Here is a 115,343-nt window from a genome sequence, read left to right on the forward strand (position 1 = left end):
CTGAGGTTGCTTTTTTAATTTATAATAATAATCCACAATATGATTGGGGGCAGCTTTTTGTTGGCGTATCATGTTCTTAACGATAAGATATAAGACTTTTCGTCCTTTTGGATTTCCACGTTTATTGATATGGTCTTGACCTGCATATTTACCAGATTGATACCTTCTAATATCTATGCCGATAAAGGCGTTCACTTTTTTATGATTAGAAAAGCGTGACAGATCGCCTATCTCACCAATAAGGAGTGCTGCGCTAATCTCCCCAATGCCAGGGAAGCTAGTAAATAACTGGAATTCCGAAAGTTGTCGGGCCTTCACAATTAATTGTTCGGAAACCATTTTTTTCTCCTCTAATAGATGAAGAAGTTGTCGTGCATAATATTGAACTTTTTGAGTTGGAACACTATCTGGTGAAACAGCTGGATAAGATTCTTGCGCGTATTCAATGATCAACTTCGCCTTCTCCATAGCTCGATTTTCTGATATCTTCTTATGCGTAGTTTTCATCAATAAATTTTTAATCTTGGTTCTACTTGTCTGTAATACTAATTCAGGATGTGGAAATAACTCTATTAGTGTTAAAGCATAAGGTGTTACTCTACTGGAAAAGAATCGTTCAAGCTCCGGAAAGCTTACTTGAAGTGCATGGTGCAAGTACATCCGAGTATGTTTTATTTGTCCTTCTATTTCTTGATAAAAGCGCGAAAGATCACGAAGTTCTGTATAAATTTCAGGTTGTTGTACTTTTTCTGATCGATCCACAAATGGATGAATTTGTGCTAATTTATGGGCATCATGTTTGTCTGTTTTCCAGCTTCTGAGTGTTCCCTGTTCTAGTTGTTTCTTGGCTTCCAGAGGATTTAATAAGAAATAGGTTAAATTGTTTTTCTGACAAAAGGTCTCCACTGGCTTCGAATATATACCAGTTGATTCGAAAACAATTTTAGGTTCTTCTGGAAGGCTATGAATCTCTTCCAGTAATGCTTGAAACCCAAACTTATTGTGAAGTATTTCCCCTTCTGAAAGACATGTTTGACCGTCATATAAGACTTTGTAACTTTTCCCCATAGAAATATCTAAAGCAATAATTAATTCCAATGTTTTTCCTCTCTCTTCTTTATCATTTTGAAAGATCTTCACTTTTTCATTTCGATTCCAATTTCCTATACACGAGCTCCTTGGCCCCAACATACTTAAAGCTGATTCAAAAATGAAAGTGAAGAAGCTCCGTTTATCATTCGGATTCGAGATCCCTGAGGCTGGTCGAGCTTTCTTTCCCTTCTCACTATAACTTAAAAAAGAAAAATAGTGGGCAAAGTCATCCGTCGATGACCTTACCCACTAATCTTAGTATGTTTTTCATGCTAATTGGTTAAAATATCGAGTTTCTTTTTCAGCTTATCTTCACTAAAAATCCAGCCTGTGTAGGAAGTGATGATATTCAAGTTTAGATCGAGATGAACAACGGCGACAAATGGATAGTGTCCATTGCTTCGGTAGCGTAAATCAATGAAGCGGACTTGGTATTGGTCATCCAGCTCGATAACTTCCCACCGAAATACAGGAGAGAAGGATAAGAAAGCAGATAGGTTCTTATCTTTTTGAGCTGCGGTTAGAACTGGTGTATCTGGAACTGGAATACGATGGAATTTATCGTAGATTTCAATTTCGTGCTGATGGGACCTGCCGACATAGAAGGAGTCGTCGGTCATCACAGCGATACGCCAATGGTTATATCTCATGGTTGGCGATAAAATGATTTCCTTTGCATCTGGAATTCTTTTTTTCACATTTATTTTTACCTGCCGTTGTGTAAATACCCGCAGAAGGTAATAGCCAATCAGTACGATATATAAAGTTAAAAAGGTATAGCCAGGATCTGCGCCGAATAACCAGAATAGGATTGCTACAATATGCATGGAGAAAATGATGGGATCAAATGTATTAATAATCCCCAATGCGACCCATTTATTTGTAAAAGGACGTAGAGCCTGCGTTCCATACGCATTAAATATATCGACAAACACATGCAGGAAAACAGCTATAAATGTCCAAAGCCATAAATGGAACAAATTTGCCTCTGGGAAAAGCGGGTACATGACAGCAAGTATAAGTAGGGGCCACAAAAGTACTGCTGGGATGGAGTGTGTCACTCCACGATGGTTGCGTATATAAACGGCATTATTTCTTAATTTTAATACTGTATCGATATCTGGTATTTGTGAGCCGATGATGGTGGCGATTATTACACCTGTAGTTGTTGCAGGATCAGAAGCAACAACTGGGTCTAACGTGGCTAACCCACCAAGTGCAACTCCCATAACAATATGAGTTCCTGTATCCAAAATACCAAACCTCCTTGATTTTCTCTCCGAATTATTTGGATGAAAACACCATAATTACAATAAAAATATCCTTTTCTTTTTTCTTAACAAAAGATACACTACAAACAGTTAATATATTCGCATGATGTAAAAATACGGATAATGTTATTAAATAATAAATAAAGTTGGCAAACAATCGGACAAACGCGTAATTTTATCAAAAAATAGCTCTTCTATTTAAAATGAGGCAAATTTACTTATTTATACTATTGCAATTTAACTTAGCTATTGGTAAGAACGTGAATCATTTTGTGCTACTTTCATTCTATCCCATTCCATCCTATGATGCACACCATGTCCAATAGTAGTAAAAGAAATCTATATATTGTTATTCCCAAAAAAAATTAATAATTAACATCTGGAGGTTAATCGTGACAGATAAGCAAGAAATAATCAAAAATCAAGTGGATGTCGAGCGGTTTAGAGAAGATTTATTGAATTGGTTTATAGAGGAACAAAGGGAGCTGCCATGGAGACAAGATCAAGATCCCTATAAAGTATGGGTATCTGAAATCATGCTTCAGCAAACAAAGGTGGATACGGTTATTCCCTATTTTAACCGATTCATTTCTCAATTTCCAACCATTGAGGCGTTGTCGAAGGCTGAAGAAGAAAAAGTACTGAAGGCCTGGGAAGGATTAGGCTATTATTCAAGAGCGCGTAATTTACATGCTGCTGTTAAGGAAGTGCATGAAAAGTATGGGGGCAAAGTGCCAGATACTCCGAAAGAAATTGCGTCCTTAAAAGGGGTAGGACCGTATACAGCAGGTGCAATTTTGAGTATAGCATATGGGGTTCCAGAACCTGCTGTTGATGGCAATGTAATGAGAGTTTTATCGAGGATTCTCTCGATTTGGGAAGATATTGCAAAACCAAAAACAAGAAAGACATTTGAAGAAGCAGTACGTGTGCTGATCTCGCATGAGAATCCGTCCTTTTTCAATCAAGCACTTATGGAGCTCGGTGCCTTAATCTGTACCCCAACATCTCCTTCGTGCCTGCTTTGTCCAGTAAGAGAGCATTGTCATGCTTTTGAGGATGGGACAGTAACAGAGCTGCCTGTAAAGACAAAAACAAAGAAACAAAAGTCAATTCAGCTTGCGGCAGTCGTTTTAACAGATGAAGAGGGAAGAACATTGATTCATAAGCGCCCGAATACAGGATTGCTGGCAAATCTATGGGAGTTTCCTAATATGGAAATTGTTCAAGTGTTAAAAAGCGAGAAAGCGCAGCTTGAGGAAAAGCTGTTAGAAGACTATCAGGCTAAAGTAGAAGTTGGCGAAATGATTACTAGGATTGAACATGTTTTTTCTCATTTGATCTGGAACATCAATGTATATAGCGGAAAATTAATAGAGTTAAAAGAGGAGAAAGAAGATATCAGAAGAGTAAATGCGGATGAAATTGCACCATTCCCATTCCCTGTGTCTCATCAGAAAATGCTGAAATTTTTACCAGAGCAAGTGAAGAAAGGGTGACCATATGTGGTCATCCTTTCTTATTCATAGCTTACTTCTGTCCCATGTGTATAATCAGCTTCGTTCCTTTTTAACCCGCCTCTATTTTCGATTTCCTCTATGATGCTGCGGTGTATACTGGCACCTTCGCTATTGAGATAAGGGGTCATTTGCTGCAAGGAGTGGTGAAAGTAGGCAAGTTCATCATCTTTCCAATCTGATTTAGCGATCATGGCTAATTTGGTTATATCTCTGCCAACATACATAGGTTATACCTTCCTTTACTTTTACCGTTTTCTCCTCTATTGTGTGGATGTTGATTGCGAACTATGCATGAATAGAGGTAAAATGAGAAGTAAATGGATGGGAAAGGAATTAATAAGAATGACAAACAAAGTAGCATTAATTACAGGCAGCAGTAGAGGGATCGGAAAGGCAACGGCCATTCGCTTAGCCAAACAAGGCTATGATATTGTTATCAACTATGCAAGAAGCAAAAAGGCAGCGCAAGAAACTGCTGACGAAATTACGGCGCTTGGTAGAAAAGTGCTTCTAGTAAAAGCCAATGTTGGAGATGTAGACAAAATAAAGGCGATGTTTGCAGAAGTAAAAGCAGAGTTTGGTCGTTTGGATGTATTTATTAACAACGCTGCATCTGGGGTATTACGACCAATTATGGAATTGGAAGAGTCTCATTGGAATTGGACAATGAATATTAATAGTAAAGCCTTATTATTCTGTGCGCAAGAAGCAGCGAAGCTAATGGATAAAGGTGGAAAAATCGTTAGCATCAGCTCTCTAGGAGCGATTCGCTATTTAGAAAACTATACAACGGTTGGAGTGAGTAAAGCTGCTGTAGAAGCATTAACTAGATATTTAGCGGTTGAATTAGCACCAAAAAATATTGTAGTAAATGCCGTTTCAGGTGGAGCGGTTGATACTGAGGCATTGACACATTTTCCAAACAGAGAAGAGTTGCTTCAAGCGGCAGCTGAAAAAACACCGGCAGGCAGAATGGTGGAAATGGAAGATCTCGTCAATACAGTGATGTTCTTAGTAAGCGATGATGCAAGCATGATAAGAGGACAAACGATTATTGTGGATGGCGGTATTTCGTTGTTAGTATAAGCGGTTTGTCTGGCGGAAAAAGGAGATTTCCTATAAAGGAGAACTCCTTTTTCTTTTTATTGGATTGGATTTTATTGGTAATAAAAAACTTTGGATAGAAACGAAACGTCTGGGACAAATTAATAGGCGTGGAGGTGATATTCATGGCTAAAAAAGCTGGTGCTACACAAAGTGGAACTAACATTCAAGAAGTAAAACAACAAAACGCTCAAGCAGGCCAAGGTCAACAATTTGGTACTGAATTTGCAAGCGAAACAAACGCTTCAGAAGTAAGAAAACAAAATCAACAAGCTGAATCTAGAAAATCTCAAAACACAAGCAAATAATGCAAACAAAGGGCACTTCACTTACGGGAGAGTGCCCTTTGCTTTTGTTATAGAAACTTTTTTATGTTCGACAAAACTTCTTCTTTGTCTACAGAAGTAGTCAAAGGAATTAACATACATACGAAGAAATAGTAAAAGGTAGAGTTAATAGAAAAAGGGCCGTTCCCTTTTTATAAAATGAAACATATAAATCAATACAGTACCTAAAAATGAAGAGTAGGATGTGTTTTTTCATGGATGTATTTAACGGTTTAGTTGGAGAGCAAATGCGAATTATGGAAAAACTGCTCTATTTACAAGGAGAATTAGAAAGATGCGAAGAGATAGAAGAACAACTACAAATTCTCCAAAAAGAAACAGAACTAAAAGAAGTGCAAATAGAAATCAGCAATATGAAGGAAGAGCTAAAGAAAATACAAAAAATCTTTGAATTACAAACAGAAAAAGTCATTAAAGTCTACCAAGAAAATGAGCTGAAACTATCATCTAGTTCATAAAAATATGGAATATTTAAAACCATTGTGTAATTTCAATGGTTCTTTTGTTTTAAATTTACTAGAGAACCGTTATAATAAGAAATAAGAAAAAAGAGGAATCGTACTTTGTTGCCTTAAAGGAAATAATGAATCGCTTTTAGTATGTAACAGGTTACAAAGCGTCCGTAAATAGAAAGTAGGGGAGAAATAAAAATGGGCGTACCTATCGAGGGTGAACCAATACAAATTCACAGTTATAAGCATAATGGGCACATCCATCGAATCTGGGACGAAACAACAATACTTAAAGGGACGCAGAACTTAATTATAGGTGGCAATGATCGTACAATTGTTACGGAATCAGATGGAAGAACGTGGGTAACACGTGAACCGGCAATCTGTTATTTTCATTCCCAACAATGGTTTAATGTCATTGGCATGCTTAGAGAAGATGGCATTCATTATTATTGCAACCTAAGCTCACCGTTTATATACGATGGAGAGGCACTTAAGTATATTGATTATGATTTGGACATCAAAATCTTTCCAGATATGACATTCAATTTATTAGATGAAGATGAATACGAACGTCACCGTCAAGAAATGAAGTATCCAGAGGTCATTGATCGTATTTTGAAGACGCAAGTAACGCAATTAATACATTGGATAAGACAAAGAAAAGGTCCCTTTGCACCAGATTTTGTTGATTTGTGGTATGAAAGATACTTAACGTACAGAAGTTAATATGGATGACTGAAAAAAGCATGTTGAATTTCAGCAGGCTTTTTTCTTATGCATTCGCTGCGAATAGTGATAAAATGGTCTATTGTTATTAAAACGATTAAGAGTGACATTATTTTCAAAGATTGATGGCTTGTGGGCTGTTTTGGTTTGGGGGATTGAGTGGATTTTTAGAGAGGATTGATTCTGTGCCCGATTTGGTTTTGAAAGCGAGTCGAAGGGAAAAGAGAAGCGATCTCCATGCCCGAACCAAAAGAAAAAGCGAAAAAAAGGTAACAGAGAGCTCTTCTCTGTGCCCGTTTAGCATCAGTAAAAATCAAAAGCGCACGGATCAGATCAGCCACACTCAACCGTTTACGCGCTATCTTTCACAGTATTTTTAACAGAATGGCGAAAATTAAGTTTTCCAAACACAAAAAAAGGAAAAAGAACAAATGCAACATAGAGAGGGGAGTATATGTGGACAGTATTAAGAGGTATATGACCTTTGTAAAGCCATACCGATGGCAAATCATTGGGACGATCATTATCGGCATTGTGAAATTTGCCATTCCGCTATTAATTCCATTGTTATTAAAATATGTAATTGATGATATTATTAACAATTCAGCCTTAGATCAGGCCACTAAAATGAGCAATCTGTGGACAATCATGATCATTATGACAATTGTTTTTATCGTGGTGAGACCACCGATTGAATACTATCGTCAATATTTCGCTCAATGGACTTCTAATAAAATTCTTTATGATATTAGAGATCAGCTTTTTATGCATCTGCAAAAATTGAGCCTAAAATATTATTCCAATACCCGTGCAGGGGAAGTTATTTCCCGTGTCATAAATGACGTAGAACAAACAAAAAACTTTATTTTAACCGGCTTAATGAATTTATGGCTGGATGCCGTAACGATTTTGATTACAATCGGAATCATGTTCACGATGGATGTAAAGTTAACATTTGTCTCTATTATTTTACTGCCGTTTTACGCGCTTTCCGTTAGCTACTTTTTTGGAAATTTACGTAAATTAACAAGAGAAAGATCCCAAGCTTTAGCAGGCGTACAAAGCTTTCTCCATGAAAGAGTCCAAGGAATTTCGGTTATTAAAAGCTTTGCGACAGAAGATCATGAACAAAAGCATTTCCAAAAGTATAATAATACCTTCTTGGAAAAAGCGGTCAATCATACGAAATGGAATGCGAAAGCGTTCGCTGTCGTCAATACGATTACCGATATTTCTCCATTGATTGTAATTGCCTATTCAGGCTATCAAGTATTGAATGGCGATTTATCGCTAGGAGCGATGATGGCATTTTTTGCTTATATTGAAAGATTATATAATCCATTGAGAAGATTAGTGAATTCTTCTACGACATTAACACAGTCTATCGCATCAATGGACAGGGTGTTTGATTTAATTGATGAAAAATATGATATCCAAGATAAACCAAATGCGGTTCCTTGTACAAATGTAAAAGGAGATATTACCTTTGAAGAAGTGGACTTTGCTTATGAGACAAACGATCCGAAAGTATTAGACAATATTTCCTTACATATTAAACAAGGAGAGACAGTAGCATTTGTTGGGATGAGCGGTGGCGGTAAGTCTTCCTTGATAAGTCTTATTCCAAGATTCTTTGATGTAACAGGAGGAAGAATTCTCTTAGATGGAATAGATATCAGAGATGTGCAAGCACGTTCCTTACGAGATCAAATTGGGATGGTTCTGCAAGAAAATATTCTCTTCAGTGAATCGATTAGGGAAAATATTATGATAGGAAAGCCTAATGCAACTGAAGAGGAAGTAATTGCCGCTGCTAAAGCTGCCAATGCGCATGACTTTATCACCCAGCTTCCAGAAGGGTATGAAACAAAAGTGGGCGAAAGAGGCGTGAAATTAAGCGGCGGCCAGAAGCAAAGAGTAGCAATTGCACGTGTATTCTTGAAAAACCCGCCAATCTTAATTTTGGACGAGGCTACTTCTGCTTTAGACTTGGAAAGTGAACAGTCCATTCAAGAATCATTGGAAGAACTGGCTAAAGACAGAACGACCTTGATTGTGGCCCATCGTCTATCTACGATTACTCATGCCGATCGCATCATTTTAATTGAACATGGAAAAATTATGGAAGATGGTACACATGAGGAACTAATGAAATTGCAAGGTCATTATCACGATCTATTTCAAATTCAGCAATTGGGAAATTAGAGATGAAAAAAAGGATCCAGAAGCAAGTTTCTGGATCCTTTTATATAAAGGATTTTACTCTTCAATCGTTACATCGGCTTCATGCTGATGATGAACTTGAATGGAAGTGATTAATGTATCAAGATGCTCTACATTCTCGTCATATTCAATGATGGCAGAAACAATTTGCATCATATGATATTGCTTTAATTCTTCTTCATTTTCAAGTACGGATGGTTCTGTCTCTTTATAATAAAGCATTAACTCTTGGAAAAGTATGTTTCGATCAAGAGAAATGCTGCCTTCTTCAAAAACAACATTAGGCTTTACTTTTCCAATAAATTTAAGCATGACATGTTCATGATGGTGAATAAGGCAATCAAGCTGCTGTTGAATAATATTTTGAAAATCCTCCGGCAAACTTAATAACTCATTTTCATATCGATGAATCTTTTTCAAGGTTTGAAAAGATTTCTTTAATGTGGCAATCATTTGCCGGTAAATGACTAATTTTCTCGTTTTTAATAAAGTTGTTTTTTTAAAATAATTCCGCTCTTCTTTGTACAGGATATATAACTGATCAATGCGCATTAAACGTTCCGACATTTTATCGATATCGTTCTTTAACAGACTATGTTCTGATGCATGTCTAATGTTTAGGCGGATCCATTTTGTTATTTCCTCACTTAAATCGGAAATTTGATTGTACAATTTATTTTCATACTTAGGTGGTATAAAAATCAGATTGACAGTCGAAGCAGAAAGAATTCCGAGCATTACTGTCGAGAAGCGAATAATTGCAAAGGTAATGAAGTCATCTGTAGGTGATTCCATAATGGCAATCAAGGTAACCACAGATAAAGTAATTGTCTTTTCTAAGTTTAATTTTAAGTTAATTGTAATAACAATGATGGCGGCAAGTCCAATAATAAAAACGTTGTTACCAAAGCTTAATACAAAGATGACTGCGATAATAGCACCAATGATATTGCCTCGTACTTGGTCAATGATCGATAAATAAGAACGATAGACAGTTGGCTGTATAGCAAAAATGGCAGAAATTCCTGCGAAAACAGGAGTTGGTGCATTTAAAAGTTGCGCTAGAAATAAAGCTAACACGATGGCGATTCCTGTTTTCAGAACGCGCGCTCCTAATGTCATAAATAAGTGTTCCTTTCATTTAATCTTTCTAACTATTTTCTTATACCCCTTACTTTTTGCGAAAAACACGAAAAGTAAACACAATAATGTACTATACATTGATTAGATGTGAACTTCAATAGACTGATGACTAATTTTTTCTTTTTTCGAAGGATTTTAAAAAAATGGACATATTGTTGTTAAAATTGAAATGATTTTACATAGTAGGAGAGGTAAAAAACGTAGTAATAGGGTGGTAGTTTTCATTAGTAAAAAAAGGTTCAGCATTTCTCTGAACCTTTTTCTAAACTTAAAACTTATATTCTTCTTTTAATGCAGCGAATGCTTGGTCAACTGCGTGCAGGGTTGCTTCGATGTCTTCTTCTGTATGCGCGATAGTGATGAACCATGCTTCGTATTTGGATGGTGCCAGCATGATTCCTTGTTCTACTAATAGCTTGAAGAAGCGGCCAAACATTTCACTGTCAGTACTTTCTGCTTGTTTGTAGTTGTAGACTTTCTCGGTCGTAAAGAAGACAGTAAGTGCTCCTTTTAGGCGGTTAATAGTAATTGGAACATTATATTTGGCAGCTGCTTCTAAAATGCCATTTTCTAATAATGCGCCTAATTTATCGAGATGATCGTATACGCCTTCTTGCTTTAATACTTCTAGACAAGCGATTCCAGCTTGGATGGAGGCTGGATTTCCAGCATGAGTTCCTGCTTGGTATGCTGGTCCAACTGGTGCCACTTGATCCATGATTTCTTTTCTTCCGCCATAAGCGCCGATTGGAAGACCACCGCCGATTACTTTTCCTAAGGCAGTCAAGTCAGGGTAAACACCTAATAAATCCTGTGCTCCACCGTAAGTAAAGCGGAAAGCAGTAATTACCTCATCATAAATAACAAGTGCGCCTGCTGCATGTGTTAAATCATTAATTCCTTGTAAAAATCCTTCTACTGGTTCAACAATTCCGAAGTTCCCAACGATTGGCTCGACCAGAACAGCGGCTACTTGATCGCCCCATTTATCCAATGCATCTTTATACGCATCTAAATCATTGAAAGGAACCGTGATAACGTCTGCAGCAATTACTGCAGGAACACCGGCAGAATCTGGTGTGCCAAGCGTAGAAGGACCTGAGCCAGCTGCAACAAGCATTGGATCAGAGTGACCATGATAGCATCCAGCGAATTTGATGACTTTATTTCTGCCTGTATACGCGCGAGCAACACGAATGGTTGTCATTACTGCTTCTGTTCCAGAGTTCATAAACCGGATTTTTTCCATGGATGGAATGGCTTCTTGCAGCATTTTCGCGAATTTCACTTCATGCGGAGTTGGTGTTCCGAATAGAAGACCAGTTTCGGCAGCGCGTGTTACTGCCTTTGTAATATGTGGGTGAGCATGTCCTGTAACAATCGGACCGTATGCAGCTAAATAATCGATATATTGATTTCCGTCTACATCAAAGAAGTAAGCACCTTGTCCTCTTTCCATTACGATCGGTGACCCGCCGCCAACCGCCTTATAAGAGCGCGAAGGACTGTTGACACCTCCGACAATAATCTCTAAAGCTTCTTCATGCAATCGTTCTGAATTTGTATGTAACATATAAACCTCCTATAAATCGTATCATTCTATAAAAAATACCTTCCCCCATTTTAGCACTTTTTAAAAGAAGATAAAGGGAAACAGCTTTTTAACCTAAGAGTACCTTTCGTACGTTTTCAATAGGAGAAAGAGATAAACGAATAAATAAGCAAGACAAGCATAGATATTAATGATAGAGGAATTACATTTATGCAAGGAAGTAAGGAGGTAAGGAAATGTTTTATGTCTTATTAGCACTCATTCTATTTTTTATTGCAATGAGCTTAAAAACACTATTTGTTCCTTACCAGAGAAAAGAAAAATGGGTCTCATTCGAGAATTTTATGTACTTAATCTTTGTCTATATCACCATTATGATTGGCTTTGGTCTAATCTATACATTATTCCAGATGAATGGCATCCCGGTTTATAATGATGGACAGGCACCTTCTTTAAACTATGATTTCTTTCATACACTCCATACAAGTATTTATTTTAGCGGGGTGACTTTATTTTCCGTAGGGTTTGGCGACTTAATGCCAATTGGGATGGGGAGGATGGTTGTCCTTATTGAGGCGTTGATCGGATACACAATTCCCGCTGCTTTTGTAGCACGGGCAGTATTTGATCTGAACAACTAGCAAAATGCTTTTCTTGATTCATAAAAGCATTTTAGGTAGGCTTAAATAAAAAGCAAAGGCGGGATACAATGTCTGTTCATATTGGAGAAACAGTGCCAGATTTTGAGTTAGAAGCAAATAATGGAGAGAAAATAAAATTATCCGATTATCGAGGAAAGAATGTTGTCTTATATTTTTATCCGAAAGATATGACACCAGGATGTACAACAGAAGCATGTGATTTTCGCGATAATCATGAAGATTTCCAAGGATACAACGCAGTAGTACTAGGAGTCAGCCCTGATCCGATTTCAAGACATCAGAAATTTATCGAAAAGCACGAGCTGCCATTCCTGTTATTAGCGGATGAAAATCATGAAGTAGCGGAAAGCTTTGATGTTTGGAAACTAAAAAAGAATTTTGGAAAAGAGTATATGGGAATTGAAAGATCAACCTTCCTGATCGACAAAGAAGGGAAGCTTGCGATGGAATGGCGCAAAGTAAAAGTCGCTGGCCATGTAGCAGAAATCAAACAAGCTTTAGAAAAAATCGAAGCCTAATTTTTATGGTAGGGACTTTTGTCCACTCATTAAAAGCCGAAGAGCATATTGTATAGTGAGCATATACCTCCTCATATATATGTCGGTGGCCAACGAAAACGTTCGTTGGTCTTTTTTTATGGAGAGAAGGGGGAAATGGATAAAACTTCTGGTGAAAAAAATACGGTTTCATGCATATAATGTAAGTGTATTATCAATAACATCTTAGCATCGACTATTATATAATAGTATTTATTGTTAAATAATCATTATTGTGTTTTCAGATTGTTCATACATCTAGAAAACCGCGCTCTTACAGTAACTGTGTTGACAAAACCCTGCTATTATTAGTACACTATTTATAAACATTATAAAATAAGAATATCTTTTAGAAATGGGGTGCATGTCCGTGGAACATAATGAGTTGCAAGAAGCTCTTGATAAGCTGAAAGAAACAGGAGTGCGCATTACCCCGCAGCGTCATGCGATACTTGAATATTTAATAAGCTCAATGTCACATCCGACTGCCGATGAAATTTATAAAGCACTTGAAGGTAAATTTCCAAATATGAGTGTAGCCACTGTTTATAATAATTTAAGAGTTTTTCGTGAAGTGAATTTAGTAAAGGAACTGACATACGGAGATTCCTCCAGCCGGTTTGATTTTATAACTTCTCATCATTATCATATTATCTGTAAAGAGTGTGGCAAAATAGTTGATTTCCATTATCCAGGACTTGATGAGGTAGAGCAATTTGCCAGCCATGTTTCAGGATTCAAAATCAGCCACCACCGTCTGGAAATTTACGGTACTTGTCCTGATTGTGCTCAAAAAGAAGCGCACTAATGTAGAGAATAGAAGAGGTTGTCTTTTTAAGAGTTGCTTTCGTATAAACGTAGCGAGGGGAAATCTTAAAAAGATATCCTCTTTTTTCTGTTTAATCGTTGAAACGAGACTGAAATATTATATGGCAGAAATGATAGCAAAAAGTAATTCTATTTTTAAACAAGTTATAGTAAGATTTCATGTATGCCTAGATGAGGGCAGGATTTTAAGAGAAAATGTCGAAATAATACGAAACGAATAAAATTATTCATGGAGATGGAGGAATAACGATGGAAGATATTCTTCGTCCTATATATCAAGAAAGAGCTAGCCAGACAAATACATTGGGCGTATTAATCATTGATAAGAAACAAAATGAGATGACCGTGACAGATACTTTTGATACAGTCATGCTAATTATTGTGAAAGAAGCAGAACAGCCTGTTTTTATCAAGCACTATACATATGCAGATAAGAAAGCGGCTCTACATATTGTTACAGAAAAACAATTAAGAAGCTGGATTTTATTAGGGAATAACAAAAGAATTTTTGAATGGATATATAATGGGAGAGTTGTTTTTGATCGCAATGAATTTATTTATCAACTCAAAAATGAGTTAAAAGAATTTCCCGTTAACGAAAGAAAACAAAAAATGGCGCTAGAATTCGCCAAGCTTATTAAACGATATATGGATGGGAAAGCGTTCTTTGAAAATAAACATTATCTGGACGCCTATAATGATATTGTTCATTCCTTACATCATTTAGCTCGATTAGCTGTGATCGAAAATGGATTCCACCCAGAAGTAACGGTATGGAGCCAAGTAAAACAAATGGAGCCAGAAATCTATAAACTATATGTAGAATTAGTAAATAGTGATGAGCCTATTGAAAAGAGACTCGAGCTATTATTCTTAGCAAGTGAATTTTTAATTCATTCAAGAATGAGAACAAGCACAAGCTATATACTCGATATATTAAAAGAAAAAGACGCTTGGACATTTAACGAACTGTTAGAAAAAGAAGAACTGCTTATTTACGCAGTTGATTTAGGAATGTTGATCGAATACTTAATCGATAAGCATTTAATAGAAGTAGTCAACATTTCTACGAAAAGTCCAGGTGTTTATCATCGATGTTATCGTGTTTTAGAAAAAAAATAAAAAAGTTTTAGAAAAAGTGTTGACCATTATCGTAGAATAATGTTATATTAATATCCGTCGCTGAAACAACATGAACTGTTGAAGTAAACGACGGAATAGAATTTCTAAAAAACACTATTGACAATGAATGTTGATAGATGTTATATTAGGAAAGTCGCTTCCTAAGTGACTAACTAAATTGCTCTTTGAAAACTGAACAAACAAACGTCAACAATAATCGTTTTATAACTAGCGTTATAGAACAAAAAAGTAACAAAAAGCTAGAGTTTAGCAATGAGCTAATCAACTCTTTATTGGAGAGTTTGATCCTGGCTCAGGACGAACGCTGGCGGCGTGCCTAATACATGCAAGTCGAGCGGACTTTAAAAGCTTGCTTTTAAAGTTAGCGGCGGACGGGTGAGTAACACGTGGGCAACCTGCCTGTAAGACTGGGATAACTTCGGGAAACCGGAGCTAATACCGGATAATCCTTTTTCTCTCATGAGGAAAAGCTGAAAGACGGTTTACGCTGTCACTTACAGATGGGCCCGCGGCGCATTAGCTAGTTGGTGAGGTAACGGCTCACCAAGGCAACGATGCGTAGCCGACCTGAGAGGGTGATCGGCCACACTGGGACTGAGACACGGCCCAGACTCCTACGGGAGGCAGCAGTAGGGAATCTTCCGCAATGGACGAAAGTCTGACGGAGCAACGCCGCGTGAGTGATGAAGGTTTTCGGATCGTAAAACTCTGTTGTTAGGGAAGAACAAGTACAAGAGTAACTGCTTGTACCTTGACGGTACCTAACCAGAAAGCCACGGCTAACTACGTGCCAGCAGCCGCGGTAATACGTAGGTGGCAAGCGTTGTCCGGAATTATTGGGCGTAAAGCGCGCGCAGGCGGTCCTTTAAGTCTGATGTGAAAGCCCACGGCTCAACCGTGGAGGGTCATTGGAAACTGGGGGACTTGAGTGCAGAAGAGAAGAGTGGAATTCCACGTGTAGCGGTGAAATGCGTAGAGATGTGGAGGAACACCAGTGGCGAAGGCGACTCTTTGGTCTGTAACTGACGCTGAGGCGCGAAAGCGTGGGGAGCAAACAGGATTAGATACCCTGGTAGTCCACGCCGTAAACGATGAGTGCTAAGTGTTAGAGGGTTTCCGCCCTTTAGTGCTGCAGCAAACGCATTAAGCACTCCGCCTGGGGAGTACGGCCGCAAGGCTGAAACTCAAAGGAATTGACGGGGGCCCGCACAAGCGGTGGAGCATGTGGTTTAATTCGAAGCAACGCGAAGAACCTTACCAGGTCTTGACATCCTCTGACACTCCTAGAGATAGGACGTTCCCCTTCGGGGGACAGAGTGACAGGTGGTGCATGGTTGTCGTCAGCTCGTGTCGTGAGATGTTGGGTTAAGTCCCGCAACGAGCGCAACCCTTGATCTTAGTTGCCAGCATTCAGTTGGGCACTCTAAGGTGACTGCCGGTGACAAACCGGAGGAAGGTGGGGATGACGTCAAATCATCATGCCCCTTATGACCTGGGCTACACACGTGCTACAATGGATGGTACAAAGGGCAGCAAAACCGCGAGGTCGAGCAAATCCCATAAAACCATTCTCAGTTCGGATTGTAGGCTGCAACTCGCCTACATGAAGCTGGAATCGCTAGTAATCGCGGATCAGCATGCCGCGGTGAATACGTTCCCGGGCCTTGTACACACCGCCCGTCACACCACGAGAGTTTGTAACACCCGAAGTCGGTGGGGTAACCTTTTGGAGCCAGCCGCCTAAGGTGGGATAGATGATTGGGGTGAAGTCGTAACAAGGTAGCCGTATCGGAAGGTGCGGCTGGATCACCTCCTTTCTAAGGAAAATGGAATTTACATTCCATCAAAGATTGTTGACGATTTGTTGTTCAGTTTTGAGGGAGCAATTCCTCAAAATGAAAGGCTTAATAAGCCTGATTGTTCCTTGAAAACTAGATTATGTAAGAACCAAGAAAGAAACCGAGTAATCGCCATCTTAGATTCTCTATTTTAGAGAATTACTTCTTTGGAAAGTAGTCGTATTAAACGAATACTCCTTCAAAGATTGGAGAGCAAAGAGAAGCAAGTAGGTCAAGGAAGCGACCGAACGAGCACCAGAGCGTACGACAGTACGTGAGGAGCAGAGTGAAGAAGCTGACGAAGAGATACGCCGCTTATCTTTGGTCGAAACTAAGTTAAGTTAGAAAGGGCGCACGGTGGATGCCTTGGCACTAGGAGCCGATGAAGGACGGGATTAACACCGATATGCTTTGGGGAGCTGTAAGTAAGCTTTGATCCAGAGATTTCCGAATGGGGAAACCCTCTATCCGTAATGGGATAGAATCTTTACCTGAATACATAGGGTACTGAAGGCAGACCCGGGGAACTGAAACATCTAAGTACCCGGAGGAAGAGAAAGCAAACGCGATTCCCTGAGTAGCGGCGAGCGAAACGGGATTAGCCCAAACCAAGAGGCTTGCCTCTTGGGGTTGTAGGACACTCTATATGGAGTTACAAAGGAACGGGGTAGACGAATCGATCTGGAAAGGTCAGTCGTAGAAGGTAAAAACCCTGTAGTCGAAACTTCGTTCCCTCTTGAGTGTATCCTGAGTACGGCGGGACACGAGAAATCCCGTCGGAAGCAGGGAGGACCATCTCCCAAGGCTAAATACTCCCTAGTGACCGATAGTGAACCAGTACCGTGAGGGAAAGGTGAAAAGCACCCCGGAAGGGGAGTGAAATAGATCCTGAAACCGTGTGCCTACAAGTAGTTAGAGCCCTTTTATGGGTGATAGCGTGCCTTTTGTAGAATGAACCGGCGAGTTACGATTACATGCGAGGTTAAGTTGAAGAGACGGAGCCGCAGCGAAAGCGAGTCTGAATAGGGCGAAATAGTATGTGGTTGTAGACCCGAAACCAGGTGATCTACCCATGTCCAGGGTGAAGTCCAGGTAACACTGGATGGAGGCCCGAACCCACGCACGTTGAAAAGTGCGGGGATGAGGTGTGGGTAGCGGAGAAATTCCAATCGAACTTGGAGATAGCTGGTTCTCTCCGAAATAGCTTTAGGGCTAGCCTCAAGATTTAGAGTATTGGAGGTAGAGCACTGTTTGGACTAGGGGCCCCCATCGGGTTACCGAATTCAGACAAACTCCGAATGCCAAATACTTATTCTTGGGAGTCAGACTACGAGTGATAAGATCCGTGGTCAAGAGGGAAACAGCCCAGACCACCAGCTAAGGTCCCAAAGTATACGTTAAGTGGAAAAGGATGTGGAGTTGCTTAGACAACCAGGATGTTGGCTTAGAAGCAGCCACCATTTAAAGAGTGCGTAATAGCTCACTGGTCGAGTGACTCTGCGCCGAAAATGTACCGGGGCTAAACGTATCACCGAAGCTGTGGATTGACATCTTTGATGTCAGTGGTAGGAGAGCGTTCTAAGGGCGTTGAAGCTAGACCGTAAGGACTGGTGGAGCGCTTAGAAGTGAGAATGCCGGTATGAGTAGCGAAAGATGAGTGAGAATCTCATCCACCGAATGCCTAAGGTTTCCTGAGGAAGGCTCGTCCGCTCAGGGTTAGTCGGGACCTAAGCCGAGGCTGAAAAGCGTAGGCGATGGACAACAGGTTGATATTCCTGTACCACCTTTAAATCGTTTGAGCAATGGGGGGACGCAGGAGGATAGGGTAAGCGTGCTGTTGGATTAGCACGTCCAAGCAGTTAGGCTGGTAATGAGGCAAATCCCATTACCACATAAGCGGAGCTGTGACGGCGAGGGAAATATAGTACCGAAGTTCCTGATTCCACACTGCCAAGAAAAGCCTCTAGCGAGATTTAGGGTGCCCGTACCGCAAACCGACACAGGTAGGCGAGGAGAGAATCCTAAGGTGAGCGAGAGAACTCTCGTTAAGGAACTCGGCAAAATGACCCCGTAACTTCGGGAGAAGGGGTGCTCTTGCGGGTGCAAGCCTGCGAGAGCCGCAGTGAATAGGCCCAGGCGACTGTTTAGCAAAAACACAGGTCTCTGCGAAGCCGCAAGGCGAAGTATAGGGGCTGACACCTGCCCGGTGCTGGAAGGTTAAGAGGAGGGGTTAGCACGTTAGTGCGAAGCTCTGAATTGAAGCCCCAGTAAACGGCGGCCGTAACTATAACGGTCCTAAGGTAGCGAAATTCCTTGTCGGGTAAGTTCCGACCCGCACGAAAGGTGTAACGATCTGGGCACTGTCTCAACGAGAGACTCGGTGAAATTATAGTACCTGTGAAGATGCAGGTTACCCGCGACAGGACGGAAAGACCCCGTGGAGCTTTACTGCAGCCTGATATTGAATTTTGGTACAGCTTGTACAGGATAGGTAGGAGCCTTGGAAGCCGGAGCGCTAGCTTCGGTGGAGGCATTGGTGGGATACTACCCTGGCTGTATTGACATTCTAACCCGCACCCCTGATCGGGGTGGGAGACAGTGTCAGGTGGGCAGTTTGACTGGGGCGGTCGCCTCCTAAAAAGTAACGGAGGCGCCCAAAGGTTCCCTCAGAATGGTTGGAAATCATTCGTAGAGTGTAAAGGCACAAGGGAGCTTGACTGCGAGACCTACAAGTCGAGCAGGGACGAAAGTCGGGCTTAGTGATCCGGTGGTTCCGCATGGAAGGGCCATCGCTCAACGGATAAAAGCTACCCCGGGGATAACAGGCTTATCTCCCCCAAGAGTCCACATCGACGGGGAGGTTTGGCACCTCGATGTCGGCTCATCGCATCCTGGGGCTGTAGTCGGTCCCAAGGGTTGGGCTGTTCGCCCATTAAAGCGGTACGCGAGCTGGGTTCAGAACGTCGTGAGACAGTTCGGTCCCTATCCGTCGTGGGCGTAGGAAATTTGAGAGGAGCTGTCCTTAGTACGAGAGGACCGGGATGGACGCACCGCTGGTGTACCAGTTGTCTTGCCAAAGGCATCGCTGGGTAGCTATGTGCGGAAGGGATAAGTGCTGAAAGCATCTAAGCATGAAGCCCCCCTCAAGATGAGATTTCCCATAGCGCAAGCTAGTAAGATCCCTGAAAGATGATCAGGTTGATAGGTCAGAGGTGGAAGCGTGGCGACATGTGGAGCTGACTGATACTAATAGATCGAGGACTTAACTAAAATGAAAAGCGGAAACGCCTGTTAATCGGCGATAAGCTGGACAAAAAGATTACTTGTTTCTTTCTTCTTACCATAATCTAGTTTTCAGGGAATAATTTTCTAAAATTATACTTGAAAAAATCTCAAAAACATGTATAATAAAATATGTCTTGAGAAAAGTCTGGTGGCGATAGCGAGAAGGTCACACCCGTTCCCATACCGAACACGGAAGTTAAGCTTCTCAGCGCCGATGGTAGTTGGGGGTTCTCCCCCTGTGAGAGTAGGACGTCGCCAGGCATACCATTATTCCGCAGTAGCTCAGTGGTAGAGCATTCGGCTGTTAACCGAACGGTCGTAGGTTCGAGTCCTACCTGCGGAGCCATATTGGAGAGCTGTCCGAGTGGCCGAAGGAGCACGATTGGAAATCGTGTAGGCGGGTAACCCTGTCTCAAGGGTTCAAATCCCTTGCTCTCCGCCATTATAACTTTTCAAATATGGCCCATTGGTCAAGCGGTTAAGACACCGCCCTTTCACGGCGGTAACACGGGTTCGAATCCCGTATGGGTCACCAATACATACCATTATACTTTATGGAGGATTAGCTCAGCTGGGAGAGCATCTGCCTTACAAGCAGAGGGTCGGCGGTTCGATCCCGTCATCCTCCACCATTATTATTATCGCGGGGTGGAGCAGTCTGGTAGCTCGTCGGGCTCATAACCCGAAGGTCGCAGGTTCAAATCCTGTCCCCGCAATCTGGTCCGGTAGTTCAGTTGGTTAGAATGCCTGCCTGTCACGCAGGAGGTCGCGGGTTCGAGTCCCGTCCGGACCGCCATTTTTTCGAAAAATAAATAGCATTAAGTTATGGCTCAGTAGCTCAGTCGGTAGAGCAAAGGACTGAAAATCCTTGTGTCGGCGGTTCGATTCCGTCCTGAGCCACCTTTTATGTCGGAGGGGTAGCGAAGTGGCTAAACGCGGCGGACTGTAAATCCGCTCCTTCGGGTTCGGCGGTTCGAATCCGTCCCCCTCCACCATTCATCTAGGGGTATAGTTTAAAGGTAGAACGAAGGTCTCCAAAACCTTTGGTGTGGGTTCGATTCCTACTACCCCTGCCAATTTCAAATAAATATTATGGCGGATATGGCGAAGTGGTTAACGCATCGGATTGTGGCTCCGACACTCGTGGGTTCGATTCCCATTATTCGCCCCATTTATTTTTGACACTTTTTTTATTTTATTGCATATATATAGTATTGGGCTATAGCCAAGCGGTAAGGCAACGGACTTTGACTCCGTCACTCGTTGGTTCGAATCCAGCTAGCCCAGCCATTCGCGGAAGTAGTTCAGTGGTAGAACACCACCTTGCCAAGGTGGGGGTCGCGGGTTCGAATCCCGTCTTCCGCTCCAATATATTTATGGCGGCATAGCCAAGTGGTAAGGCAGAGGTCTGCAAAACCTTTACCACCGGTTCGAATCCGGTTGCCGCCTCCATAATCGTTTATAATTTAAATTTGTTACATATCATGCCGGGGTGGCGGAACTGGCAGACGCACAGGACTTAAAATCCTGCGGTAGGTGACTACCGTACCGGTTCGATTCCGGTCCTCGGCATTACCCAAACAAATTATAAACGCGCCGGTGTGGCGGAATTGGCAGACGCGCACGACTCAAAATCGTGTTCCTTCTGGAGTGTCGGTTCGACCCCGACCACCGGTATCAGTACTTTAATATGAGTTGCGTTAGAACAATTCATTGTTCTCATAAATCCTTATTTATAAGGATTTATGAGCTTTTTACTTTTCTTCATGTTCAGTAAGGATAAGGTGAGTTTTTAAAGTGTTTTACACATTTTTTACACAATCATATTTTCAAAAGTTCTTACAGTTACTTGTTCGTCTTGCATACGTAATTCTTTTAAAACATGTGTATACTCCTTCAATGTAGTTTCTATGTCGCTATGACCTAAGCGTTCACTAACAAAATGGATTGAAGTCTTTTTATATAACAATACACTCGCATGAGTGTGCCTCAAACCATGAAAGGTTATTGGCTCAATGTTTAGGTCAATTAATAACTTTTTTAATAATTTGTTTGCGTTTGTATTGCTTATAACTTTATACTTTGATTCAGGACTGTAAAATACCAATTGATGTATGTTAATTGGAGTGTTGGTAAATAACTTATAAAAATGATTCATTGTTAGACGATCCATTTTTATAACTCGATTGGATTGTTCATTCTTGGTTTTTCCAAAACCTAATGGGGAATCTTTCTTATATCCCCAGGTTTTATTTACATTAATAGTGTTGTTATCAAAGTTAAAGTCATTTCTTGTTAGCCCCACAAGTTCACCAAAGCGCATTCCTGAAGTTAAACCGAGCAGTATTAAGGAATACCCTAACCCATCATTAATCTTACTCCACAAGCTCTGTAAAAGCCGTTTGCTTTCGTAATAGTTTAAATGTTTTTCTATAGATCTTTTTGCCTCTACAGACCAAGTTGGTTGGGTCTTGCGTGTGAAGTCTATGAGAATCAACTGTTCCTCCATCGCATCTTTTACACATGATTTAATATGTCCATGAACTTTAACAACAGTTTCTTTTGCTTTACTATTACCAAAACAATTTAAAAACTTTTGGTAATCATGTCTCTTAATATCTTGAATCGGTGTATTTGAAAAATAGTTCTTTATTGCACTAAGTGAATACTCATAATGTTTCAAAGTAGTTGTACTAATTATAGGTGCTTTATATAATTCAATCCAGTTTTCAAAGTATTCATAAAAAGGTACCTTTGTATTTATTTGCTTCATGCCCTTTGCTAATTGTGCTTCTACCTCGGCTGCAGCAATTTGAGCTTCTTTTTTAGTACGGTATCCACCTTTTCTAATAGGAGATTGCTTTCCATTTACTTTGTTGCTAACTGTATATTGGTAAGTTTTTCCTCTTTTTTGTATACTTGCCATTTTTACACCTCATGTGATTAAAAATCAAGGGTATATTAATTCACCCTTGATTTTTAAATAAATTATTAAGCTACAATCTTTTTGGTAGAGAATATGCCGTTGAAATTTTCATCTAGAAACTCTGCCATCTTCAATGCATGAAATGACCATGTTTGACCTTTTGATTTGGGGTAATATACGAATCCACCTAATTCAACATCTAGAATTTTTTTGAATTTAGATTTGTATAGTATATTTTCTTTAATCCATTCGTTTTTACGATGAATTCGTAATTCAAGGTCCTTCATAGACCAATAAACACCTAACAATTGCATAGTTCTTAATTCCTCTAATTCAACCTTTGAAATCAATATTGACTCGGAAGGTATAGGTATTGTTAAATTTACAGATAATTGTTGTAGCATTATTTTACCTCCTAGTACCAACTAAAATATAATTTACATAAATAATTGCAGTTTCTTATTTACTTATTGGATTAATGCCAATATATCCAAATTTATTTTCACCATTTAATCTAAAACGGCTGTATTTCAATTTACTTATTGATTTCATATATCTATGAAAAGCTTTGTTACTTTCCTCAGTTATCCCTAAACTTCTACAATATTTCTTGTAAGCTAACTCTAATATATCATTGTGTGTCTTTACTTCAGGATCAAAGGTACAACAAGACTCAATGAAGCTAGAGATTGAATTTGTCTGTTTTGAATATTCCTCTGCAATTTCTTCAATTTCAGGACATGTAGTAAATTGGTAATTATTTTCACTCCAACGTTTTAAGCCAATTAAGGCCCAGCGAGCAATATACTGTGTTTCTTTTAAAAGTTTATCAAAAAGATGTATATCTTGTTTTTCTTTAGGAACTGCATACTTAAATGGAAAAACTACTAACCTTTGACTAAAGGCATTGGATTTATCAATACCCTTAATTGATGGTAGATGGTTCCCAGCAAATAAAAGAACTGATCTATTTATGAATTTAAAAGCTTGTCCATATAAGAAACGGGCCATAACATAATCACCTCCAGATAATTTTTTGAAATTATCTAATCTGTTAAGTGCAATTTCCGAAGTTTCCCCGCATGCATTTAACTTCTTTCCAAAAAGTTGGCATAGGAAATTGGGTTGGTTAAGTTCCTCAAAGCTTAAGTTTGTAAAGAAATCTTGTCCAACTAAATGTTCTAATAGTTTTAGTACAATAGATTTTCCTGAATCTTTTGGACCAAGTAGATATGGAATAGCTTTTACATCTCTTATTTCTGAAATGACATATCCGAAAAGTTCTTGAAGTCTTTTATAAACGTTTTTATCACCACCAGTGATTTGCTTCAAAAAGGCTTCAAAATGTTTTCCATCTGGTAAAGAATCTAAGGGATAATCAGCATTAATTACTGACGTAAAATAGTAATTTGGACTGTGACGATATATTTTAAAGTTATTTAGATTAATAATACAGTTGGAGAATGCTACTAATGATTTTCTACTTTTTAGAAACTCATCATCTACTTTAATTTCATCTCGAGATTTAATCCATTGAATTATTTCTTGGCAACTTTTAAAGGATATCAATCTCTTATATTCCTCAGGTATATTCTTTCTAATAAAAAAGTCTGCATTGTCTCCAGTAAGTCCAATGAAATACCCCAAAGAACTATTCCAATAATATAAATTGCTTTCAATTACTGCAAACTTATGACTATTAATTAAAATCTCTGCTAATTTATAGTTAGGAACAACCTTACTGGAGTCTTTATTATGCTTTACAGATGGCCTATTTAGACTAATCTCTTTATTATGCTTTACAGGTAATCTATTTGGATCAATCTCTTTATTTGTATATGATTCTTTCTGAATATCTGGAATATCATCTGGGAAAGTATTCCCCAGATGATTGAGTATATTAATTTCGTTGTTATTTATATAAAAATCTTTTTGTATTCCCTGCTCTTTACTTTCAATTGGAGAGACATAGTTAAACAATTCTTCATTGGATACTTGATTTATTGCATATAAATCTCGCTTTTGTTCCTTTTCAGTGAAATCATCTCTATAACAGCTAGTTTTATTGGTTAATAGATATTCATCTAGATTAATATAATTATTACTGAGTGGTTGGCCGAATATATTAAGAGGTTTATTTTCACTTTTCATTTCAGGAGCATTATCACCAGATATTTTGATTATCATCATATTCTACCTCCTCGTAGTATTCACTCTGTTCCTCTTCATTATTGTACTGATTCTCTAAATACTCGTTAATGTAGGATGACATGGTATCTGATTCAAATAGTTCCTCATTATTCGGTAGTACCTTTCTAACTACAGATTTTAAAAACCTTTTTAGTGGTTCATTATCTGCATATACAGTTTCTCTAACAATTTCCTCTTGAATAGGATCATATGTACATATTGTTAAACATGAATAGAAACCATATTCCCAGTAAATATACAATGTATCATCAAGCTCGAAGGAAGAATTTGAAGTTATACGTTCACAAAAATCATTAGATTGAAAGTAAACAATAGTATCCTCTTTATCTCTATTATCTACTCCTATAATAATTGGAGAAGTTTTATTTAAATACTCAATGACAGAAGAGTTATAACTTACACCATCAAAAGTTCCTTTGAGATAAGTTTTTTTATCTTTTTGTAAATATATAATTGCTGCATGCGGTTCTATATTTTCTTTTGTAACACCTACTAATGTAGTTTTTTGATCCTTTAATAATAAGCAAAAAGTTTTTCCTTTGTTTTTTACACTATGTTCAATTAAAGTATTAAGTTGCTTTTTTACTTTTGATTGTTTCATTTGAAACATCCTCCTAAAATTTTTTAAATACTATAGTTGAATTTTAATTAATTATTTAGCAATATAAAATACACCTAGACTTCAGAATATAAAATTAATTTGTAGTCTAGGTGTATATAAAATAAAGTTTATATATGATATAATATTCTGTTTATATTTAAGTTTATAAGGTTCATAGAAGGATGAATGATATTTGCGCTATTGTTTATAGATTTATAATCTGTTCAAGATGTTCACTTAATACTAGAAAGTAACCTTAAAGAAATAACAAACTTCTAATTTATATTTGTTATAAATTGAAGGTAAGTTGTTAGTTATTAGATGAACATGTTGAACATCTATACTTTTAGGAGGCTAGCAGTGTGAATTTAACAGATCTAATTGAGGAAATAATATCCAACACTGACGTTACATTAACGAGATTTGAGAAAGAGAATAAAAAGTTTCCTCTTATTGAGTGGGAGTATGATCAAACGAAAGTAAGTTCGTTAAAAGTGGTAAATGAAGATGTTTATACATTTTTTTCAATGCTTATATCACTAAATAAATTTGATAGTGTTTTTAATAGTAACAATAACCCTGAGACTTATGAGTATGAGGATTTATTAGAGTATCTATTCTCGGATATAATAATGTCAATACTAAATGATTCTCTTATAAAATTAATGGAGTTTACTAGATTAAAGAGAGAACGTAATAAATACCCTGAAATTATTAACGAATTATATTATAGTTTTGATGAATTTGAAACAAATATAAGGAAATTTATTCGTGATTATGATTTCACTGAAAAAGAAAAATTATTGGATATAATAGGTTCCTATAGGGATGTGATTCATTATAAAGTGCCTAAAATCATTTTTCCTTGGTATGCCTATGCATTAACTTATACATATAAATACCTTGGACCAAATCTAAAAATAATTAAAGAAAAACATTTACCATTATTTTGGTCAAAAAGTGAATATCCAAATGAAGAGGAACTGTTTATAAGATCACAGAGGGATCTTCAATCATTTATGAATATATTAAGAGAAAAGAATAATAATCATAATAAATCTCTAAACTTATTTTTATTTAATCAAACTACTAACTTGTATGATGTCTATAACTCTGTAGATATATTTAAGGATACTTCTTATTATATGTGGTCTGAAAAATTCAGTACCAGCATGATTGATAATATGGATAAGTCAGTAAGATATAAAGATAAACAAGAGCTTTTTGATAATATTAGTAAGGTTGTAAAACTAGATAATCTGGGTGTAAGAACATTAATGATTGATAATTACTATAATAAAACGTTGTTCGAAAGTGATAAAGTTTGGTTTTTATTCAATAGGATATTTGATTATTGCAAAGATTCCTTAGTTAAACTAATTGAAGAAAAGTTCTTAATATTATATCAAAATGATTTAAGAAATGTGCCAAGTGATATATGTATTGACTATACTATATTCAAGTTATTCTCAAAATTTGAACCTTTTGACCAATTTATTGAAGTTGCTTTTAAAGAAGGGAATCCACCAGTATATACTTTAAGTATTGATAATGATAACAGTGCTACACATTTATATGAGGCCTATGGCTATGCATATAAAAGTTTCTATAAATCTAAAAGAAATTCTAATAAAAAAGATTAGAAAAGACTAAGTTTAAGAGATTTGTAGGAAATTTTAAAACATCAGAAATAATATTAGAATGTATTCAGGATAGCGAATATTATCCTGAATACAAAACAATTACCTCAATAAAGAAAACATTGGGATTCTCTTATAAAACTTTTTAGTACTAGTATAATAAAGCGCTATCTCCAAAATAGGTTAATTAGCTCTCTTATTATACAGACTGAACAATTACTACAACAATTGTGACATGTTTTTGAATTCATTTTAATTCTCCTATCCTATATTATTTCTTAGCTGTTAGAGTTATTATCATTTCTAGACGATGCCAAAAGTACCTCAGTAGCAACTGTAATCAAGATTGGAATAACAATTTTTTTTAACATAATAATTTCACCTCCTTTCAAAGAATCTATATTTACAAATGACCAGCTTCTTTAAGAGAATAGAAAGAGTTTGAACAAATAATAAGGTGATCCAGTAATTCTATTCCAATTATTTTACTAGCTTGATTTATACGTTTTGTGACTGCAATATCTTCTGAGCTAGGATCAGATACATCACTAGGGTGGTTATGTGCAACAATTATTGAAGCTGCATTACTTAATAGAGCTGGCTTTAGAACTTCTCTAGGATGAACAATGCTAGAGTTAAGACAACCAATATGCACCACCTGTAAACATGTAGGCTGATTTTTAGTGTCAAGGCATAGAACTATAAAATGTTCTCGATCAACATCCCCTAAAAAGTCACGAATGAGTTCGTATCCGTCTCTTGGCGAACGTATTTGTCTATTTTTATAAAGCATAGTTTTTTCTCTAACAAGTTTTATTTTTACAATATTTATACGCTTTGCTGGTACTATTACCATTTCTTTCTCTTCATTATTCCTAGTTTCTAAGAGTTCTAATTGTTTAGTTTGAACTAATAATGAATCTTGCTGCATATAATTCTCTCCTTTTTCATTTATTTGTTTATAAAAGAAGGCCCTAAGATTATTTATCCTAGGACCCTTACAAACTAATAATATATATTTATACTTTTTTAAAATACGAAATGGTGTACATTTTTTTCCTTAATAAAATAAATTTGGTATAATGATAGTACAAAAGAGCTAAAAGATTATTAATAATATTAGAGAGAAGGGTCAACATGATTAGGTTCGCAAATCCAGGATCTGATATAGAGCATATAGTAGAAATATTTAAAAAAATATATGCACAACTTTCAGATTTTTCTTCATTTAATTTAGACAATATGGCAGATGTGATGACTTCGGCAAAAATGGCATCTTCCAAAGGGTATGTTGGGGAAGAAGCATTAAAAAGATCATACGCAATCAAAGATACTAGTCGTAATCCTTTGTATAATCAAGCGAAGATGTATGCAGAAGTATATAGAATGTTCGGTTGGATGAATTCCGGGGAAAGTGCCTTAGAATTCAATTTTACATTACTAGGTGCACATGTTGCACTTTCAGGTAAATCAACTAAATCAATAGTAGAGCTATGTTTATTAGGAATATATTTTCCAAATCAACTCATAAGTACTCGTTTTACTAATAAGGGAAAGCCTTATATAAGTATAATGAAATACTTTAATGCTCTAGATGATATACTCAATAGGGATGAAATGATTATTGGTGCATTAAATTTAGAAAATAGTGAGGATGAAGAAGAATTAAAAGAAAGTGTATCTCTCATTAGGAAGCTAAGAATAGACAAGAATAGTAAAGCAGCAATGTTACTAAAAATGGAAGAACTAAGTAAGGATTTAGACATAAGTTGTACCACAATGAGAAATTATACTAGAATTCTAATTGCTGCCTTGAAATATACGGGATGGGCAGAAGAAATCAAGTATAATACTTATGGTAGAAATACTAAGTTTCTTAGAATAACAGATTACGGAAAATCAGTTCAGGCTAGGGCTTCAAAATTCAAATATGTTACTTTATCTGACCTCGAAGATTTGAATGAGCTTCAGATCAATGCTATTTGTAAAATAGGATTTTTAAGTTTCTTAAAAATGGCGGATTTTGCTGTCGAGGAGGATTTGGAATCTCTAACAGAAGAGGTTGGAATAATAAAAGAGATCTTTGGCACATCTAAAATCTTTTTTAACCCATTTCAAACATTTTCAAAAGAAAATATATTAATGTATTTTCCTGAAGGAAACTTAGAATCGGATGTAGTACTTAGAAAAGAATTTACAGTTACAGAATTGCAAGAAATAGAAGAAGTTATGAAAAGGGAAGTTGGAATACGTAGTCATGATGCAAGTGGTTATAAGCATAATAAAACTGCGAAATTAATAATAGAAATGCTTAATGAGCATAATGAAAATGAAAAGCTTGTAATTGAAAAGCTACTAGATCAGATATTAATAATGAAGCAGACTAATTTCTATCCCTTAGTTGCGGAATTATTTGGTATAATCTTTCGCTTGGATGCTAGAACTCCACAAGCAGGTGTCAACAATGAGAGATTTGATGTAATAATACCAGATGAAAATAACTCAATTCCTGTTGAAGTTAAATCACCAACTGAAGAGATGCTTTTGTCTGTTAAGGCAGTAAGGCAAGCCTTAGAAAATAAAATCATATTGCTCTCAAGAAGGAATTATAATACTAGTAAAGAAATTTCATCAATAGCGGTAGGTTTTAGTATCCCAAATAAAAGATCAGATGTATATCTACTGATTGAAGATATAAAGAAAACCTATAATATAAATATTGCTATTACTAGTATTGATCAATTATTGAGTGCTGCAATAAACTGCCTGAAAAATGAAAAGAAATATAATGTAGCAGATTTTAAGGATGTTTATGGGGTGATTAAATTTGAAGATTTATAAACCAAGTGATGTACAAGAATCTACTAACTTGTATGATTTTATAGATTTATTAATAGATAATGAATTAGATTTGGAAAAGAAAATGCTAAATTTAAGCAGTGCGTATGAAAAGTTAATATTAACGCCTTTTGCAGTAAATAAGTTAATTGAAAAGTTATTTACTAAGCTAAATTTCCCTATTAATTTCTCAAGAAAAGGGGACAATAATGCACGCTATGATGCAACAATTTCCATTGGAAATGAAGGATATGAGGGGATCATAGAGGTTGAAGTGCCATCTACAGCAATGTTAGATGCTCCAAGAAATCTTTTAGACGATATAGCAGTTGTTACAAATCGGAGCAATATGAAAATGGAACAAGTTATTCCAATTGTTATATGTTGGACATTTCCGAATAACAGAACTGATTATTGGAATGTGGTTAATGATATAAACAAAGTACTTAGTATTAAGATTAAAACTATTTCTATTATGGCATTAGCAGTTTGTTATTGGACTAACAATCAACTTAAGTTAGTTGATGATTCGTTCTATGTCGATGTAGATAATAACTCTTTAAGAGAAATGATTGAATTATTATCAAATCAAAACATAGATTTATCTCACTTTGACGGCTTTTTTACTCCATATAAATAAAAAAAAAGAGAGATTCTTTTTTATAGAATCTCTCTAACTTTTATTGGAGTTTAATTATATTAATAAATTTTTTAATTTATCTAATCTCTCATTACAAACTTCAACCCATTTATCTTCAAGTTCAATTCCTATCCATTTTATATTATGTCCTTGTTTATTTAGTTTCTCGCAACATACACCTAAGGTACCCGAACCATGAAAAGGATCTAATATACTTCCTTCATATTTTCCCTCAGCATTTTTGGGACAAAACGCTTTAATGAGCTCAGTAATTAAACTTTCAGGCTTTTGTGTAGGGTGTTCAGTACGTTCATGTTCAAAGTTTTTACCAGCTAAAGTAGGAAACTTCCAGATGTCACCTCTTAATGCACCATTTGGATTAGGCCTCCACTCTTTTCTATTACCTTTAGAATCTTTGTAATATACAGGATTTTTTAATCTATCTTCACTTTTATATGGTACTCTGACATCATCTGCGTTATATGTCCACTTCTTATTATTATTTGAAAACCAAAGGAAAGGTTCATATTGGGTTGCTGGAATTTTTTTTGATCTGGAAAATCCATTTTCATAGTTCCAGATATTCATGCCCCTATAGAATAGATTATCTTCATACATCATAACTTGAAGAAAACCAATAAACTTGTGTATGCCAAACCAAATCAGGCTACCATTTTTATCTAGTAATTTATGACATAAATGTATTCTACTTTTATTTATTGATAAAAACTGTTCTAATGATAGACTGTCTGATTTATTACCAAAGTCTTTATTTAAATTGTAAGGAGGATCAGTCAATATAAGGTCAAACTTATAATTTCTATCAATTAATTCTTGTAGCATAATATCGCTATCAGCTTTATAAACTTTATTGTAATCTAACATTATTCTTTTTTACCTTTCCTTTTTGTTTTACGGAAGATTAAAATATATTGATGGTGAATATTTTCAACGTAAGCAAACGGATAACCGTATGGTAAAAGGGATTTATGGTTTTGGAGAAGTACTTTAACCCCTTGTAATGTTAATTCATAATTGTCTGCAAGCCCAATTTTATTTAGTCGTTGTATTAAATCACTATGGAAACTAATGAACTCACTCTTATGTCTAAAATCTGAAACAACAATATTCATGTATTTTTCGGGCTTAAGTACTTCAGCAGCTTCTTTAAAAATATCCTCAGTCAATATATCTAAAAAGTCATCATAGGATTCAATATTACCCAAATCTTGGTGATCATCAGAATAGTTGGTTGCTAGCTCGTTTTCTATACGTTCCTTTTTAACTTTATGATCAGCCTTTTTATTCAATATTGCCCAATATGGGGGACTTGTCACCATAAAATCAACAGAATTTCTTTCGAGAAGTTTTAGTTCGACACAACTATCTCCATTAATAATTGTGTACTTATTAGATGTACCTTCTCCTACTTCGATATCTAATCTTTTACGAGCTAATTCTGACCATTTTGGTGATAATTCAATTCCTATTCCATTTCTATCACATAATGCTGCTGCTTTAAGTGTAGAACCTACACCCAGAAATGGATCCAAGACGATATCGCCTTTCTTTGTGAAAAATTCTATTAATCGTTGAATATCTTGGAAACTAAATGGAGCAGGATGCTGTTTCTCTATTTGAGCATGAGGGTGACTGGCTCCTAATCCTTTCTGAAATAAATAAGATTTAGTTTCTGGCATCCATTGAGTTCCAGTTAAATCATTTAATTTATTTCTTGGATCATAAACACCTTTACTATCCTTTAATTCATTTAAAGTTTCTTCATCTAATGTATTAAGAAAGTTAACTAAATCAACCTTATTGTAAAACTTACTTCGTCCTTGTTTTATAGGGATTAAATCACCAGTCTTTTCAAGTTTCGTTATTGCTCTTTTAGTTAAACCAAATTCTTCTATAATTGTGGCGGTTTTAATTAAATCTAGGTCCATTATTACTTTCTCCTTTTATATAGCAACCATAACTAGAATAATATCTAATAATAATAAAAAACAGGACATAGGTTCTGTTTTTAAAGTGCTTTGATTATGTTTTAAATATAATTATAATATTTTTTTGACTTAAAGCAAAGGCTAATAGTGGAAGTTAATCATAATGTTGGATATACAAGTATTTAAAAGACTTTCTATAATGCGATCTATACTATTATAAAGATTTAGCTTTTAGAAATTTAACTAGAAGATTGTAATGGAAAGTGAGAGAATTGAATTCAATTTTTTACTCTTCGGATTCTCTTTTACACAAATTTTACACATCCCCCATACAAAACCTTATAAACTCAATAACTATTAACCTATTTCGACCCCGACCACCGGTATCATCAGATTAATTTATGTCTAGATTAATCACTAAAGAAAGCTTGCAAATGTTGTTAAATCAATATTTGTGAGCTTTCTTTGTTTTTAGAGTATACGATAGAAAACGATAAGATACGATATCTTTTCACAAGCTGTTATTCAAAATCGAGTGATCTGGCGCTTTGTAGGCTTTTTGCTTGACGCTAAATATAAAATCTATATATTTATCATTGCGCAATATACATTTCTGTACCTTCATGGACCAATAGACCCTACTAATTGTGATGGCTATAATTCCTCTAATTCAACTTTTGAAAGTAGTATGAATGGTTACAGTCATTTTACTAAAAATTGTTGCATTATATTTTTCCTCTATTTAAAGGGTTTTCTGTACTTGCAACTATTGGGATATTATTTTTTATATTAATGTACAATAAAGCCCCAAACAAGTTGGCCTAGAAATCACTTGAATAAGCATAATTAGGTATCTACATTGATTAGGGCTATCCCTTGCGTGCGTTTTGGGATTCCATCGATTTTACGCTCTACCAATAATGGTAAAAATAAAAATCGGTAGGTATTCTTTCTTTGCAAAATAATTGTTTCTTTGTATTCCATTTATTCTCCTTTTTTTGTACACAAACTTTCCTTTTTGTTAATGCTCAGGTTTACCTTGGTTTTAGCAGAATGATTTGTCTTTTTTGTTTTCTTCACATTGGAGAATCGATCCATCATTTTATCTTTATAGATATATCCGAGAATAAAACCAACTATAGCGATAACCGATATGATAATGGCTATGCTATATTGCTGCATATGAATGGTGGACCCTAAAGCAGCAGATGCAATAATCCACGGCAGACGACCAACTATAAGTATGGTGAAGAATCTTAATGAACTCATGGATGTAAGAGCGGCCACAAATACAAGCAGGTCTTTCGGCAAACCTGGAATCACGAAAAAGATAAATAAAAAGATAGAAAACTTTTTCTCATCCTGTATTAACGACATCCACTTATATTTTTTCTTTTGCAGTAGCTTTGAAATATAATCGCGCCCGATAAATCGAGTGAAATAAAAAGCAATCGCTGAGCCTATTATTAAGCCGATTGTAGTATATAAGGATCCTAATGTAACTCCGTAAATATAACCGCCTGCAACCTGTACGACTTCTCCTGGAATAGGCGCAACCACGATCTGAAGAATCTGAAATAAAATAAACATGACCGGTCCCCAATGACCTGTTGAATGAATAAACGCCCTAAAATTGTTCATGGACGACATAATCTTAATAATGGTAGGAGAATAATAGATCAAACCAATAGACAATATGAGAGTTAGACCTAATAGTATTGTTACGATTGTTTTTTTCGAAAGTTGTGGCATAGCTTAAAACTCCTTTATGTAATTACTTCTACCTGTTTGTAGTATAGAATGGATAAATTAAGAGTTACATACATAATTTCTGAAGAATTCTTAAGTCGACTGTATTTACTGGTAGTTGCACCAAACGACTATTATACTGATATTAGACGAGGTGATCAGATGAACAAGCAAATCTTAATTGCTGATGATAACAGTGAAATCCGAGAAATTGTAAGGATTTTGTTAGAAAGTGAGAATTATGAAGTGATTGAAGCGATAGATGGTCAGGATGCGATTAATAAAGTAAATGAAGAGACAGATCTCATTATTTTAGATATGATGATGCCCAATAAATCGGGGCTGAAGGCGTGTTTGGAGATTCGTGAAAAAACAAGCGCACCGATCTTGTTCCTTACTGCGAAAACGCAGGATTCGGACAAACAATTGGCCTTCTCTTCAGGTAGTGATGACTTTTTGTCCAAACCTTTTTCTTATACAGAACTCGTTTCGAGAGTGAAGGCTTTACTGCGGAGATATTATGTCTATCGTGGCAAGGAGAAGACGGAGGAAACGGAGCATATTATCATTAAGGATCTTACGATTCACCAGGATGCAAAGACTGTATTTGTTGGAGAGAAAGAAATCACTTTGACTGAAATTGAATACCAGATTTTGCTGCTGTTAGCTAAGAAACGACGTAAGGTGTTTTCGGCTGAAAACATATATGAAAGTGTTTGGGGGCAACCCTACTTTTATACCTGTAACAACACAGTTATGGTCCATATTCGTAATTTGAGAAGTAAACTTGAAGATGACCCGCAGAACCCTAAATATGTAAAGACTGTTTGGGGAAAGGGGTACAAAATTGAATAGATTACTAATGGGGAAAAAACTTAAGATCAAGCTCGTTCTGGCAGTATTAATTTCCTTAGCTATTTCTTTAAGTGTTTTCGGCATTTTACAAGTTGTTGGCGAGAAAGCGTTAAATAGTTATTTAAGCAAATCCGCTTTTATGGAAAATAGGCAGCAAGATGCGCTTGAACGATTCGAAGAGTTCGTGAATAGCCAAAACGTGTCCACCCGTGATCGAGAGAAATTGACTGAATGGATAAATAATGAGCGATATTTGAATCTGTATATTTTTGCAAAAGAGAAATTAATTTTTTCATCAAATAAAGAGGTTGATCCTGCTATTAACGAAGAGCTACTAACTCGGTTCACGCCTTCGGAAACACCTACTACCATCCATTTTGCGGATCAAGATGCCCAGATCTACTTGGTAGGCCTTTATGAGTATCAATACTATAATCTCATTTTGTTTATTGGTATTTTCATAGCAGCCATTATATTTATTATTTCCTTCTTACTGATAATTAATAAGAAAACATCCTATATCGGAGTACTTGAACAAGAGATCAAAATACTTGAAGGGGGAAATTTAGATTATTCAATTACTATATCTGGAAAGGATGAATTATCTTCTTTGGCCCAAAGTATTGATGAGATGAGGAAATCATTTGCCGAGCGACTCGGTAGTGAGGAGAGGATCAGGATAGCTAATCGCGAATTGATCACGGCAATTTCCCACGATTTACGTACTCCCCTTACAATTTTGCTGGGATATATGGATATCATCGAGCTTAACAAGTATAAGAATCATGAGGATTTGCTGCAGTATATTCATAATAGCCGGGAAAAGGCCTATCAAATCAAAGCGCTATCGGACAAACTATTTGAATATTTTACGGTATCCTCTGCCGCTGAAGAAGAGGAAGTGGAATTTGAATTATATGAGGGCAGAGCGCTTATAGATCAACTCATTGATGAGCAACTGGTGGTTATGGATAATTTAGATGTTCAAGTGCAAGCAGTTCCATATGATGAGAAATTTTTGCTGGAAATCAATTTGGTCGCTATACGCCGTGTATTCGATAATATATTTTCAAATATTCGAAAGTATGCCGATCCGATGCATCCTGTTCATATTCAGATTTCCTTGGAACAACAATGGGTCGATCTTAGGTTCGAGAATAAAATTTTACATGAGACCGAAAAGGAAGATAGCAACAAAATTGGGCTCGTTAGTTGCCAGAAAATAATACAGAAGCACAACGGGACGTTGAACGTATCAGTACGAAAAGATACTTTTTTGCTACAGATAACGTTACCTGTCATTTTAAATAAAACAGTACAAACTTTTGAATGATTTTTGGGCATCCAACTTGTCACTGGAACCAAAATATACGCAAACAAAGGCGCAAAAAACAGTTGTTTCCGCTATTTGAATTTGTATCTAAATAATTGATCTCTAACATAAGGAGTTAAACTTTACACATCAAGATTTGCATTATAAGGGTATGCAAAAAGCCACCGAAAGCGAGCTGCTATGAACGGTATCATTATAATAAAAGAGAGGAATAGGTATAAATGGGGAAAAAAGCTGAGGGGAAGAATTCTTCGATTGGAGATCATGTTTTTGCGATTTTGGTTGTCATTCTTATGTGTGTATTTCTTATTTCTTTGCCTTTTTTGATATTCTTCGGTGGTTTTAAATTAGTGTCTTTAGTTCCAGATGTGTCGATCAATACAAATGGTACTTTTGATTCTATAATAGTTTTATTTAAGTTCTTTGTGCTGACTGTGGTAGTGGTAGGGATTGTAGACGTATTGTTTTCTCAGCTTTTATTGAAAAAACGGGGATTTTTTAATTTTTTTATTGAAGCTGTGTTTATGTTCTGTGTATTTTATCTCTATGTATTGATATATTCAATGAATTCTCAGGAGATTGTTATAAAGAATAATGGTGTGTTCTTGGTAGCCTTATTCTTATTTGTTCTATACTTGTTGATAAATGTAGTGTATATAGCTTCAAAGTGGATATATGGATCCATGATGAAAAATATACAAAAGAAAAACAATTGAGAAAATAAATTCATAAGGGACAGAACCGTGGTGAAGCAACAGGACGGCGATCTGGTTAAGATTGCAAATGGAGCGTTCGGGTGATGGCTTATCGGCATCCTGGCATTAAGAATTATATAATCAATAAAAGCAGACCGGTTGTGATGGTCTGCTTTTATTATTTTTTTCATATCAATTCTCCTTTTCCATTTATCATTCAGTTGTACTAACAAGTTGTTAAATTAGCTACCCATAAAATGTAAATACCAAGCGACTTAAGAATTCTTAAGAATTATGAACCCCTCATCTTAAGAAATCTCCCATAATCTTATATATCATAAGCAAATAGGAGAGGGTAGATTACAGGGCGAAAACAATTTAACCAGATTACCAAATATCAATAATAGGGAGTCATAATAAAATTCATTATTAGTTAGGAGAATCTATGTTTATAAAAAATATTCCCAATCTGCTTACCTTTGTAAATTTGTCATTGGGGGTGCTTTCAATTGTTGAGGTTATTAATCAAAATTACTTCGTAAGTGCCATATATATTATTATTGCAGCATTTATAGATCGATATGATGGAAGAATCGCTAGACGATTAGATGTTTGCAGTGAATTCGGTAAAGAATTGGATTCCTTGTCCGATTTGGTTTCCTTTGGGATTGCTCCAGCTTTACTTGTTTATTTTAAATTTAACTTTGATGATCTTGGCATGCTGAGACTTGTAGGTATAGTTGCTCTATTGTTATACGTCGTCAGCGGTTCATATAGATTAGCACGATTTAATGTCAAAGAGTTTGAGGGTATCTTTAGTGGAATTCCAATAACCGTGGCAGGTTTTATTCTGTCCATTTACTCGGTGCTTGCACCAAGCACGATTAATTTAACATTTATATCGGTAATTTCATTATTTGCTTTTTCCTATTTAATGGTATCCAGTATAAAATTTAAAAAAATATAGTAAGGAGTAATTATGAGCAATCAAGAGAAATTTACAAATATTCGCGATCGTGACAACTCTTTAAATAAAACCGGTCTACGCTATTTAGCGAAGCTTTTATTTTCTACAGAAGTTCCCAAGCTGGTTCTAAGCATAGCCCTTATTTTAAGTATTATCAGTTCATTTGTGGGGTTGATTGTTCCGATAGCTACTGGAAAAATAATTGACCAATTTCGTTTGGAATTAATAAATGCCACTACGATTATACAGCTTGTCTTTATCTTTATTTTGCAAGCCGTATCAAGTGGATTCTCATACTATCTGTTAGCTTATGTCGGAAATAGAATGGTCAATCAATTGCGTAAACAGCTTTGGGAAAAGATGCTTCATTTACAGATGAGTTTTTTTGATCGCTACCGCTCTGCGGATCTTATGAGTCGCATCGCAAACGATACAAATGAGATTAAATCACTCATTACCGATCACTTCATCAACTTTATTTCCAACTTGATTACAGTTATTGGTGCAGTGGCCATGTTATTTTATTTGGATTGGCAAATGACGTTAATCATTATGTTGGTATTACCTATTAGTTTAGGTGTAATGATGCCGATGGGGAATAAGATGTATGAAAATTCCGTGCGTTTACAGGAACATTTGGCAGCACTATCCTCGACGCTGTCCCAAATCATTGGGGAAATGAGACTGGTTAAGGCTTCTAACTCGGAGAGAAAAGAATTAAAAAACGGTGAAGCTAACATGGATGATTTATTTCAATCGGAAATGAAAGAAGCTCGGGTTAATGCAGTACTGATGCCATTGATGACATTAATTATGATTGTGCTACTAGTTGTAATTATCGGTTATGGCGGAGTGCGTGTTTCTTCGGGAGCTCTTACTGCAGGGAAACTTGTAGCATATATCTTACTTTTGTTTCAAATTATGATGCCTGTTGAACAGTTTGGAGCATTTTTTTCGAATTTAAAAAAAGTAATGGGATCGACAGAGAGGCTAAGGCTTATCTTGGAACAGCCCCTCGAAGCTGACAACAAAAAGGATGTGATGCCGGATAAGCATAACATCTTAGAGTTTCGCGAGGTTTGTTTTGGGTATGAAAGAGATAAGCAAATCCTGCTAAATGCTTCTTTTACGATACCAGATCGTAAAGTAACTGCTTTTGTTGGTCCTAGCGGAAGTGGAAAAACAACCATTTTTTCGCTTATTGAGAGATTTTATGATCCGGAAACTGGAAACATATATTGGGGTGATACGCCAATCGATTCTTTTTCTCTCCATGATTGGCGCAAAAAAATTGGTTATGTGTCTCAAGAAAGCTCTCTTATATCAGGCACAATCCGAGAAAATATTATCTATGGGCGAGAAGACGAAGTGAGTGAGTTGGAGATGATGAATGTAGCCCGACTTGCATATGCCCATGATTTCATTGACGCTTTACCAAGAAAGTATGAAACAGAGGTAGGAGAAAGAGGAATTCAGCTATCAGGCGGACAACGCCAGCGTATAGCTATTGCTCGTGCTTTGTTGCGACAACCGGATATTTTGCTGCTAGATGAAGCAACCGCAAGCTTGGACAGTGATTCAGAACATGAGGTCCAAAAGGCACTGCATTATTTGATGCAAGATCGTACAACCATTGTAATCGCACATAGATTATCGACAGTTGTACATGCGGATCAAATTATTGTATTTGAGTATGGACATGTTACAGGAGTTGGAAAACATGAAGAATTACTTCAGACACACCCTTCTTATGCTGCATGGGCAAATAAGCAATTTCAAGGTATACAGAGACTATAAATTATAAGCATGTTCGCTGAAATTTTCGAAAACCTATATTTTTACTTGTTGAAATTGCTATGGAAGTCATCATTTCGTTGTTTATGGCTGAATTAATTGATCAAGGGATTACCAGTGGCCAGATGAATCAGGTGTGGGGAATAGGGGGAAGCCCCTTAACCCCCAACTCACTCTCTCTATCTGATGAACAGGAAAACGATTAAAAATGAAATATCCTCCTTATTAGTGATTTATTGGTATAGTTTTTTATTTAAACCAAGGATTTTCTTTGATATTTAGAACTTTATTAATAGAGGTCATTTATAGAGTAAGAATTTCGCAAAGGAATTGTTAGATTATTTTTTAAAAGAATGACAAGTGAAGAAAGAAAAAATACTGAAAAATCTATAAAATAGGATTTTTTTTAAGCTTGCTTTATCAGCAAGTTCCATATATTCCTTTTTTCACTTACTTATCCATTAAGATTTATGTTTCTATTAACTAAATGGATATTAACTTCTGTTTTACAAACTTTTTTGATGCTCATAACAATAAATTTTTCCTTGGAACTTCTTATTAGATAAACAGAATGATTTTACTTTATCTGATACGGGTTTCTGACAGATTATACACGTGTTTTCCTTTTCTTTTTTGTCAGTGATGTTCTTCTTTTCTTCGATAATATCTATATGCTGCTTTCTAATTGCAGCGTCTGTAATATTAGCATTCACAAGTGAATTGTAGATCATCTCCATTTCACTTTTTAGAAAAAGGGGAGTTGGGTATTGTAATTTAAGAACAGCAACCTTTCTATTAATAAACTGAGTTAATTCAACATCGTAAATGACCAATTCAGTAGAACTAATCTTACGCAATTCTTTCTCTATTTTAAATGTGCATCTCTTTGTAAAGGAAACTACTGAAATAAAGTATGGATGATATTTCGCTTCTATAAAACTTTTGAGGGCTTGAATATGACCATAATTCTGCATTATAGGATTCATCATTTTGAACTTACCATTAATTAACCAAGTTTTTCTATCTTTTCCTCCATAAATGGTTCCTTGATAATTCTTTGTTTCGATGACGAATAAACCATAAGGAGCTATGATGACATGGTCAATCTGGGAATATCCCGTTGATGATTTAGGATTTTTAATGAATATATCACTTAAATACATATAATCTTTAGGTAGCTGGGATAGTTGAATATCAATTTTGTATTCGCCGAGTTCCCCTTTTCTAACAGCAGATTGATTGTTTTCTATTTTGGTTGTGGAGTTGTTTCTATTTTTTACGTTGATTGGACCTTCTTTCTTGTTTTTTTTAATATTTTTCTTTTTAAATAAAAAATCTAAAAACATAATCTGCCTCTTTCTGTTGGAAATATTTTTCTATACCTTAATATCGACTTATAGGGAGAATTTTTTAGAGACCCAAAAGAATCATCCCCCTTCATCTTTCACGCCAAACTTAGTATAGTAGATATATATTTTCCATTAGTTACACACAAAAACGGCTGGAGGATGAGTACAATTAAAAACGAACCATTATATCAGCAGATTCAAAATAAGATTATAGAGCGAATAAAGGAAGGAAAATGGAGAGTCGGAGATAGAGTTCCTTCTGAGAAGGATTTAATGGATGAATTTCATGTAAGCCAGATTACTACCAAGAATGCGTTGGCTGGCTTAGCTGATCAAGGAATTGTGGAGCGGATTAAGGGGAAAGGGACGTTTGTTATTGAAAGTAGTTTTACAGGTTCAATGGCACGAAACCAAACTTCAAGTGGGTTGATTGGGTTAATTATTCCAACGATGAAGACAAAGGTGGAGCAGGATTTTGTCAATTTTCTTGAACAATATGTGACGGAGCAAGGGTATAACTTAGTCATTAAGATTTCTAGAGAATCACAACTAAAAGAAGCGGAAGCTATTGAGACTTTTCGTGTGATTGGTGTGGAAGGAATTATTATTTTTCCGGCAGAAAAGGAAATGTATAATGAGGCAGTTCTTCGACTGTCCCTAGATAAGTTTCCTCTCGTATTGATTGACCGATATATGAAAAATATTTCTACCTATAGTGTCAGTTCCGAAAATACTCAAGGGACGTTTGCGGCTATTTCTTATTTGTTGGATAAAGGATATGAACAGATTGGACTTATCTCTCCCTTAATAACAAACACGGTTACGGAAGAAAGAGCAAAAGGATTTGAACAAGCTTTTTTTAGAAAAGAAATTACAATTGATAAAAACCTTTGGCTAACACTGCCATTTGATAAAATCTCCGTTCAGGAAACGCCTGCAATAATTAAACAATTTTTATTAGAAAACCCGAAGCTAGCTTGCCTATTTACGATGAATGCGGAATTGGCACAGTATACGCATCGTGCTATTTTAGAAGTTCAAAAAGAGTCTTACCGTCAAATAGAGTTGGTTACTTTTGATTTTCCTGGAATAGAAGGGTTCACCTTTGTACAACAAGATATCCAGCAGTGCAGCAAGGAGACGGTGAAGTTATTATTGCAGCAAATGGCTGGAGAATACGATCCAAAACGAATGTTTATCCCAGTAAATGTGGTGTTTGCTGCCGGAAATGAAATATAGGTAAAGAATATGCTACCTGACTATGGTAGTTTTTTTTGTTGGAAAATTATTCTCCTAACATTTTTCTCCCATGCAGTTCTTTCCTTTTTCTGCTAATAAATAGGATTTTTTTATCAAAAAAGTATAAAAGGTATATTATATACTAAATTTAGTATATTTTTACGAATGAGGATAATATAAGATATTTGTAAGCGTTTTTATTTAAAAAGAACAAGATTAAGTAGATAATTTTTAGATGAATCGTTTTTCTCTCTTCTATATGATTTCTAAACAATGAGAAGGTATTATCCAACAAAATTTAAGAGAGCAGTATTTTACTAGAATACAGGTATCCAGGGTGTACAAAATCAACTTATAACTGATCAGGTATACCCTTTTTATATAGATGGTAGTTTTCAACAAATATGGGGAGGGGATTATCCTGAAGAAGTTAGTAAAAGTATTACTGTGTATGAGTTTATGGCTCTCTTTACCGTATGCAGCATTTGCCTACAGTAACCCGATGGATTTACCAGAATCTTGGACATGGGATAGCGGAGAGTATTATGGAGAAGGGGACCCATATATTCTAAAGCATAATGGTATTTATTATCTCTATGTTAGTACCGTAGATGATAAAAGCGGTGTGAAGGCGTGGACATCCGAAGATTTAATGAATTGGACATATGCTGGTCTTGTTACAGAAGAACCTACTACGAAGGCTGCTTATGCGCCGGAAGTTGTTTACTGGAATGGCGATTTCTATATGTATACATCTCCAGGTGGAAATGGGCATTATGTCTATAAAAGTTCAAGCCCTCTTGGTCCTTTTAAAAAACAAACCGATAACCTTGGGATGGGGATTGATGGACATGTTTTTATTGATGATGACGGCAAATGGTATTTTTATAGTACGGGATCAAATAGAATAGATGCACGCTCCATGCCAACGCCAACTGAATTTGGCAAGGCAACGGATACAGGTGCAAAAATGAATGGCTGGACAGAAGGGGCAACCGTACTGAAAAGACATGGCAAATACTATATGACTTATACAGGAAACCATATTTGGAATAAAGCATACCGTATTGATTATGGAGTAAGTGATTCTCCTAATGCTGGTTTTACAACGAATAAAGAACAGAATCCACTTTTACTAAACACAGAAGGGGAAAATGTAGGTTTAGGTCATAACACAGTTGTGCGAGGACCAGACCTTGATTCCGACTATATCGTCTATCATAGTCATGCGAACCCAGGGCGTAACATAAACTTCGACCGCATTGCGTGGAATGGTGAGAAAATGCTCGTGTTAGGGCCGACAACTTCTGAACAGTCTGATCCTGCTTTACCGGATTTTAGTGATCGATTTAATCGAACCGAACTTGGAGCAGATTGGAAAAATGTAAATGGAGGGAAATGGAGTATCAAGAAAAATACTTCTAATTGGCTGGAACAGAAGACTTTGGATGATACGAAATGGTATAGACAAGTAAGTAAAGTATCTACAGATAAGGAATATACAGCAGAATTCAATCTGAAAATGGTAGAAAAAGGGGAGAGTGAAAATCCGCGACTTGGTGTAGTTTTCTCCTATAAAGATGAAAAGAACTACGGAACAGCTGTCCTAAGCTCGAAGCATAATCGATTGGAAACTAATTTTGTTGTGGATGGTGAGGAACAAGGCTGGGAGTATGCAGATCTGCCAGAAGGCTATGATTACACAAAGCTACACCAATTGAGAGTAGAAAGGTCGGGAGATACATTTAGAATCTATGTTGATGGCATGCAAAAGCAAACAAGAGAAGTTCGAAACATTGGCGCTGGCAGCATCGGCTATACTACTTCAGATGTACATGGAGCTTTTGGCTATACAGCTTTTAGCAATAAAGTTGACGGCAGCAATGTCTTTGATGCGTATAAGCCTTTACCGGGGACGATTGAGGCTGTTCATTATAATGCTGGTGGTGAAGGTGTCGGCTATCATGATAAAACAAGGAAAGAAGCAGTTAATGCCTACCGCCAAGATTATGTAGATATTGCTGACGATTCTGACGGCAGTTATTACATTGAATCAAATAAAAAAGGCGAATGGCTGAAATATAATGTAAATATTGCCGAAGAAGGCTTATATAATCTGGATTTACGTGTTGGCGAATCCTCCAAAGATGCCAAGATAAGGATCTTGTTAGATGGAAAGTCGGATATAACGGGGGATGTAAGTATTCCGCCATCAACGGATTGGAGAACGTTCTCAATCGAAAAGTTGAAACTACCAAAAGGAAAGCATACGCTAACGATTGAAGTGGTAAAGGGTTCATTTGATTTTTCAAGCTTTAAAGTACAAGGCTATAAAGCAGTTGATGTATTATATGACGACTTTAATGATGGGGATGCTAAAGGATGGGATGAAGTCGAGGGGACATGGAAAGTTGGTCCTTTTGAAGAGCAAAATATTGATTTCGATGAGTATAAACAGGTTCCTGGGGTAATAAATGCAGCCTATTACAATACTGGTGGGGAAGGAGTTGCCTATCATGATACGACACCAGAAAATATTGGTGGAGTATTTAGAAGAGATTCAGTAGATATCCGAACCAATCCAGAAGGCGGCGGCTATGCTGTTGGGTGGAATCAGACTGGTGAATGGCTGAAATACAATGTAAATGTTCAAGAAGCTGGCGCATACAATCTTAAGCTTTATGCTGCAACAACTTTTACAAGTGCAAAGGCGCGTCTATGGTTAGATGATAAAATAGATTTAACCGGCGTATTTGATGTTCCTGCTACTGGCGGCTGGAACAATTGGCAGGCTGTCATTAAAAATGGAATTAAGTTGCCGAAGGGAAATCATACTTTGAAACTAGAATTCGTAGAAGGGGAATTTGACTTTACGAAAATGGAATTGTCTTCATTTGATGTTCATCGACCACTACCTGGGCTCATTGAAGCGGAAGACTATAACAACGGTGGGCAAAATGTAGCTTATTATGATAAGTCGGAAGGAAATAGTGGGGGACAATACCGTAATGACGATGTGGACATTCGAAAAACAGCTGCAGCGGATTATGCAGTTACCTCAATTGAGACGGATGAATGGTTAACATATGATGTGAATATTTTAGAAGAAGGAAGCTATGGACTTGATTTACTTGTTTCCTCTGTAAAGGATGGATCGAAAATAAAGCTTCTGTTAGATGACAAGCTAGATCTAACGGGAGAAATTGATCTGCCGAAAACGGGCAGCATGGACAGTTGGAAGACTGTATCACTAGAGGATATAACATTGCCAGCTGGGCAGCATACATTAAAAATAGTTGCTGTAGAAGGTGGCTTTGAGCTTTCGAAATTTATGTTCCACCAATTTGATCAGTATAAAAAGCTGCCAGGCAGAATAATGGCGGCAGATTATATTACTGGTGGTGAAGGGGTTGCCTATCACGATAATACTATCGAAAATATTGGCGGGGAGTATCGCCAGGATGCAGTCGATATCCGTGTGAATCCGGAAGGTGGCTACAATGTTGGCTGGAATCAAACAGGAGAATGGCTGAAGTATAATGTCGATATTGCAGAAGAAGGTAGCTATGATTTAGCCATAAATGTAGCTACGACGTATAAAGATAGTCAAATCCGATTATGGCTTGATGATTCGATTGATTTGACAGGTGTAATTGATGTCCCTAGCACTGGCGATTGGAATAATTGGCAAAGCGTTATTAAGAAAAAAGTTTCCTTACCAACAGGACAGCATACGATTAAAGTAGAAATAGTAAAAGGTGAATTTGACTTCTATTATTTTGGATTCCTAGAGGAAATCGAAGTACAAGAGCCACAAATAATAGGCGAGTACAATGCAAGTAGCGAAACCTTTGCAAAATCAGTTATCGGTGAAAAAGAGTGGAAGGATTACATTATCGAAGCAGATGTTAAAGTGGCTGAAGGATCTGGAGACGGAGGACTCATCTTTCGAGTAAATAATCCCGCAAATGGAATTGAGTATAGCCAAAATAATGCTGATTTCATGCAAGGATATGTGGCCTATATAAATGAGGACGGCGTCCATCTTGGAAAGCAAAATTATAATTGGGAGTATCTTGGTGGTGCCTCGATCACAGAACCACAAGCTGCTTGGCATCATATGAAAATTGAAGTGATTGGGACAACAATTAAAGTATATGTGGATGATATGGCGACACCAAAGATTAATTTTACGGACAATAGCCGTACTGCCTTTACGCAAGGGAAAGTAGGGGTAAGATCCAATTATAATAATACCAAGTTTGATCATTTCTTAGTTAGACCGTATCAAGCAGATCATACGTCCATTCAAACATTACTGGATATGTACAAGGAATCAGGTGAATTAAAGGATAGTCTTTATAAGAGCTTAAGCAATAAATTAAAGCAATCCAAAAAACACCTAGAGAAAGGCAAAAACGATCAAGCGATTAAATTTCTCCAAGATATAATCAAGCTGCTTCATAACGATAAAAAGGAAGTATTGAAGGCGGAAATAGAAAGATTGATAGATCGATTGTAAAGTGGGTGTCAAAGTGGGTGTCAGGCACCGTAAAAAGACAATTGTCTTTTTGTGGTGCCTGATTATTGATGATTCAGAATTAAAAATACCAATTGATTGAAATCCTTATTCATCGAAGCTAAGAATACTAATGTATTTTGGCTACGTACGGTGTATGAAAGGTTGGTGGGAAATTGGATTGACTTTGTTGTCAATGTTGCTTTAAGTCATTAAGTCATGATTTCCGAAGACATAGGTCAAATTAAGAGAAGGTAGATATTTTGATGGAGATAAATTTATACATAAATATTATCTTTACGCACGAGCGCATTGTTACATTGGGACTTTTTGTTAGCCATCTTTGTTGAATTTTCGTCATTCCCCAATTATTTTTACGTTTTCTCCTTTTGAAGAGAAATATGATAAGACCCGGATGGGCAGAACCAAATTAGCGTGTGTATTAGAAAATAACAGAAAATTCAAAATGATTGATATGTTATATTTAAGATAAGGGTGAGATGATTAAATGGATTACGAATTAATTAGATATAGAATTGAGGCTATTACATCTAAGATTAAAGAAATTGGTGGAGAGGTTCAAGAAGTTATTATTGATGAGCCAGCTTCGCTTGAACAAATAATCAAAACAGAGGAACAACTTGGGAGAAATTTACCTGAAAGTTTCAAGAAGGTTCTTAATGAGTTCTCAAGTAATTTCAGTTTGCGGTGGCTTTTACCTGACAATATGGAGCAACCAAAAGAATTCAGAGAAATATTCTCTGGTACTCCTCACTGGAGCTTAGAACTTCTTTCTCAGTGTGAAGAAGATCGTATGGGGTGGATTGAAAATGTTTTTTCTGATCCCGAAGATGAATATGATGTAGTTTGGCATAATAAATTAGCCTTTAGTGAAGTAGGGAATGGGGATTATTTAGCATTTGATATGAGTAACAAGGAAGATGCCCCAATCGTATATCTTAGTCACGATAATGGTGAAGGGCACGGTTATATATTGGCAAATAACTTTATTGAATTCCTCAATAATTGGTCAAGAATAGGGTTTGTAGGGTGTGAGGACTGGCAATGGCTACCTTTTACAACAAGTCCTGGCAGTGGAATAGTTGCGGATGGAGAGGAAGCAGGGCTTTTTAGAACTTGGCTAGGATTAGATATATAAATAGTAATAAGAGCATTAAAGTCTAACTCAATGCTCTTTCCTATATTAATTTAATGTTATAATATACTAAATTAATGATGAATTTAAATATTTAACTTTCCACCGTAAAAAAGTTCCCCGTAAGATTATTCAAAGGCCAAAATAACTTCTTCAATCACAAATAAATCCAGAGAAGCATATATACCAACTAAAAGGGATTTTTTAAAGTAAAGCTTGGATAAGACGTTCATCCTATATTGTACAATAAACGTCACAAGGAATCATATAATTTAATTAAAGAAGGTTATGTATATATGAAAATACTTTTGAGGCTTCATTTAGTATTTTATATAAGTCTATTCGCATTTATGTTGGCAATTCCATATAATTCTATGGATGCTAATATATTTAAAATGATCTTATTTTTAGTAATTCTTTGTGTATTTATACTAATCCTGACTTGCTATATTGTACTTTCTTTTAATAAAGAGATTAAAGCTATTAAAAAGTATATATATGCAAATATAGTAATGATGATCATTGGAATTATTGGTTTCCTTACACTGGGACATGTGTATTACTCAGAAAATCAGGAGCAAATTTTTATGATAATTATTATTGGCGTTCTTTTTATTATATCGCACGTACTGAATCTTCAAATGAAGAGGATAGTTGAGCATTATAATATTGATGTTATTTCAGAAGTAAAATTATTCTACAAAATGGGGAAAATAATAGAAAATACACCAATTTCAAATGCGGCTACTAAGTTAGACCGGATCTCTTACGGTTTCTGTATAGTCGTTTTTATAGCAGAGAATATGATTATCTATATTTGTGCAATAGGAATCATCTTATTGTGTTCAATAAAGTATCTTAATCAATTAAGAAGGGAGTTTCTAAAAAGTAATTTAGTATCAAAGGCAGAGACTTATTTCTCCATAGTTGCCTATGTTCTTTGCTATCTGATATCCATCTTGTGGCACTATTATTTTCAAAACATTTCTACTATTATTGTTGGACCATTAGGACTGCTTTTCTTAAAAATTTATATACAAAGAATTGCTGTCAAAATATATAGAAGTGGGTGTCAGGCACCGTAAAAAGACAGTTGTCTTTTTGTGGTGCCTGACACCCGTTTTTATCGTTTTTATGGTAATGGTTTCCGTTGCGCAAAGGAAAGAGTTTGAATTAACTTTAAATTTAATTAAGTATAGTATGTAGATAAGCAGTTGATAACAAAAGATGAAATCGCTAACAATGGTTTTTTGGTATTCTCAATTGGCTTTTCATTCTTTTAAGCTAGCAATCGAAAGAGAATTAAGTCGAACATACTGTTAGCTTTATCTTTACTGCAAATAGGAGAAATGGAGCACATATTTTTTTATGTAAGGGTGGATTAGCATGAACTTGGAGGAAATTAGTTTTCAAATTATTTTAAATGGAGGAAATGCTCGAGGTTTAGCAATGGAAGCAATAAATGATGCTAAAAGTGGCGACTTTTCTTTAGCAGAGCAAAAACTGGATGAAGCAAATGAAGCAATGCGCGTAGCTCATCGCTTTCAAACAGATTTGATTCAAGGGGAAGCTCGTGGAGAAAAATTTGAAATTCGGTTATTGCTTATCCATGCGCAAGATCATTTAATGAATGCCATGACTGTTGTTGATATGGCAAAGGAATTCATAGAACTTCATAAGAAACTACCTAACTAAGCTGGGAATTTGTTTGATTTTAATAAAAATCTTATTAATTATTGGAGGAATATAAAATGAAAAAAGCCCTAATTATTTGTGCAGCTGGTATGTCATCATCACTAATGGCAAAAAAGACAACGGAGTTTTTTAAATCAAAAGGTCAAGATATTGTATTAGATGCTATATCTGCAAATGAAGGCGGTAAGATGATTGAGAAGGGTGAATTTGATCTATATTTAGTAAGTCCGCAAACAAAGATGTATTTCAATAAGCTGAAAGAAACAGGGGATCGTGTAGGGAAGCCGGTTGTTAACATACCACCACAAGCGTATATTCCAATTCCGATGGGAATTGAAAAATTAGCAAACGTAATTTTACAGGAACTGCCGAACTAAGGTGCTAATGAATAGAAGAGAAGGAAGCTACTAGTTTTTCCCTTTCAACGACGGAGTCCGTTCGATCTAATTTCCACTATGAAAAATGAAAGCGGTATCTAATATTAGTTGAAATCTCAAATGAAGAAGCAAGTAGCGAAGAACAAGAGAAGGAGGGATTAATATGAATTATGAACAAAGAGCCTTGCTAGAAAAGCAAAGAAAGAAACAAAGTATAAAAACGATGTATTTTAATCGGTATTTACTTGTTCGTTATGTAACTGCACTATTCTTTTTTACCAATTTATATTGGTTTATTTCGTTGGTGCTAAGTGATTCAAAGCTGTTTTTTATTCCTTTCGTATTATTGCTCTTTATGATAGCTAGTGTTGTGGAGCAAGTGAAGATTTACAGCAGTCCTAGCCATCATCCTAAATTTACAAAATACAGTTTTACGGCATTGCTCGCTGCAAATGTAATTTGTATAGTGCCTGCTTGTTTTTCTTCTACTTTTGCTTTGCTTTATCCGTTCTTAATTAATCAAGATGAATCAAGAATGTTCATTCTAACTATTTTAATTTCGGGAATATTATTAGCTGCTTTCATGCTAAAACGATTGCACAAAATTAGTTTAAATGAAGATAAACACTATAGCCGCATTAAACTATATGAAAAAGTTATTAATTAACCATGGAAAAGAGGAGTTTATATGTCAGGAGAAAATAAAGTATTTGCTCTTTTTGAAAAATATCTCATGGGTCCAATGGGGAAAGTTGCCTCCTTCCGCTTTGTGCGGGCAGTAATGGCAGCAGGGATGGCTTCCATTCCCTTTACTATCGTTGGTTCTATGTTCCTAGTATTGAATGTATTGCCGCAGACACTTACTTTTTTAGAAGGATTTTTCAATAGTACTTTCTTTAAGATTAGTGACTTGTATATGTTAGCAAATAAATCAACAATGGGAATCCTAGCACTCTATTTTAACCTTGTCATCGGTTATGAGTATACGAAAATTATTGCTGAAGAAGACAACTTAAATTTAAATCCATTGAATGGGGCTTTACTATCTATGTTTGCCTTCTTTATGACCATTCCTATGCTCGTAATAGATGGCGGAAAAATCTCGCTTATTCATCAAATTGATGATGGAACAACCATTGTAAATGGCTGGGAGATGGTTGGTGATGGTGTGAGTCGGTTAGGTACTACAGGTATTTTTGCAGCAATTATTCTCGGGATTATCGCCGTGCAGTTATATAGATTATGTGTTAAACAAAATTGGGTAATTAAAATGCCTGAAGCAGTACCGGAGGGGGTATCTAGATCTTTTACAGCGCTAATTCCGGCCTTTTTAGTGGCTATTGTGATCTTAGTTATTAACGGTATTCTAGTAGCATTAGGTACAGATATTTTTAAAGTAGTAGCTGTTCCATTTAGCTTCGTTGTGAATTTAACAAACAGCTGGTTAGGAATCATGGTAATTTATTTCTTAATCCATGCCCTTTGGATTGTAGGAATTCATGGTGCAAATATTATCGGCGCATTCTTAACGCCTATTGTTCTATCTAATATGCAGTCAAACTTAGAGGGAAGTAATATTCCGTTTGCTGGAGAATTCTCAAACTCATTTGTCATTATGGGAGGATCTGGAGCAACTATTGGATTAGTGTTCTTCGTTGCCTTTTTAGCTAAGTCACAACAACTAAAGATATTAGGGAAAGCATCGCTTGCTCCTGGTATTTTCAATATTAATGAACCATTATTGTTCGGTCTGCCAATTGTTTATAATCCATATTTGGCAATCCCATTCTTCTTAGCACCAATGGCTTCGGCTTCGATTGGATATTGGGCCATTAAGTTAAAATTTGTTGATGCGATTATTGCACAAGTACCTTGGCCTTCGCCAATTGGTATAGGAGCATTTATTGGTACAGCGGGAGATTACATGGCTGTTATTGTAGCGATAATTTGCGGTGCTGTAGCATTTCTGGTTTGGTTCCCGTTTATTAAAATGTATGATAACAAGTTAGTAATACAAGAAAAAGGTGGAGAATCAGTATTATAGTCTAATAATTAAATTTGGAGAAACGAATACTTACACGAAGTATTTTCATTGTAGCTCTATTTATTTTAACAGGAAGAAGGCGGTTCTCCACGAAACGATAGACCGCTTTCTTTTTTTATTAACAAATTTATAACTTACAAGAAATAACATTCAATGGAGGAAGCTTATCATGACAAAAACAGCATTGTCAGAGAATTTCTTATGGGGAGGAGCAGTTGCGGCTCATCAGCTTGAAGGTGGCTGGAATAAAGGCGGAAAAGGTGTAAGTGTTGCGGATGTAATGACAGCAGCAAGACATGGTGTCGCTCGTCAGATTACAGATGGTGTGCTAGAAGGATACAATTATCCAAACCATGAAGCAATTGACTTTTATTCGCGCTACAAGGAAGATATTAAACTATTTGCAGAAATGGGATTTAAATGTTTCCGTACATCTATTGCTTGGACAAGAATTTTTCCAAATGGAGACGAGGCAGAACCAAATGAAGAAGGACTGCAATTCTATGATGATTTATTTGATGAGTTGTTAAAACATAATATTGAACCAGTTATTACACTTTCACACTTTGAATTACCTTATCATCTTGTAAAAAAATATGGTGGATTTAGAAATAGAAAGTGTATCGATTTCTTCGTTAAATATGCGGAAACGGTATTAAAACGCTACAAGGATAAAGTAAAGTATTGGATGACATTTAATGAAATCAATAACCAAGCAGATACAAGCATGGATTTCGCGAGCTTCACTAATTCAGGAATTAAATATGAGGAAGGGGAAAATCGGGAGCAAACGATGTATCAAGCCTCTCTTTATGAACTAATTGCTAGTGCAAAGGTAGTGAAGATTGGCCGGGAAATTAATCCTGATTTTAAAATTGGCTGTATGCTTGCCATTGTACCTGTTTATCCATATTCTTGTCATCCCGATGATGTTATGTATGCCGCAGAAGCAATGCATAATCGCTGGTTCTTTGGCGATGTACATGTTAGAGGAGAGATTCCTAATTATACGAAGAAATATTGGGAACGCAATGGATTTGAAATAGATATCACGAAAGAGGATGAAAAGATTCTCAAAGAAGGTACCGTAGATTATATTGGTTTTAGTTATTATATGTCTAAAGTAGTGAGTAGCCGTGAAGTAGAAGGCAGTGAATCTGATGGCGAATTTGGCCACGTTATTCGCAATCCTTATGTAGAAGCGAGCGATTGGGGCTGGCAAATAGATCCCGTAGGTCTTCGTTATTCATTAAATGCTCTATATGAAAGATATAATATTCCCTTATTTATTGTGGAAAATGGTCTAGGAGCAAGGGATACGTTGGAAGAAGATGGATCAATTAATGATGAGTATCGAATTCAATATTTCCGTGATCATATTGCCGAAATGAAAAAAGCAGTCGAATTAGATGGTGTTGACTTAATCGGCTATACACCATGGGGCTGTATTGATTTAGTTAGCGCGGGAACAGGTGAAATGGAAAAACGTTACGGCTTTATTTATGTAGATAAAGATAATGAAGGAAAAGGTTCCTTAGCGAGAAGCAAGAAGAAATCATTTGATTGGTACAAACACGTTATTGAAACAAATGGGGAAGAACTTTGATCTTTTTCTAAGGCATGCCTTCTGTTGTACCTATTAATCTAGCTGGTAGGTCAGGATTTGCTTTCATAGTCTAAATGGAGTTTGCTTTAAACTCCATTTTTTCCTATGTGCTGGACTTAAATGTATAATTTAGTAAGTTGAGTAAAAATAGTCCAATGAATGGACGATGAAGGGAGCTGATTAAAATTGGCTTTACTATCAAGCCGGCAGAAAGACATCCTAGTTCTTTTATCAGAATCAAAGGAGCCTGTTACTTCAGACTGGATGGCTAAAGAATTGGGTGTCAGTGATCGGACTATTCGTAAAGAAATAAAATTGATGCAGGACACGACAGAGTCATGTGGGACCATAATCGATTCCATTAGAGGAAAAGGCTATATACTGAATATCGTTAATCCTGCCTTATTTTCCAATACTATTCATGAACATTTTAACGATAAAAAAAAGCCAGTGGATGATTTTGCCGATAAAAATACGAGAGTCCTCTATATTTTAAAGCGTTTATTTCTAGAAAAGGATTTTATTAAACTAGAAAACTTTACAGATGAGCTGTTTATATCGATGTCTACCTTGAATAATGATTTAAAAATAGTGAAAGAGATTCTAGATAAATATAACTTGAAATTAATAAACAGACCACACTATGGCTCGAAAGTGCAGGGTGATGAATATATGAAACGGTTATGTTTATCCAATTTCTTATTAAGTCGCAATCAAGAGACATTTGTTAAAGAAGACTCTCTGCAGCTTATTGATCAAAATCTTTTAAAAAAGATTAAAGAGGTTATCATACAAAAGGTAGTTAAATATAAAATTGATATATCTGATATTTCTTTGGAAAACCTAGCCACACATATAGCGATTGCATGCAGGAGAATTCAGGAAGGCTTTGTAATAGAAGAGTTAACAGATGTTCTAGTGGAAGAGTATCCATTTGAAAAGATAGTAGCAGACGAGATTACTAGTAAAGTAGAAGAGTTTACGGGTCTAACGTTTCCTAACACAGAAATATATTATATTATTGTTCATTTACTCGGAACAAAGCTCTTGCATAAAAGAGAGCTAGTCGAATTCAGTAAATTTGATGAGGCGGGGACAATCATAAATGAGATGATAGAAAGACTTCGCACTGAATTGAATTGGGACTTTCGCCAAGATCGAGAGTTTATCCAAGCTTTAACCTTGCATATCCGTCCTGCCATGAATCGATTGCGTAATAAAATGAGTATACGTAATCCTTTACTAAACGATATTAAGAAAAAATATCCTGCTGCCTTTGAAGGAGCTATTATAGCTAGCAAATGTATAGAGGAATACTTAGGGATGGAAGTGGTAGAAGATGAAATTGCTTATATCTCTCTTCATATAGGTGTTGCGCTCGAACGATTAGAATTAGAGAAGAAGAAAAGAAAAAAAGCAATCATTGTTTGTGCATCAGGTGTGGGGAGTGCTAAGTTACTGTATTATCGCTTGCAAAATAGATTTGAACAAGAACTGGAAATAATAGATACCATTAATTATTATAATTTATCCTCATATGACCTGACGGATATTGAGTTAATTATTAGCACCATTCCGATAAGGGAAGATTTTGGTATACCAGTCCAAGTGGTGAATACTTTCTTAGAGGACAAGGATATACGATCTATTCATGACCATCTAAAAGCTGCTTCTTATAAGGTAGGGAATTACTTAGATGCATCTAGAATTTATCTTCAATTAGACTTGCCAGATAAAGAAAGCATTATAGAATTTCTAAGTAAGGAGTTATATCAATTAAATCTTGTACCAGCAGACTATATGAATCTTGTTTTAGAAAGAGAGGCAATAGCCCCGACTAGCTATGGGAATCTCGTGGCTGTTCCCCATCCCTTGGTTCCCGTAACGCAAGAGACCTTTTGGACAGTGTGCACATTGAAAAATCCAATCCAATGGAATGAGCAGCAAATGGTTCAATTTGTTTGCCTATTGAATATTAAAGAGGGAACACATAGTGAATTGGATGGCATGTTTAAAAAGTTAATTTCTATTATCGAAAATAAGTCGATTGTGCAAAAAATCATCAAAAGTAAAGATGCAGATGAGTTAATAGAGTTACTAAATTGACGAATAAGATCATACTTTGTATTGGTTAATTAAAATTAATATGACGTTTAAACAAGTCATGTCTTATTATGTTTATCAAGAACCAGAATCATGATACGTATAGACTGAATAACTAACTTTGATGAGTCTCATTTATTATTAACAGAATTAAGCTATTTTCCTCAAGGATTTGGAAAAAATTATGATTGAAAGCCTAAATAGTGCATTAAAAGAAATGGAAACACTTTCATCTACAACAAATTTCTATTTCCAAGTCAATAATAAGGACAACTTCTTTATTGAAGCAAGCTGTTTAAGTATAAATGGGAAAGAGTATAGAAACTTGATTACAGATGATAAAGAATTAAAGAAACTATTATATTGAATTTTTATCCTTCAGAGCTGAGATTTTCAAAATAATCTTAGCCTTTTCTTTTCATATGACATACCATCATAAAGAAATCTCTTTGCGTCTTGACAAACAAATCTAATATGTATTACTATATACCAGTAATAAGTAATACTTGATATCTATAACACAATGTACTGATGATGCATAGTATTGAAATATAAAATAACTGTAAGTGAGGTGGAAATGTGGAAAATATTACAGAGATGTTGAAAGGAGTGCTTGAGGGGTGTGTGCTTGAGATTATAAGCCGGGGGGAAACTTACGGGTATGAAATCACGCAGCAACTGCGAGAGCTTGGTTTCACGGATGTAGTGGAAGGGACTGTTTATACGATTACCATGCGGCTGGAGAAAAACAATTTAGTTGATATCGAGAAGAAGCCATCCAATATGGGGCCGCCAAGAAAATTTTACAAGCTGAATGCAGCTGGCCAAGAGCAGCTTAAAATGTTTTGGGAAAAATGGGAGTTTGTATCAAGCAAAATTAATGAACTTAAATCAAAGGAGATGTTGTAATATGAGTATTTTTGAAAAGATAGTTGGCAGTCTGGAAGAAAAACGGGAATGGAAGGCGATGGAGGCACGTGCAAAAGCACTTCCAGGTGAATATAGCAATGCTTATAAAGCAATTCAAAAATATATATGGAATGCTGGTGGTGGTCCCACTGATTGGGAGGGCAGCAGCCGCATTTTTAACGGTATTCTTGATCTCTTCGAGGCAGGAGCAGCTGAAGGAAAGAAAGTTACTGACCTTACAGGTGCGGATGTAGCAGCTTTTTGTGACGAGCTAGTGAAGGATGAGGAAACTTGGAATGATAAGTATCGGAAAAAATTAAATGATACTATTGGTCGTGGATAACCGCAATTGTCTATTGAGGTTTAAGCTAATGATGTAAATCTTAAATTTTAGTCGGATTGGCTTCATCCGCAGTATCATGAATAAATCAACATGAAACGATTTTAGCAAAAGTAAACAAAAAGGCTATTATGGACTGGATGGTTGTTGCCAAGGTGAATTGTTAACTATTCAGTTATTTTTTTATATCGGTAGTAAGTGATACAGAATATCAGTCAGGCTAAATAGCTGAATGCTGCCAATATAGTTTTAGGTAAGCACTTCTATAAGGAGGGAAAAGCATGAGTGAAACAGCAATTTCTGTAAAGGGATTAAAGAAATCCTTTAAAGCCAAACAAGTATTAAAGGGGATAGATTTTGAGGTGAGGCGTGGCGAAATTTTTGCATTGCTAGGTTCAAATGGAGCGGGCAAAACGACGATAGTTAACATTCTCTCCACGTTGATGAAACCTGATGATGGAAAAGGAAGTATAGATGGTTTTGACATCCATCGTCAACCAGATAATGTCCGTCAAAGCATCAGTCTGACAGGGCAGTTTGCAGCATTAGATGGCATGCTTACTGGTCGTGAAAATCTAATCATGGTTGCAAAGCTGCGGGGAGTTTCTAATCCAGTCCAGGCTGCTGACCATTTGCTTGCTAGATTCAGCCTGACTGACACAGCCAACCAGAGAGCAGATCAATATTCGGGAGGGATGAAGCGTAGACTTGACATTGCCATGAGTTTAATCGGAAAGCCGTCTGTAATTTTTCTTGATGAACCAACGACAGGACTTGATCCTGAGGCGCGGATGGAAGTTTGGGATACAGTCAAGGTGCTTGCGGGCGGTGGCACAACCATCTTGCTAACGACTCAGTATTTGGAGGAAGCGGAACAGCTAGCAGACCGTATTGCCATCTTACATGGCGGAAAAATTATCACTACTGGTACTCTGACTGAACTTCAAGAGATGTTTCCACCAAGAAAAGTGGAGTATATCGAGAAGCAGCCGACATTGGAGGAAATTTTCCTCGCAATAATTGGCAAAAAGGAGAGAATGTAAATGAAAAGTAAAACATGGGTTCTACTAGGACGTTTAATGCGCAATATTATGCGCAGCCCAGACACGATAATTACAGTGGCGATTACGCCGATTATGATGATGCTGCTGTTTGTCTATGTATTTGGTGGTGCGATAGAAACTGGTACGGATAACTACGTCAATTATTTACTGCCAGGCATTCTGCTGATGGCAATCGCATCCGGTGTTGCTTACACTTCGCTGCGGCTGTTTACGGATGTGAAAAGCGGGCTGATGGCACGCTTTGTTACAATGCCTATTAAACGTTCGTCGATATTATGGGCGCATGTGTTGACTTCAATTATTTCCAATATGCTTACTGTGGTGGTCGTTATCCTTGCTGCGCTTTTGATGGGCTTTCGTTCCAATGCGGCTATTATAGATTGGTTTGCGATAGCTGGGATACTAGGACTATTTACACTTGCACTAACATGGCTAGCCGTCATTCCTGGCTTAAGAGCAGGAACTATGGAAGGAGCTACAGCTTATTCATACCCGCTGATTTTTCTGCCGTTTATCAGTTCAGCCTTTGTTCCTACCGAAACCATGCCTAAGCTTATCCGTGTGTTCGCAGAGAATCAGCCTGTGACCTCCATTGTAAATGCCATTCGTGCTCTTTTGTATGAAGGCACCGTTAGAAATGATATCTGGATAGCTCTTGGCTGGTGTGTCGGTATCATGGCTATCGCTTATTTCTTCGCTAATAAAGCATTTAAACGCCAGTTAGGGTAACTAACCTGTAGGGTATCTAATCTGGGGAAGGGATAATGGCTGCTTGCGATTAATTAACCTTTTAAGAACGATGAATTCACATTAATGATTAAATGTGGTTCATCGTTTTTGCTTATGAAAAAGAGGTTTCTTTCATATGAAAATTTAGAGGAATTGAATATCTGAATAAATAATGGTTATAGCATTTACTATTTGTGGTATAACAACCATGAATACATATTTAATTTCCGGAATTCAATTGAGAATCATTTTCAACGGTTGGAATTTAGTGTATAATCTTCGTGGGGAAGCGGAACCTAACAGTATGCTCATTAACGCTCATTAAATACAAGGAGTTTGATTGTATGGAAAATAAACATAATCAAGAGGAAAACGATAATATTGAGGTCTGGGAGGATCTCATCAATATAAAAGATTTAGTGATCGCACTAATAATTTGTAGTATAACGACTATGGGTGCCTATTTTATTGCACCAAATGAGGCACCAAAGCCTTTGTTTTTTGGACTTGGTGGTGCCATTATCGGTTTTATTATTTGTAGTTTTATCATTAAGCCAAAAAGAAACTTTGAAAGAACGGGAGAAAAATAATGGATATCGTATTAATTATTGAGATGATTGCTGCTGCCGTTTTAGCAGCTGTATTGTATACCATAATTGGTGTAGCACCGGGGACAGACGAAACGGCTGTTTTAGCACCGGTAACGCTGGCGATTGTACTTGCGGGGGTAGAGCCTATTGTGGTTTTAACCTTTTTTATGTCTGCAATTGTAGCAAATAAAGTCACCGATTCTATTCCAGTCGCACTTGCTGGAATTCCAGGGGGAGTGATGGCGACCCCGATGGTAGAGCATGCCCTCGTGTTAAAAAAACATGGCATGCCAGATATCAGTATTCGCAAAATGGCATCTGGATCTGTAATCGGGACGCTTGTATCGGTTCCTGTGAGCTTATTGATGGCGCAAGTCTTAATTCCATTCTCTGATGTCATTAAAGAATATGCAAACCCTCTCTTTTTCATTGGTGCCGTTTTACTGGCATTAATGACGAAAAATAAGCTTTTATCACTTCTAGTGATCCTGCCGTTTGCTCTCTTAATAGAAGGGTTACGCCATCTTTATTGGGGAATTGGGGTTGTGCCTGAAGGAACGAATGTCTTCATATCCTTTTTCTTAGGAATTACCATTGGCCCTGTCATTTTGACATTGTTTGAACTATTACATAAAGAAAAACGAGCTAGTATGCCAAGATATCCAAAGAAAACGATTCGTTTTGCGGAAACGAATACCTCTAAAGGTTTTCCAAATCCTTTTAAAATATTGACCAAACAGGAAACGGGAACAAGTATGCTTGCCAGCTTTATTGGCTCTATTACCTTTATTATGAGTCCTGTCGGTATGACTATTTTCCTTGGAGAAGTATTTTCAAGTCGCATCAAGGATCCTGTGAAAAAAGCATCAGTAGCAATCGCTTCAATGGAAGGATTGACAAATGCTACGTATATTTCTGGAACATTAATTCCTTTGATTGCGCTTGGTATCCCGTTGTCTCCAATGGCAATTGGCCCAGCAAATGCTCTCTTTAACGCACCGCCAGTGTTCACGCCAGAGCATAATTTGCATCATCTCTTATCAAATGCAGATTTTGTGTGGGCAACATTAATCGGGGCAACGATAGCTCTTGTAATTACTTATTTTGTCGCTGTAAAGTATGCTAATCAAATTTGTGCCTTTGTGTTTCGCTGGGTTCCCCATGAAGCAATTCTAGGACTATTTTTTGGACTTGTGTTATTATTAGCTTTTATGGACGCTGGTTGGATAAATATCATCGGTGTACTTGTTATCGGTTTATTTGCTGGTATGCTGCACCGCTGGGGCGTCAATTATGGCGTTCAGTTTATGATCCTTTATTCAGCACCGTGGATCATTAGTTGGTTTTAAAAATCCTAACAGATATATATTTATATGAAAGTGGGGATATCGATGCTTGAAACTCCACAAAAAATTGCGGTAGGCCGAGCACATAGTAAGTTAATTTTAATTGGGGAGCACTCGGTTGTTTATGGACAGCCGGCCATTGCTTTTCCGTTTAAACAAATAGAAGTAAAAGTAACTGTTAAGAATATCGGGGGAAGTTCGATACAAATCGAAAGTCCTTTTTATCAAGGACCAATAGAGCAAATTCCTGAAAAGATGGAGGGAATTGGTGATTGTATTATCCAGACATTAAAGGTTTTGGAGCAGCAGTCTTCCGGTTTAGAAATTAAGATTTCCTCCACGATTCCGATTGGACGAGGACTAGGTTCAAGTGCGGCAATTGCGATCGCGCTTGTTCGCGGTCTTTTTGCCTTTTTCAATCAAAAGCTAAGCAACAGTCAATTAATGATCTTGGTGGAGCGGGCGGAAAAATTTGCGCATGGAACACCAAGTGGGATCGATATGATGACAGCTGCTAGCGCCACTCCGATTTGGTTTCAAAAGCAGCAAGAGGTTGAACATGTGCAAATTGGCGCGCCATTTCATCTGGTTATAGCAGATAGTGGCAGGGTTGGCGATACTTTTGCAGCGGTTAAATCAATCCGAGATAAGTATGAAATTAAGCCTGAGCAAATAGAGGAATCTATCACACTACTTGGCATATTAACACAAGAGACGCGAGTAGCACTTGCTGCAGGTGATTTTCAACTGGTTGGCGACAAATTAAATCAAGCACACCAGCATTTAGGTTTGTTAGGTGTCAGTGATTCTGGATTAGATGATTTAGTAGACACTGCTCGATCTGCTGGAGCAGTTGGTGCAAAATTAACAGGCGGTGGCCGCGGTGGCTGTATTTTAGCATTAGTGGAAAATGAGCAGCTTGGAAAAAAAGTTGCCGATGCTTTGCTGGAAGCTGGTGCTGCCCAAACATGGCAATACACAATAGCTGAATGCTAGTAACAATGGAGGAGTGTGATTAATGGAAGCGATCGCTCGAGCTCATACGAATATTGCGTTAATCAAATATTGGGGAAAACGGAATACCCAATTGTTTTTACCGACAAATAGTAGTTTGTCGATAACATTAGATCATTTTTACACAGAAACCAAGGTGCAGTTTTCTGACCGGTTTGAGAAGGACAGCTTGATATTAGATGGAAGCCAAGTCTCTGATCGAGAAATTGGGAAAATAACAGCCTTTCTTGATCATGTCCGGAACATTGCTGGCACAAAAGCTTTTGCAAAGGTGACATCGGTGAACCATGTGCCGACAGCTGCTGGTTTTGCTTCCTCTGCTTCGGGATATGCAGCATTAGCTGCGGCAGCAAGTAAAGCATTACAGCTAGGTTTAACAGGGACAGAACTTTCCGCTTTAGCCCGTCAAGGATCTGGCTCTGCTTCCCGCTCTATTTTTGGAGGATTTGTAGAATGGCAAAAAGGCGAGAAGACAGACGGAACGGATTCGTTTGCAACGCAAATTTTAGACGAAAAAGCATGGGATCTGAGCGTCCTTTCTGTTGTAGTGGAAGCTGGTCCTAAATCGGTATCGAGCCGAGACGGCATGCAGCGGACAGTGGAAACTTCTCCTTTCTATGCGGGCTGGTTAGCGACAGTAGATGAGGATTTACAGCAGATGAAAGAAGCGATAAATGCACGTGATTTTACAAAGCTAGGTGAAATTGCCGAGGCAAATGCGATGAAAATGCATGCTACAACGTTAGGGGCAAAGCCGCCGTTTTTATATTGGCAAAGTGCAACGCTCGATGTTATGCAACAGGTGATGGAATTGCGTCAACAAGGACTAGAGGCTTATTTCACCATTGATGCTGGACCGAATGTAAAAGTCCTCTGCAAACCAGAGCAAGAACATATAATCAAAGAAAAGCTGGCAGCAGTAGCTTCTGTTCGTGATGTAGTTGTATGTCATCCAGGCCCTGGAATTCAATATTTATCTGAATGGGTGGGATAATGGTAAAATAAATAGGAAGAGGGATCGTTAAAGAAAACTTATCCCTCACGGAGGAAAGTGGCATTTATCGAGTCTTTACGGACAATTTATCCACACCTGTTCTTGGAGCTTACTTCCAGTTAAGTGTGGCATAAATGAGGACTTTTAAAAGGAGTGAGTCCAGATGCATGAAATAAAAGTTCCGGGTAAACTGTTTATTGCTGGGGAATATGCAGTGCTAGAACCAGGCTATCCAGCAATCGTTGTAGCAGTTGACCGGTTTATTACAGCGAAAGTGACATTTAGTGAAAAACAGATGCTGTCCTTGCCACAAATAGGACTTCCCAATGTTGCTTGCCGATTCGAGCATGGACAAGTCGTTTTGGAAGATACTGATGCAAGATTGGAATTTATCGAAAACACATTAGCTGTAGTTCATCAGTATTTACGAGAAAAGTCTGTTCATACGAAGCCTTTTTCACTTAGTATTACTAGCGAATTAGATGATGTTTCCACTGGTCGGAAATATGGCCTAGGATCTAGTGCAGCAGTAGTTGTTGCGGTCGTATCCTCCATTTTAATGTTGTATCAAGATCAACTAACTGTTACGAAAAAACATATTTATAAGCTCGCTGCAATCGCTCATTATCAGACACAAGGCAGTGGCTCCTGTGCAGATGTAGCAGCATCGACATATGGCGGCTGGCTCCACTATGCAGCATTTAAAGCAAGCTGGTTAAAAGGAAAGCTTGCAGACAAAGGTTCTATTTCTGAATTGGTGGAAGAGAATTGGCCCTATCTCCAGATAGAACAGCTAGAAGCGCCTGAAGAATTAGTGCTTGCTGTCGGCTGGACAGGCAGTGCTGCAAAAACGGCTTCTTTAATAAAAAAGATTGAACCATTAAAGCAGCAAGATTCCCATATCTATCAAGGATTCCTTCAGAAAAGTCGCGATGCTGTTTCCGCGATGGTGGAAGGCTTTAAACAAAACGATATAACGATGGTGATGGCGAGTTTATCCGCTAACCGTTCTGCTTTATTAGAGCTAAGTCGAGAAACTGGCGGGGCAATTGAAACGACGGAATTAGAAAAGCTAATTCAGATTGCTGATCGTTTTGGAGCTGGAAAATCATCTGGTGCTGGCGGCGGCGATTGTGGAATTGCTTTTACAAGCATGAACAAGCTGGAACGATTACATAAAGAATGGCAGGAGGCTGGTGTCGTACCTTTAGATATCCTCCCTGCAGCCAAAAATAATGAGACTGGAGTTTAGAGAATGACTGATTCAATTGACAAAAGAAAAGCCCAGCATATTGAGTTGGTTTTAAATGAAAAAGTCACAGGAGATAATATTACGACTGGCCTTGAAACGTATCGCTTTTTACATAATGCCTTGCCGGAAATTAACTTTGATGACATTACATTAAACACAGAGTTTCTAGGTAAAAAGCTGAAGACTCCTTTTTTAGTCAGTTCAATGACTGGCGGGGCTGCGATGGCGGAGACGATTAACCGAAACCTCGCAATTGCGGCAGAAGAACGTGGGTGGGCCTTTGCATTAGGATCCACAAGAGCACTCATTGAAAATGAAAAATATCGGGAATCCTTTCAAATTCGAAAATATGCACCATCGATTCCAATCATCGCTAATTTAGGAGCCGTTCAGTTTAATTATGGCTTTGGAATCGACCAGTGCAGACAAATTATCGAGATGACAGATGCGGATATGCTTGTGCTCCATTTGAATAGTATCCAAGAAATTGTGCAGCATGAAGGCGATCGCAATTTTAAAGATCTGCTTGGAAAAATCGAGCAAGTTTGTACACAGCTAGAGATTCCTGTTGGCGCAAAAGAAGTAGGCTTTGGAATCGATGGCACCACTGCGAAAAAACTGACTGATGTTGGCATCTCCTTTATTGATGTCGCAGGTGCAGGCGGTACATCATGGAGCCAAGTAGAAAAACTACGCTCCAAAGAGAAAATCAAGAAAATAGCAGCCGAAGCCTTCAGCAGCTGGGGAATCCCAACGGCTGAATGTATTGTTTCCGTTAAAGAAGCAATTAATCAACCAATTATCGCCAGCGGGGGAATCAAAAATGGAATGGATGCCGCTAAAGCAATCGCACTAGGATCAGACATGGTTGGTTTTGCTCGTTCCATTTTAAAAGAAGCTACTGAATCACCAGAAGATCTAATCGAACTGTTTGAGACACGAGAACTAGAATTACAAATGACAATGTTCGGAATTGGTGCAGCAACTGTTGAGGAATTGAAGGGAACAGATCGGATTAAGTAGGGACAAGGGGACAGACCCCTTTGTCCCTTCAGGATTGAAATTTTGGTAGTAAGGGTATATTATAATATATAAGAATCAAACTAAAAAAACCAAGGAGCTAGAACTCCTTGGACAACTACTTTCGAGTGGTATGCTAAATTGTTATTTAGAAGACCCACCCTTATGCTTCCGACGGCGCGGGGTGGGTTTTCGTTTGTTCTTCTTTTTGCTTGCAAAGCGATTTGCATAGCCCGCAGCAAGAGTAGTAAAAAAGATTTTTGCTACATCTTTGAGTAAGTCCAAAACGAAATCCATTTGTATGTCACCTCCTTTCCTTCTTAGATAGGAAAAGAGTGCATACCACCCGCACCTATGTAGTTGTACCATTATTATATCATATTGTTTTTCCATTTTGAGACAATTTAGGTAGGGAAGTAGGGACAAGGGGCCTGTCTCCCTTGTCCCTTGATGGTATTGTTGAAAGAGAAACAAAATAACAGTATAATATCATTGATGTACCAACAAGTGGGAGGGCAAACCGTGACCAAGGAAGAAGAACTCATAATGAATGTCAGGGACTTATTTAATAAAATGGTTTGGCTTAATAAAAGTAAAATGATGAAAAGTCTTGAGGGACACTCACCTTCTGAAGTGCATTGTATTGAATCCATTGAAAAATCTACAAATCCCAATGTGACAAATCTTGCGGAGTCCCTTTATATGACTAGAGGTGCTATCAGTAAATTAACGAAAAAACTTATTAAAAAAGGTCTTATCGAAAGTTATCAGAAACCGGAGAATAAAAAGGAAATCTACTTTAAGCTCACAGAACAAGGGGAAAAGATATTTAAAATACATGAAGAGCTGCATAATGAGTTTTATGAACGAGATAAAGTTATTTTTGAACAAATAACGGAGGAACAATTTGACAATATGCTTAGCCTTGTGGAAAAATACAGTAAGCATTTGAATACGGAAATAAAGAAACAAAATCTAACAATTAATTAGTTCAGATAAAAAGAATGATATCAAAGGCAGACCGACTCTAGTGAGAAAGGTCTGCCTTTTTTCATCGCTAAATAATTCCGATACAAAAATAGCGGTAGTCTAATAGACCACCACTATTTACCTCTGGTTTCTTGTGAGAATGAACTCTTTATTAGTTAAATTCAGGGAAATTTGCAAGATTCGAGGCATTGCTTAAAAATAAGATAAGGGCAAAAATAGCTATCACTATAATCATTGTCATGTTTTTAAATGGTTCTTTAACACGTATCATTGCAAAAGTGCCGACTATAGCAAAAATGACAGTCAGAAGTGAACCTGCTGCGATCCAGCTTGCATTCCAATAACCGATAATTAAAGCTGCTGCCGTTACTAATTCATAGCCACCTGTGAACACACGGAACCATTGTGGCATTCTCAATGTTTTAAATTCTTCGATAGCTGTCTTATCGCCTGTCAATTTTCTAGAACTTGCCATTAAAAACATAAATATTAAAAATGATTGCATAACAATCGTGACAATATGCATATTTAATATCTCCTTTTGATTATTAATAGATGTAAGAACGGTGTGATTTACGTATGGTTATAGCCATATCATTTAAGGTGGAATCTGTAGGTACGATACTTGCTTCAATTTGTAGCCAGTCCTTATATAAATAATAGGAATTAACGGGCAACAAAGGAAAGGATCAATTTGAAGAGACTAAACCAGAATTAAATCTAACACCGTTAGATAATATAACATTGATTTTATATGGTGTAAACATTTATTTAACAGTGTTAGACAATTACATTATATTTTTGTATGATTGATTTATTAGAAATGGAGTTGCTATTAATGAAAGGGAAAAAAACAAAAATCACAAAAGAAAATATTATCGCTGCTTCTTGGAGATTGTTGGATAAAGTAGGTATCGAGGAATTTAGTATGAGAAAGTTAGCGGTTGAATTAAATATTCAAGCCCCATCTATTTACTGGTATTTTAAAAACAAACAGAGTATTTTTCAATCACTTGCCAATGAAATTGCGAAGGAGTCTATACTTTCCACAAAATTGGACGGAGATTGGAAGGGAAAATTGACTCAGTTTGCTGTCGGGATCAAAGATACATTGAGTAAGTATCCTTGCTCAGCTCAATTAATAATGAGAACCATTCCAACTGAGCCTGATTACATGATATTAATTAATGAATTACTTCACGTGGTCGATGACTTGCCAATGGAAGACAAAGATAAATTTTCTTCTATTATGTGTCTATTAAATTACGTCATCTTTTTTGAATTAGACAAGTATGAACAAAAGAAAACACAACTATTAATATTGGAAGAATTCGGTCCAAATGATGTTCAAACATTGTTTAAACGACCCTTTGAGCAATTTCCTGATGATGGTGTAAAAGTATTAAAGAGGCTATATAATAATGATTTGTTCGAAGAAATAGGCTCTGACCGTATGTTTGAGAATGGACTTTACATTATTATATCTGGAATTGAACAGTTGATTATTAAAAATAGCACCAATGAAGAGTAATAAAGAGAAATTATTATTTAGCCCTGTTAATGTCTAACTTGTCGAAATGTATTGCAGACATTCGATGCGGAATAAAGAAACAAAAGAAAACAACTAATTAGTCAAAAATTGCAATAATAAGTGAACAGACAGCCCAATTATATAAAAAGGGCTGTTTTTTTTTGCATATTGTTGACAAGGAAACAAAAGCGATGTTATATTTTGTTGACAAGGAAACTAAAATATTTGAAAGGATAATAATATGTCAAAAGATAAAGTTAGGCAATCAGGATTACCAAAAGAAATGCTGGCGGCTGCTTGGGCTCTTGCCATAGGAGGAATTGCTCCAATGCTTGATTCCACCATGGTGAATATCGCCGTCGATACACTACTTAAAGATTTCCATACTACATTAAATATTGTTCAATGGTCCATTACAGGTTATGTTTTAGCCCTTGCAATGGCAGTTCCAGTATCTGGATGGTTGATGAACAAATATAACGGAAAGAAAATTCTCATTGGTGCAGTTATCGCCTTTGGTGTCATTTCTGTTCTTGCTGGAATTAGTTGGAGTATTTCAGTTTTTATTTTCTTCCGTTTGCTTCAAGGATTTAGCGCTGGTATTATTACCACGCTTATGTCAACACTTTTGGTTAAAACGGCAGGTCCAGAAAACTTGGGGAGAGTGATGGCAATAGTAAGTACGCCGATGATTTTAGGACCCATTTTAGGACCCGTCATCGGAGGTTTCATTGTTCATGGTAAATCATGGAATTGGATATTCTTCATCAATGTGTTCATTGTCTTGATTGCGGTACCGCTTATGATGAAATATGTTCCAGACTATAATCCATTCAACAAAGATAGTAAACTCGATATTTTTGGGATAATTGATTTGTCTTTAATGAGTGCAGCACTAATCTACGGAATTACGCAAGCTGCGAACCATTCATCATTCAACAATAGTGAAACAATTGTGTGGATGGGAATCGGTATTGTTTTAGCAATTATTTATGTTGTATATAATCGAATCCAGAAAAATCAATGCGTGCTTCCATTAAATCTGTTTTCACGCAAAAATTTCTTAGTTTCCAGTGTTGGTTTATTTTTAGCCAACATTGCCATCATGGGACCTATGTTAATACTTCCATTGTATTTTCAAAACATCCGGCAGTTTTCGGCGTTCGAAGCAGCACTTGCATTAATTCCGCAAGGAGTTGGAATGCTTGTTACAAGACCAATAATCGGAATAATGATTGATAAGATTGGTGCGAAATACGTAGTTATTGTCAGTCTTGCTCTTTCAGTTATCAGTTCTATTCCACTTATCTTTATTACAGACCAAACAAGCATGATTTGGATTTCGGCCATATTATTCATTCGTGGCACCAGCTTTGGGGGAATCATGCTTCCGTTGACGAGTGACGCTTATACAGATCTCAACAGTAATCAACTTCCAGAAGCGAGTGTCGGTATTAATATTATTGAAAATCTTGGCTCAAGCTTTGGGACAGCTATTATCGCAACCGTTGTCGCCACTGTAGCACTAGGAGTGCAGCCAACAATTATTAGTGGTTACCATGCTGGATTTTTAGTATCAGCTATTGTCCTTGCATTAATCTTTATTCCAAGTTTGTTTTTAACAGATAAAAGAATGGATACGCTTAAACATTAAGCGTAGGGACAAGGGGTCTGTCCCCTTGTCCCTAAAAAAACCCTTGACACAAAAGTGGTGTAAATGGTAGGTTATAAAACGTAATGGTTACGATTTATTGAAATACATAGAGAAGAGGGGAAGAATGAAAAAACTGCTATTTAGCATTTCATGCTTATTATTATTAAGTGTGTTCTTAGCCGCGTGTCAAGGAACTAAAGAAGAGAAAGCGAATAAAGAGGAAAAAGATGCAGCGCAGCTTGTGCATGAAGCTCCGGAAAGTATAAAAGTGGAAGGAATTGCTGATCACTATCATACTGGAGATAAGATTGAGCTAACAGCTGTATTAGATAAAGAAACAGATGCTGATCATTGGCATTGGTATAATCGAGAAAGTGCCAATGATGAATGGAAAGTTGTTTCTGGCCAAGAGACAGCAACATTTACAGGGGAAGCAACAGTTAATGGATTAGAAATTAAAGCAGGCTTATTCAATAGTGATGATAAGGCAGTTGCTCAATCGGTGCCAGTTCAAATCGTCATTGATGATCATCATGGACATGATGAGGCAAGTAAAAAAATATATCAAGGGTATTTTGATGATAATCAAGTAAAGGATCGAGAACTATCTGATTGGGAAGGCGATTGGCAGTCTGTTTATCCGTATCTTCTTTCTGGAGATTTAGATGAAGTGTTTGCACATAAAGCGGAAAATGGCGATATGACAAAAGAAGAGTATAAGGAGTACTATACAGTAGGCTATAAAACAGATGTAAATCGCATTACCATTAAGGATAATGTGGTGACCTTTTTCGAGAAAGATAAAGAATATTCAGGAGAGTATAAATCAGATAGATATGAAATCCTCACCTATGAAAAAGGAAATAGAGGTGTACGCTTTATTTTCAAATTAGTAGATGGATCCAAGGAAATGCCTCAATATATCCAATTTAGCGACCATAATATTTTTCCAGTTGATTCTGCTCATTACCACCTATATTGGGGAGATGACCGAGAGAAACTGTTAGAAGAAGTCACGAATTGGCCAACGTATTATCCATCTGAATTAGATGCTGATGGTTTAGTCCGGGACATGTTAGCACATTAATATTATTTAAAAATAACGACGTTTTTTTGATTTAAATAGAATGAGAAAATACTAGTTTTTAAATCGTAATCATTACGCTTTGTTTAGGAAAATGAAAGGAAGAATAAGATGAAAAAGAATTGGTTACTAGCTATTTTTCTAAGTGTACTAATGAGTGTAGTTCTTTTAGGGTGCCAAAAGGGAGAAAGTAGTTCGGAAGATAAAATTTCAGTTATGACCTCCTTTTACCCAATGTATGAATTTACTCAGCAAGTGGCAGGAGATCGGGCAAATGTGTCGTTAATGGTCTCAGATGGGCAAGATGCCCATCACTATGAACCAAGTGCGAAAGATGTAGCAAAGGTTAATAAAGCAGATGTTTTCGTCTATAGTAGCGAAGAAATGGAGTACTGGGTAAACAGCTTATTAAAATCGATAGATAACGATAATCTTGTAATAGCACGCACTGCGGATGGAATAGATGTAGAGGGGACGAATGAATCAGGACATAGTCATGAACACGGCCATGGAGATACCGATGAAGAAGCAAAACATGAAAGTGATGAAAAAATAACGATTCAAGGGAAAGCGGACCACTATCACACTGGTGACATGATTGAATTAACGGCAAAGTTAGATGAAAAAGTAGATTATGATCACTGGCATTGGTATACAAGAGAAAGTGCGGACAAGGAATGGGTAACTGTTCCGAATCAAGGCGGGCCTAAGTTTAAATATGAAGCAGCAGACGAAAGTTTCGAGGTTCGAGCAGTATTATATGATGATAATCATAATGAATTTGCCGTGTCAGCTCCGGTAGAAATAGTTGTTAATAATCATGGCCACGATCATGGGGAGGAAGCTAGTCATGATCATGCTGATGGAGAAGAAGGCCATGACCATGGTCATGAAGCTGATAAAGATCACGATCATGAAGGTGATGCAAATGCTCAAAAGATTGAAATCGTTGGATTAGCGGATCATTATCATACAGGGGATGTTGTATCACTTGTTGCCGAGCTTAAAGAAAAGACAGATTACGATCATTGGCATTGGTATACACGAAGCAGCGAAGAGGAAGATTGGGAAGTTGTATCTGGCCAAGGAAGTGACCATTTTGAATACAAAACGACTGGGAAAAGCTTTGAAGTGAAAGCCGCACTATTTGACGAGGAGCATCATACATTTGCCGAATCCGAGCCTGTGACTGTTTTTATTAATGATCATAACAATCACGATCCACATATTTGGTTAGATCCAGTGTTAGCGCAAGAGCAAGTGAAGATTATTCGTGATGCATTGATTAAGGCTGATCCAGATGGAAAAGACATCTATGATAAAAATACAGCAGCTTTCATTAAAGAACTTCAAGCATTGGATAAAGAATATGAAACTACTTTAAAAGATGCCAAGAACCGTGCTTTTGTCGTCCAGCACCAGGCATTCGGATACCTTGCAAAGCGCTATAATTTAGAACAAATTGCCATTGGCGGCTTATCTACAGAAGTAGAACCAAGTCCATCACGTATGGCAGAGATCGGAACGCTTGTTAAGGAGCATAATGTTCCAGTTATTTATTACCAACATGGAGCAAACTCCGCAATTGCAAAAACAGTTGCTAATGAAACAGGTACAAAGACAGCTATTTTATATGATTTAGAGATTTTATCCAAGGAACTGCAAGAAAAGGACTTAGGCTATCTAGATGCAATGCGCGAAAATCTGAAAGCATTACAGTTAAGTGTTAAGTAATAGAAGTTGAGTCAAGTTAAATAGACTGCTCGTTAATCTGGAGAAAAATATAAATAGTTAAAACGTCTCAAGGTAGAGGCGTTTTTTTATTTTTTGTTACGATAGAATATAGTTCTTGGATATCAAAAATATTGACAAAAAAATTTATTTATGCTATAATTTACTTTTATTGAATATGATTATATAATAGGATTCTCCTGGCCAGGGGAATCCTTTTTTTGTTCTAATATGAAGTATCAGAAAGGTGAGTCAAGTTTAATCTTGTTAATATTAGCTTTTGGAAATCCTATATAGTCAATTTGAAGAAAAAGGAATCCTTAATAGAGTTGAAAATATGGTAAAAATGGCTTCAGTAAGTGACGAACCAATGAAGTTATGTTTTTCTTATGATCAAATGGAGAGAATGTTAGAAAAATCCTGTTTACTCATTTATGAACATTTATCACCTGAAAAATTAGTTAGATGTCATTTGACGATTGAAAAAATTCCTAGCTCTTGAAACTTCATTACATTCATACGATAAAGAAACATAACACAACTTTAAATGGATGTGACTGAAAAATGACCGAATAATCTCTTGTTAGCTTATCCTGGTAATTGTTTTTTTAATTCCTATTGAAATTTTTATCTAATTCTTCGCAAAGCATAAATACAGTTTTTTATATATAGTGACTAAAGAAACAACTTTATTATTGCTATTGAATAATAGAACAGCATATGAATGCCGTTATATACTCCAATTTTGTTATTAACTAAAAAATCCATATCATTGAATGGATCTAAACACCTTACCTTTTTTAGGAGATGATTAGATTAGTGGAAAGTCTACCTTGTAATGGCTGCAAAGGAATGTGTTGCGGTCCTGTTCCTATTACAAAAGATGAGTTGAAGAAAATAAAAAAGAAGATAAAATCTATGCCTAAAAAAACACGTCTAGATTTAAAACACCAACGGCGTTATTTTGGGACCTGTATTTTCTATGACGAAACAAACGATCGGTGTGGTATTCATTCAGTACGTCCATCAATTTGTCGAGCGTTTGGTTATTATAATAATCTCATTTGTTTTCGTAATCCAAAATTAGCTTCTAGAAGAAACTATACGACCAATTCGCACCCTATCGGTATCTTAAGTGTTGATTTTACATGGAGTGACTTTATTTAGGAGAAAAGTCAAAACTTTTTAGGGGGCTAGAGGAAGGGAGAGAGCTTATGAATTTAACCGAAATTTTGAATTCCATCCAATTATCACACATGTCCAAGACAGTGATGGAGCTACTTAGTTTAAATGAAAAAACGAAAGAGCGAGGTTTGGTTCTAACGCCAAATGATGTAAAAACGTTGGTGGTGTTCAGAAATAAAGTGCTGCGTGATCATGCGAGAGTTGAGCTGGACATTGGAGTGTTAAAGGAATTAATTGAGGTGTTTTCTACTTCACCCTATATGGAGCGGGAGCATTATGTTGAAACGATAAATGAACTTCAGGAGATTTTTTATTATCTTAGAAATGAAACGGAAGATAAGATTGGGGACGTAAAACTTATTCAACGGATGAATGATTTTTATAACGGACCCTGTGCAGGATCTTTAGAACTATTAAAAAGTAAAATGGAAGAACTTGCAGAGAATTTCAGAAGGGATATGATGTGTCGTGATTCTTTATTTGAAGGTGATGATTAATGCGTGGAAATAGATAAAACACAAGATCGCTCTCGCTCGATTTCTAATATTATTATCGATCGATCGCGGTTAAAACGAAGTCAATATATCCTGTCTCTTTTGCAGGAAGGTCAGAGAGTGGGGATTATTACCAGTCAGAAGTCTTACCAGATACAAGTAGAGATTATGCAAGTTCTACAGCAATTGATACGGCGGTATACCCAAGGAAAAAGTACGTCAGTGACAGCGGAAACAGCGGAAGGTATCATGGCATCCCTAATGTATGCTATGGATGCCTATGCACTTCATTTTAAGGATCCTGAAGAAGCTATTGCGCATATAAATTTTGAGAATATAAAGAATATACATGCTAAAGGTGTTGAATTACTTCGCCATTACTTTGAGGACGCCAAACAGCTGTATCAAGAAGTAAAAAAGATGAAATTAGATGTGCCTGTTGAAGCCTATAATATGACCATTGATGAATCAATACCTGTATTTATGAACCATTATAATATTATTTTTGAGGCCCAAAATACAATGGCGAGTATTGACTATCCTTTAGCCATTGATGATATGCGACTTCAAGGTGTTTTTTATATGAAACAATATTTAGAACGACTGCGAATGGAGACGAGATTCTGTCACTTTTTTAGTCATCAAGATTTAATGTATGTTTTGACAAATTTCGGGAAAATATGTCGCTTTAATTATCGAATTGAGCTATTCAACATATTTGAGCTTTTAGTAAACAATGCCGTTTTTTCACTACTATCCGGAGGAAAAGCTACTAATGTTAAAATTTCGGAAGTTCAATTTGGTCAGTTGAGCAGAATGTTAATAGGTTGTCATACTAAACAAAGAACTAAGTTGATTCATGAAGCGGTCGATCAATTGCAGGAAACCTTACAAACGGATCAAACACTTACCCGTTATATCAATTTGTATCGAGATGAATTGATTCAAAGGGTAAATAATGCAGCAGAAATCCGTAGCTTCGAAACGTTGATCATCAGAGAAGTCGAAGAGCCCGAAAAAACAATGGTCTTAATGTTAAGTGAGAATGATCGAATGAGTGATATTCAAATGCGGGATTTAGTAGATCGTATTATGGAAAGTGACAACACAGAAAAAAAAGTTCAACTAATTCGGAAGCATTTTGTATCATTACATGATTATCTAGATTTACTGAATTCGGGATGTCTTTATGGTGGCGAATATGATGCACTTTTTGATACTTTCGATGATATCGAATTAGCTATTTTAGCCAAAATTGTATTTTATGAGAAATTACGAGGGGGAATGCGAGATTTCTCAGACATTGTTGCTGACGGTGTTGAAACAGAGAATGAGTGGGAAACACATTATATAGGGTTTATGCAGCAGCTAGAAGACAAGTGTATCGGAGCTGTTGGACGCCTTATCTATGATATTGATTATGATGATATATCGTTTTATTGAGTAAAAATATATAAAATGACGATTATTGGTTGGATATATAAATTAAACCTGGTTAAGGTAAATAACTTGTGTAAGTTTAACTGTACCTTTAGTTGCCCAAGAATAAGCGATGCTTCTTTATTGAAGCATCGCGCTCTATTATGTTGATCCATTAATTATAGGAACGGAAATTTGAGCAATGCAGCCCTTTTTATTAAATAATAAAAGCTAACTATTAGTTAATAACTTGGCTTAGTTATTAGCTATTTCATTTTTGGCTTGCCTCATACCATTTCAATGATTTTCGTTCAATTTCCTTAACAAGATAATTCTTACCCTTTATGTATGACTCAATATCATAGGGGAATTGCTGAGCCAGTTTTTCTTTTAGATAAGCATATTTCTTCATATAGTCTGTATGTAAAATCAAATAATCGCGAAAAGCTAAGTGCCTTTTTATCTCATAACTTCCAGTTTGATAAATATGAACATGATGAGTGCGATTTTCCCCGCCTTTTTGAAAATATCTCCGTTTAGGTATACCGTTTTCTCCTTTCGGCTCATAGCCGATTTCTTGCATATAAATATTATAATTATCAACTGTGTTAATATCTCTAACAACAGGCATTATGTCTATTATTGGTTTTGCTTTTAACCCTGGAACAGAAGTACTGCCAATGTGATGAATATCTACAATTTCATTTCCAAAGATGGTTTGTAGCTTCGCTGCTTCTTCTTTAAACATTTGCTTCCATTTTTCATCGTATGAAAATATTTCTACCTTACGCAAGATAATTCCTCCAATCCATCCATGGTTTTCATCGTTATCAAGCTTTTTATTATCTAAATTCTTGATAACAGTTTGTGATATAAAAAAGAAATGTCCTAGACAATAAGAAGTATACGGAATAATAACACATATTGTTTCAAATACCTCTAATATTTCTTGTTATATGCTCTTTGCATATATATCTACTAAAATCTTCCTGCCGATTTTAGATTTTAGCGACACAATGGACCTCTTTAAAGAATCTCCCATTTTTTCTAACAATCTCGTATATGCTCACAAACATTAAAGCTATCCTTTTTATCCCACTTACAAACTTAGCCAATAAATTTGCATTTGCTAGTATAAGAAAAATATCTCAATTATTCCTCCTCTTTGTTTATACATTTATTTTCTTGACTTAGAGTAAACTCTAAGTTATAAACTAACTTTAAATAATAGAAAGGGATGATATTGTTGTATTCCATTAGTAAAGCTGCTGAAGAGTCTGGTATTAGCGCATATACATTAAGGTATTACGAAAACATAGGGTTACTGCCCTCACCAAAACGAAACAACGGTGGAAGACGTCTTTATACGGAAACTGATATTCAGTTCATGAAATTTCTGAAAAGTTTAAAGGATACAGGTATGTCTCTAGAAGATATTAATGAATTTGTTAAAGACGGATGTATTTTAGAAAAAATCAGTTCGAATGCGGAGCCGACACAACTTACTCCGTCTATAAATAAACGTATTGAGATTTTAACCAAGCACTTAGAAAAAATGGAAATTAAAAAGAAGGAACTCGAAGAAGTGACTTCCATAACAAAGCTAAAACTGGATACATATTATTCAATTTTGAAACAGAATGAGGGAAATAAATGAAACATTTAAATATATACCTGATGTTGCTTGGATTCTCCGTTTTTACAGGAGCTACTTTTAATCTTGCAAAGTATACTGTTGTTTATTTTTCTCCATCATCTGCTGCGGCTTGGCGTTTCGGAGTGGCTGCTGCAGTTATGCTCATTATTTTGATTTTTACTGAAGGGATAAAGAAAAGTCAATTACAACAAAATATAGTTATATATATTGTTCTTGGGCTTATAGGTATCTTTGGATTTAATGCTTTGTTTTTTATAGGTTTAAAATATACTTCACCTGTTAATGGGGCATTAATTATGGGGCTAAATCCTTTATTAACAACTATTTTTGCTCGAATTATTTTAAAGGATCATATTACAAAAAAACAAGTATTTGGCATATGCTTTGCTTTCCTCGGTGTTTTATTAGTCATTACACAGGGTTCTATAGAAACCATAACAACCCTTTCTATTTCAATTGGAGATGTAATTATCTTTGCAGGTAGTGTTTGCTGGGCACTTTATGGTGTGCTTGGACGTAAATTTATAAAGAATGGCACTCCTCTATCTACAACCACTTACACAATGGTTATCGGTGCCGTCAGTCTAATAGTAGTATCCCTATTCACCTCTAATCCTGTGTCTATACCGAATATTCCCATTGAAGCTTGGGGAGCAATTGCTTTCATGGCTTTATTTACAAGTGTTTTGGGATATCTATGGTGGAATCAGGGAATGAAGGAGATTGGTGCGAGTAAAACTTCCTTATTTTTTAATCTTGTTCCAGTAGTAACAATGACTATTTCATTTGCCTTTGGAACACCGATAAAGGTATTTCAGATTTTGGGAGCATTGTTAGTCATATTAGGCGTTTTAACTTCTTCAGGAGTCATAAGTTTACCTAAGTACAAAGCAGAAAAACAATCGGCAGCATAAATATAGCAAAAAAACAATTATTCATTGAAATAGTAAAGCCGTATTTTCAAAATGCGGCTTTTCTTTTGTTCCAGCTTAAGTTCATCCTCACATCATAATTTTTTTCCTAGATTCCTATTTTGTGCTCCCTTTTAGTGACATAAAAAAGGCGCTCCCGTCTAGTTATGGATAATCCCTAGAGATTAAGCGGAATTACTCATATAACATTATTTTTGTCCTTTTATTTTAAAATTCTGTCCTTTAGGAATATAATTGCAGGACATCCGGATGAGGATTATTGGGATTATTAATTTCAAAGAAATACTCTAATTGCCATTTTTGCGTATTAATAGCTTGTTTATTAGTAGGTTTATCCCATAGAGGGTAAACTCTCATGGCCATTTTTCCTTTGGTAGTAGCCGTTTTAAGAATATTATGTTTCAAGAGTACTTCCTTTGGAAAAACAAATTGTCCCAATCTATTTCCACTAGCAAATGTATTAATTACAATAAATCAGTCGCTTTTTCACATGAAAAGGCTTGGTTTTTATTAGCATCATCTTTTTCCCAGAAGGCAACAAACTGACCTACCTTATTGGGGGTAGTTTTTGCCACTCTAAATCTAACAGATTTTGAATTCAGCTGAAATATTCCGGCCCCATAATCAGAATTTTGAGCTTCTTCTTGGATAGATTTTATAATAAAATGATTTGGTTCATAAAAATTTTCTTTTACAAAGGATAAGGCTTTATAAAATTCATTCACTATGTATTTCCCCCATATATTTATTGTTACAATCCTTTTTATTCACTTTTATTTTGAATTTGTTATCAGTAATTTTCTAATATTAGCAATTGGATTATATCATGTTGAACAACTTGATGGAACATATATTCTCTTTTGTGGAAATTAACTTACATATATTTGCAAACTGTCCCTATTATTTAAGGAAAGTTTCTGTTGCTTCAATCCCTACTGCAAATTCTAAATGGAGAAATTTAATATAAGATCAAGGTAGATTCTAATAGAGCTATTTGAGGAGTCAGGATAAATTGATTTTCTCGTAAATAGTCGAATAGAAGGAAGAAGAGAGGCCTTTTTTGATTTTTCATCTGTTTAGCAAGGCTGAGGGGGGATTATTTAAAACTAATAAAGCCCAATCAATTATACGAAATCACGTTAGTATCTCCGTATAATTGCCGGGCTTTATTGGGGGTGGCTTATCGCGTCTTTCTTTAGGGTAGTTATTTATTTAGCATGATCTCTTCCAGTTCATCTAGCATTTGATTAGCTGCGATAACCCCGCCTGCTGTATTCCATACTGCATCGCTTACTTCATAAGCATTTCCTTTTTTGACCACATCTAGGTTCTTCCACAGGGAGTCGCTTGTCCATTCTTTTGCTGTATCTAAGGCTTTTTGGTCATCTTGTGGAGCATAGGTAAAGTAGAAAAGGATATCTGCATCCATTTTCGGAATAGCCTCTTTTCCTACTTCAATAGCAAGATTACCAAGCTGATTATCAGCAGTGAAAAGTGATTTTTGCTGTTTGGCACGTTTGAATCCTAATTCATCCAAAATTACACCTGAAAAGGAGTCCGTATAATATATCCGGGAAGTTCCAGCCATAAATCGAACCACAGAAACTTCTTGATTCACTTTATCCCCTAATTTTTCTTTTACTTCTGCAACATGGTCTGCAAATGCGCTAAGCACTTTTTTTCCTTCTTCTTCTTTGTTCAGTGCTTTTGCATATAATTGGAAGTTATCCTTCCAATCACCTCTTAAAGTTTCGGAAAAAACCGTTGGGGCGATAGCACGTAGTTTGTCATAGATTGCTTCTTGGCGTATCTTTGTCCCGATAATTAGATCTGGTTTTAACGAAGCGATTTTTTCTACATTTACTTCGTGTTCTACTCCAACTACTTCCACACCATCCATATCTTTTTTGATGTGATCGTACCATGGATTTCCCAGCCATGATTGGACGGCCCCAACTGGCTTAATCCCTAAAGCAAGAAGTGCTTCTGTTCCTTCATTCGTCAATACGACAACACGCTTTGGTGTCCCTTTAATTTCCGTTTTTCCCATTGCATGTTCAATCGTATAAGGTTTATTATCCGATGTGTTTGTATCGCTGGAGGTTTCTTTATTTCCTGATACTTCTTTTTCGTTATTTCCGCATCCCGCCAGCACAACAAATATAATGACCAACAGTGATACCAGCATTGGAGTAAATCGTTTTTGTTGAAAATATGTAAGCATATTTTCCTCCCCTTTTTTATTTGATAATGATTTTCAATAACAATTAGATAATATTTTATAATGAAAAATATGTCAATCATTAATTGAAAATGATTCTCATAGTCATTGACAGTCCCTATGACTTCTCCTAAACTAAAAATAGAAACTATTAGAGAGGGAAAACTACATGTTACTATTGAATAACAGAAGGAGAATCATTGGGCTTATTATTGGTTTACTATTATTATGTACTATTTTCATTTTTAGTATTGTACTAGGTTACGCCGATACGAGCTTTAAGACAGCCGTACAAGCTTTTCAGCAGTTCAATGGTTCGAATGAGCATATTATTATTAAAGAAGTTCGCCTTCCTAGAGCATTAATTGGAACTATCGTTGGCAGCAGTTTAGCGATTACAGGGGCTTTATTACAGGCACTGACTAAAAATCCATTGGCTTCTCCGGATATACTGGGCATTAATTCAGGAGCCAGTTTTTTTGTCATTATAGGACTTTTCTTTTTTTCTATTAATTCATTACAAGCATTTGCTTGGCTTGCCTTTTTAGGTGCAGCCGCCGCTGGATTTATTGTTTATTTTCTAGGATCTTTAGGTAATGAAGGACTGACACCAATAAAATTAACACTAGCCGGCGCAGCCATGGCAGCCATGTTTTCTTCGTTTGCTCATGGATTTTTAGTCATGAATGAATCAGCCTTAGAAGAAGTTTTATTTTGGATGGCTGGTTCCGTCCAAGGAAGAAGCTTGGAGATTTTATTTTCTGTTCTACCTTATATGATTATCGGAACTTTGCTAGCATTTTTAATTTCTAATAAAATGAATGTTTATAGCATGGGAGAGGATGTAGCAAGAGGACTTGGCCAGCGTACAGGTGCTGTCAAATTGCTGATTGGCATCTCGGTTATCCTGCTTTCGGGCTCGTCGGTTGCAGTAGCTGGTCCCATTGGCTTTATTGGTATCGTTGTTCCCCATATAGTAAAATGGCTGGTCGGTAATGACTACCGCTGGATACTACCTTTTTGCGGAATTACAGGAGGAATCTTGTTATTGTTAGCCGATATTGGTGCTCGATTTATCATTATGCCCCAAGAAGTACCTGTTGGCATAATGACTGCTATCATTGGCACCCCTTTCTTTATATACATAGCACGAAATGGAGGAAAGTCCTCATGAAGAAATATTTATCGCTTAGAACAGCCAATGACAAGGTTTCCTTTTTAGTGGATCGTAGAGCATTATTCCTTACATCTATATTCTTTATCATTCTGCTAGTAGCTTTTTTCATAAGTGCAGGTATTGGAGAAGATTACATTTCTCCTTGGCAGATCATAAGCATTTTATCTGGGCAAGGTTCGGATTTTGACACTTTAATTGTCCAGTCTTTCCGAATGCCGCGAATTCTCTTAGCTATATTGGTGGGGATGAGTTTAGCAGTTGCTGGAGCTATAATACAAGCTGTTGTACGAAACCCTTTGGCTTCTCCTGATATTATTGGAATTACAGGTGGTGCCTCAGTAGCTATTGTCCTATTTTTGGCTTTATTTAGTGACATGAATCATTCATTAACGATAAGCATTAATTGGATGCCTTTAGCAGCTTTTATCGGGGCAGCTTTCGTAGCATTTCTACTATATGTACTTGCATGGAAAAAAGGTGTTTCACCTGTACGTCTCGTCCTAGTTGGAATTGGTTTATGGTCGTTAACAAAGGCATTGACCAACTTGTTCATGATCTTAGGGCCAATTTATCAGGCTAGTCAAGCGAATATTTGGCTTACTGGTTCTGTTAGTACTGCCGATTGGAAAAAGATTCAGATTGCTGCACCTATTATTCTTTTATTATTGATACTATCCTTTATTATGGTAAGAACGTTAAATATTCAAGATTTCGGGGAAGAGATAGTGATTGGCTTAGGTTCTAAAGTACAGCAACAGCGTCTTTTTTTATTACTCATTAGTACAGCTTTAATTGGAACGGCTGTAGCGTTTGCAGGTGGAATTGGCTTTGTTGGACTGATGGCACCTCATATAGCTAGAAAATTAGTTGGTTCTTCTTTTGGTGCGTTATTGCCTTTATCTGCTTTAATTGGTGCAATTCTGGTCCTAATAGCAGATACAATCGGTCGAACTTTATTCCTTCCGATTGAAGTTCCTGCGGGAATATTTACGGCTGCTATTGGAGCGCCCTATTTCATTTTTCTTTTATATAAGCAGCGAAAAGTATAGGAAGGAGAAGTTAAACAAATGGTTCTTTTAGAGACAAATTCCTTGACCTTATCTTATGGAGATACAGTCATTATAGATGATTTATATATGAAGATTCCTAAAGGAGAAATCACTGTGTTTATTGGCAGTAATGGCTGTGGAAAGTCAACACTGTTACGTTCATTAGCTCGTTTATTAAAACCGCAATCTGGATCGATTTTAATTGAAGCACAAAAAATTTCTGAGCTCTCCACCAAAGAAATCGCCAAACAATTAGCAATTCTTCCGCAAGGCCCTGTTGCTCCAGAAGGGTTAACGGTTTTGCAATTAGTAAAACAAGGACGTTATCCATATCAAAAATGGTACAGACAATGGTCGGAGGAAGATGAACAAATCGTTCATAACGCTCTTGAGGCGACTGGTATGTCTGCACTGAGCGACCGTCTAGTGGATTCGTTATCTGGAGGACAAAGACAACGTGCCTGGGTTGCAATGACCCTTGCACAAAATACCAATATTATCTTGCTGGATGAACCGACAACCTATCTAGATATGACCCACCAAATCGAGGTACTAGACTTATTATTCGAATTAAATGAAAAAGAAAATCGTACGATTGTAATGGTTCTTCATGACTTAAATCTAGCCTGCCGCTATGCCAATAATCTAATTGCAATTAAGGATAGATCTGTTTATGTGCAGGGAAAACCGGAAGAAGTAATTACAGCGAAAATGGTTAAAGACGTTTTTAACTTAGAATGTGAAGTGACTGTAGATCCTCTCTTTGGGACGCCATTATGTATCCCTCATGGCAAAGGTCGCAATATTAAAAAATTGCATAGGGAGGCGCTTATTAATAGCTGATTTGTCCGAAATTGCTAAAACGCGTTTAGGGTAGCTATGAAAGTTAATCGCAATTTAGTCGAGATTATCCTCGGATGTTTGGTCTTCCACCAAGGGAGGATTTTAATTGATTCAGAGAAAAATCAGACAAAAGATAATCAGTGCTACTCTATGCTTTTGCTTTTTTCATACAAAGTATCTGAAAGAAATAGGAGAGGAGATTTATCACTAAGGAGAAGGGGCAATGGAGAAGTATTGCCTTTTTACGCGAAAAAAAATCGCCCCTTCATTTTATCTTGTCGCTTACTGACCTAAAGCTGGTTCATTTCGACACACATCAGAATAAAGGCGCCAGCGCCATGTAAATCGTTTTCGCTAGTAGGACGGGCAATATAGTGGTGGTAATCCCCAATACCTGTACCAATGCAGATATTACCAATGATTAGATTTCCATTTGTATCATATTTTAATGTATCAATCACACCTTGATAGCCTTTCTGAGCAAATGGCAAATACTTGTCTTCTAGATAGCCTAAACGGACTGCTTTAGCGATGGCATGAACAAACAAAGAGGAGCAAGAGTTTTCCAGCCAGTTGTCGGATAAATGTCCTTTATCAATTACTTGATACCATAAACCACTTTTCGAATCTTGGTATTTCGTTAAAGCAATTAACAGGTCTTGAAGCATACTTGTCAATGCCTTTTTATCTTTGTGGTCTTCAGGAAGGTAATCTAATATTTCCAAGAGAGCTACAGGAACCCAGCCAATTGCTCTGCCCCAAAATTCTGGAGCGGCTCCAGTAATGGGATCTGCCCATTCGGCAGCTTTGGTTTCATCCCAGCCATGATATAACAAGCCAGTTTCTGGATCCTTCGTATGTTTCTCCAGTAATAGTGCTTGGTGTGTGATCATGTCAGCGTATTCTGTTTCTCCGAAGGTTTTTGCAAACTGGACGGCAATAGGGCCTCCCATATACAATCCGTCCAGCCACATTTGATTTGGATAATGTTCCTTATGCCAGAAACCGCCAGAGGGATTGCACTTTAAGGTCTTTAATAAGGGAACAATATGATAAAGTGCTTTTTTGTATCGTTCATCGCCTGTTTGTTCATAAAGATTGAAAAGAAGCACACCTGGCTGCATATCATCCAGTTCATCTGTTTTTAATTTGGTGACGCTTCCATCTTCGAGAACATGGCTGTCGACCCATTTCTTAATATAAGAAAAATACTTATCTTTTTTCGTCTCTTTCCAGCATTTCTCCATCCCAGATAAAAAGACTCCTTGATGATAATGAAATCGTTCTGGCGGAAGTTGTTCAGGTTCAAATTTAGTCATTATTGTTTCGCAAGCCTTCTCCGCCCATTGAATAGGAGTTAAAGTTTCATTTGCCTTCACATAAGTACTAGATTCAGAGAATGTCATCCAGATATTCCTCCTTCTTAAATATAAGACTAGGGTAGCACAGAAATATGTACTTTTTTTGCGAAAAAGTCTAAAAACTTCTTATATCTTGCAATTTTAAGTGCGTATAATAAAGAGGGGCAATGGGGAAAGGGAGGGGAATAAACTGAGAGATATTTTATTTCATAATGCGGAGGAAACATTCATAGTGTCTCAGCGAAAAGCATTGAGCCATCATATGCCAACTAATCATTTCCATAGTACATTTGAAATCTACTATTTAATCTCTGGCAAACGGGAATTTTTTATTAAGGATCGAACCTTAGTAATTCATCAAGGAGATATTGTCATTATTTCTCCTAACATCCTCCATCGGACAACAAATACTGAAAAGCCAAAACATGAGCGATTTATAGTTAATATTCATGAAAAACATCTCGCGCAAATAAGTCCTTCTTATCTAGATATTTATCAACCATTGTTTGAGAATGATTACCTTATTATTAGTTGTCCGCTGAATGAGTTACTTACTATAGATAGTCTTACGCAAAAGGTTATTGAGGAGATTGAAGAGCAAAGACCAGGCTGTGAAATTTATGCTCAAACATTGATCCTGCAGATGCTCATTATTTGCTGCCGGCATATTAAGCAACACAACATGCAGCCAATAGAATCGCCGAGCCTGATGCACGAAAGAATCTCGGAGGTTGTACGCTATCTCAACAGCCATTATATGAACAAGCTGTCGCTCCAATCAGTGGCAGAGAAATTCTATATTAGTCCATACTACTTAAGTCGTTTTTTTAAAGAGGCAACTGGGTTTACCTTTGTAGAGTACTTGAACAGTGTGCGGATTAAAGAGGCAAAGAAGCTATTGGAGAATTCCTCTATGAAAGTAAATTTGATTTCCAAGAAAGTTGGCTTTGGAAGTGTTACCCATTTTGGCAGAGTATTTAAGGAAGTGACCGGATATGTTCCATTACACTATAGAAAAATGAAGAGATAGGAAAGGTGATGATTGAATTGTCAGAAAGAATATTTACAAGACTGGAGTATTCTGCTAAACTAAACGAGAATTGTTAACGTTAACATTTTGATGATGATTTGTATATAAAGAATAAGACTATCTGTACTTTTGGAAGAAAATGAAAGCGTAAACATTACTTATCCATACCAACGAAGGATGGGAGACTTTTTATGAGGGCAAAACAGATTAGAATTTTTCTTGCGTCAGATTCAACTGTTCAGAAATATGAGGAGGAGAAATATCAAGGCGGCTGGGGAGAGTTCCTGCAAGATTATTTCACAAAGGATGTGCAAATAATGAATCATGCAATCGGAGGAAGAAGCTCGAAAACCTTTGTCGAGGAAGGCAGATTAAAAAGAATAACAGAGGAAATGGGTGCAGATGACTATTTATTGATCCAGATGGGTCATAATGATTCTACCAAAAGCAGGCCAGAGCGCTATACAAATCCTTTTACCACTTATAAGGAATATTTAAAGCTTTATATTAAAAGTGCGAGAATGTGTCAGGCTGAACCAGTATTAATAACTCCAGTTGCTCGATTACATCAGGAAAATGGGGAATTTATCAATGATTTCCCTGATTACTGCCAAGCAATGAAGGAAGTAGCTCAGGAAGAGAATGTTCCCTTACTGGATTTAATGGAAAGAAGCCTAAGCTTATTTGCAAAAATGGGCTATGCTGAAGTCGTTTCTTTTTTCATGGTATCGGTAAATAATACAGATCATACTCATTTTACAAAAAAAGGGGCGAATAGAATGGCAAAATTGGTTGCAGAGCAAATAAAAGAACAGATTTCTCGACTTTCCCCATATATATTAGTAGACACATACAAAGGATAAAATACTGCTATTCATGCTGTATTCCTATAAAACATCTATTCTAGTAAAAGAGTCGATGTTTTTGAATCCTCGCTATCGATACAACTTTTTAGAAAATATGTAAAACAATAGAACTGAAATCCATGGTGATACGCAATATATTGGGGTGGTCTTAATGGAATGGAATAGTTTCTTGAAACGTTTTCGCTGGAATGGAAACTTCCATCGAAATAGTTTTATTCTGATTTTGCTTATTACGAGTATTCCAGGTTTGATAACTGGTATCTTCATCTACTGGTTTGCCGTAGGCAAAGTAGAAGATGAGATTATGTTATCAAACGCTAATCAAATTGTTCAAAGAGCAAATAATATGAATGAACAATTTCGATACATAGAGGAATATGCAACCCATTGGGCATTTGAGCCGCGCTTTGGTGATTCCTTAAAAGATATCGACTTTGTAAAACAATTTACAGAGACTAATGATATAACTAAAACCTTATTATTATTGCAGGGGAGTCATAATTTAATTAGTAATGCAGTGCTTTATTTAGATTTTGATAAACCAATATTATTTGAGCCCTCCTACAATCCCTTGGATGAAAAAAAGAGTGATTTTTATCGTGGCTTACAATCTAAAGAAGCGGGGCTTCATTGGATAGAGTACGATGATAATAAAAATGACGATAATAAAAATTTAGCTTTTGTTAGTGAACTTCCCATCACTAGTAAGCAGCCGTTCGGATCCATTATTGTGACTATCGATCAGATGAAACTGCTTGAATTATTAAGGACACTGACTCCATATGATAATGGAGCAACGTTTCTATTAAATGAAGATAATAAAGTTATGCTTTCTTCCAATAGTACGAATCAGTCTAATTTTATTGATGCCCTAAGAAAAGAATTAGAGAAGCATAAGGAGAGGAATGGTTCTTTTCCATTTGAATACAACAAGATTATGTATTCTGTTTCTTTTGGTGATTTTGCACGTATGAATACAAATTGGAAGTATGTTTCTGCAGCACCAATGTCCTCTATAACAGCACCAATCGTTTTTATTTCAAGAATAATCCTAATTATAAGTGGTTCGGCCCTTATTCTCGCATTTATATTGTCCTGGTTTACTTCCATTAGAATTTATTCTCCTATTAGAAAACTTTTACAAAATTTAGCTGGTGACGAAACAAAGACTTTTAAACAATACGGCAAAGATGAATTCTCTATTATCGAGCATCGTTGGAAGGAGATGTCTCATAAAAGTAATCTAATGCAAGATACACTTTTGAAACAATTAATAGAGCTGAAGAATAGTTTTATATATAAATTAATACAAGGATACTCCTTCCATTATCATGAGGAAGACTTACGCCGAAAAATGGAGACATATGGCTGGGATTTGCAAGAGCAGTCTTTTATTGCTCTTGATCTTCAATTAACAGGAATGGCCGATTTAAAAGAAAGCTTTTCAGATAAAGATGAAGAGTTAATTACCTTTATGACGATTAATATCATGGAAGAGCTCGGGCAGGCAGCTTTTAAACAATTTAATGTCATAAAATTTTCTGATTTATCTGCAGGAATGCTCGTTATTTTCCCCAGTGATTCCTCCATCAAAAAAGAGTTATATAGCTTTGCGAAAAATGTAACGGATGCTGTTAATAAAATATTGAATTTACAAGTAACACTAACCATAAGTCATACAACAAATAGTGTGAAGGAAATTCCCTACATATTTGAAGAAGTGCGGACAGGAAAACGATTTAGAACGTTTGAAAACATTAATCAAATGATTGATTTACAGGAGCATAAAAATAGTGCTTGTGAGGCAGATTTTCACTATCCTTTTGCTACGGAAAAGGAAATACTGAAAGCTATTCGCATGGGACACAAAGAGGATATAGAAAAATTAATCAATAAATTTACGCAAGACTTAACAAAAAAAGAGATAAGCGAAATTTACATCCAACAAGCTGTTCTGCAATTATTTAGCAGTATTCAGCATGAGATATTGCATTCAGGGATTCATCCGAATGACTTGTATGAAGGGAGAAATATGTTCCGGGAGCTCTCACAAATGCGGGATCTTATCCGCATTAATACTTGGTTAATAAAGGATGCTATCACCCCATATATAGAGAGATTAGAAGGCAGAAAGAACTTAGAACTTAAAAGAATAGTCGAACAAGTAGTGAGCAAATTGGAAGAAAACTATATGAATGATATTTCTTTAGAAAGCTGCTCTGACGAAGTAGGAACAAATCCATATTCTCTTAGTAAAGCATTTAAGCAAATTGTTGGGATTAATTTTATTGATTACCTCACTCAATTACGAATGGAAAAGGCGAAAGAGCTGCTTATCCATTCTGATATGAAAATAAATGACATCGCTGAAAATGTAGGGTACAGGCATAGTTATTTTAATCGTATCTTTAAAAAAAAAATGGGGGTGCCACCTAGCCAATTTCGCAAACGGAATCAAGAATCTGCTTCTCTATAAGGGAATGAAGAGTTGAAAAAAAGCAAAAAAGGCTAGTTTGCCAGAGCTGAACCTATTCAAGTTTATGGTTCAGCTCTATTTTATTGATTTTAACGGTGCAAAGAATGATATACGATAATACTTTTTTGTAATGAGTTTAAAAGGAGAATGGCAAGGAAGTGTTAAACGAGCAAAAAAGTGACTATAGGGAACTAAAACATTGATTTAACAAGTTTTTTTTACAGACAAAAAATGATAATTGTTAGAAAAATGAAAGCGGTTTATTTTTTAAAATATAGCCCAACGCAATGATTGGAAAGTTCCTAGAAGTTGAGGCAATGCTAGGTAGAAACTAATTTAATTATCGGGGGGATCCTAAATGAAAAAAAGTAAGAGTATTGGTAAAAAAGTAGCAATACCTGTATTATCAGCTATTATGCTTTCTTCCCTAGTAGCATGCAGCAATTCGGAAGAGTCATCTGCCAAAAGTAATGGGAAATCAACTATTACTATTATGACAACTGCTTATACAACTACACCTCCATCAGATGACAGTCCGGCCCTAAAGGCGCTGGAAAAGTATACGGAAATGGATATTAATGCAGAATTCGTACCTAATTCCGTTTATACAGATAAGTTAAATGTCACCTTAGCTTCAGGTAAACTGCCTATGATCATAATGATTCCAGGTAAAATTCCAAGCTTTGTAAGCGCTGTGCGAAATGATGCCTTTTGGGATCTTACCCCATATTTAAGGGAATACCCAAATTTGAGTCAAGCAAATGAAATTACCTTACAGAATAGCGCTATTGATGGGAGAATATATGGGATTTATCGATCAAGACCTTTAGGAAGAAATGGAGTCTTTTTCCGCAAAGATTGGTTGGATAATTTAGGATTAAGTGAACCGAAAACAATTGATGATTTATATAACGTCTTAAAGGCGTTCACAACAGATGATCCAGATGGGAACGGAAAAGATGATACTTACGGTATGACGATTTCGAAATGGTTTGGACCGTTTGATATTATGCAAACATGGTTTGGCGTACCAAATAAATGGAGTATCGAAGAGGATGGTACACTGCAGCCAGACTTCATGTCACCGGAATATATGGATGCCTTGAAATTCTTTAAACAATTGTATGACGAAGGATTAATTAATGAGGATTTTGCAGTAATGGATACAGCAAAGTGGAATGAACCGTTTCAAAATGGAAAGTCAGGAGTTCAGATAAGTACATTGGATGATGCCCATCGCAATCAAGAAGCAATGGAAAAGATCGATCCAAAGTTCAAAGATGTAGTAGATGTTATAGGTGCTGTTTCCGGACCAAAAGGACTGTTTAATCTTCCTACTTCAGGATATAACGGAATACTAGCCATTCCTAAATCCAGTGTAAAAACAGAGGAGGAGCTTAAAAAGATATTATCTTTCTTAGACAAAGTAAATAACGAACCAGCGCAAACAATAGCTTATGCTGGAGTTGAGGGGCGTCATTATGAAATAAAGGATGGGGAGTTTATTCCTCTTGTAACAGCTCAAGATCCGGAATCTACTGAATATACCGATCTTAACCAGTTTATCCCAGGTATTCCTGGTGAAAACTTCAAGCATCCAGAATTTACAGCGCTTCGATTAAAAGAAAACGAACTAATGAAAAAGAATGAAGAGATTGTTGTTGCCAATCCTGCCGAATCCTTACTATCAACAGTGTATGCACAAAAAGGGCAGCAGTTAGACAACATTATCAATGACGCTCGAATTAAATACATTGTCGGCCAAATTGATGATAAAGGCATTGAAGATGCGATTAAATTATGGCGCAGCTCCGGCGGAGACGACTATATTGAAGAAATAAATAAATTATATAAAGAAAGCCAGAAGTAACCAGCAAGTTAAGAGACTGGCAGTATATTAAACTGCCAGTCTCTCTTAAAGACAGTGAAATTAAAGAAGGGAAGGAGAGGAAATTATAATGGCAAAAGCCAGTACGCAAGTGACAGAACCAGAAACAGACATCGCCCACTCCATGATAGGAACTACTGTGCAGCAAAAGCCCAATCTTTCTAAGTTCCAACGTATTTTGAGAGATAAATGGCTTTATATTCTATTACTGCCAGGTTTGGCGTATTTCATTGTATTTAAGTATCTTCCCATGTGGGGAATTGTCATAGCCTTTCAAGATTATTCCCCTTTTACAGGCATATTAGGAAGCAAATGGGTAGGGTTTGATAATTTTATCGATTTCTTCAAAAATCCAGATTTTTTTCGATTATTAAATAATACAGCTATTTTTGCAGTGCTAAATTTGGTGTTTTTCTTTCCAGCCCCTATTATATTGGCACTTCTTTTAAATGAGCTGCGGGTTAATTCATACAAAAGAGTGGTTCAAACATTTATTTATGTGCCGCATTTTATGTCGTGGGTAATCATTGCCAGTATTACGTATATCTTTTTTACAACAAGCGGTGGTGTGGTGAATGATATTGTTTCTCAAATTTACGGTAAAAACATTGATTTTCTCTCTTCTCCAGATTGGTTTCGCCCATTAATTATGATGCAAATTATTTGGAAGGAAACGGGCTGGGGAACGGTAATCTTTTTGGCAGCACTAACAGCAGTTGATAAAGAGCAGTACGAAGCAGCGATTGTCGATGGTGCAGGAAGATTACGGCGTTTATGGCATATTACTTTACCTGCAATAAGAAGTACGATAATTGTTATGCTTATCCTCCAGCTTGGCCGTTTTCTTGACACAGGCTTTCAACAAATCTATTTAATGTCCAATTCATTAAACCGCGGCGTGGCGGATGTATTTGATACGTATGTATATTTTGTTGGTATTACCCAAGGAGCATACAGCTATAGTACAGCAGTTGGTCTCTTTAAGTCTGTCATTGGCATTATCCTCGTTTTGGGGTCCAATAAATTAGCGAAGAAAATGGGAGAGGAAGGAATCTTTTAATGTTGAAAATTCAAGGAGGTGTGAAAAATGGCGATGCCCAAAATGCATAATACACGGGGAGGGCGTATATTTGATGGCTTTAACGTAATCCTTTTAGGCATTATCGGAATCACGATGATTCTGCCGTTTTTATACATTATTGCAGGATCGTTTGCTACAGAGGCAGAGTTAACCACAAGGAGCTTTTTTATCTGGCCAGAAACCTTTACCCTTGATGCATATAAATATATTTTTTCGACAGGAACTTTTACACGGAGTATTCTCGTATCGGTTGGGATTACATTAGTTGGGACTTTGATTTGTCTATTCTTTACCTTTACAATGGCTTATCCATTATCACGGAAAAATTTAATTGGACGAAGCCTGTTGATGAATATGATTGTCTTTTCCATGTTATTCAGTGGAGGGATGATTCCTACTTATATTGTTGTTAAATCATTGGGATTATTAGATTCCTACTGGTCATTAATTTTGCCAGCTGCGATTAACCCATTCAATTTAATTATTGTCAAAACCTTCTTTCAAGGGATACCAGTGGAATTAGAGGAAGCGGCGAAGATGGATGGATGTTCCGAAATGGGAATTTTTTTAAGGATCATTTTACCTTTATCCAAGCCGGTCCTTGCCACTTTTGCCTTATTTTATGCGGTTACCATCTGGAACGATTACTTTCATGCACTATTGTATATTAGCGACAGCGCAAAATGGCCTGTACAGGTCCTGCTTCAACAAATTATTATTTTATCTCAAGGGAACTTGGCTGATACCGCTTCACAAGGAGTAGAATATGTAGCCCCGCCAGCACAATCATTAAAATTGGCTGTTGTCGTAGTAGCTACCTTGCCGATATTAATTGTTTATCCATTCCTGCAAAAGCATTTTGCTAAAGGAATGTTATTAGGATCTGTAAAGGGATAAGTTTTAACTTTAATACCGATGGCTGATGACCGAAGAACGGTGGAATATAAGGAACGCACAGCCGTCTTTTTAATGCTATCTATTTTGAACATAATTAAACAATTGAAGGTGAGCAAATGACTAATTTCCTACAGCTAAAACATGAATTTAATGATCCTTCTGCAGAATATTCGATTTTTCCATTTTGGTTTTTAAATGGTGATCTTCATAAAGAAGAACTAGCTAGACAATTGCGAGATTTTAAGGATAAAGGCGTGCATGGGATAGTAGCACATCCCCGAATTGGCATACCTGAGGACATCGATTATTTAGGAACAAAATTTATCGAACGACTGCGCTTTATTATGGAAGAAGCTGCAGAACTAGGGATGAAAGTGATTATCTATGATGAAGGCATGTATCCATCCGGATCTGCCCATGGGAAGGTGGTTGAGAACAATCCTGAATATGCAGCCCGTGGATTGCGCATGACAATGCATCCTATAAAAGGTCCTGCCAAAATAAAGGAACAACTAGAAGAATACGAGGAAATTGTTTTTGCTGCTGCTTTAAAGATGACTGGTGATAGGAAAATCGATCCTCACTCCGTTGTTTCCTTGGAAGTGGAACAAGACAGCATCGTTTTTGATCCGAAAGAATCAGGAGGTTGGTCGATTGTTTTCCTTATTGCTACTTTTTCAAAAGGGACGATTCGCGGGCTTCACTTTGGAGAAGATGATGGCGAACCAAATGCTCCACTAGCAGGCGATTTATTAAATCCAGATGCTATGAAAAAATTTATCCGTGTGACTCATGATGTATATTATGAACAATTTAGTGAGTATTTTGGCAATACCATAACAGCACTATTTACAGATGAACCGAGTGTTTTAGGCCGCTGTGTCGATCCAGAAAAAATTAAGCCTTGGACAGAGGGCTTCTTGGATTATTATAGGCAGCATGGCAATGAGCCGAAGGATTTGTTAGCGTTATGGTTTGATGTCGGGACTGACACTGCTATTAAGAGAAGAAACTTTAAAAAAACGGTTAATAAACGCCTTCAGGAAACGTATTACCTTCCGATATCGGAGTGGTGTGAGAAGCATGGGATTCAATTAACTGGGCATCCGGAGGCGAGTGACGATATTGGCTTTTTGCAATATTTTCAGCTGCCTGGACAGGATTTAGTATGGAGATGGGTTGGACCAGAAGACAATAAAGGAATTCAAGGACATGATAGTACTTTAGGAAAATGTTCCTCCGATGCGGCTAGGCACCGTGGGTTGCCTCGTAATGCCAATGAATGTTTTGGCTGTTGTGGGCCAAATGGACATCAATGGCAATTAACAGCAGCGGATATGAAATGGTTTGTAGATTGGCTTTTTGTAAGAGGAGTAAATATGCTTTATCCCCATGCCTTTTATTACTCGATCGAAGGTGAACGTTTAAATGAGCGCGCACCAGATAACGGCCCCCATAATGCATGGTGGAATTATTATAGATTGTTTGCTGATTATGAAAGACGGATGTCTTGGCTTTTAAGTGATTGTACCAATATTACAGAAATTGCGATTTTGTGTGAGGAAGACCATCTTCCTTGGAAAATAGCAGAACCGCTCTATACCAATCAAATAGAATTTAACTACTTAGAAGAAGACTTATTTCTCCACAACTGTCTCATCGAAGAAGGCCAAGTGAAAATCCAAAAACAAATTTATAGAGTAATCGTAATAGAAAATCTGGAACAGCTTGTTTCTAACGAAATGGTGCAGAAGCTTAGTCTTTTTCTGAAGAATGGGGGCACTGTTATTATTTATAATCCCGAAAAGAAGGAACTTCCTTTACGTGGGAATGTAGTACAACTTTCTAACTACAATAGCGTAATCGGCTCCCTTGATCGGTTGCAATCCAGGGATGTTTATTTGATACCACATAATCCTGGATTGCGTGTTACCCATATTGTCAAGGAAGGTATAGATTTTTATGTGTTGGTAAATGAAGATGATTCATCCGTAGAAGGAGAACTGGCTGTTAAATGCAGGGGTGCTTTAGAAAAATGGGATGCTTGGTCCTCCAACATAGAAACAATCGAAATAAATGAAGTAGATGGGGAGTATACAAAGTACAACTTTTCTTTGCAGCATAGGGAGTCTATCATTCTCTGTGTTAATCATCAGGAAACACCAACTTTTGCAGCCAAAAGCCAAAAGGAAGAACACAGTTTGGATATCAACGTAGATCATTGGACAATGACTAATCCATTCCGTCAAAAGGAAGTGATCAAAAAACTAGTTTCCTTAACGGAATATGAAGATTTAAAATATTTTTCCGGCAAAACTATCTATCAGTCAAAAGTGACCTTAGATGCATCGAAAAGAAAATATAAAAAAGCTCAATTAGATTTAGGAGAAGTTTGTGAGCTTGCTGAATTGCGTATTAACGGAGAAACGGTCGGAGTTAAAATGTGGAGTCCCTATCATTTTGATATAACACCATACATAAACACAGACACCTTGGATATAGAAGTAATTGTTACCAACAGCAAGGCAAACGAATATGCAAAAGAATTGGTGAAGTCCGGATTAATTGGACCGGTAAGATTAAAGTTTTATCTATAAATTATTCCTTGGTACGGAGGGGGAATCGGAAATGGCAGAAAAAAAGAAGCAAGAAAAACGATTACGACAGATGGAAAGTCTAAATCGTGGTTTGATTGCTGTAAAGGTAAAGAACGGTGTCTATATTGGCTGGCGCTTGTTTGGGACAGATCCAGAGGAAATATCATTCAATCTTTATCGTGATGGAATTAAAGTGAATCCTGCCCCGATTACTAGCAGTACCAATTATTTAGATGAAAGTGGAGTAGAAGCTTCTATTTATCAAGTATGTTCTATTGTAGATGGCAAGGAACAGCCCTGTTCAGAAAAGGCTGAAGTATGGGAGACGAGCTTTTTGACTATTCCCCTGAATAAACCTGAAGGAGGAATAACACCAGATGGAGTAGCTTATTCCTATAGTGCTAATGATGCAAGTGTTGGAGATGTAGATGGGGATGGAGAATATGAAATTATCCTCAAATGGGATCCATCTAATTCGCATGATAATGCCCATAAAGGCTATACCGGGAATGTATATTTAGATGCCTACAAGTTAAATAGCACGCACTTATGGCGGATTGATTTAGGAAGAAATATCCGTGCCGGAGCTCATTACACGCAGTTTATGGTCTATGATCTAGATGGGGATGGAAAGGCGGAGGTTGCCTGTAAAACGGCAGATGGAACTAGAGATGGAGAAGGGAAAGTAATTGGAGATATAGGTGCGGATTATCGAAATAAAGATGGTTTTATTCTGCAAGGGCCTGAATATTTAACGATATTTGATGGAATGACAGGGAGAGAGTTAGTGACAACCGACTATGATCCCCCTCGAGGAAAAGGCGAGGACTGGGGGGATGATGAAGGAAATCGCGTCGATCGTTTTCTAGCATGTATAGCCTATCTTGATGGGGAAAGACCTAGCTTAGTAATGTGTCGTGGCTACTACACGAGAGCAGTGCTAGCTGCTTATAATTGGCGAGATGGCGAACTGTCAAAAGTATGGATGTTTGATAGCCTAGCACCTGGTAATGAAGGTTATTCTGGGCAAGGTAATCATAGTGTAAGCGTTGCAGATGTAGACGATGACGGGAAGGATGAAATTATCTATGGTTCTTGTGTAATTGACCATGATGGTACAGGGCTTTATAAAACTGGTTTAGGACATGGGGACGCCATTCATGTTGGAAATTTTAACCCAGCGAGACCAGGCTTGGAAATATTTCAAGTACATGAAACGCCTCAAGCAATGGGGACGGAAATCCATGATGCCAAAACAGGCGAAATCTTATGGGGGATTCCTTCTACTGAAGATGTAGGAAGGGGGATGGCAGCAGATATTGACCCGCGCTATGAGGGAGCAGAGGTCTGGTCATCGACACACTGGAAAACGGGAGGAGCAGGGCTTTATAGTAGTTCAGGAGAAAAAATCTCTGATTTGAATCCCCAGTCCTTTAATTTTGCTATCTGGTGGGATGGAGATTTATTAAGAGAACTTCTTGACCATGACTATTGCGAGGAAACTGGCATCGGAGTCGGGAAAATCGACAAATGGGATTATGAGAACGGAAGGCTCGTTAATATTTTGACTGCAGATGGTACGAGATCGAATAACGGGACAAAAGGGAATCCTTGTTTGCAAGCCGATATCTTTGGAGATTGGAGAGAGGAAGTCATTTGGCGGACTGATGACAGCGCCGCACTTAGGATTTATACAACGACGGATCTAACGGATCACCGCATTTATACCTTAATGCATGACCCTAATTATCGGTTAGCAATCGCTTGGCAGAATGTTGCCTATAACCAGCCGCCACATCCTGGTTTCTTCCTTGGACACAATATGGAAAAACCGCCAGTTCCCCGAATTTACGAAGTGAAAAATCAGAGAGACTTGGAGGTATAAGAAGTTTGCTGGTGATAACTTAGAAGCCAATCTGAGGAACGTCTTTGGTGCCTGCTTCCTTGTTTAACTTTTTATTCAGCTGACAAAATGTCCGAGATTATTTAGGAGGAGTATATATGCAGATGAATGGTGCGATAGGAGGATTTTATAAACTTTGTGATTGGATTATGAAGCTAGCATTTGTGAATCTTTTATGGATTGCCTTCTCCCTTTTGGGGCTGTTAATCTTTGGTTTTTTCCCCGCTACCGTTGCTATGTTTGTGATTGTAAGAAAGTTATTGATGGGAAACATGGATATTCCCGTTTTTAAAACGTTTTGGGAATCCTATAAGACCGAATTTATTAAGAGTAATTTATTAGGATTTATTGTTTCTATCCTTGGCTATTTCTTATATATTGATATAAATTTATTGAAACATACAAGTGGAATAATGAACGTATTCTATTATCCAGCCTTATTAATTTGTTTAGGCTTTCTATTAACGATTTGTTATGTATTTCCTACTTTTGTACATTTTGATCTCAAAATCTACCAAGTGATAAAAAACGCATTTATCATTATGTTAATGAATCCAATCGCTACGATAATAATGGTGATCGGGATAACAGCAATTTATCTACTAATGACTACGGTTCCGGGAATGATTCCGCTGTTTTGCGGAAGTGCATTAGCATTTATTATGATGTGGTCTTCCTTTTTCGCCTTTACAAAGATACAAAGAATGGAAGAAGCAGCATCAAAAACTGAATAACTGCAAGACTTAATCTTAATAGTAAAAGGAGGCAGAAGTCATTTTTGCTTCTTTTTTTGTGAAGGGAGAATTTTTCCCTTCTACCAAACCTAATCTTGAACAGAATCTCCTCTTAAATTAAACTTAAACTAAATCATCAAGACCTAGGAGAAACTAACGATGCAAAAAATCATGATTATCGAAGACGATGTAAAAATCGCAGAACATCTCAGCGCCTACATAAAGAAATATCAATATGAAGTAATTACAGCCATCGATTTTGAAACCATAATGGCGACATTTAGAAGGGAGAAACCAGATCTTATACTATTAGACATTAACCTTCCAAGCTTCGATGGTTACTATTGGTGCCGACAAATTCGCAAAGAATCCCTTTGCCCGGTCATTTTTATTTCAGCAAGAACGGGCGAAATGGATCAAGTAATGGCAATTGAAAATGGTGGGGATGATTTTATTACAAAGCCATTTCATCCTGATATTGTGATGGCGAAAATTAGAAGCCAGCTCCGCCGTGCATATGGGGAATATGCCTTAAAACAGGAGGAAAGGGTTCTTCGTGAAGGGGATTTGTGCTTATATCCAGAACGGTTTGAATTACGATTTAAAGACAAAGTAACGCAATTAACGAAAAAGGAAACAGACATTATCGAAAGCTTACTTGATCGCTACCCTCGTGTTGCTGGCCGGCAAGATTTATTGGCAAAGCTTTGGGATGATGAAGCATATGTCGACGAGAATACATTGAATGTGAATATTACGCGTGTGCGGAAAAAATTTCAAGAGCTAGGGATTGAGGAGGCAGTGGAAACAGTTAGAGGAGCAGGATACCGTTTGCGGCCGACTTGGAAAGAGGGACAAGCATGAAGCTATTTATTCGCGAGCATGTTTTATTTATTATCATACAACTCATCCAATGTCTGTTGATTCCGTTTATATTTTGGCTGGATGGTTACCGAGGAAAAGGAGTATGTCTATATGCTATTTTCTTATCAGTCGTATTTTTAACAGTATTTTTACTATATCAATATGTGAGTAGAAGAAAATTTTATCAAAGGCTTGAACATTCAATCGGAACATTAGATGGTTCTTTGGAGACGACGGAAGCAAAACCAATTTCCGAAGCTCTCGATCAGTTGCTAATGGTACAGTATCGTTTATACCAAGAAGAAATTCAAAAAGCAGAGGACAGGCAAGATGAGCATCTTCTATTTATGGATCGCTGGGTCCATCAAATGAAGACACCTCTCTCGATTATTGAGCTGACAGCCCAAACGCTTGATGAGCCAGAATCATCGAGTATCCGGGAAGAAACAGACCGAATGCGAAACGGGCTGAATACGGTTCTTTATATGGCGAGACTTCGCACCATTGCAGAAGATTTTCAGATTAAGCCTGTCGTTCTTTCTAAGTTAATCCATGAGGTAAATCAAGAAAATAAGCGTTTTTACATTCGCAATGAAGTGTATCCGCAATTTAAAGAAGAAAAGCAAGGCATTACAGTAGAAACAGATGAAAAGTGGCTATTCTTTCTCCTGACACAGCTTGTTCATAATGCTGTGAAATATTCGGCAGGGAAGGCAAATCATCTCATTATTTCTCTATATGAACAATCAGGAGAAGCTGTTCTGGAGGTGCAGGATTTTGGTGTTGGTATACCGATTGTAGATCAGAAGCGTATTTTTAATAAATTCTATACAGGAGAAAATGGCCGCAAATATCGAGAATCTACCGGTATGGGGCTTTATTTAGTAAAAGAAGTGGCAGAGAGATTAGAGCATCGTCTGGAATTGGAATCAAAGGTCGGCCTAGGTACAACGATTAGGATTATTTTTTCTGATACACAAAACCTTACATCAATGTAAGCTTGCTGAAAGCATAATCGATAGTATGCCATATCCTCTACAGGTTATACTTTTACTAGAATTGTTAGAGAGGAGAAGGATTATGCTTAAACTTACAAACGTAAGTAAGGTTTACGAAGGAAAGGTAGCTTACCGTGCCCTTACTGATATTAATTTTGAAATTGACAAAGGTGAATTTGTGGTGATTATGGGGCCATCTGGAAGTGGAAAAACAACGCTGCTTAATATTATTTCTACGAATGATGGTCCAACTACAGGTGCTGTGGAAATAGAGGGGAAAATGCCTCATAAGCTAAAGAAAAACGCTCTAGCTAAGTTTCGCAGAAATGAATTAGGCTTTATCTTTCAGGACTTTAATTTATTGCATACTTTAACAGTGGAAGAAAATATCGTTTTACCATTAACATTGGATGGCTCTCCTGTTAAGGAAATGAAGAGGAAAGCAGAAGAAATTGCTAAGGAATTGGGGATTACAGCGATTCTGAATAAACGTACTTATGAAATCTCAGGTGGGCAGGCGCAGCGGGTCGCGATTGCCAGGGCAATGATTCATGAACCAAAGCTATTATTGGCAGATGAACCCACAGGAAATCTAGATTCAAAAGCAGCAAAAGATGTGATGAATATGCTTGTCTCGATTAATGAAAGGAAACAGACAAGTTTATTAATGGTAACACATGATCCCCAAGCGGCTAGTTATTCTGATAGAGTAGTCTTTATTCGTGATGGAAAGCTACATTCTGAAATACATCGAGGAGATAGTAGACAAGCATTCTTCCAAAAAATAATCGATATGCTTTCGTTGATGGGAGGCGACGGCAATGACTTTTCGTCAGTTCGCGTTTAATAACGTACTCCGCAATAAACGGCTGTATATTGCTTATTTTCTCAGCAGCATGTTTACAGTGATGGTGTTTTTTACCTTTGCTATCTTTGCATTTCATCCAGCCTTTTCTGGTCCCGACGTGAATAGTCATGCACTATTTGGAATGGGTGTTGCTGGCGGAATTATTTATATCTTTTCTTTCTTTTTTGTTTTATATTCTATGAGCTCGTTCTTACAATCAAGAAAGAAGGAATTTGGCTTATTAATGATGCTTGGAGCATCTAACCGGCAGATTCGCCTTCTAGTATTTTTAGAAAATATTCTGATCGGCTTTTTTGCCACAGTGAGTGGGATTCTAGCAGGATTAGTATTTGCGAAGGTAATTCTTTTGATTGCCGAGAATGTATTAATTATCACAGAGTCACTTAATTTTTATTTCCCTACATTGGCAATTGTGGTGACGTTTATTAGTTTTCTGATTCTCTTTTTCTTTATTTCTATCTTTGTTTCCTTTATTCTTCGTACCAATAAGTTGATTGACTTAATCAAAGGGGATAAAAAGTCAAAAGGAGAACCGAAAGCTTCGTTATTTCTATCAATTTTAGCAGGGCTGCTTTTACTTGGAGGATATGTTACTGCAATATCTGTAGAGGGAATATTGGTTGCTTACGCGCTGGTTCCAGTTGTTCTCTTAGTAACACTCGGAACCTATCTCTTATTTACTCAACTGAGTGTGTATTTTATCCGCAAGATAAAAGGGAATAAGTCCATTTTTTGGAAAAAAACAAATATGCTCTTGTTTTCCGATTTGTCTTTTCGCATGAAAGATAATGCAAGAACCTTTTTCTTAGTGGCGATTATATCAACAGTGGCTTTTAGCGCCATTGGAACACTATATGGGTTCCAATCCTATATAACAAAAGGGGTAAAAGAAATAAATCGCTATACTTTTACTTATTCTCCGTTGGACAAGGACAGTGAAGAAGTAATTGCCAAAGATAAGAGTAAAATGAATACGTTAATAGAAAATGAAAAGCTTGATGTGAGTAGTGAAGAGACTCAATTGAATTATTACAAACTAGCTGGGGAAAAGAAGAACGTTTTAATTGCGCGAGCATCTGATTACAATCGTTTTGCCGAGCTAATTGGTGAGAAGAAAATTCATCCAAAGGAAGACGAAGCCATTGTTGTAGAACAGAGTGATGCTGTCTTAAAGGAAGGCGGACAGAAACCTAGCAAAAAGCTATTGGAAACGGCCATTCCTTTAAAAAGTGGTCGAGAAGTAACACCTTCTCGAGTAATAGATGCGGCTGTTTTAACAGAAATATCGGCTTATTATGTAGTAAATGATAAGATTTATGAACAGCTGGATGAACCAATAAAAAGCAAACCAAGTATTGTATGGCAAGCAAAAGAAGGACAAGAAGATAAAGTCCTTGCAGTTGGGGAACAGTTAGATGAAGAATTATCTTACAAAGCTTTTTCTGTTGACTATGCTATATATCAAATCAATAAAGCGTTTGGCCCTGTTCTGTTCATTGGCTTATTTATTGGAATTGTATTCTTCGTTTCGGCAGGAAGCTTCCTTTACTTCCGATTATTTACTGATTTAGAGGAAGAAAAGCGCAAATTCCAATCGATTGCTAAAATTGGATTAATGGAGACGGAGTTGAAAAGAGTCGTCAACAGACAAATAGCTCTTTTATTTTTCTCACCAATTATAGTCGCTTTAATCCATGGTTCTGTCGCACTTATTGCCCTATCCAATATGTTTGATTTTAATATTACAAGAGAGGCAGCATTGGTATTAGGAAGCTTTGCTTTCATACAGATTCTTTATTTCTTAATCGTTCGCTACTTTTATGTAAAACAAGTGAAGAGAATTATTCTTTAATGGATATATTAGTCGGGGCTGAGACAAAACTAAAAAGGATATGCTTAAAGCTGAATAATCATTTGTTGAATTAGACGAATGATAAATAAAATCTATTTTTGTTTCTCGCCCCATTTTATAAGGTTAGTGAAATGGAGTGGAAGACACTCGACTCCTGCGGGAAATAGAGGAAAGGCTGAGACCCCGCAGCGCTGCAGTGAGGAGGCTCAGCTTCCTCCCCGCGGAAAGCGAGTGACTGGAGCGCAATGGAACGAACTTGTTTTTTAGCTATAAAAAAGATAAATCAGCGAAAAGAAAAAACCGAACTATTACGATGTTTTATTGTATTATAGTTTGGCTTTTTCTTTATGTAAAATTCTTTTGTCCCACCCTCGTTTCCTACGATTAGTCAAGTAGTTATAAAAAAATATTTGAACTTGATAGTACTATTTTTGAGCATGACAAATAACCTCAGCTATTCTATTAAATTTTTCAAACTGAGGTATTGTGTGGTATACTTTTTATGTGTTATTGGTCCTTAGAGACCGTGTACGAGTATTCGTACTTTGTATTGTTCCTGACCATGGAATAGATACATTTCAATAGCTTGTTCATGCAAGCTACAGTGGCAACCCTGTCCTTTTTGGCCTGAGGTTGCTTTTTTAATTTATAATAATAATCCACAATATGATTGGGGGCAGCTTTTTGTTGGCGTATCATGTTCTTAACGATAAGATATAAGACTTTTCGTCCTTTTGGATTTCCACGTTTATTGATATGGTCTTGACCTGCATATTTACCAGATTGATACCTTCTAATATCTATGCCGATAAAGGCGTTCACTTTTTTATGATTAGAAAAGCGTGACAGATCGCCTATCTCACCAATAAGGAGTGCTGCGCTAATCTCCCCAATGCCAGGGAAGCTAGTAAATAACTGGAATTCCGAAAGTTGTCGGGCCTTCACAATTAATTGTTCGGAAACCATTTTTTTCTCCTCTAATAGATGAAGAAGTTGTCGTGCATAATATTGAACTTTTTGAGTTGGAACACTATCTGGTGAAACAGCTGGATAAGATTCTTGCGCGTATTCAATGATCAACTTCGCCTTCTCCATAGCTCGATTTTCTGATATCTTCTTATGCGTAGTTTTCATCAATAAATTTTTAATCTTGGTTCTACTTGTCTGTAATACTAATTCAGGATGTGGAAATAACTCTATTAGTGTTAAAGCATAAGGTGTTACTCTACTGGAAAAGAATCGTTCAAGCTCCGGAAAGCTTACTTGAAGTGCATGGTGCAAGTACATCCGAGTATGTTTTATTTGTCCTTCTATTTCTTGATAAAAGCGCGAAAGATCACGAAGTTCTGTATAAATTTCAGGTTGTTGTACTTTTTCTGATCGATCCACAAATGGATGAATTTGTGCTAATTTATGGGCATCATGTTTGTCTGTTTTCCAGCTTCTGAGTGTTCCCTGTTCTAGTTGTTTCTTGGCTTCCAGAGGATTTAATAAGAAATAGGTTAAATTGTTTTTCTGACAAAAGGTCTCCACTGGCTTCGAATATATACCAGTTGATTCGAAAACAATTTTAGGTTCTTCTGGAAGGCTATGAATCTCTTCCAGTAATGCTTGAAACCCAAACTTATTGTGAAGTATTTCCCCTTCTGAAAGACATGTTTGACCGTCATATAAGACTTTGTAACTTTTCCCCATAGAAATATCTAAAGCAATAATTAATTCCAATGTTTTTCCTCTCTCTTCTTTATCATTTTGAAAGATCTTCACTTTTTCATTTCGATTCCAATTTCCTATACACGAGCTCCTTGGCCCCAACATACTTAAAGCTGATTCAAAAATGAAAGTGAAGAAGCTCCGTTTATCATTCGGATTCGAGATCCCTGAGGCTGGTCGAGCTTTCTTTCCCTTCTCACTATAACTTAAAAAAGAAAAATAGTGGGCAAAGTCATCCGTCGATGACCTTACCCACTAATCTTAGTATGTTTTATATAAGGAAAAGGACTGCAGGTTTTCGAAAATTCATCTAATTATTATCCTTTATGATGTGGTAGTATATTCCATATAGGGATAATAAGAAGTTGTTTATCTTTGATCTAACTAGCTGAAAAGAGAGGATGGTGGTTGGCTTCAGGCCTTAGGAGTGACTATAATCGAAATTTATTTCCTTGTTGGTAGCTTTTTCTGTTTTTATTACAGGCTTAAGTGGAAGGATCGCTCGGAATGGAAATTTAACTTCCCCATCACAATTGGGATTCTTCTCTTCTTATTCGCAGCTTTTAGTTATTTTGATTTTATGCTGGGCAGAATAATAGTAGGTATACCTGGTATTATTTTAATAGCGGGTAATAAGTATTTTGCGTAACTTTATAATTTTTCAGAACAAGGTTAGTAAAATCCAAGATTTATCTATGGAATAATTAGAGACGGAATTTTGAGGCTGCGGAGGAAAACCATTTTGAAAATCTATCAGTTTGAAAATAATATTCCCACTTTAACTGAATAAACATTCCTGTCATTTTAGGGGAGAAGTCCCTAAAATTATATTTCTCATAGAACGGTTGCAAATGCATCCTTTGATTTCCAAAAAATAGACATCAAAAGCACCTACTTAGCAGGTGCTTTTGATATAGCTGCATTCTTTTTTATACACCAGGGAACCAGCCAGGTGCATTGATAATTGCATTCCAGAGTGGATCTGGAATGACAAGTTCTTTTTGTTTTTCTTTATTTAGGGTTGTAACAATGGTATCTTCTTTTCCTTCCGCTAGCTTTTGTACCCAATGAGGTTCGATAATAAGGCCTCTACCTAATGCCAGCAAAGATACTCCTGTTTGAAATGCTTTTTGAGCATCCTCTGCAGTATAAATAGAGCCAACGCCAATTAACGGTACACGATTATTGATAGTTTCCAGTAAATAGTCAATGCGTGTTTTGGATAAATCCTCTACTCCTCTTCTTGGTGTTGAATGGAATTCCTGAAGAGAAACATGTAAGTAATCCAGGCCCTTATCAGCAAGTTTATCCACTAGTGCAAGAGTATCACCCATGGTAATTCCAGGTGTTTCAGGCTCCTCAGGAGAAAAACGATAACCAACAATAAAAGGAGAGGTAGCATGTTTTGCGACTACACTTTTAACCTTATCAATAATGGCTAAAGGAAAAGTCATTCGTTTTTCAAGATTTCCACCAAAGCGATCTTCCCGGCGGTTAGAATGAGGAGAGAAAAATTGCTGAATAAGATATCCGTTTGCTCCATGAATCTCTACTCCATCATAACCAGCTTCAATAGCACGGCGAGTTGTTTCTCCGAAAGCATCGATAATAGCTTCGACTTCAGCTTCTGATAATTCTCTTGGAGTAGCATTTCCTTCTCCTTCAGCAGGAATATTACTAGCACTTACGACATCTCCATTTACTAAGTCAGGAGGGCACATTCGTCCACCGTGGAAAATTTGCAGAACTGCTTTTGCGCCTTGTTCTTTAATACGAGAAGCTAATTTTGTCAAGCTAGGAATAAATTCATCGCTATAGGCAGCAAATTCCCCAGGAAATCCTTGACCATTACGCGTAACATTTGTACAAGCAGTAATAACCATGCTAACTCCAGTAGATCGATGGGCATAATAATCGACTTCTTCTACTGTGACTGTTCCATCTTGATTAGAAGAGAAATTAGTCATGGGAGCCATAACGACTCGATTTTTAAGGGTTACACCATTAGGTAGGGTAAAAGAAGATAAAAGCTCTTTGTTATTCATCTATGATTTTCTCCTTTTTTAAAAGTATTAGTGTCATTATATAGCAACAAATACTTTGGATAAATTTTAATGCTTACATAGTTTTTCCGTTTTATTTTAGGAATAAACAAAGACAGCTTGTCTCGAAATTTTAAAAAATATCAAATTGACAGTATAAATTACCTATGATAGACTGATTTTAAAGGATTGTTACCGCTTTATTGTGGGCTATACCTATTTTTTGTTGTAGTGAAAGAAAATAAAAGAATAGGGACTATCTTATGAACGTATGGAAAGTAATTAATAATAATATTGTATTGTCTAGGAATGATGATGATCAAGAAGTTGTCATTATGGGTAAAGGACTTGGCTTTAAGAAAAAAGCTGGTGATGCTATTGATGAATCGAAGATTGAGAATATGTATCTCAGTTCAAAGGAATGGAGCGTCAATAAATTAACCCAAATGCTTTCTTCTATCCCGTTGGAACATATTCAAGTGGCAAATGAAATCATCAGCTTTGCAAAAGTATCGCTTGGAAAAAAATTAAGCGAAAACATCTTCTTAACGTTAACCGATCATATCAGTTATGCAATTGAGCGCTATGAGAATGGTATGGAAATTAAGAATGCTCTTCTTTGGGAGATTAAAAGATTTTATAATCATGAATTCTTAATTGGGAAAGAAGCGTTATCGATTGTAAAAAATCGACTCGGTGTTGACTTACCGGAAGATGAGGCTGGATTTATTGCTTTGCATATCGTGAATGCAGAGCTTGATATGGGGCAAGTAAGCAAAGTATCGGAAATGGCAAAGGTTATCCAGAATATCCTTAATATTGTAAAGTATCACTTCAAAATTGATTTGGACGAGTATTCCCTTAATTATGAACGATTTATCACCCACTTGAAATTTTTCTTTCAACGAATGTTTAGTGGTGTTAAATTGGATGATGCTGGAACGTCTAGTTTTATTTTCATGCTAAAGGAAAAGTATACAGATGAGTATGCTTGTGCGCTGAAAATTAGAGAGTATATTAAGAAAGAATTTGGAAGAGAATTAGAAGAAGATGAGTTAATCTACCTGACGATTCATATAAAAAGAATAACCAGTGATTAGGATTGTTACTGAAAATGCAGGCTATACCTAAATGAACCTCTACTGTTTATGAGGTTTCATTTAGGTATTTTTTTATTCCTTTTAGACTACAACTACAACAAATATTTTTTAGCTTATAAAAATAATGGAGGGCAAACCAGATGAATTATCAAGATTTGGCTAAAGTAATTATCGATAAAGTTGGTGGTGAGGAAAATGTTAAAAGTTTAACTCACTGTGCTACACGGTTACGATTTAATTTAAAGGACGATCAGAAACCAGACGAAAAAACATTGAAAAGTACGCCAGGAATAATGGGAGTAGTTAATAAAGGTGGACAATACCAAGTCATTATTGGAAGTGATGTTGGAAATGTGTATAAAGAAATTATTACACAAACCAATATTGCTAATGATGAAGCGAAAAGCCAGGAAGAAGATAAGCGTTCTGTTTTTGCAAAGGTAATCGATACGATTACAGGAATCTTTACTCCGATTCTGCCAGCAATTACAGCGGCAGGGATGCTAAAAGCAGTGCTTTCTATATTAGTAGTGTTTAAAGTTTTAACAACAGAAAGCCAAAGTTATCAGATTATTAATTTCATGGCAGATGCAGCTTTCTACTTTTTACCTATCTTACTAGCTGTTTCATCTGCTCAAAAGTTCAAAGCCAATCCATTTTTGGCGATGATGGTAGGGGGAATCTTGCTGCATCCTAACTTTGTGGCAATGGTTAATATTGCGAAAGAAGGCGGAGAAGCCATTAAACTAATGGGACTTCCAATTTCAGCCGTTTCGTATTCTTCTTCTGTTATCCCGATTATTCTTTCCGTTTGGTTTATGTCTTATATTGAACCACTTGCAGATAAGGTTTCACCGAAAGCGATTAAGTTTTTTAGTAAACCAATGATTACTATTTTTATAGTGGGAACAGCAAGTTTAGTAGTATTAGGACCAATCGGTTATTTAATCAGTGATGCGATCTCAAACGGAATCACTGCATTAGAATCTGTAAGTCCATGGATCGTGCCATTATTGGTTGGTACATTTAGTCCATTACTTGTGGCAACTGGTACGCACTACGGTCTGGTGCCAATTGGAATTAACAATCGTATGACAACTGGTTATGATACCGTGATTTATCCAGGTATGCTTGCATCGAACGTGAGTCAAGGGGCTGCAGCTATTGGAGTTGGTGTTAAGTCAAAAGATAGTTCAATTAAACAATTAGCTTATTCTGCTGGTCTAACTGGTTTGTTTGGTATTACAGAACCAGCTTTATATGGAGTAAACTTACGCTTTAAGACACCTTTATATGCCGCTATGATTGGTGGAGCAGCAGGCGGGCTATTCATGGGTATTTGTAGAGTCCGTAACTTTTCTGGCGGTTCACCTGGTTTATTAACATTACCTAGTTATATTGGAGATAATACACTAAGTTTCTTCTATTATGCATGTATTGGCGCGGCTATTAGTATTGTTGTCACATTTATTGCGACATTAATCTTATACAAAGACCCTGTGGCAGAAGAAAAAGAGGAAGCTAATGAATCAACAACAAAGGAAACTCCTAATTTGAGTATCGGTGGTGCAACAATCGTATCTCCGCTGCAAGGAAATTTACACAGCTTAAAACATGTAGATGATGGAATGTTTTCTGAGGAAATATTAGGACAAGGTGTAGCCATTGAGCCAGCCGAAGGGACTGTGCTTTCCCCTGTGAATGGGATAGTTAGTGCGACATTTGAATCAAAACACGCCATTGGTATTACTAGTGAAGACGGAGTGGAGCTATTGATTCATGTAGGGATTGATACCGTTCAATTGAATGGAGAAGGATATGAATATTTTGTTGAGAAAGGACAAGAAATTCAAATAGGAGACAAATTGATTCAATTTGATTTAGAGGGAATCAAAGCAAAAGGATATAAGGTAATTACACCTGTTGTTATTACAAATTCAGCAGAAGTAGGAGATATTCTAATTGCAAATGAAGGTCCTATTCACTTTGGTGAAGAAGTAATAAAAGTAATGAAATAGGAGGGATAAACAATGGGATTTAGAAAAGATTTTTTATGGGGCGGTGCGACCGCAGCGAATCAATGTGAAGGCGGATTTAATGAAGGTGGCAGAGGTCTAGCAAATGTGGACGTTATTCCAACTGGTCCTGATCGCAGAAGTATTATTACGGGTAAAAAGAAGATGTATTCTTTTGAGGAAGGTTATTTTTATCCTGCAAAAGAAGCAATTGATATGTATCATCGTTATAAAGAAGATATTGCTTTGTTCGGAGAAATGGGCTTTAAAACTTACCGATTATCGATTGCATGGAGCCGCATTTTTCCAAAAGGGGATGAAACGGAGCCAAATGAAGAGGGACTACAGTTTTATGAAGATCTATTTAAAGAATGTCATAAATATGGAATCGAACCGTTAGTGACGATTACTCACTTTGATTGCCCGATGCATTTAATTGAGCAGTATGGCGGATGGCGAAATCGAAAGCTGATTGATTTTTATAAACGTTTATGTACCGTATTATTTACTCGCTATAAAGGGCTTGTTAAATACTGGCTTACTTTCAATGAAATTAATATGATCCTGCATGCTCCGTTTCTTGGCGCAGGCCTTTGTTTTGAAGAAGGAGAAAATGAGGAGCAAGTAAAATACCAAGCTGCCCATCATGAATTGGTTGCAAGTGCGGAAGCAACAAGAATCGCCCATGAAATTGATCCAGAGAATAAGATAGGATGCATGCTGGCAGCTGCAAGTTACTATCCTTATAGCTGCCGACCAGAAGATGTTTGGGAAGGAAAGCAAAAGGATAGAGGAAATTACTTTTTCATTGATGTTCAATCAAAAGGTGCCTACCCTGCTTATGCACTCAAAGAATTAGAGAGAAAAGGCATTGAGGTAGAAATGACCGCAGAAGATTTAGAAGTCTTGAAAAATCACACAGTTGATTTTATCTCTTTCTCTTATTATGCTTCTCGTGTTGCGGTAGCTGAAGACTCTAATGTGGAAAAAACGGCGGGCAATTTGTTCCCTACTGTTAAAAATCCATATCTTCAATCTAGCGAATGGGGATGGCAGATTGATCCATTAGGTTTACGTATCACGATGAATGATTTATATGATCGTTATCAAAAACCTTTATTCATCGTGGAAAATGGTCTGGGTGCAGTCGATACACCAGATGAATTTGGATATGTAGAAGACGATTATCGCATTGAGTATCTTGCTGCACATATTCAAGCGATGAAAGAAGCAGTCGACGAAGACGGTGTCGATCTGCTTGGCTACACAAGCTGGGGATGCATTGATTTGGTATCAGCAGGAACTGGCGAAATGAAAAAACGCTATGGTTTTATCTACGTAGACCGCGATAATGAAGGAAACGGCACTTTAAATAGAGCAAAGAAAAAATCGTTTCATTGGTATAAAAAAGTAATAGCTTCCAACGGGGAAGACTTAACTAACGAATAATAAAGATAGTTTACAATGCGTGCAAGAATTTCTTGTATGCATTCTTTTTTTAGAAAGGATGGGGAGTCGCAAGTAAGAGAGGTAGAAGCGCAAGAAAAGGATGGGGAGTCGCGCAAGTAAAAGTAAAAAGGCACAAACAAAAAAGCAAGCAGCACAAGTGAAATAGATGATTTTCCATTTAACATACTCAAATGTCGAGTAAACGGAGAAAAGAGACTTAAATAAGCAATCTAGCTATTACTTTATTTGAATATTTTAAAAATTAACACAGTTGTATTTACAAACAATAAATAGAAGTTTATCATATCCCATATAAAGTTAAGAGAAAATGAGGAGAGTCCCATTTAGAATATAAGCTTAGTGATAAGAGGTGAGTTCATTGGAACTAATACCCCCGAAAACCAATAGAAAGATAGAATTTCTGCCAATGGGAGAACAGATTTTAATCGTCCAGTTTGAGGAAATATTATCAATCGAACAGAATCAAATAGTGCAGCGTTTTGCTGAGGTGATCAAGTCTTTAAAAATTCGAGGTGTTAAAGATATTGTTAAAGGTATGTGCAATTTCTCGATTTTATATGATCCGCTACTAATAAATTTTGAGCAATTAAAAGATAAGCTTATCCGTATTGATTTTACAGAAGTTAGCGGGCGAGAGAAAGAATCACGGATGGTTCATATTCCAGTCGTTTTTGATGAACAGTATGGTCTTGATTTATCTGAGTTAGCAAAGAAATTGGGCTTTAGTGAAGAGGAAATCGTCGAAATAATAACTTCAAATGCTTATTATGTCTATATGATTGGATTTATTGCAGGCTTGCCATATATGGGGAATCTAGATGAACGAATTGCTGTTCCCAGAAACTCTAATCCAAGAGTTAAAGTCCCCAAAGGTGCGGTTGCTATCGCTAACCAAATGACTTCTATTTATACAGTCGAATCTCCAGGAGGATGGCATATAGTTGGATGGACACCAATGGATATTTTTGATGAAACAAAGAATCCTCCTAACTTTATAACGGCAGGAGATTATGTTAAGTATGAGCCTATTTCAGCTGAAGTCGCCCATAAATGGAACAGCCAAGTACAAAAAGAGTGGGATCAATTATGGAATATATAAAGTGTTTAAAACCAGGCTTATTAACAACCATCCAAGATTTGGGGAGACCGTCTTATCAGTCATTTGGTGTTTCAGTCTCTGGTGCAATGGACCCTCTTTCCTTGAAGCTAGCTAATATTATCGTCGGCAATCCACCTGACTATGCTGCTTTAGAAATAACATTATTAGGACCAGAAATACTTTTCGAAGGAGAAGGGATTATTGCGATTACTGGGGCAGATTTATCACCAACATTAAATGGAAAAGCGATCCCTATGTGGAAAGCGATCCATATCGAGGGTGGAGCTGTTTTGAAGTTTGGAAAAGGGAAAAATGGCTGTCGCAGCTATCTTGCTATCCTTGGCGGGATTAATGTTCCAGAAGTAATGGGAAGTAAATCAACTTTTATTCGCGGAAGATATGGAGGGATGGAAGGAAGAGCCCTTCAAAGCAATGATTACATTCCAATAGGACCGTTTAATCCTAAGTGGATGAACCTAGTAAAAAATCGGAGAATCCCTGACTGTTATATTCCGAATTTTTCAAATGATGTGGTTAGATTTGTATGGGGACCGCATAATAGGGAATTTGAAGGAGAGTCAAAGGAGCTATTTGTAAAAAGGTTATATCAAGTGACCAGTCAATCAGATCGAATGGGATACCGTCTTGATGGAGATCCGCTAGTACATAAGAAGTCTGCAGATATACTTAGTGAATTTGCAGCACCAGGAACAATTCAAGTCCCTGCAAATGGTAAGCCCATTATCTTGATGGCAGATTGCCAAATGTCTGGTGGTTATACAAAAATCGGCATGGTCATAGGCACAGATATTCCCCTAGTAGCTCAGAAAAAGCCTGGTGATACAATTAAATTCCATCCTATATCGATATTACAAGCTCAAGAAGAATGGAAAAGGCAAATGAAATGGCTATCTATTTTAGCTGCAAATAATCTACGTTTAAACCGGAAAACAGCAATTTGAAAAATTGGGCAAGAAGATAATTTTTAGATATAAAATACACCATCCTTCATATGAATAAATGACAGTACTTTATTATAAAAAATACTTATTTTAAAAAAGTGAGCTTAATTAGTGAAATATTCCATGTTTCATAATACAATATTTAAGTATGCTTCCTTCTTTGAAAGAAGCATTTTTTTCAGGTCATTATTCAAATAAATAATAAATATTTCATATTGAAAGGCGATGAAAAGTTGAATTCATTAACCAAAACGAAACGATTACAAATTGCTTTTCTATTGGGATCTCTTTCCCTATTAGGTCCATTTACAATAGACACATATCTGCCGGCATTTCCAACTATTGTAGAGCAGTTTCATACGAATGCATCCTTAGTTCAAGTTAGTTTGACAACATGCTTGTTAGGGCTTGCTTTCGGGCAGTTAATTATTGGACCAATGAGTGATGTCCAAGGACGTCGCAAACCGTTGCTTACATTTCTTGGCTTATATTTACTATCTTCGTTAATATGTGCAATCGCACCAAATATTTATATGCTGATAGGTGCTCGCTTTATCCAAGGCTTTGCAGCAGCAGGAGGTCTTGTTATTTCAAGAGCAGTCGTTCGTGATCTTTACAGTGGAAGAGAGCTGACGAAGTTTTTCGCAACATTAATGTTAATCGGAAACCTCGGTCCAATTGTGGCACCAATTATAGGCGGAGCTATTCTTTCTTTCGCGAGTTGGAAAGTAGTTTTTCTTGTATTAACCTGTGTTGGAATTATTTTGACTTTAGTCGTTGCTTTTAAATTGGAAGAAACATTACCAGTGGAAAAACGTGTACCAAGCAATATTAAAAAAGTAGTCTCGAATTTCGGTTCTTTACTGAAAGACCGTGAATTTGCCGGCTATGCCTTTACACAAGGTTTCACAACGGCAGGAATCTTTGCCTATGTTTCTGGTATTTCTTTTGTCTACCAAAATATTTATGGCGTTTCCCCACAAGTATTTAGTTTATTGTTTGGAGTAAACGGGGTTGGCTTAATTATCGGAACGCAAATTGTTGGACGATTATCGAGATTTTCAGAGAAAACATTCTTGAAGAGTGGTTTAGCTCTATCCATGTCCGCATCGATTTTATTAGTAATTGCTATTTTAGTGCATGCACCATTAGTGGCGGTAGCGATCCCTATTTTTCTTTTCGTTACCTCTATTAGTATTATTGGAACCTCGTCTTTTTCATTGGCAATGGAAACAAAAGGGCATATGGCGGGAAGTGCATCTGCATTACTAGGACTATTACCTTTCTTATTAGGCTCTTTAACAGCACCACTAGTAGGAATCGGCGGAGAACATACCGCTGTGCCGATGGGAGTTATTATTTTCGCATCAAGCTTACTAGCATTTTTGTCTTACTATATATTGGTTCGTAAATCAGCGGTAAAGATGAATACACCTAAGCATATTACGCATAATTAATATGTTTTCATAAAAAAGGCACCTTCAAATAGAAGGTGCCTCAGACTGTAGACAAACTCGATAAAATCGAGTTTGCATACAGTCTTTTTTTATTTAAAATATTTATTAATAGAAATTTTAGAGGTGATGGATAATGATGACAAGAAACAATAATACTGAAAGAGATCAGTTAGAAGTTATCGCAATTGACCAATTAGTACCACAAGATCATTTTGTGCGTAAAATTGAATCTGCTATTGATTTCTCCTTCATTTATCCATTGGTTGAAAAACTCTATTCAACACTAGGTCGTCCGAGTATTGATCCTGTTGTATTGATTAAAATGACATTTATTCAATATGTATTTGGTATTCGTTCTATGAGGCAAACCATTAAAGAAATTGAAACAAACGTGGCATATCGCTGGTTCTTGGGATTCGGTTTTTATACAGAAGTTCCTCATTTCTCTACCTTTGGTAAGAATTATGAGCGTCGTTTTAAAGAAACGGATTTATTTGAACAAATCTTTTATCGGATTCTAAAAGAGATTACAGATAAAGGTTTATTGAGCGCAGATCATGTATTTATTGATTCAACTCATGTTAAAGCTAGTGCTAATAAACGTAAATTTGAAAAGAAAACAGTGAGAAAAGAAACTCGAGCTTATGAAGCGAAACTTCAGGCTGAATTAAATCAAGACCGTATTGATAACGGAAAGAAGCCTTTTCCACCTGAAAAGTTTGAAAAGGAAGAGATAAAGGAAATTAAGGAAAGTACTACTGACCCTGAAAGTGGGTACTACGTAAAAGATGAAAGAACAAAACAGTTTGCTTATTCTTTTCATGCTGCTACTGA

At 36.7% G+C, this 115,343-nt stretch carries 94 protein-coding genes, 15 tRNA genes, 3 rRNA genes and 2 pseudogenes (2 of these 114 running past the window's edge); 92 read left to right on the forward strand and 22 right to left on the reverse strand.

Features of this window, described 5'->3' with window-relative positions:
- On the reverse strand, positions 1-1,140 hold the 5' portion of the coding sequence (locus tag NST77_RS00520; RefSeq protein WP_341122637.1) for an IS110 family transposase. The gene continues 120 nt to the left of window position 1, outside the view; the window shows 1,140 of its 1,260 coding nt (coding positions 1-1,140); it begins with the start codon at positions 1,138-1,140; its stop codon lies beyond the left edge, outside the window.
- 224 nt (positions 1,141-1,364) lie between these two features.
- Positions 1,365-2,345, reverse strand: coding sequence for a metal-dependent hydrolase (locus NST77_RS00525; RefSeq protein ID WP_095330983.1), 981 nt, complete (start codon positions 2,343-2,345; stop codon positions 1,365-1,367).
- Positions 2,346-2,755: 410 nt separating this feature from the next.
- Here NST77_RS00525 and mutY point away from each other — a divergent pair, with 410 nt between their 5' ends.
- Positions 2,756-3,862 (forward strand): A/G-specific adenine glycosylase, encoded by a 1,107-nt coding sequence (gene mutY, locus NST77_RS00530; protein ID WP_341122638.1) that lies wholly within the window; start codon positions 2,756-2,758, stop codon positions 3,860-3,862.
- 20 nt (positions 3,863-3,882) lie between these two features.
- Here the strand turns inward: mutY and NST77_RS00535 are convergent, their stop codons facing one another.
- Positions 3,883-4,107 carry a hypothetical protein gene (locus tag NST77_RS00535; protein WP_095330987.1) on the reverse strand — a complete coding sequence of 75 codons (225 nt, stop codon included), beginning with the start codon at positions 4,105-4,107 and terminating at the stop codon, positions 3,883-3,885.
- A gap of 118 nt (positions 4,108-4,225) precedes the next feature.
- Here NST77_RS00535 and fabL point away from each other — a divergent pair, with 118 nt between their 5' ends.
- The 5 genes from fabL to NST77_RS00560 all read left to right on the forward strand — a co-directional run bounded on the left by fabL (position 4,226) and on the right by NST77_RS00560 (position 8,720).
- Positions 4,226-4,969, forward strand: a complete 744-nt coding sequence (gene fabL, locus NST77_RS00540; protein ID WP_095330999.1) for an enoyl-[acyl-carrier-protein] reductase FabL — start codon at positions 4,226-4,228, stop codon at positions 4,967-4,969.
- A gap of 143 nt (positions 4,970-5,112) precedes the next feature.
- On the forward strand, positions 5,113-5,295 hold the full coding sequence (locus tag NST77_RS00545; RefSeq protein WP_047944917.1) for a gamma-type small acid-soluble spore protein: 183 nt from the start codon (positions 5,113-5,115) through the stop codon (positions 5,293-5,295).
- A gap of 233 nt (positions 5,296-5,528) precedes the next feature.
- Complete coding sequence (locus NST77_RS00550; RefSeq protein WP_095330990.1) at positions 5,529-5,792, forward strand: YgaB family protein; 264 nt, start codon at positions 5,529-5,531, stop codon at positions 5,790-5,792.
- 192 nt (positions 5,793-5,984) lie between these two features.
- Entirely contained in the window at positions 5,985-6,515 is a 531-nt protein-coding gene (gene ntdP / locus NST77_RS00555) for a nucleoside tri-diphosphate phosphatase (RefSeq protein WP_047944913.1), read from the forward strand.
- A gap of 456 nt (positions 6,516-6,971) precedes the next feature.
- Positions 6,972-8,720 carry an ABC transporter ATP-binding protein gene (locus tag NST77_RS00560; protein ID WP_095330992.1) on the forward strand — a complete coding sequence of 583 codons (1,749 nt, stop codon included), beginning with the start codon at positions 6,972-6,974 and terminating at the stop codon, positions 8,718-8,720.
- Positions 8,721-8,774: 54 nt separating this feature from the next.
- Here the strand turns inward: NST77_RS00560 and NST77_RS00565 are convergent, their stop codons facing one another.
- A complete protein-coding gene (locus NST77_RS00565) occupies positions 8,775-9,860 on the reverse strand; it encodes an FUSC family protein (RefSeq protein ID WP_095330994.1) in 1,086 nt (361 codons plus the stop codon).
- Positions 9,861-10,149: 289 nt separating this feature from the next.
- Positions 10,150-11,454 (reverse strand): glutamate-1-semialdehyde 2,1-aminomutase, encoded by a 1,305-nt coding sequence (locus NST77_RS00570; RefSeq protein ID WP_061800640.1) that lies wholly within the window; start codon positions 11,452-11,454, stop codon positions 10,150-10,152.
- Positions 11,455-11,669: 215 nt separating this feature from the next.
- On the opposite strand from NST77_RS00570, the gene NST77_RS00575 reads away from it, so the two are divergent.
- The 22 genes from NST77_RS00575 (at position 11,670) to NST77_RS00680 (ending at position 21,402) form a co-directional block, all read left to right on the forward strand.
- The gene (locus NST77_RS00575) at positions 11,670-12,074 is read left to right on the forward strand and encodes an ion channel (RefSeq protein WP_095330996.1); all 405 of its coding nucleotides are present in this window, start codon (positions 11,670-11,672) and stop codon (positions 12,072-12,074) included.
- 68 nt (positions 12,075-12,142) lie between these two features.
- Positions 12,143-12,613: a thioredoxin-dependent thiol peroxidase gene (bcp, locus tag NST77_RS00580; RefSeq protein WP_123258957.1), complete on the forward strand. Its 471-nt coding sequence runs from the start codon at positions 12,143-12,145 to the stop codon at positions 12,611-12,613.
- A 382-nt stretch (positions 12,614-12,995) separates the two neighbouring features.
- Positions 12,996-13,439: a peroxide-responsive transcriptional repressor PerR gene (perR, locus tag NST77_RS00585; protein ID WP_016202777.1), complete on the forward strand. Its 444-nt coding sequence runs from the start codon at positions 12,996-12,998 to the stop codon at positions 13,437-13,439.
- A gap of 269 nt (positions 13,440-13,708) precedes the next feature.
- Positions 13,709-14,581: a nucleotidyltransferase-like protein gene (locus NST77_RS00590; RefSeq protein WP_061800643.1), complete on the forward strand. Its 873-nt coding sequence runs from the start codon at positions 13,709-13,711 to the stop codon at positions 14,579-14,581.
- 290 nt (positions 14,582-14,871) lie between these two features.
- Positions 14,872-16,419: ribosomal RNA gene (locus NST77_RS00595) — 16S ribosomal RNA — on the forward strand.
- A 355-nt stretch (positions 16,420-16,774) separates the two neighbouring features.
- Positions 16,775-19,710 (forward strand): 23S ribosomal RNA (locus NST77_RS00600).
- A 159-nt stretch (positions 19,711-19,869) separates the two neighbouring features.
- Positions 19,870-19,986: ribosomal RNA gene (gene rrf / locus NST77_RS00605) — 5S ribosomal RNA — on the forward strand.
- The 16S, 23S and 5S rRNA genes sit together here with 15 tRNA genes alongside, the layout of an rRNA operon.
- A gap of 10 nt (positions 19,987-19,996) precedes the next feature.
- Positions 19,997-20,071, forward strand: a tRNA-Asn gene (locus NST77_RS00610).
- A gap of 4 nt (positions 20,072-20,075) precedes the next feature.
- Positions 20,076-20,167, forward strand: a tRNA-Ser gene (locus NST77_RS00615).
- An 18-nt stretch (positions 20,168-20,185) separates the two neighbouring features.
- Positions 20,186-20,260: transfer RNA gene (locus NST77_RS00620), tRNA-Glu, on the forward strand.
- A 21-nt stretch (positions 20,261-20,281) separates the two neighbouring features.
- Positions 20,282-20,357, forward strand: a tRNA-Val gene (locus tag NST77_RS00625).
- Between the two features lie 10 nt (positions 20,358-20,367).
- A tRNA-Met gene (locus NST77_RS00630) sits at positions 20,368-20,441 on the forward strand.
- Positions 20,442-20,444: 3 nt separating this feature from the next.
- A tRNA-Asp gene (locus NST77_RS00635) sits at positions 20,445-20,521 on the forward strand.
- Positions 20,522-20,552: 31 nt separating this feature from the next.
- Positions 20,553-20,625, forward strand: a tRNA-Phe gene (locus tag NST77_RS00640).
- An 11-nt stretch (positions 20,626-20,636) separates the two neighbouring features.
- Positions 20,637-20,720 (forward strand) — tRNA-Tyr (locus tag NST77_RS00645).
- 7 nt (positions 20,721-20,727) lie between these two features.
- Positions 20,728-20,801 (forward strand) — tRNA-Trp (locus NST77_RS00650).
- A gap of 19 nt (positions 20,802-20,820) precedes the next feature.
- Positions 20,821-20,896: transfer RNA gene (locus NST77_RS00655), tRNA-His, on the forward strand.
- A gap of 44 nt (positions 20,897-20,940) precedes the next feature.
- Positions 20,941-21,015 (forward strand) — tRNA-Gln (locus tag NST77_RS00660).
- A gap of 3 nt (positions 21,016-21,018) precedes the next feature.
- Positions 21,019-21,093: transfer RNA gene (locus NST77_RS00665), tRNA-Gly, on the forward strand.
- A gap of 10 nt (positions 21,094-21,103) precedes the next feature.
- Positions 21,104-21,177, forward strand: a tRNA-Cys gene (locus NST77_RS00670).
- 34 nt (positions 21,178-21,211) lie between these two features.
- Positions 21,212-21,297 (forward strand) — tRNA-Leu (locus NST77_RS00675).
- Positions 21,298-21,320: 23 nt separating this feature from the next.
- Positions 21,321-21,402, forward strand: a tRNA-Leu gene (locus NST77_RS00680).
- 136 nt (positions 21,403-21,538) lie between these two features.
- Here NST77_RS00680 and NST77_RS00685 read toward each other — a convergent pair.
- From NST77_RS00685 to NST77_RS00700, 4 genes are all read right to left on the reverse strand, one after another.
- Positions 21,539-22,651: a tyrosine-type recombinase/integrase gene (locus tag NST77_RS00685; protein WP_341122639.1), complete on the reverse strand. Its 1,113-nt coding sequence runs from the start codon at positions 22,649-22,651 to the stop codon at positions 21,539-21,541.
- A gap of 65 nt (positions 22,652-22,716) precedes the next feature.
- Positions 22,717-23,055: a DUF771 domain-containing protein gene (locus NST77_RS00690; RefSeq protein ID WP_341122640.1), complete on the reverse strand. Its 339-nt coding sequence runs from the start codon at positions 23,053-23,055 to the stop codon at positions 22,717-22,719.
- 55 nt (positions 23,056-23,110) lie between these two features.
- Positions 23,111-24,838, reverse strand: coding sequence for a DNA primase family protein (locus NST77_RS00695; RefSeq protein WP_341122641.1), 1,728 nt, complete (start codon positions 24,836-24,838; stop codon positions 23,111-23,113).
- Positions 24,816-25,463 (reverse strand): hypothetical protein, encoded by a 648-nt coding sequence (locus tag NST77_RS00700; RefSeq protein ID WP_341122642.1) that lies wholly within the window; start codon positions 25,461-25,463, stop codon positions 24,816-24,818. Before NST77_RS00700 ends, NST77_RS00695 begins: the two co-directional genes overlap by 23 nt.
- A gap of 362 nt (positions 25,464-25,825) precedes the next feature.
- Here NST77_RS00700 and NST77_RS00705 point away from each other — a divergent pair, with 362 nt between their 5' ends.
- Positions 25,826-27,106, forward strand: coding sequence for a hypothetical protein (locus NST77_RS00705; protein WP_341122643.1), 1,281 nt, complete (start codon positions 25,826-25,828; stop codon positions 27,104-27,106).
- 400 nt (positions 27,107-27,506) lie between these two features.
- Here the strand turns inward: NST77_RS00705 and NST77_RS00710 are convergent, their stop codons facing one another.
- A complete protein-coding gene (locus NST77_RS00710) occupies positions 27,507-28,034 on the reverse strand; it encodes a JAB domain-containing protein (RefSeq protein ID WP_341122644.1) in 528 nt (175 codons plus the stop codon).
- 206 nt (positions 28,035-28,240) lie between these two features.
- Here NST77_RS00710 and NST77_RS00715 point away from each other — a divergent pair, with 206 nt between their 5' ends.
- Both NST77_RS00715 and NST77_RS00720 read left to right on the forward strand, forming a co-directional pair.
- Positions 28,241-29,944 carry a hypothetical protein gene (locus NST77_RS00715; RefSeq protein ID WP_341122645.1) on the forward strand — a complete coding sequence of 568 codons (1,704 nt, stop codon included), beginning with the start codon at positions 28,241-28,243 and terminating at the stop codon, positions 29,942-29,944.
- Positions 29,931-30,581 carry a hypothetical protein gene (locus NST77_RS00720; RefSeq protein WP_341122646.1) on the forward strand — a complete coding sequence of 217 codons (651 nt, stop codon included), beginning with the start codon at positions 29,931-29,933 and terminating at the stop codon, positions 30,579-30,581. The genes NST77_RS00715 and NST77_RS00720 overlap by 14 nt, the downstream gene beginning before the upstream one ends.
- A 54-nt stretch (positions 30,582-30,635) precedes the next feature.
- On the opposite strand, the gene NST77_RS00725 is transcribed toward NST77_RS00720, so the two are convergent.
- From NST77_RS00725 to NST77_RS00735, 3 genes are all read right to left on the reverse strand, one after another.
- The gene (locus NST77_RS00725; protein ID WP_341122647.1) at positions 30,636-31,466 is read right to left on the reverse strand and encodes a DNA-methyltransferase; all 831 of its coding nucleotides are present in this window, start codon (positions 31,464-31,466) and stop codon (positions 30,636-30,638) included.
- The gene (locus NST77_RS00730) at positions 31,466-32,530 is read right to left on the reverse strand and encodes a DNA methyltransferase (RefSeq protein ID WP_341122648.1); all 1,065 of its coding nucleotides are present in this window, start codon (positions 32,528-32,530) and stop codon (positions 31,466-31,468) included. Before NST77_RS00730 ends, NST77_RS00725 begins: the two co-directional genes overlap by 1 nt.
- Before the next feature lie 984 nt (positions 32,531-33,514).
- Complete coding sequence (locus tag NST77_RS00735; protein ID WP_341122649.1) at positions 33,515-34,282, reverse strand: TVP38/TMEM64 family protein; 768 nt, start codon at positions 34,280-34,282, stop codon at positions 33,515-33,517.
- Positions 34,283-34,441: 159 nt separating this feature from the next.
- Between NST77_RS00735 and NST77_RS00740 the strand changes: the two genes are divergently transcribed.
- From NST77_RS00740 to NST77_RS00765, 6 genes are all read left to right on the forward strand, one after another.
- Complete coding sequence (locus NST77_RS00740) at positions 34,442-35,134, forward strand: response regulator transcription factor (protein ID WP_144581237.1); 693 nt, start codon at positions 34,442-34,444, stop codon at positions 35,132-35,134.
- Positions 35,135-35,141: 7 nt separating this feature from the next.
- Complete coding sequence (locus tag NST77_RS00745) at positions 35,142-36,467, forward strand: HAMP domain-containing sensor histidine kinase (protein WP_341122650.1); 1,326 nt, start codon at positions 35,142-35,144, stop codon at positions 36,465-36,467.
- A gap of 221 nt (positions 36,468-36,688) precedes the next feature.
- On the forward strand, positions 36,689-37,183 hold the full coding sequence (locus NST77_RS00750; protein ID WP_341122651.1) for a hypothetical protein: 495 nt from the start codon (positions 36,689-36,691) through the stop codon (positions 37,181-37,183).
- Positions 37,184-37,607: 424 nt separating this feature from the next.
- Positions 37,608-38,129 carry a CDP-diacylglycerol--serine O-phosphatidyltransferase gene (gene pssA, locus NST77_RS00755; RefSeq protein WP_095333479.1) on the forward strand — a complete coding sequence of 174 codons (522 nt, stop codon included), beginning with the start codon at positions 37,608-37,610 and terminating at the stop codon, positions 38,127-38,129.
- Positions 38,130-38,141: 12 nt separating this feature from the next.
- A complete protein-coding gene (locus tag NST77_RS00760) occupies positions 38,142-39,926 on the forward strand; it encodes an ABC transporter ATP-binding protein (protein ID WP_341122652.1) in 1,785 nt (594 codons plus the stop codon).
- 59 nt (positions 39,927-39,985) lie between these two features.
- Positions 39,986-40,129, forward strand: a complete 144-nt coding sequence (locus tag NST77_RS00765) for a hypothetical protein (protein ID WP_341122653.1) — start codon at positions 39,986-39,988, stop codon at positions 40,127-40,129.
- Positions 40,130-40,429: 300 nt separating this feature from the next.
- On the opposite strand, the gene NST77_RS00770 is transcribed toward NST77_RS00765, so the two are convergent.
- Positions 40,430-41,269, reverse strand: coding sequence for a nuclease-related domain-containing protein (locus NST77_RS00770; RefSeq protein ID WP_341122654.1), 840 nt, complete (start codon positions 41,267-41,269; stop codon positions 40,430-40,432).
- Positions 41,270-41,431: 162 nt separating this feature from the next.
- Here NST77_RS00770 and NST77_RS00775 point away from each other — a divergent pair, with 162 nt between their 5' ends.
- The 21 genes from NST77_RS00775 (at position 41,432) to fni (ending at position 65,272) form a co-directional block, all read left to right on the forward strand.
- Entirely contained in the window at positions 41,432-42,511 is a 1,080-nt protein-coding gene (locus NST77_RS00775; RefSeq protein ID WP_341122655.1) for a GntR family transcriptional regulator, read from the forward strand.
- A gap of 451 nt (positions 42,512-42,962) precedes the next feature.
- On the forward strand, positions 42,963-47,033 hold the full coding sequence (locus NST77_RS00780; RefSeq protein ID WP_341122656.1) for a carbohydrate-binding protein: 4,071 nt from the start codon (positions 42,963-42,965) through the stop codon (positions 47,031-47,033).
- A gap of 505 nt (positions 47,034-47,538) precedes the next feature.
- Positions 47,539-48,189, forward strand: coding sequence for an SMI1/KNR4 family protein (locus tag NST77_RS00785; RefSeq protein ID WP_341122657.1), 651 nt, complete (start codon positions 47,539-47,541; stop codon positions 48,187-48,189).
- A 293-nt stretch (positions 48,190-48,482) separates the two neighbouring features.
- On the forward strand, positions 48,483-49,271 hold the full coding sequence (locus tag NST77_RS00790) for a hypothetical protein (protein ID WP_341122658.1): 789 nt from the start codon (positions 48,483-48,485) through the stop codon (positions 49,269-49,271).
- A gap of 301 nt (positions 49,272-49,572) precedes the next feature.
- Positions 49,573-49,881, forward strand: a complete 309-nt coding sequence (locus NST77_RS00795) for a PTS lactose/cellobiose transporter subunit IIA (RefSeq protein WP_047943303.1) — start codon at positions 49,573-49,575, stop codon at positions 49,879-49,881.
- A gap of 56 nt (positions 49,882-49,937) precedes the next feature.
- Positions 49,938-50,258: a PTS cellobiose transporter subunit IIB gene (locus NST77_RS00800; RefSeq protein WP_095333496.1), complete on the forward strand. Its 321-nt coding sequence runs from the start codon at positions 49,938-49,940 to the stop codon at positions 50,256-50,258.
- 163 nt (positions 50,259-50,421) lie between these two features.
- Positions 50,422-50,925, forward strand: coding sequence for a hypothetical protein (locus tag NST77_RS00805; RefSeq protein WP_095333499.1), 504 nt, complete (start codon positions 50,422-50,424; stop codon positions 50,923-50,925).
- Positions 50,926-50,946: 21 nt separating this feature from the next.
- Entirely contained in the window at positions 50,947-52,302 is a 1,356-nt protein-coding gene (gene celB, locus NST77_RS00810) for a PTS cellobiose transporter subunit IIC (RefSeq protein ID WP_095333501.1), read from the forward strand.
- A 169-nt stretch (positions 52,303-52,471) separates the two neighbouring features.
- Entirely contained in the window at positions 52,472-53,908 is a 1,437-nt protein-coding gene (locus tag NST77_RS00815) for a 6-phospho-beta-glucosidase (RefSeq protein WP_341122659.1), read from the forward strand.
- Positions 53,909-54,094: 186 nt separating this feature from the next.
- Positions 54,095-56,014: a BglG family transcription antiterminator gene (locus NST77_RS00820; RefSeq protein WP_341122660.1), complete on the forward strand. Its 1,920-nt coding sequence runs from the start codon at positions 54,095-54,097 to the stop codon at positions 56,012-56,014.
- Between the two features lie 169 nt (positions 56,015-56,183).
- The gene (locus NST77_RS00825) at positions 56,184-56,378 is read left to right on the forward strand and encodes a YxiG family protein (protein ID WP_418789598.1); all 195 of its coding nucleotides are present in this window, start codon (positions 56,184-56,186) and stop codon (positions 56,376-56,378) included.
- 212 nt (positions 56,379-56,590) lie between these two features.
- Entirely contained in the window at positions 56,591-56,920 is a 330-nt protein-coding gene (locus NST77_RS00830; RefSeq protein ID WP_095333508.1) for a PadR family transcriptional regulator, read from the forward strand.
- Position 56,921: 1 nt separating this feature from the next.
- The gene (locus NST77_RS00835) at positions 56,922-57,263 is read left to right on the forward strand and encodes a DUF1048 domain-containing protein (RefSeq protein WP_341122661.1); all 342 of its coding nucleotides are present in this window, start codon (positions 56,922-56,924) and stop codon (positions 57,261-57,263) included.
- A 278-nt stretch (positions 57,264-57,541) separates the two neighbouring features.
- A complete protein-coding gene (locus NST77_RS00840; protein WP_341122662.1) occupies positions 57,542-58,303 on the forward strand; it encodes an ABC transporter ATP-binding protein in 762 nt (253 codons plus the stop codon).
- Positions 58,304-59,053 (forward strand): ABC transporter permease, encoded by a 750-nt coding sequence (locus NST77_RS00845; protein WP_123259921.1) that lies wholly within the window; start codon positions 58,304-58,306, stop codon positions 59,051-59,053. It begins immediately after the preceding gene.
- 344 nt (positions 59,054-59,397) lie between these two features.
- Positions 59,398-59,643, forward strand: a complete 246-nt coding sequence (locus tag NST77_RS00850; RefSeq protein ID WP_095333519.1) for a hypothetical protein — start codon at positions 59,398-59,400, stop codon at positions 59,641-59,643.
- A complete protein-coding gene (locus NST77_RS00855) occupies positions 59,643-60,992 on the forward strand; it encodes a tripartite tricarboxylate transporter permease (protein WP_095333521.1) in 1,350 nt (449 codons plus the stop codon). The genes NST77_RS00850 and NST77_RS00855 overlap by 1 nt, the downstream gene beginning before the upstream one ends.
- A gap of 42 nt (positions 60,993-61,034) precedes the next feature.
- Positions 61,035-61,985, forward strand: coding sequence for a mevalonate kinase (gene mvk / locus NST77_RS00860; protein ID WP_095333523.1), 951 nt, complete (start codon positions 61,035-61,037; stop codon positions 61,983-61,985).
- A gap of 22 nt (positions 61,986-62,007) precedes the next feature.
- The gene (mvaD, locus tag NST77_RS00865; RefSeq protein ID WP_095333525.1) at positions 62,008-62,997 is read left to right on the forward strand and encodes a diphosphomevalonate decarboxylase; all 990 of its coding nucleotides are present in this window, start codon (positions 62,008-62,010) and stop codon (positions 62,995-62,997) included.
- A gap of 163 nt (positions 62,998-63,160) precedes the next feature.
- Positions 63,161-64,249, forward strand: coding sequence for a phosphomevalonate kinase (locus NST77_RS00870; protein ID WP_163185255.1), 1,089 nt, complete (start codon positions 63,161-63,163; stop codon positions 64,247-64,249).
- A 3-nt stretch (positions 64,250-64,252) separates the two neighbouring features.
- The gene (fni, locus tag NST77_RS00875; protein WP_095333530.1) at positions 64,253-65,272 is read left to right on the forward strand and encodes a type 2 isopentenyl-diphosphate Delta-isomerase; all 1,020 of its coding nucleotides are present in this window, start codon (positions 64,253-64,255) and stop codon (positions 65,270-65,272) included.
- A 141-nt stretch (positions 65,273-65,413) separates the two neighbouring features.
- Here fni and NST77_RS00880 read toward each other — a convergent pair whose 3' ends face one another.
- Positions 65,414-65,566: a hypothetical protein gene (locus NST77_RS00880; protein ID WP_164463770.1), complete on the reverse strand. Its 153-nt coding sequence runs from the start codon at positions 65,564-65,566 to the stop codon at positions 65,414-65,416.
- Between the two features lie 225 nt (positions 65,567-65,791).
- Here NST77_RS00880 and NST77_RS00885 point away from each other — a divergent pair, with 225 nt between their 5' ends.
- Positions 65,792-66,259 carry a MarR family transcriptional regulator gene (locus NST77_RS00885; RefSeq protein ID WP_095333535.1) on the forward strand — a complete coding sequence of 156 codons (468 nt, stop codon included), beginning with the start codon at positions 65,792-65,794 and terminating at the stop codon, positions 66,257-66,259.
- Between the two features lie 151 nt (positions 66,260-66,410).
- Here the strand turns inward: NST77_RS00885 and NST77_RS00890 are convergent, their stop codons facing one another.
- Entirely contained in the window at positions 66,411-66,785 is a 375-nt protein-coding gene (locus NST77_RS00890) for a DoxX family protein (protein ID WP_095333538.1), read from the reverse strand.
- 312 nt (positions 66,786-67,097) lie between these two features.
- Here NST77_RS00890 and NST77_RS00895 point away from each other — a divergent pair, with 312 nt between their 5' ends.
- The 8 genes and pseudogenes from NST77_RS00895 to NST77_RS00930 all read left to right on the forward strand — a co-directional run bounded on the left by NST77_RS00895 (position 67,098) and on the right by NST77_RS00930 (position 75,381).
- Positions 67,098-67,790: a TetR/AcrR family transcriptional regulator gene (locus tag NST77_RS00895; RefSeq protein WP_164463936.1), complete on the forward strand. Its 693-nt coding sequence runs from the start codon at positions 67,098-67,100 to the stop codon at positions 67,788-67,790.
- Positions 67,791-68,031: 241 nt separating this feature from the next.
- The gene (locus NST77_RS00900) at positions 68,032-69,444 is read left to right on the forward strand and encodes an MDR family MFS transporter (RefSeq protein WP_163185260.1); all 1,413 of its coding nucleotides are present in this window, start codon (positions 68,032-68,034) and stop codon (positions 69,442-69,444) included.
- A gap of 124 nt (positions 69,445-69,568) precedes the next feature.
- Positions 69,569-70,531 (forward strand): ZinT family metal-binding protein, encoded by a 963-nt coding sequence (locus tag NST77_RS00905; protein ID WP_123258974.1) that lies wholly within the window; start codon positions 69,569-69,571, stop codon positions 70,529-70,531.
- 108 nt (positions 70,532-70,639) lie between these two features.
- The gene (locus tag NST77_RS00910) at positions 70,640-72,262 is read left to right on the forward strand and encodes a metal ABC transporter solute-binding protein, Zn/Mn family (protein WP_341122663.1); all 1,623 of its coding nucleotides are present in this window, start codon (positions 70,640-70,642) and stop codon (positions 72,260-72,262) included.
- 298 nt (positions 72,263-72,560) lie between these two features.
- Positions 72,561-72,719: pseudogene (locus NST77_RS00915) on the forward strand (class I SAM-dependent methyltransferase); the annotation flags it as partial.
- Between the two features lie 359 nt (positions 72,720-73,078).
- On the forward strand, positions 73,079-73,426 hold the full coding sequence (locus tag NST77_RS00920; RefSeq protein WP_047943283.1) for a YkgJ family cysteine cluster protein: 348 nt from the start codon (positions 73,079-73,081) through the stop codon (positions 73,424-73,426).
- Positions 73,427-73,473: 47 nt separating this feature from the next.
- Positions 73,474-73,941, forward strand: coding sequence for a DUF6323 family protein (locus tag NST77_RS00925; protein ID WP_047943282.1), 468 nt, complete (start codon positions 73,474-73,476; stop codon positions 73,939-73,941).
- 3 nt (positions 73,942-73,944) lie between these two features.
- A complete protein-coding gene (locus NST77_RS00930; protein WP_341122665.1) occupies positions 73,945-75,381 on the forward strand; it encodes a DUF6179 domain-containing protein in 1,437 nt (478 codons plus the stop codon).
- Positions 75,382-75,628: 247 nt separating this feature from the next.
- On the opposite strand, the gene NST77_RS00935 is transcribed toward NST77_RS00930, so the two are convergent.
- The gene (locus tag NST77_RS00935; RefSeq protein WP_095333553.1) at positions 75,629-76,150 is read right to left on the reverse strand and encodes a GrpB family protein; all 522 of its coding nucleotides are present in this window, start codon (positions 76,148-76,150) and stop codon (positions 75,629-75,631) included.
- Positions 76,151-76,597: 447 nt separating this feature from the next.
- On the opposite strand from NST77_RS00935, the gene NST77_RS00940 reads away from it, so the two are divergent.
- Positions 76,598-77,014 (forward strand): MerR family transcriptional regulator, encoded by a 417-nt coding sequence (locus tag NST77_RS00940; protein ID WP_053215735.1) that lies wholly within the window; start codon positions 76,598-76,600, stop codon positions 77,012-77,014.
- The gene (locus NST77_RS00945) at positions 77,011-77,928 is read left to right on the forward strand and encodes a DMT family transporter (protein WP_047943278.1); all 918 of its coding nucleotides are present in this window, start codon (positions 77,011-77,013) and stop codon (positions 77,926-77,928) included. The genes NST77_RS00940 and NST77_RS00945 overlap by 4 nt, the downstream gene beginning before the upstream one ends.
- A 240-nt stretch (positions 77,929-78,168) precedes the next feature.
- Here NST77_RS00945 and NST77_RS00950 read toward each other — a convergent pair.
- Positions 78,169-78,671: pseudogene (locus tag NST77_RS00950) on the reverse strand (MepB family protein).
- A gap of 479 nt (positions 78,672-79,150) precedes the next feature.
- Positions 79,151-80,170, reverse strand: a complete 1,020-nt coding sequence (locus NST77_RS00955) for an ABC transporter substrate-binding protein (RefSeq protein WP_303985258.1) — start codon at positions 80,168-80,170, stop codon at positions 79,151-79,153.
- Positions 80,171-80,336: 166 nt separating this feature from the next.
- Here NST77_RS00955 and NST77_RS00960 point away from each other — a divergent pair, with 166 nt between their 5' ends.
- From NST77_RS00960 to NST77_RS00970, 3 genes are read left to right on the forward strand one after another with little or no spacing between them, the layout of a single operon-like run.
- Positions 80,337-81,341, forward strand: a complete 1,005-nt coding sequence (locus tag NST77_RS00960) for a FecCD family ABC transporter permease (protein ID WP_123258977.1) — start codon at positions 80,337-80,339, stop codon at positions 81,339-81,341.
- Positions 81,338-82,393, forward strand: coding sequence for a FecCD family ABC transporter permease (locus NST77_RS00965; RefSeq protein WP_095333565.1), 1,056 nt, complete (start codon positions 81,338-81,340; stop codon positions 82,391-82,393). Before NST77_RS00960 ends, NST77_RS00965 begins: the two co-directional genes overlap by 4 nt.
- Before the next feature lie 18 nt (positions 82,394-82,411).
- On the forward strand, positions 82,412-83,236 hold the full coding sequence (locus NST77_RS00970; RefSeq protein WP_095333567.1) for an ABC transporter ATP-binding protein: 825 nt from the start codon (positions 82,412-82,414) through the stop codon (positions 83,234-83,236).
- Positions 83,237-83,526: 290 nt separating this feature from the next.
- Here NST77_RS00970 and NST77_RS00975 read toward each other — a convergent pair whose 3' ends face one another.
- Positions 83,527-84,642, reverse strand: coding sequence for a glycoside hydrolase family 88/105 protein (locus tag NST77_RS00975; protein ID WP_095333569.1), 1,116 nt, complete (start codon positions 84,640-84,642; stop codon positions 83,527-83,529).
- Between the two features lie 187 nt (positions 84,643-84,829).
- Between NST77_RS00975 and NST77_RS00980 the strand changes: the two genes are divergently transcribed.
- The 13 genes from NST77_RS00980 to NST77_RS01040 all read left to right on the forward strand — a co-directional run bounded on the left by NST77_RS00980 (position 84,830) and on the right by NST77_RS01040 (position 102,651).
- Positions 84,830-85,627 (forward strand): helix-turn-helix transcriptional regulator, encoded by a 798-nt coding sequence (locus tag NST77_RS00980; protein ID WP_328588023.1) that lies wholly within the window; start codon positions 84,830-84,832, stop codon positions 85,625-85,627.
- Positions 85,628-85,818: 191 nt separating this feature from the next.
- Complete coding sequence (locus tag NST77_RS00985) at positions 85,819-86,490, forward strand: rhamnogalacturonan acetylesterase (RefSeq protein ID WP_095333572.1); 672 nt, start codon at positions 85,819-85,821, stop codon at positions 86,488-86,490.
- A 154-nt stretch (positions 86,491-86,644) separates the two neighbouring features.
- A complete protein-coding gene (locus NST77_RS00990; RefSeq protein WP_163185276.1) occupies positions 86,645-88,969 on the forward strand; it encodes a helix-turn-helix domain-containing protein in 2,325 nt (774 codons plus the stop codon).
- A gap of 358 nt (positions 88,970-89,327) precedes the next feature.
- Positions 89,328-90,839: an extracellular solute-binding protein gene (locus NST77_RS00995; RefSeq protein ID WP_163185278.1), complete on the forward strand. Its 1,512-nt coding sequence runs from the start codon at positions 89,328-89,330 to the stop codon at positions 90,837-90,839.
- 142 nt (positions 90,840-90,981) lie between these two features.
- Positions 90,982-91,917: an ABC transporter permease gene (locus NST77_RS01000; protein WP_095333593.1), complete on the forward strand. Its 936-nt coding sequence runs from the start codon at positions 90,982-90,984 to the stop codon at positions 91,915-91,917.
- 33 nt (positions 91,918-91,950) lie between these two features.
- Positions 91,951-92,835 carry a carbohydrate ABC transporter permease gene (locus NST77_RS01005; protein WP_371000469.1) on the forward strand — a complete coding sequence of 295 codons (885 nt, stop codon included), beginning with the start codon at positions 91,951-91,953 and terminating at the stop codon, positions 92,833-92,835.
- A gap of 116 nt (positions 92,836-92,951) precedes the next feature.
- Complete coding sequence (locus NST77_RS01010) at positions 92,952-95,432, forward strand: glycosylhydrolase-like jelly roll fold domain-containing protein (protein ID WP_163185281.1); 2,481 nt, start codon at positions 92,952-92,954, stop codon at positions 95,430-95,432.
- Between the two features lie 31 nt (positions 95,433-95,463).
- Positions 95,464-97,317: a rhamnogalacturonan lyase gene (locus NST77_RS01015; protein ID WP_445668873.1), complete on the forward strand. Its 1,854-nt coding sequence runs from the start codon at positions 95,464-95,466 to the stop codon at positions 97,315-97,317.
- 116 nt (positions 97,318-97,433) lie between these two features.
- A complete protein-coding gene (locus NST77_RS01020; protein WP_095333583.1) occupies positions 97,434-98,069 on the forward strand; it encodes a YesL family protein in 636 nt (211 codons plus the stop codon).
- Positions 98,070-98,228: 159 nt separating this feature from the next.
- A complete protein-coding gene (locus NST77_RS01025) occupies positions 98,229-98,933 on the forward strand; it encodes a response regulator transcription factor (protein ID WP_095333585.1) in 705 nt (234 codons plus the stop codon).
- Positions 98,930-99,931 (forward strand): sensor histidine kinase, encoded by a 1,002-nt coding sequence (locus NST77_RS01030; RefSeq protein ID WP_095333587.1) that lies wholly within the window; start codon positions 98,930-98,932, stop codon positions 99,929-99,931. Before NST77_RS01025 ends, NST77_RS01030 begins: the two co-directional genes overlap by 4 nt.
- An 82-nt stretch (positions 99,932-100,013) precedes the next feature.
- Positions 100,014-100,778 carry an ABC transporter ATP-binding protein gene (locus NST77_RS01035; protein ID WP_095320993.1) on the forward strand — a complete coding sequence of 255 codons (765 nt, stop codon included), beginning with the start codon at positions 100,014-100,016 and terminating at the stop codon, positions 100,776-100,778.
- Complete coding sequence (locus NST77_RS01040) at positions 100,753-102,651, forward strand: FtsX-like permease family protein (protein WP_095333589.1); 1,899 nt, start codon at positions 100,753-100,755, stop codon at positions 102,649-102,651. Before NST77_RS01035 ends, NST77_RS01040 begins: the two co-directional genes overlap by 26 nt.
- A 507-nt stretch (positions 102,652-103,158) precedes the next feature.
- Here NST77_RS01040 and NST77_RS01045 read toward each other — a convergent pair.
- Both NST77_RS01045 and NST77_RS01050 read right to left on the reverse strand, forming a co-directional pair.
- Complete coding sequence (locus NST77_RS01045) at positions 103,159-104,418, reverse strand: IS110 family transposase (protein ID WP_341122637.1); 1,260 nt, start codon at positions 104,416-104,418, stop codon at positions 103,159-103,161.
- Between the two features lie 875 nt (positions 104,419-105,293).
- A complete protein-coding gene (locus NST77_RS01050) occupies positions 105,294-106,409 on the reverse strand; it encodes an NADH-dependent flavin oxidoreductase (protein ID WP_095334161.1) in 1,116 nt (371 codons plus the stop codon).
- A gap of 260 nt (positions 106,410-106,669) precedes the next feature.
- On the opposite strand from NST77_RS01050, the gene licT reads away from it, so the two are divergent.
- The 7 genes from licT to NST77_RS01085 form a co-directional block, all read left to right on the forward strand.
- On the forward strand, positions 106,670-107,506 hold the full coding sequence (gene licT, locus NST77_RS01055; protein WP_095334160.1) for a BglG family transcription antiterminator LicT: 837 nt from the start codon (positions 106,670-106,672) through the stop codon (positions 107,504-107,506).
- Positions 107,507-107,646: 140 nt separating this feature from the next.
- A complete protein-coding gene (locus tag NST77_RS01060; protein WP_095334158.1) occupies positions 107,647-109,524 on the forward strand; it encodes a beta-glucoside-specific PTS transporter subunit IIABC in 1,878 nt (625 codons plus the stop codon).
- A gap of 12 nt (positions 109,525-109,536) precedes the next feature.
- Complete coding sequence (locus NST77_RS01065) at positions 109,537-110,970, forward strand: 6-phospho-beta-glucosidase (protein WP_095334156.1); 1,434 nt, start codon at positions 109,537-109,539, stop codon at positions 110,968-110,970.
- A gap of 427 nt (positions 110,971-111,397) precedes the next feature.
- Positions 111,398-112,090 carry a 5-oxoprolinase subunit PxpB gene (pxpB, locus tag NST77_RS01070; protein ID WP_095334163.1) on the forward strand — a complete coding sequence of 231 codons (693 nt, stop codon included), beginning with the start codon at positions 111,398-111,400 and terminating at the stop codon, positions 112,088-112,090.
- Entirely contained in the window at positions 112,078-113,052 is a 975-nt protein-coding gene (locus NST77_RS01075) for a 5-oxoprolinase subunit C family protein (RefSeq protein WP_341122666.1), read from the forward strand. The genes pxpB and NST77_RS01075 overlap by 13 nt, the downstream gene beginning before the upstream one ends.
- Positions 113,053-113,285: 233 nt before the next feature.
- Positions 113,286-114,509, forward strand: a complete 1,224-nt coding sequence (locus tag NST77_RS01080; RefSeq protein ID WP_095334152.1) for a Bcr/CflA family multidrug efflux MFS transporter — start codon at positions 113,286-113,288, stop codon at positions 114,507-114,509.
- 133 nt (positions 114,510-114,642) lie between these two features.
- Positions 114,643-115,343 carry the 5' portion of an IS1182 family transposase gene (locus tag NST77_RS01085; protein WP_341122667.1) on the forward strand. It continues 658 nt past the right edge of the window, so only the first 701 of its 1,359 coding nucleotides appear in the window; its start codon is at positions 114,643-114,645; its stop codon lies off the right edge, out of view.

It is taken from the genome of Niallia sp. FSL W8-0177, from assembly GCF_038006285.1.
GTDB classification, from domain to species: Bacteria; Bacillota; Bacilli; order Bacillales; family Cytobacillaceae; genus Niallia; species Niallia circulans_A.

Bases quoted from the DNA above. Each gene is read 5' to 3' on its own strand.
- NST77_RS00800 (WP_095333496.1), top strand. From the start codon at position 49,938: ATGAAAAAAGCCCTAATTATTTGTGCAGCTGGTATGTCATCATCACTA.
- NST77_RS01015 (WP_445668873.1), top strand. From the start codon at position 95,464: ATGGCAGAAAAAAAGAAGCAAGAAAAACGATTACGACAGATGGAAAGT.
- NST77_RS00565 (WP_095330994.1), bottom strand. From the start codon at position 9,860: ATGACATTAGGAGCGCGCGTTCTGAAAACAGGAATCGCCATCGTGTTA.
- NST77_RS00590 (WP_061800643.1), top strand. From the start codon at position 13,709: ATGGAAGATATTCTTCGTCCTATATATCAAGAAAGAGCTAGCCAGACA.
- NST77_RS00535 (WP_095330987.1), bottom strand. From the start codon at position 4,107: ATGTATGTTGGCAGAGATATAACCAAATTAGCCATGATCGCTAAATCA.
- NST77_RS00550 (WP_095330990.1), top strand. From the start codon at position 5,529: ATGGATGTATTTAACGGTTTAGTTGGAGAGCAAATGCGAATTATGGAA.
- mvaD (WP_095333525.1), top strand. From the start codon at position 62,008: ATGGAAGCGATCGCTCGAGCTCATACGAATATTGCGTTAATCAAATAT.
- NST77_RS00750 (WP_341122651.1), top strand. From the start codon at position 36,689: ATGGGGAAAAAAGCTGAGGGGAAGAATTCTTCGATTGGAGATCATGTT.
- NST77_RS00780 (WP_341122656.1), top strand. From the start codon at position 42,963: ATGAGTTTATGGCTCTCTTTACCGTATGCAGCATTTGCCTACAGTAAC.
- NST77_RS00570 (WP_061800640.1), bottom strand. From the start codon at position 11,454: ATGTTACATACAAATTCAGAACGATTGCATGAAGAAGCTTTAGAGATT.
- ntdP (WP_047944913.1), top strand. From the start codon at position 5,985: ATGGGCGTACCTATCGAGGGTGAACCAATACAAATTCACAGTTATAAG.
- perR (WP_016202777.1), top strand. From the start codon at position 12,996: ATGTCCGTGGAACATAATGAGTTGCAAGAAGCTCTTGATAAGCTGAAA.
- NST77_RS00880 (WP_164463770.1), bottom strand. From the start codon at position 65,566: ATGGATTTCGTTTTGGACTTACTCAAAGATGTAGCAAAAATCTTTTTT.
- NST77_RS00900 (WP_163185260.1), top strand. From the start codon at position 68,032: ATGTCAAAAGATAAAGTTAGGCAATCAGGATTACCAAAAGAAATGCTG.
- NST77_RS00975 (WP_095333569.1), bottom strand. From the start codon at position 84,642: ATGACATTCTCTGAATCTAGTACTTATGTGAAGGCAAATGAAACTTTA.
- NST77_RS01050 (WP_095334161.1), bottom strand. From the start codon at position 106,409: ATGAATAACAAAGAGCTTTTATCTTCTTTTACCCTACCTAATGGTGTA.
- NST77_RS00870 (WP_163185255.1), top strand. From the start codon at position 63,161: ATGCATGAAATAAAAGTTCCGGGTAAACTGTTTATTGCTGGGGAATAT.
- NST77_RS00850 (WP_095333519.1), top strand. From the start codon at position 59,398: ATGGAAAATAAACATAATCAAGAGGAAAACGATAATATTGAGGTCTGG.
- NST77_RS00740 (WP_144581237.1), top strand. From the start codon at position 34,442: ATGAACAAGCAAATCTTAATTGCTGATGATAACAGTGAAATCCGAGAA.
- NST77_RS00760 (WP_341122652.1), top strand. From the start codon at position 38,142: ATGAGCAATCAAGAGAAATTTACAAATATTCGCGATCGTGACAACTCT.
- NST77_RS00790 (WP_341122658.1), top strand. From the start codon at position 48,483: ATGAAAATACTTTTGAGGCTTCATTTAGTATTTTATATAAGTCTATTC.
- NST77_RS01020 (WP_095333583.1), top strand. From the start codon at position 97,434: ATGCAGATGAATGGTGCGATAGGAGGATTTTATAAACTTTGTGATTGG.
- NST77_RS00815 (WP_341122659.1), top strand. From the start codon at position 52,472: ATGACAAAAACAGCATTGTCAGAGAATTTCTTATGGGGAGGAGCAGTT.
- NST77_RS01025 (WP_095333585.1), top strand. From the start codon at position 98,229: ATGCAAAAAATCATGATTATCGAAGACGATGTAAAAATCGCAGAACAT.
- NST77_RS00545 (WP_047944917.1), top strand. From the start codon at position 5,113: ATGGCTAAAAAAGCTGGTGCTACACAAAGTGGAACTAACATTCAAGAA.
- NST77_RS01010 (WP_163185281.1), top strand. From the start codon at position 92,952: ATGACTAATTTCCTACAGCTAAAACATGAATTTAATGATCCTTCTGCA.
- NST77_RS00835 (WP_341122661.1), top strand. From the start codon at position 56,922: ATGAGTATTTTTGAAAAGATAGTTGGCAGTCTGGAAGAAAAACGGGAA.
- fabL (WP_095330999.1), top strand. From the start codon at position 4,226: ATGACAAACAAAGTAGCATTAATTACAGGCAGCAGTAGAGGGATCGGA.
- NST77_RS00575 (WP_095330996.1), top strand. From the start codon at position 11,670: ATGTTTTATGTCTTATTAGCACTCATTCTATTTTTTATTGCAATGAGC.
- NST77_RS00700 (WP_341122642.1), bottom strand. From the start codon at position 25,463: ATGAAACAATCAAAAGTAAAAAAGCAACTTAATACTTTAATTGAACAT.
- NST77_RS00970 (WP_095333567.1), top strand. From the start codon at position 82,412: ATGGTTCTTTTAGAGACAAATTCCTTGACCTTATCTTATGGAGATACA.
- NST77_RS00775 (WP_341122655.1), top strand. From the start codon at position 41,432: ATGAGTACAATTAAAAACGAACCATTATATCAGCAGATTCAAAATAAG.
- bcp (WP_123258957.1), top strand. From the start codon at position 12,143: ATGTCTGTTCATATTGGAGAAACAGTGCCAGATTTTGAGTTAGAAGCA.
- NST77_RS00945 (WP_047943278.1), top strand. From the start codon at position 77,011: ATGAAACATTTAAATATATACCTGATGTTGCTTGGATTCTCCGTTTTT.
- NST77_RS01065 (WP_095334156.1), top strand. From the start codon at position 109,537: ATGGGATTTAGAAAAGATTTTTTATGGGGCGGTGCGACCGCAGCGAAT.
- NST77_RS00990 (WP_163185276.1), top strand. From the start codon at position 86,645: ATGGAATGGAATAGTTTCTTGAAACGTTTTCGCTGGAATGGAAACTTC.
- NST77_RS00710 (WP_341122644.1), bottom strand. From the start codon at position 28,034: ATGCAGCAAGATTCATTATTAGTTCAAACTAAACAATTAGAACTCTTA.
- NST77_RS00965 (WP_095333565.1), top strand. From the start codon at position 81,338: ATGAAGAAATATTTATCGCTTAGAACAGCCAATGACAAGGTTTCCTTT.
- NST77_RS00855 (WP_095333521.1), top strand. From the start codon at position 59,643: ATGGATATCGTATTAATTATTGAGATGATTGCTGCTGCCGTTTTAGCA.
- NST77_RS00690 (WP_341122640.1), bottom strand. From the start codon at position 23,055: ATGCTACAACAATTATCTGTAAATTTAACAATACCTATACCTTCCGAG.
- NST77_RS00845 (WP_123259921.1), top strand. From the start codon at position 58,304: ATGAAAAGTAAAACATGGGTTCTACTAGGACGTTTAATGCGCAATATT.
- celB (WP_095333501.1), top strand. From the start codon at position 50,947: ATGTCAGGAGAAAATAAAGTATTTGCTCTTTTTGAAAAATATCTCATG.
- pxpB (WP_095334163.1), top strand. From the start codon at position 111,398: ATGGGAGAACAGATTTTAATCGTCCAGTTTGAGGAAATATTATCAATC.
- mvk (WP_095333523.1), top strand. From the start codon at position 61,035: ATGCTTGAAACTCCACAAAAAATTGCGGTAGGCCGAGCACATAGTAAG.
- NST77_RS01035 (WP_095320993.1), top strand. From the start codon at position 100,014: ATGCTTAAACTTACAAACGTAAGTAAGGTTTACGAAGGAAAGGTAGCT.
- NST77_RS00925 (WP_047943282.1), top strand. From the start codon at position 73,474: ATGAATTTAACCGAAATTTTGAATTCCATCCAATTATCACACATGTCC.
- NST77_RS00985 (WP_095333572.1), top strand. From the start codon at position 85,819: ATGAGGGCAAAACAGATTAGAATTTTTCTTGCGTCAGATTCAACTGTT.
- NST77_RS00955 (WP_303985258.1), bottom strand. From the start codon at position 80,170: ATGCTTACATATTTTCAACAAAAACGATTTACTCCAATGCTGGTATCA.
- NST77_RS00895 (WP_164463936.1), top strand. From the start codon at position 67,098: ATGAAAGGGAAAAAAACAAAAATCACAAAAGAAAATATTATCGCTGCT.
- NST77_RS00715 (WP_341122645.1), top strand. From the start codon at position 28,241: ATGATTAGGTTCGCAAATCCAGGATCTGATATAGAGCATATAGTAGAA.
- NST77_RS00905 (WP_123258974.1), top strand. From the start codon at position 69,569: ATGAAAAAACTGCTATTTAGCATTTCATGCTTATTATTATTAAGTGTG.
- NST77_RS00770 (WP_341122654.1), bottom strand. From the start codon at position 41,269: ATGTTTTTAGATTTTTTATTTAAAAAGAAAAATATTAAAAAAAACAAG.
- NST77_RS01030 (WP_095333587.1), top strand. From the start codon at position 98,930: ATGAAGCTATTTATTCGCGAGCATGTTTTATTTATTATCATACAACTC.
- fni (WP_095333530.1), top strand. From the start codon at position 64,253: ATGACTGATTCAATTGACAAAAGAAAAGCCCAGCATATTGAGTTGGTT.
- NST77_RS00765 (WP_341122653.1), top strand. From the start codon at position 39,986: ATGGAAGTCATCATTTCGTTGTTTATGGCTGAATTAATTGATCAAGGG.
- NST77_RS00735 (WP_341122649.1), bottom strand. From the start codon at position 34,282: ATGCCACAACTTTCGAAAAAAACAATCGTAACAATACTATTAGGTCTA.
- NST77_RS01000 (WP_095333593.1), top strand. From the start codon at position 90,982: ATGATAGGAACTACTGTGCAGCAAAAGCCCAATCTTTCTAAGTTCCAA.
- NST77_RS00840 (WP_341122662.1), top strand. From the start codon at position 57,542: ATGAGTGAAACAGCAATTTCTGTAAAGGGATTAAAGAAATCCTTTAAA.
- NST77_RS00890 (WP_095333538.1), bottom strand. From the start codon at position 66,785: ATGCATATTGTCACGATTGTTATGCAATCATTTTTAATATTTATGTTT.
- NST77_RS00745 (WP_341122650.1), top strand. From the start codon at position 35,142: ATGGGGAAAAAACTTAAGATCAAGCTCGTTCTGGCAGTATTAATTTCC.
- NST77_RS00805 (WP_095333499.1), top strand. From the start codon at position 50,422: ATGAATTATGAACAAAGAGCCTTGCTAGAAAAGCAAAGAAAGAAACAA.
- NST77_RS01005 (WP_371000469.1), top strand. From the start codon at position 91,951: ATGCCCAAAATGCATAATACACGGGGAGGGCGTATATTTGATGGCTTT.
- NST77_RS00730 (WP_341122648.1), bottom strand. From the start codon at position 32,530: ATGGACCTAGATTTAATTAAAACCGCCACAATTATAGAAGAATTTGGT.
- pssA (WP_095333479.1), top strand. From the start codon at position 37,608: ATGTTTATAAAAAATATTCCCAATCTGCTTACCTTTGTAAATTTGTCA.
- NST77_RS01060 (WP_095334158.1), top strand. From the start codon at position 107,647: ATGAATTATCAAGATTTGGCTAAAGTAATTATCGATAAAGTTGGTGGT.
- NST77_RS00910 (WP_341122663.1), top strand. From the start codon at position 70,640: ATGAAAAAGAATTGGTTACTAGCTATTTTTCTAAGTGTACTAATGAGT.
- NST77_RS00995 (WP_163185278.1), top strand. From the start codon at position 89,328: ATGAAAAAAAGTAAGAGTATTGGTAAAAAAGTAGCAATACCTGTATTA.
- NST77_RS00795 (WP_047943303.1), top strand. From the start codon at position 49,573: ATGAACTTGGAGGAAATTAGTTTTCAAATTATTTTAAATGGAGGAAAT.
- NST77_RS00960 (WP_123258977.1), top strand. From the start codon at position 80,337: ATGTTACTATTGAATAACAGAAGGAGAATCATTGGGCTTATTATTGGT.
- licT (WP_095334160.1), top strand. From the start codon at position 106,670: ATGAACGTATGGAAAGTAATTAATAATAATATTGTATTGTCTAGGAAT.
- NST77_RS01075 (WP_341122666.1), top strand. From the start codon at position 112,078: ATGGAATATATAAAGTGTTTAAAACCAGGCTTATTAACAACCATCCAA.
- NST77_RS00725 (WP_341122647.1), bottom strand. From the start codon at position 31,466: ATGTTAGATTACAATAAAGTTTATAAAGCTGATAGCGATATTATGCTA.
- NST77_RS00785 (WP_341122657.1), top strand. From the start codon at position 47,539: ATGGATTACGAATTAATTAGATATAGAATTGAGGCTATTACATCTAAG.
- NST77_RS00685 (WP_341122639.1), bottom strand. From the start codon at position 22,651: ATGGCAAGTATACAAAAAAGAGGAAAAACTTACCAATATACAGTTAGC.
- NST77_RS01040 (WP_095333589.1), top strand. From the start codon at position 100,753: ATGACTTTTCGTCAGTTCGCGTTTAATAACGTACTCCGCAATAAACGG.
- NST77_RS00695 (WP_341122641.1), bottom strand. From the start codon at position 24,838: ATGATAATCAAAATATCTGGTGATAATGCTCCTGAAATGAAAAGTGAA.